106 protein-coding genes and 3 riboswitches (2 of these 109 cut by a window edge) are annotated in these 113,248 nt (G+C 63.7%); of the genes, 38 read left to right on the top strand and 68 right to left on the bottom strand.

What is annotated here, in order from left to right; translation table 11 throughout:
* Window positions 1-1,873 carry the 3' portion of a methyl-accepting chemotaxis protein gene (locus C7A17_RS10765; protein ID WP_106738030.1) on the top strand. Its footprint begins 50 nt before the window's first position, so 1,873 of the gene's 1,923 nt are visible here — the last part of the coding sequence; its start codon lies off the left edge, out of view; it ends in the stop codon at window positions 1,871-1,873.
* A gap of 9 nt (window positions 1,874-1,882) precedes the next feature.
* Here C7A17_RS10765 and C7A17_RS10760 read toward each other — a convergent pair whose 3' ends face one another.
* The 5 genes from C7A17_RS10760 to C7A17_RS10740 form a co-directional block, all read right to left on the bottom strand.
* Window positions 1,883-2,890, bottom strand: a complete 1,008-nt coding sequence (locus C7A17_RS10760; RefSeq protein WP_106738029.1) for a FecCD family ABC transporter permease — start codon at window positions 2,888-2,890, stop codon at window positions 1,883-1,885.
* Window positions 2,887-3,858 (bottom strand): ABC transporter substrate-binding protein, encoded by a 972-nt coding sequence (locus C7A17_RS10755; protein WP_106738028.1) that lies wholly within the window; start codon window positions 3,856-3,858, stop codon window positions 2,887-2,889. The genes C7A17_RS10760 and C7A17_RS10755 overlap by 4 nt, the downstream gene beginning before the upstream one ends.
* Window positions 3,858-4,625: an ABC transporter ATP-binding protein gene (locus tag C7A17_RS10750; protein ID WP_106738027.1), complete on the bottom strand. Its 768-nt coding sequence runs from the start codon at window positions 4,623-4,625 to the stop codon at window positions 3,858-3,860. Before C7A17_RS10750 ends, C7A17_RS10755 begins: the two co-directional genes overlap by 1 nt.
* Window positions 4,625-6,745 carry a TonB-dependent receptor gene (locus C7A17_RS10745; RefSeq protein ID WP_106738026.1) on the bottom strand — a complete coding sequence of 707 codons (2,121 nt, stop codon included), beginning with the start codon at window positions 6,743-6,745 and terminating at the stop codon, window positions 4,625-4,627. The genes C7A17_RS10750 and C7A17_RS10745 overlap by 1 nt, the downstream gene beginning before the upstream one ends.
* 157 nt (window positions 6,746-6,902) lie before the next feature.
* A riboswitch (cobalamin riboswitch) is annotated at window positions 6,903-7,096 on the bottom strand.
* 102 nt (window positions 7,097-7,198) lie between these two features.
* Window positions 7,199-7,897: a (2Fe-2S) ferredoxin domain-containing protein gene (locus C7A17_RS10740; RefSeq protein ID WP_106738025.1), complete on the bottom strand. Its 699-nt coding sequence runs from the start codon at window positions 7,895-7,897 to the stop codon at window positions 7,199-7,201.
* A 364-nt stretch (window positions 7,898-8,261) separates the two neighbouring features.
* Here C7A17_RS10740 and C7A17_RS10735 point away from each other — a divergent pair, with 364 nt between their 5' ends.
* From C7A17_RS10735 to C7A17_RS10725, 3 genes are all read left to right on the top strand, one after another.
* Window positions 8,262-9,596 carry a C4-dicarboxylate transporter DctA gene (locus C7A17_RS10735; RefSeq protein ID WP_106738024.1) on the top strand — a complete coding sequence of 445 codons (1,335 nt, stop codon included), beginning with the start codon at window positions 8,262-8,264 and terminating at the stop codon, window positions 9,594-9,596.
* 116 nt (window positions 9,597-9,712) lie between these two features.
* Window positions 9,713-10,402, top strand: a complete 690-nt coding sequence (locus tag C7A17_RS10730; protein WP_106738023.1) for a FadR/GntR family transcriptional regulator — start codon at window positions 9,713-9,715, stop codon at window positions 10,400-10,402.
* Between the two features lie 105 nt (window positions 10,403-10,507).
* Window positions 10,508-11,242 carry a GntR family transcriptional regulator gene (locus C7A17_RS10725; RefSeq protein ID WP_106738022.1) on the top strand — a complete coding sequence of 245 codons (735 nt, stop codon included), beginning with the start codon at window positions 10,508-10,510 and terminating at the stop codon, window positions 11,240-11,242.
* A gap of 105 nt (window positions 11,243-11,347) precedes the next feature.
* Here C7A17_RS10725 and C7A17_RS10720 read toward each other — a convergent pair whose 3' ends face one another.
* The gene (locus C7A17_RS10720) at window positions 11,348-12,073 is read right to left on the bottom strand and encodes a cobalt-precorrin-6A reductase (RefSeq protein WP_106738021.1); all 726 of its coding nucleotides are present in this window, start codon (window positions 12,071-12,073) and stop codon (window positions 11,348-11,350) included.
* Window positions 12,070-13,272, bottom strand: coding sequence for a precorrin-6y C5,15-methyltransferase (decarboxylating) subunit CbiE (gene cbiE / locus C7A17_RS10715; protein ID WP_106738020.1), 1,203 nt, complete (start codon window positions 13,270-13,272; stop codon window positions 12,070-12,072). Before cbiE ends, C7A17_RS10720 begins: the two co-directional genes overlap by 4 nt.
* A 179-nt stretch (window positions 13,273-13,451) precedes the next feature.
* Window positions 13,452-13,634: riboswitch (cobalamin riboswitch) on the top strand.
* A gap of 93 nt (window positions 13,635-13,727) precedes the next feature.
* On the opposite strand from cbiE, the gene cobG reads away from it, so the two are divergent.
* The 7 genes from cobG to C7A17_RS10680 all read left to right on the top strand — a co-directional run bounded on the left by cobG (window position 13,728) and on the right by C7A17_RS10680 (window position 20,765).
* On the top strand, window positions 13,728-15,038 hold the full coding sequence (gene cobG / locus C7A17_RS10710; RefSeq protein ID WP_106738019.1) for a precorrin-3B synthase: 1,311 nt from the start codon (window positions 13,728-13,730) through the stop codon (window positions 15,036-15,038).
* Window positions 15,031-15,657, top strand: coding sequence for a precorrin-8X methylmutase (locus tag C7A17_RS10705; protein ID WP_106738018.1), 627 nt, complete (start codon window positions 15,031-15,033; stop codon window positions 15,655-15,657). The genes cobG and C7A17_RS10705 overlap by 8 nt, the downstream gene beginning before the upstream one ends.
* On the top strand, window positions 15,657-16,397 hold the full coding sequence (locus tag C7A17_RS10700) for a precorrin-2 C(20)-methyltransferase (protein WP_106738017.1): 741 nt from the start codon (window positions 15,657-15,659) through the stop codon (window positions 16,395-16,397). The genes C7A17_RS10705 and C7A17_RS10700 overlap by 1 nt, the downstream gene beginning before the upstream one ends.
* Window positions 16,398-16,617: 220 nt before the next feature.
* The gene (gene cobJ / locus C7A17_RS10695) at window positions 16,618-18,276 is read left to right on the top strand and encodes a precorrin-3B C(17)-methyltransferase (RefSeq protein ID WP_106738016.1); all 1,659 of its coding nucleotides are present in this window, start codon (window positions 16,618-16,620) and stop codon (window positions 18,274-18,276) included.
* Between the two features lie 116 nt (window positions 18,277-18,392).
* Window positions 18,393-19,166, top strand: coding sequence for a TylF/MycF/NovP-related O-methyltransferase (locus C7A17_RS10690; protein ID WP_106738015.1), 774 nt, complete (start codon window positions 18,393-18,395; stop codon window positions 19,164-19,166).
* 76 nt (window positions 19,167-19,242) lie between these two features.
* Window positions 19,243-20,082, top strand: coding sequence for an AraC family transcriptional regulator (locus C7A17_RS10685; RefSeq protein WP_106738014.1), 840 nt, complete (start codon window positions 19,243-19,245; stop codon window positions 20,080-20,082).
* Between the two features lie 77 nt (window positions 20,083-20,159).
* Window positions 20,160-20,765, top strand: a complete 606-nt coding sequence (locus tag C7A17_RS10680) for a LysE family translocator (RefSeq protein WP_234035904.1) — start codon at window positions 20,160-20,162, stop codon at window positions 20,763-20,765.
* A gap of 8 nt (window positions 20,766-20,773) precedes the next feature.
* Here the strand turns inward: C7A17_RS10680 and C7A17_RS10675 are convergent, their stop codons facing one another.
* Complete coding sequence (locus C7A17_RS10675; RefSeq protein ID WP_106738012.1) at window positions 20,774-21,757, bottom strand: GlxA family transcriptional regulator; 984 nt, start codon at window positions 21,755-21,757, stop codon at window positions 20,774-20,776.
* Between the two features lie 94 nt (window positions 21,758-21,851).
* Between C7A17_RS10675 and C7A17_RS10670 the strand changes: the two genes are divergently transcribed.
* Window positions 21,852-22,463 carry a LysE family translocator gene (locus C7A17_RS10670; protein WP_106738011.1) on the top strand — a complete coding sequence of 204 codons (612 nt, stop codon included), beginning with the start codon at window positions 21,852-21,854 and terminating at the stop codon, window positions 22,461-22,463.
* 2 nt (window positions 22,464-22,465) lie between these two features.
* Here the strand turns inward: C7A17_RS10670 and C7A17_RS10665 are convergent, their stop codons facing one another.
* The 15 genes from C7A17_RS10665 to C7A17_RS10595 all read right to left on the bottom strand — a co-directional run bounded on the left by C7A17_RS10665 (window position 22,466) and on the right by C7A17_RS10595 (window position 36,643).
* Window positions 22,466-24,100: a methyl-accepting chemotaxis protein gene (locus tag C7A17_RS10665; protein ID WP_106738010.1), complete on the bottom strand. Its 1,635-nt coding sequence runs from the start codon at window positions 24,098-24,100 to the stop codon at window positions 22,466-22,468.
* Window positions 24,101-24,232: 132 nt separating this feature from the next.
* On the bottom strand, window positions 24,233-25,234 hold the full coding sequence (locus C7A17_RS10660) for a CDP-6-deoxy-delta-3,4-glucoseen reductase (protein WP_106738009.1): 1,002 nt from the start codon (window positions 25,232-25,234) through the stop codon (window positions 24,233-24,235).
* 10 nt (window positions 25,235-25,244) lie between these two features.
* A complete protein-coding gene (locus C7A17_RS10655; RefSeq protein WP_106738008.1) occupies window positions 25,245-25,685 on the bottom strand; it encodes a hotdog fold thioesterase in 441 nt (146 codons plus the stop codon).
* Between the two features lie 10 nt (window positions 25,686-25,695).
* Window positions 25,696-26,715, bottom strand: coding sequence for a 4-hydroxy-2-oxovalerate aldolase (dmpG, locus tag C7A17_RS10650; RefSeq protein ID WP_106738007.1), 1,020 nt, complete (start codon window positions 26,713-26,715; stop codon window positions 25,696-25,698).
* Window positions 26,712-27,653 (bottom strand): acetaldehyde dehydrogenase (acetylating), encoded by a 942-nt coding sequence (locus C7A17_RS10645; protein WP_106738006.1) that lies wholly within the window; start codon window positions 27,651-27,653, stop codon window positions 26,712-26,714. The genes dmpG and C7A17_RS10645 overlap by 4 nt, the downstream gene beginning before the upstream one ends.
* Window positions 27,650-29,509: a feruloyl-CoA synthase gene (locus tag C7A17_RS10640; RefSeq protein ID WP_106738005.1), complete on the bottom strand. Its 1,860-nt coding sequence runs from the start codon at window positions 29,507-29,509 to the stop codon at window positions 27,650-27,652. The genes C7A17_RS10645 and C7A17_RS10640 overlap by 4 nt, the downstream gene beginning before the upstream one ends.
* A 103-nt stretch (window positions 29,510-29,612) precedes the next feature.
* Window positions 29,613-30,395 carry a 2-keto-4-pentenoate hydratase gene (locus tag C7A17_RS10635; protein WP_106738004.1) on the bottom strand — a complete coding sequence of 261 codons (783 nt, stop codon included), beginning with the start codon at window positions 30,393-30,395 and terminating at the stop codon, window positions 29,613-29,615.
* Between the two features lie 17 nt (window positions 30,396-30,412).
* Window positions 30,413-31,393: an NAD(P)H-dependent flavin oxidoreductase gene (locus C7A17_RS10630; RefSeq protein ID WP_106738003.1), complete on the bottom strand. Its 981-nt coding sequence runs from the start codon at window positions 31,391-31,393 to the stop codon at window positions 30,413-30,415.
* Between the two features lie 190 nt (window positions 31,394-31,583).
* The gene (gene hcaB, locus C7A17_RS10625) at window positions 31,584-32,381 is read right to left on the bottom strand and encodes a 3-(cis-5,6-dihydroxycyclohexa-1,3-dien-1-yl)propanoate dehydrogenase (protein ID WP_106738002.1); all 798 of its coding nucleotides are present in this window, start codon (window positions 32,379-32,381) and stop codon (window positions 31,584-31,586) included.
* Between the two features lie 11 nt (window positions 32,382-32,392).
* A complete protein-coding gene (locus C7A17_RS10620) occupies window positions 32,393-32,923 on the bottom strand; it encodes a 3-phenylpropionate/cinnamic acid dioxygenase subunit beta (RefSeq protein ID WP_106738001.1) in 531 nt (176 codons plus the stop codon).
* A gap of 10 nt (window positions 32,924-32,933) precedes the next feature.
* Window positions 32,934-34,277 carry an aromatic ring-hydroxylating oxygenase subunit alpha gene (locus tag C7A17_RS10615; protein ID WP_106738000.1) on the bottom strand — a complete coding sequence of 448 codons (1,344 nt, stop codon included), beginning with the start codon at window positions 34,275-34,277 and terminating at the stop codon, window positions 32,934-32,936.
* Window positions 34,278-34,315: 38 nt separating this feature from the next.
* Window positions 34,316-34,669 (bottom strand): non-heme iron oxygenase ferredoxin subunit, encoded by a 354-nt coding sequence (locus tag C7A17_RS10610; RefSeq protein ID WP_106737999.1) that lies wholly within the window; start codon window positions 34,667-34,669, stop codon window positions 34,316-34,318.
* Window positions 34,666-35,520: a DODA-type extradiol aromatic ring-opening family dioxygenase gene (locus C7A17_RS10605; protein WP_106737998.1), complete on the bottom strand. Its 855-nt coding sequence runs from the start codon at window positions 35,518-35,520 to the stop codon at window positions 34,666-34,668. Before C7A17_RS10605 ends, C7A17_RS10610 begins: the two co-directional genes overlap by 4 nt.
* Before the next feature lie 4 nt (window positions 35,521-35,524).
* Window positions 35,525-35,821, bottom strand: coding sequence for an extradiol ring-cleavage dioxygenase (locus C7A17_RS10600; RefSeq protein WP_106737997.1), 297 nt, complete (start codon window positions 35,819-35,821; stop codon window positions 35,525-35,527).
* 6 nt (window positions 35,822-35,827) lie between these two features.
* Window positions 35,828-36,643, bottom strand: coding sequence for an alpha/beta fold hydrolase (locus C7A17_RS10595; RefSeq protein WP_106737996.1), 816 nt, complete (start codon window positions 36,641-36,643; stop codon window positions 35,828-35,830).
* Between the two features lie 451 nt (window positions 36,644-37,094).
* Here C7A17_RS10595 and C7A17_RS10590 point away from each other — a divergent pair, with 451 nt between their 5' ends.
* From C7A17_RS10590 to C7A17_RS10565, 6 genes are all read left to right on the top strand, one after another.
* Entirely contained in the window at window positions 37,095-37,670 is a 576-nt protein-coding gene (locus C7A17_RS10590; RefSeq protein WP_106737995.1) for a TetR/AcrR family transcriptional regulator, read from the top strand.
* Window positions 37,671-38,064: 394 nt separating this feature from the next.
* Window positions 38,065-39,102 carry a branched-chain amino acid ABC transporter permease gene (locus tag C7A17_RS10585; RefSeq protein WP_106737994.1) on the top strand — a complete coding sequence of 346 codons (1,038 nt, stop codon included), beginning with the start codon at window positions 38,065-38,067 and terminating at the stop codon, window positions 39,100-39,102.
* Window positions 39,102-40,877, top strand: a complete 1,776-nt coding sequence (locus tag C7A17_RS10580; protein ID WP_106737993.1) for a branched-chain amino acid ABC transporter ATP-binding protein/permease — start codon at window positions 39,102-39,104, stop codon at window positions 40,875-40,877. The genes C7A17_RS10585 and C7A17_RS10580 overlap by 1 nt, the downstream gene beginning before the upstream one ends.
* Window positions 40,874-41,641, top strand: a complete 768-nt coding sequence (locus C7A17_RS10575; protein WP_106737992.1) for an ABC transporter ATP-binding protein — start codon at window positions 40,874-40,876, stop codon at window positions 41,639-41,641. Before C7A17_RS10580 ends, C7A17_RS10575 begins: the two co-directional genes overlap by 4 nt.
* A gap of 57 nt (window positions 41,642-41,698) precedes the next feature.
* Window positions 41,699-42,835 carry an ABC transporter substrate-binding protein gene (locus tag C7A17_RS10570; protein WP_106737991.1) on the top strand — a complete coding sequence of 379 codons (1,137 nt, stop codon included), beginning with the start codon at window positions 41,699-41,701 and terminating at the stop codon, window positions 42,833-42,835.
* Between the two features lie 59 nt (window positions 42,836-42,894).
* The gene (locus C7A17_RS10565) at window positions 42,895-44,133 is read left to right on the top strand and encodes an OprD family outer membrane porin (protein ID WP_106737990.1); all 1,239 of its coding nucleotides are present in this window, start codon (window positions 42,895-42,897) and stop codon (window positions 44,131-44,133) included.
* 51 nt (window positions 44,134-44,184) lie between these two features.
* Here the strand turns inward: C7A17_RS10565 and C7A17_RS10560 are convergent, their stop codons facing one another.
* Window positions 44,185-44,754, bottom strand: a complete 570-nt coding sequence (locus C7A17_RS10560) for a flavin reductase family protein (protein ID WP_106737989.1) — start codon at window positions 44,752-44,754, stop codon at window positions 44,185-44,187.
* Between the two features lie 83 nt (window positions 44,755-44,837).
* Window positions 44,838-45,581 carry an SDR family oxidoreductase gene (locus tag C7A17_RS10555; RefSeq protein ID WP_106737988.1) on the bottom strand — a complete coding sequence of 248 codons (744 nt, stop codon included), beginning with the start codon at window positions 45,579-45,581 and terminating at the stop codon, window positions 44,838-44,840.
* Window positions 45,582-45,722: 141 nt separating this feature from the next.
* On the opposite strand from C7A17_RS10555, the gene C7A17_RS10550 reads away from it, so the two are divergent.
* Window positions 45,723-46,634 carry a LysR family transcriptional regulator gene (locus C7A17_RS10550; RefSeq protein ID WP_106737987.1) on the top strand — a complete coding sequence of 304 codons (912 nt, stop codon included), beginning with the start codon at window positions 45,723-45,725 and terminating at the stop codon, window positions 46,632-46,634.
* Window positions 46,635-46,745: 111 nt separating this feature from the next.
* Window positions 46,746-48,050: an MFS transporter gene (locus tag C7A17_RS10545; protein WP_106737986.1), complete on the top strand. Its 1,305-nt coding sequence runs from the start codon at window positions 46,746-46,748 to the stop codon at window positions 48,048-48,050.
* Between the two features lie 4 nt (window positions 48,051-48,054).
* Here the strand turns inward: C7A17_RS10545 and C7A17_RS10540 are convergent, their stop codons facing one another.
* Genes C7A17_RS10540 through C7A17_RS10530 form a run of 3 tightly spaced genes read right to left on the bottom strand, consistent with a single transcriptional unit; the run spans window position 48,055 to window position 51,941 of the window.
* Window positions 48,055-50,316: a TonB-dependent receptor gene (locus tag C7A17_RS10540; protein WP_199796416.1), complete on the bottom strand. Its 2,262-nt coding sequence runs from the start codon at window positions 50,314-50,316 to the stop codon at window positions 48,055-48,057.
* A gap of 22 nt (window positions 50,317-50,338) precedes the next feature.
* A complete protein-coding gene (locus C7A17_RS10535) occupies window positions 50,339-51,568 on the bottom strand; it encodes an MFS transporter (RefSeq protein WP_106737984.1) in 1,230 nt (409 codons plus the stop codon).
* Window positions 51,552-51,941 (bottom strand): hypothetical protein, encoded by a 390-nt coding sequence (locus tag C7A17_RS10530; RefSeq protein WP_106737983.1) that lies wholly within the window; start codon window positions 51,939-51,941, stop codon window positions 51,552-51,554. Before C7A17_RS10530 ends, C7A17_RS10535 begins: the two co-directional genes overlap by 17 nt.
* A gap of 146 nt (window positions 51,942-52,087) precedes the next feature.
* On the opposite strand from C7A17_RS10530, the gene C7A17_RS10525 reads away from it, so the two are divergent.
* The 4 genes from C7A17_RS10525 (at window position 52,088) to C7A17_RS10505 (ending at window position 56,686) form a co-directional block, all read left to right on the top strand.
* Window positions 52,088-53,041, top strand: a complete 954-nt coding sequence (locus C7A17_RS10525; RefSeq protein WP_106737982.1) for a helix-turn-helix transcriptional regulator — start codon at window positions 52,088-52,090, stop codon at window positions 53,039-53,041.
* 112 nt (window positions 53,042-53,153) lie between these two features.
* Window positions 53,154-53,642 carry a carboxymuconolactone decarboxylase family protein gene (locus C7A17_RS10520; RefSeq protein WP_106737981.1) on the top strand — a complete coding sequence of 163 codons (489 nt, stop codon included), beginning with the start codon at window positions 53,154-53,156 and terminating at the stop codon, window positions 53,640-53,642.
* Between the two features lie 176 nt (window positions 53,643-53,818).
* Window positions 53,819-55,978, top strand: a complete 2,160-nt coding sequence (locus tag C7A17_RS10515; RefSeq protein WP_106737980.1) for a TonB-dependent receptor family protein — start codon at window positions 53,819-53,821, stop codon at window positions 55,976-55,978.
* 234 nt (window positions 55,979-56,212) lie between these two features.
* The gene (locus tag C7A17_RS10505) at window positions 56,213-56,686 is read left to right on the top strand and encodes a hypothetical protein (RefSeq protein ID WP_158704652.1); all 474 of its coding nucleotides are present in this window, start codon (window positions 56,213-56,215) and stop codon (window positions 56,684-56,686) included.
* A gap of 55 nt (window positions 56,687-56,741) precedes the next feature.
* Here the strand turns inward: C7A17_RS10505 and cobF are convergent, their stop codons facing one another.
* The 5 genes from cobF to cobW all read right to left on the bottom strand — a co-directional run bounded on the left by cobF (window position 56,742) and on the right by cobW (window position 64,479).
* On the bottom strand, window positions 56,742-57,506 hold the full coding sequence (cobF, locus tag C7A17_RS10500) for a precorrin-6A synthase (deacetylating) (protein WP_106737978.1): 765 nt from the start codon (window positions 57,504-57,506) through the stop codon (window positions 56,742-56,744).
* Window positions 57,503-58,270: a vWA domain-containing protein gene (locus tag C7A17_RS10495; protein WP_106737977.1), complete on the bottom strand. Its 768-nt coding sequence runs from the start codon at window positions 58,268-58,270 to the stop codon at window positions 57,503-57,505. The genes cobF and C7A17_RS10495 overlap by 4 nt, the downstream gene beginning before the upstream one ends.
* Complete coding sequence (locus tag C7A17_RS10490) at window positions 58,195-59,196, bottom strand: ATP-binding protein (RefSeq protein ID WP_106737976.1); 1,002 nt, start codon at window positions 59,194-59,196, stop codon at window positions 58,195-58,197. Before C7A17_RS10490 ends, C7A17_RS10495 begins: the two co-directional genes overlap by 76 nt.
* 349 nt (window positions 59,197-59,545) lie before the next feature.
* Window positions 59,546-63,292 (bottom strand): cobaltochelatase subunit CobN, encoded by a 3,747-nt coding sequence (gene cobN / locus C7A17_RS10485; RefSeq protein WP_106737975.1) that lies wholly within the window; start codon window positions 63,290-63,292, stop codon window positions 59,546-59,548.
* Between the two features lie 137 nt (window positions 63,293-63,429).
* Window positions 63,430-64,479, bottom strand: a complete 1,050-nt coding sequence (cobW, locus tag C7A17_RS10480; protein ID WP_106737974.1) for a cobalamin biosynthesis protein CobW — start codon at window positions 64,477-64,479, stop codon at window positions 63,430-63,432.
* Between the two features lie 94 nt (window positions 64,480-64,573).
* Window positions 64,574-64,768, bottom strand: a riboswitch (cobalamin riboswitch).
* A gap of 86 nt (window positions 64,769-64,854) precedes the next feature.
* Here cobW and C7A17_RS10475 point away from each other — a divergent pair.
* Both C7A17_RS10475 and cobM read left to right on the top strand, forming a co-directional pair.
* The gene (locus tag C7A17_RS10475; RefSeq protein ID WP_106737973.1) at window positions 64,855-65,286 is read left to right on the top strand and encodes a cobalamin biosynthesis protein; all 432 of its coding nucleotides are present in this window, start codon (window positions 64,855-64,857) and stop codon (window positions 65,284-65,286) included.
* Window positions 65,283-66,038 (top strand): precorrin-4 C(11)-methyltransferase, encoded by a 756-nt coding sequence (gene cobM, locus C7A17_RS10470; RefSeq protein ID WP_106737972.1) that lies wholly within the window; start codon window positions 65,283-65,285, stop codon window positions 66,036-66,038. The genes C7A17_RS10475 and cobM overlap by 4 nt, the downstream gene beginning before the upstream one ends.
* Before the next feature lie 222 nt (window positions 66,039-66,260).
* Here cobM and C7A17_RS10465 read toward each other — a convergent pair whose 3' ends face one another.
* Window positions 66,261-66,491, bottom strand: coding sequence for a hypothetical protein (locus C7A17_RS10465; RefSeq protein ID WP_106737971.1), 231 nt, complete (start codon window positions 66,489-66,491; stop codon window positions 66,261-66,263).
* 190 nt (window positions 66,492-66,681) lie between these two features.
* Here C7A17_RS10465 and C7A17_RS10460 point away from each other — a divergent pair, with 190 nt between their 5' ends.
* Both C7A17_RS10460 and map read left to right on the top strand, forming a co-directional pair.
* Window positions 66,682-66,894, top strand: a complete 213-nt coding sequence (locus C7A17_RS10460) for a ParD-like family protein (protein WP_106737970.1) — start codon at window positions 66,682-66,684, stop codon at window positions 66,892-66,894.
* Window positions 66,891-67,670: a type I methionyl aminopeptidase gene (map, locus tag C7A17_RS10455; protein ID WP_106737969.1), complete on the top strand. Its 780-nt coding sequence runs from the start codon at window positions 66,891-66,893 to the stop codon at window positions 67,668-67,670. The genes C7A17_RS10460 and map overlap by 4 nt, the downstream gene beginning before the upstream one ends.
* A 60-nt stretch (window positions 67,671-67,730) precedes the next feature.
* Here map and glmS read toward each other — a convergent pair whose 3' ends face one another.
* The 18 genes from glmS to C7A17_RS10365 all read right to left on the bottom strand — a co-directional run bounded on the left by glmS (window position 67,731) and on the right by C7A17_RS10365 (window position 85,475).
* Complete coding sequence (gene glmS / locus C7A17_RS10450) at window positions 67,731-69,581, bottom strand: glutamine--fructose-6-phosphate transaminase (isomerizing) (protein ID WP_106737968.1); 1,851 nt, start codon at window positions 69,579-69,581, stop codon at window positions 67,731-67,733.
* 10 nt (window positions 69,582-69,591) lie between these two features.
* The gene (locus C7A17_RS10445; protein ID WP_106737967.1) at window positions 69,592-70,362 is read right to left on the bottom strand and encodes a DeoR/GlpR family DNA-binding transcription regulator; all 771 of its coding nucleotides are present in this window, start codon (window positions 70,360-70,362) and stop codon (window positions 69,592-69,594) included.
* Between the two features lie 73 nt (window positions 70,363-70,435).
* Window positions 70,436-71,047 (bottom strand): LysE family transporter, encoded by a 612-nt coding sequence (locus C7A17_RS10440; protein WP_106737966.1) that lies wholly within the window; start codon window positions 71,045-71,047, stop codon window positions 70,436-70,438.
* Between the two features lie 56 nt (window positions 71,048-71,103).
* A complete protein-coding gene (gene glmU, locus C7A17_RS10435) occupies window positions 71,104-72,462 on the bottom strand; it encodes a bifunctional UDP-N-acetylglucosamine diphosphorylase/glucosamine-1-phosphate N-acetyltransferase GlmU (RefSeq protein ID WP_106737965.1) in 1,359 nt (452 codons plus the stop codon).
* 113 nt (window positions 72,463-72,575) lie between these two features.
* On the bottom strand, window positions 72,576-73,001 hold the full coding sequence (locus C7A17_RS10430) for a F0F1 ATP synthase subunit epsilon (protein WP_037000971.1): 426 nt from the start codon (window positions 72,999-73,001) through the stop codon (window positions 72,576-72,578).
* A gap of 80 nt (window positions 73,002-73,081) precedes the next feature.
* A complete protein-coding gene (atpD, locus tag C7A17_RS10425; protein WP_106737964.1) occupies window positions 73,082-74,458 on the bottom strand; it encodes a F0F1 ATP synthase subunit beta in 1,377 nt (458 codons plus the stop codon).
* Window positions 74,459-74,488: 30 nt separating this feature from the next.
* Entirely contained in the window at window positions 74,489-75,349 is an 861-nt protein-coding gene (atpG, locus tag C7A17_RS10420) for a F0F1 ATP synthase subunit gamma (protein ID WP_106737963.1), read from the bottom strand.
* Window positions 75,350-75,399: 50 nt separating this feature from the next.
* Window positions 75,400-76,944 (bottom strand): F0F1 ATP synthase subunit alpha, encoded by a 1,545-nt coding sequence (gene atpA, locus C7A17_RS10415; protein WP_106737962.1) that lies wholly within the window; start codon window positions 76,942-76,944, stop codon window positions 75,400-75,402.
* A 21-nt stretch (window positions 76,945-76,965) separates the two neighbouring features.
* A complete protein-coding gene (locus tag C7A17_RS10410; protein ID WP_106737961.1) occupies window positions 76,966-77,502 on the bottom strand; it encodes a F0F1 ATP synthase subunit delta in 537 nt (178 codons plus the stop codon).
* Between the two features lie 14 nt (window positions 77,503-77,516).
* Complete coding sequence (locus tag C7A17_RS10405) at window positions 77,517-77,987, bottom strand: F0F1 ATP synthase subunit B (protein WP_106737960.1); 471 nt, start codon at window positions 77,985-77,987, stop codon at window positions 77,517-77,519.
* Window positions 77,988-78,043: 56 nt separating this feature from the next.
* Entirely contained in the window at window positions 78,044-78,301 is a 258-nt protein-coding gene (gene atpE, locus C7A17_RS10400) for a F0F1 ATP synthase subunit C (protein WP_003097235.1), read from the bottom strand.
* 134 nt (window positions 78,302-78,435) lie between these two features.
* Window positions 78,436-79,302 carry a F0F1 ATP synthase subunit A gene (gene atpB / locus C7A17_RS10395; protein WP_106737959.1) on the bottom strand — a complete coding sequence of 289 codons (867 nt, stop codon included), beginning with the start codon at window positions 79,300-79,302 and terminating at the stop codon, window positions 78,436-78,438.
* A 17-nt stretch (window positions 79,303-79,319) separates the two neighbouring features.
* Complete coding sequence (locus tag C7A17_RS10390) at window positions 79,320-79,724, bottom strand: F0F1 ATP synthase subunit I (protein ID WP_106737958.1); 405 nt, start codon at window positions 79,722-79,724, stop codon at window positions 79,320-79,322.
* A 159-nt stretch (window positions 79,725-79,883) separates the two neighbouring features.
* A complete protein-coding gene (locus C7A17_RS10385; protein ID WP_106737957.1) occupies window positions 79,884-80,753 on the bottom strand; it encodes a ParB/RepB/Spo0J family partition protein in 870 nt (289 codons plus the stop codon).
* A 12-nt stretch (window positions 80,754-80,765) separates the two neighbouring features.
* Window positions 80,766-81,554: a ParA family protein gene (locus C7A17_RS10380; RefSeq protein WP_106737956.1), complete on the bottom strand. Its 789-nt coding sequence runs from the start codon at window positions 81,552-81,554 to the stop codon at window positions 80,766-80,768.
* Between the two features lie 11 nt (window positions 81,555-81,565).
* Window positions 81,566-82,213: a 16S rRNA (guanine(527)-N(7))-methyltransferase RsmG gene (gene rsmG / locus C7A17_RS10375; protein WP_106737955.1), complete on the bottom strand. Its 648-nt coding sequence runs from the start codon at window positions 82,211-82,213 to the stop codon at window positions 81,566-81,568.
* Complete coding sequence (mnmG, locus tag C7A17_RS10370; protein ID WP_106737954.1) at window positions 82,210-84,102, bottom strand: tRNA uridine-5-carboxymethylaminomethyl(34) synthesis enzyme MnmG; 1,893 nt, start codon at window positions 84,100-84,102, stop codon at window positions 82,210-82,212. Before mnmG ends, rsmG begins: the two co-directional genes overlap by 4 nt.
* A gap of 479 nt (window positions 84,103-84,581) precedes the next feature.
* Window positions 84,582-85,475 (bottom strand): LysR family transcriptional regulator, encoded by an 894-nt coding sequence (locus C7A17_RS10365; RefSeq protein WP_106737953.1) that lies wholly within the window; start codon window positions 85,473-85,475, stop codon window positions 84,582-84,584.
* Between the two features lie 235 nt (window positions 85,476-85,710).
* Here C7A17_RS10365 and C7A17_RS10360 point away from each other — a divergent pair, with 235 nt between their 5' ends.
* On the top strand, window positions 85,711-86,865 hold the full coding sequence (locus C7A17_RS10360) for an MFS transporter (protein ID WP_106737952.1): 1,155 nt from the start codon (window positions 85,711-85,713) through the stop codon (window positions 86,863-86,865).
* Window positions 86,866-86,882: 17 nt separating this feature from the next.
* Here C7A17_RS10360 and mnmE read toward each other — a convergent pair whose 3' ends face one another.
* The 5 genes from mnmE to rpmH form a co-directional block, all read right to left on the bottom strand.
* Window positions 86,883-88,250 (bottom strand): tRNA uridine-5-carboxymethylaminomethyl(34) synthesis GTPase MnmE, encoded by a 1,368-nt coding sequence (gene mnmE, locus C7A17_RS10355; protein WP_106737951.1) that lies wholly within the window; start codon window positions 88,248-88,250, stop codon window positions 86,883-86,885.
* A gap of 94 nt (window positions 88,251-88,344) precedes the next feature.
* Window positions 88,345-90,090, bottom strand: coding sequence for a membrane protein insertase YidC (gene yidC / locus C7A17_RS10350; protein WP_106737950.1), 1,746 nt, complete (start codon window positions 90,088-90,090; stop codon window positions 88,345-88,347).
* Between the two features lie 2 nt (window positions 90,091-90,092).
* Window positions 90,093-90,338, bottom strand: coding sequence for a membrane protein insertion efficiency factor YidD (gene yidD, locus C7A17_RS10345; RefSeq protein WP_106737949.1), 246 nt, complete (start codon window positions 90,336-90,338; stop codon window positions 90,093-90,095).
* Entirely contained in the window at window positions 90,331-90,735 is a 405-nt protein-coding gene (rnpA, locus tag C7A17_RS10340) for a ribonuclease P protein component (protein WP_199796415.1), read from the bottom strand. Before rnpA ends, yidD begins: the two co-directional genes overlap by 8 nt.
* 13 nt (window positions 90,736-90,748) lie before the next feature.
* Window positions 90,749-90,883: a 50S ribosomal protein L34 gene (rpmH, locus tag C7A17_RS10335; RefSeq protein ID WP_003246698.1), complete on the bottom strand. Its 135-nt coding sequence runs from the start codon at window positions 90,881-90,883 to the stop codon at window positions 90,749-90,751.
* Window positions 90,884-91,401: 518 nt separating this feature from the next.
* Here rpmH and dnaA point away from each other — a divergent pair.
* Genes dnaA through gyrB form a run of 4 tightly spaced genes read left to right on the top strand, consistent with a single transcriptional unit; the run spans window position 91,402 to window position 97,582 of the window.
* Window positions 91,402-92,898, top strand: a complete 1,497-nt coding sequence (gene dnaA / locus C7A17_RS10330; protein ID WP_106737947.1) for a chromosomal replication initiator protein DnaA — start codon at window positions 91,402-91,404, stop codon at window positions 92,896-92,898.
* A gap of 38 nt (window positions 92,899-92,936) precedes the next feature.
* A complete protein-coding gene (dnaN, locus tag C7A17_RS10325) occupies window positions 92,937-94,040 on the top strand; it encodes a DNA polymerase III subunit beta (RefSeq protein WP_106737946.1) in 1,104 nt (367 codons plus the stop codon).
* Window positions 94,041-94,053: 13 nt separating this feature from the next.
* Complete coding sequence (gene recF, locus C7A17_RS10320) at window positions 94,054-95,157, top strand: DNA replication/repair protein RecF (protein ID WP_106737945.1); 1,104 nt, start codon at window positions 94,054-94,056, stop codon at window positions 95,155-95,157.
* A 4-nt stretch (window positions 95,158-95,161) separates the two neighbouring features.
* Window positions 95,162-97,582, top strand: coding sequence for a DNA topoisomerase (ATP-hydrolyzing) subunit B (gene gyrB / locus C7A17_RS10315; RefSeq protein ID WP_106737944.1), 2,421 nt, complete (start codon window positions 95,162-95,164; stop codon window positions 97,580-97,582).
* A 58-nt stretch (window positions 97,583-97,640) separates the two neighbouring features.
* On the opposite strand, the gene C7A17_RS10310 is transcribed toward gyrB, so the two are convergent.
* From C7A17_RS10310 to glyQ, 11 genes are all read right to left on the bottom strand, one after another.
* On the bottom strand, window positions 97,641-98,792 hold the full coding sequence (locus C7A17_RS10310; RefSeq protein WP_106737943.1) for a GGDEF domain-containing protein: 1,152 nt from the start codon (window positions 98,790-98,792) through the stop codon (window positions 97,641-97,643).
* Between the two features lie 63 nt (window positions 98,793-98,855).
* Window positions 98,856-99,788, bottom strand: coding sequence for a phosphatidate cytidylyltransferase (locus C7A17_RS10305; protein ID WP_106737942.1), 933 nt, complete (start codon window positions 99,786-99,788; stop codon window positions 98,856-98,858).
* A 1-nt stretch (window position 99,789) separates the two neighbouring features.
* The gene (locus C7A17_RS10300) at window positions 99,790-100,413 is read right to left on the bottom strand and encodes a lysophospholipid acyltransferase family protein (RefSeq protein WP_106737941.1); all 624 of its coding nucleotides are present in this window, start codon (window positions 100,411-100,413) and stop codon (window positions 99,790-99,792) included.
* Window positions 100,414-100,423: 10 nt separating this feature from the next.
* Window positions 100,424-100,858, bottom strand: a complete 435-nt coding sequence (locus C7A17_RS10295; protein ID WP_106737940.1) for a hypothetical protein — start codon at window positions 100,856-100,858, stop codon at window positions 100,424-100,426.
* Window positions 100,848-102,185, bottom strand: a complete 1,338-nt coding sequence (locus C7A17_RS10290; protein ID WP_199796414.1) for a phosphatase PAP2/dual specificity phosphatase family protein — start codon at window positions 102,183-102,185, stop codon at window positions 100,848-100,850. The genes C7A17_RS10295 and C7A17_RS10290 overlap by 11 nt, the downstream gene beginning before the upstream one ends.
* Entirely contained in the window at window positions 102,185-103,939 is a 1,755-nt protein-coding gene (locus tag C7A17_RS10285; protein WP_106737939.1) for a bifunctional alpha/beta hydrolase/class I SAM-dependent methyltransferase, read from the bottom strand. The genes C7A17_RS10290 and C7A17_RS10285 overlap by 1 nt, the downstream gene beginning before the upstream one ends.
* A 26-nt stretch (window positions 103,940-103,965) precedes the next feature.
* Entirely contained in the window at window positions 103,966-104,571 is a 606-nt protein-coding gene (locus C7A17_RS10280) for a CDP-alcohol phosphatidyltransferase family protein (protein ID WP_106737938.1), read from the bottom strand.
* A gap of 237 nt (window positions 104,572-104,808) precedes the next feature.
* The gene (locus C7A17_RS10275; protein ID WP_106737937.1) at window positions 104,809-105,576 is read right to left on the bottom strand and encodes a lysophospholipid acyltransferase family protein; all 768 of its coding nucleotides are present in this window, start codon (window positions 105,574-105,576) and stop codon (window positions 104,809-104,811) included.
* 13 nt (window positions 105,577-105,589) lie between these two features.
* Entirely contained in the window at window positions 105,590-106,120 is a 531-nt protein-coding gene (gmhB, locus tag C7A17_RS10270; protein WP_106737936.1) for a D-glycero-beta-D-manno-heptose 1,7-bisphosphate 7-phosphatase, read from the bottom strand.
* Window positions 106,121-106,189: 69 nt separating this feature from the next.
* Window positions 106,190-108,244 carry a glycine--tRNA ligase subunit beta gene (glyS, locus tag C7A17_RS10265; RefSeq protein WP_106737935.1) on the bottom strand — a complete coding sequence of 685 codons (2,055 nt, stop codon included), beginning with the start codon at window positions 108,242-108,244 and terminating at the stop codon, window positions 106,190-106,192.
* Window positions 108,241-109,188 carry a glycine--tRNA ligase subunit alpha gene (gene glyQ, locus C7A17_RS10260; RefSeq protein WP_003241960.1) on the bottom strand — a complete coding sequence of 316 codons (948 nt, stop codon included), beginning with the start codon at window positions 109,186-109,188 and terminating at the stop codon, window positions 108,241-108,243. Before glyQ ends, glyS begins: the two co-directional genes overlap by 4 nt.
* A 171-nt stretch (window positions 109,189-109,359) precedes the next feature.
* On the opposite strand from glyQ, the gene C7A17_RS10255 reads away from it, so the two are divergent.
* The 5 genes from C7A17_RS10255 to mprF all read left to right on the top strand — a co-directional run.
* A complete protein-coding gene (locus C7A17_RS10255) occupies window positions 109,360-109,914 on the top strand; it encodes a DNA-3-methyladenine glycosylase I (RefSeq protein ID WP_106737934.1) in 555 nt (184 codons plus the stop codon).
* A complete protein-coding gene (locus C7A17_RS10250) occupies window positions 109,911-110,522 on the top strand; it encodes a pyridoxamine 5'-phosphate oxidase family protein (protein ID WP_106737933.1) in 612 nt (203 codons plus the stop codon). Before C7A17_RS10255 ends, C7A17_RS10250 begins: the two co-directional genes overlap by 4 nt.
* Before the next feature lie 54 nt (window positions 110,523-110,576).
* Window positions 110,577-111,464, top strand: a complete 888-nt coding sequence (locus tag C7A17_RS10245) for a lysophospholipid acyltransferase (RefSeq protein ID WP_106737932.1) — start codon at window positions 110,577-110,579, stop codon at window positions 111,462-111,464.
* A 128-nt stretch (window positions 111,465-111,592) separates the two neighbouring features.
* Complete coding sequence (locus tag C7A17_RS10240) at window positions 111,593-111,859, top strand: PilZ domain-containing protein (protein ID WP_106737931.1); 267 nt, start codon at window positions 111,593-111,595, stop codon at window positions 111,857-111,859.
* Window positions 111,860-111,978: 119 nt separating this feature from the next.
* Window positions 111,979-113,248, top strand: the 5' portion of a protein-coding gene (mprF, locus tag C7A17_RS10235; protein WP_106737930.1) for a bifunctional lysylphosphatidylglycerol flippase/synthetase MprF. The gene runs 1,367 nt beyond the window's last position; the window shows 1,270 of its 2,637 coding nt (coding positions 1-1,270); it begins with the start codon at window positions 111,979-111,981; the stop codon falls past the right edge of the window.

The raw sequence follows: 113,248 nt of genomic DNA, 5'->3' as shown, positions 1-113,248 counted from the left end.
CTTCGGCCTGCTGCTGCTGATGAGCCTTCTGATCTTCTGGGCAGGCTGGGATTCCATTCGCAACCTGTCCTACCGCATGGATCGCATGAGCGCGGTCAACCAACTGATGCAGGATCTCTCGGAAATGCGCCTGGCGCGTGCCGCTTACCTGCAGAGCGGTGGAGACGAGAAGAGCGTCGGCGAGCTGAAGCAGAAGATCGCCAGCATCGAGCAGAACCTGGCGGGCCTGCGCAACTTCTTCACGACCGAAACCAACCGGCAGAAAATCGTCCAGATGGATCAGGCCCTGGCCAGTTATCAGGCCATCATCCAAGACCTGCAAGCGGCTTACCAACAGATCGCGGCCTCTCGTAACGCGCGCCGCAGCAGCGGCGACCAGGCCCTCGCCGCGCTGGACAAGCTCGATGGCTACGTCAGCAGCGACACCGAGGACGTGCTCAGAACGCACGAGCGCTACAAGGTCGTGAAGACCATCCAGATGCAGTTTCTCTATGCCCGCTTCGAGACCAGGGCCTATACCTACAGCGGCAAGAAGGATCAGTACCAGTCCGCCATCGACGCCGTCGACAAGACCCTCGGCAACCTCCAACCGCTGCGGGCGCAATTGAGCGATGCACCCGCTGAACTGTTCCGGGACATGGAACAGTCCATTCGCACCTACCGCGATACGCTCGACACCCACCAGGCAGCCCTGCAACGCATCGACGGTGATCTGCAGCAGGCTCAGCAACTGGTGCTGTCGATGGTCGAGAACTGCCTGGCGCTGTATGAAAACCAGATGCAGCAGCGCACTGAAGATACCCGTCATGCTGCCTGGATACTGCTCACCTGCCTGGCCCTGGCCCTGGTTTTCGGGGTCGCCAGTGCAGCGCTGATCACCCGGCAGATCGTCCCGGCTCTGCGCAACGCCCTGCACAATGTGCAGCGCATTGCCGGCGGCGATCTCAGCCATCAGGACAACGTGCAGCGCACGGACGAGATCGGCCAGTTGCAGCAGGGCGTCAGTGCCATGGCCAGCAGCCTGAGACAGCTGATCGGGCATATCGGCGACGGCGCGACGCAGATCGCCAGCGCCACCGAAGAACTCTCCGCCATCACCCAGCAGACCCGTGCCGGCGCCAACGAGCAGAAACTGGAAACAGACCAGGTCGCCACCGCCATGCACGAGATGGCCACCTCGGTGCAGGACGTGGCGCGCAATGCAGTCGAAACGGCGCACGCGGTGGAACTCACCGCGCAGGACGCCAGCAACGGCGCGCAGATCGTCAGGAAAGCCATCGAACAGATCGACAGCCTGTCCGGTGAAGTCGAGCTGACCGGCGAGGCCATCAGTGCCCTGGCCGAGGAAAGCGGGCGCATCGGCAGCATGCTCGACGTCATCAAGTCGGTGGCCGAGCAGACCAACCTGCTGGCCCTCAACGCCGCCATCGAGGCCGCCCGTGCCGGGGAAGCCGGGCGTGGCTTCGCCGTGGTCGCCGACGAGGTACGGGGGTTGGCCCAGCGCACCCAGCAGTCCACCCAGGAAATCGAGGCGCTGATCGCCGCCCTGCAGCAGGGCACACTCAAGGCCGTGCAACGTATGGAAGGCAGCCGCAGCCTCACTCAAAACAGCGTCGCGCTGGCCCGTCAGGCCGGTGATGCGCTGCAGAGCATCACCGCGAGTATCGGCAATGCCCAAGGTATGACCCAGCAGATCGCCGCCGCCGCTGAACAGCAAGGCGCCGTCGCCGAGGAAATCAACCGCAGCGTGCTCAACGTGCGCAGCATCACCGAGCAGGCCTATACGGCGAGCGAGCAGACCAGCCAGGCCAGCCTGGAGCTGGCCCGCCTCGGCAGTACGCTGCAAAGTCAGGTGCAGCGCTTCCGCCTATGAAGTCGGTGGCTAGCGGCGCCTGAGCAGGGCCACGAAGAACACCCCGCCGATGGCGGCGGTGACGATGCCGATGGGCAGATCCTGCGGCGCCAGCCAGGTGCGCGCCGCGACATCGACCCAGACCAGAAACAGCGCACCGAGCAGTGCCGCCACGGGCAGCAGGCGGCGGTGCTCGGCGCCGACCAGAAAGCGCGCCACGTGCGGCAGCATCAGGCCGACGAAGCCGATGGCGCCGGACAGCGACACCAGCACCCCAGTCAGCAGCGAGGCCACCACGAACACCAGCAGGCGCACCCGGCGCGGCTCCAGGCCAAGACTTACCGCGCTCTGCTCGCCGGCCATCAGCGCGTTCAGCGCACGACCCAAGCCCAGCAGCACGGCCAGCGCCAGCAACAGGCACACGGCCGGCAGCCAGAGCAGTTCCCAGCGCGCCAGGCCGAGGCCGCCGAGCATCCAGAACAGCACCGAGCTGGCCGCATGCGGGTTGCCCAGGTACAGCAGCAGGTTGCTCGCCGCCATCATCACGAACGACACCGCCACCCCGGCCAGCAGCAGGCGGTCGCTCTCCAGCCGCCCGCTGCGACTGGCGATGGCCAGCACCAGCAGCATGCTTGCCAATGCGCCGACGAAGGCCGCCAGCGGCAGGCTGAGCAGCCCGGCGAACTCGCCCAGGTAGAGCACCACGACCACAGCGCCGAAAGCCGCGCCGGAGCTGACGCCGAGCAGGTGCGGGTCGGCCAGCGGGTTGCGCGTCACCGCCTGCAGCGCCGTTCCGACCAGCGCCAGCCCAGCGCCCACCAGCGCGCCGAGCAGCACCCGTGGCGCGCGCAGTTGCCAGACGATACTGTCCTGACCGACGCTCACCGCTGCCTCGGGCACGATGCCGAACAGGTGCTGACCGAGGATCGCCAGCACCTGTTCGAGCGACACCTGGGCCGCGCCGAAACCCAGTGAAACCGCACAGGATAGCGCCAGCAGCCCGATCAACCCGAGCAGCAGCAGGCGATAGCGACTCACTGTGCGAAAACCTCGGGATGCAGTGCGGCGGCCAGGGTCTCGATGGCGGCGGCGTTATCCAGGCTCGGTGTAACGGCGAGATAGGAGAGCACCACAAAGCGCTGCTCGCGGATCGCCGTGACACCTTGCAAGGCCGGATGCTGCAGGAGGAAATCGCGCTTCTGCGCGGCCGTGCGCTCGCCATAGTCGACGATCAGGATCAGCTCGGGATCCTCCTCGACCACCGACTCCCAGCCGACCTTCATCCAGTTGGCCGCCACGCCGTCCATCACGTTGCGCCCGCCAGCCGCCTCGATCAGCGGCTGCGGCATGCCCAAACGCCCGGCGCTGAAGGGCACGTCCTCGCCGCTGTCGTAGACGAACACCCGCGGCCGCGTCGGTTGCACACCCAGGCGAACCTGCACCGCCGCCACCCGCGCCTGCATGACCTGCACCAGGGCCTCGGCGCGATCTTCGACGGCGAAGATAAGGCCGAGGTTGCGCAGGTCGTTGTAGACATCGTCGAGGCTGGCGACGCGCCCCGGCATGATATGCGCGCAGGACTCGCTCAGCTCGTACACCGGAATGCCAAAGCGCGCCAGGCTGGCTGGAGTGATCTCGCCGCCGATGCGCATACCGTAGTTCCAGCCGGCGAAGACGAAGTCGGTGCCGGCATCGAGCAGATTCTCCAGCGACGGGTAGCGCACGGCCAGCTCGGGCAGACCGCCCAACTGCGCGCGCATGTCCGGGTCGAGGGTCTTCCAGCCGCTGATGCCGGTGTAGCCGGCCATGCGCTCGCGCAGACCAAGTGCCAGCAGCATGGCGGTCATGTTGACGTCATGGCTGACCGCACGCTGCGGCGGCTGCTCGATGGTTACCTGACGGTCGCAACTGGTGACGGTGGCCGCCCAAACGGGGTTCGCCGACAACAGCGCCGAGAGCACAAACGTGGGTAGGAGCGGCTTCAGCCGCGAATGGCACAGACTCATCAGACTATCCAGGTAATGCGCGGGTGCCCCGCCAGTGGATGGGTGTCGACCAATGCCTGCAGGCCGAACACCTGCTGCAGCAGCTCGGCGGTCAGCACTTCGGCGGGCGTACCGACGGCCACCAGGCGGCCCTGGTCGAGCACGCACAGGCGGTCGCAGAAGGCCGCCGCCAGGTTGAGGTCGTGGAAGCTGGCCAGGGTCGCCAGGCCCAGCGCCTTGATCTGCCGCAGCAGCTCCAGCTGGTAGCGCGGGTCGAGGTGATTGGTCGGCTCGTCGAGGATCAGCAGTTGGGGTTGCTGCACCAGGGCGCGGGCCAGCAGCGCGCGTTGCTTCTCGCCACCGGACAATCGAGCGAAAGGTTGTTGCGCCAATGCGCCAAGACCAACACGCGCCAGCGCTTCGTCGACCAGACGCCGATCCTCGGCATCGTCGCCGTCGAACAGCCCCTTGTGCGGCGTGCGGCCCATGGCCGCCAGCTCGTGCACGCGCAGGCCGAAGTCCTGCGGGAATTCCTGCAGCACCACCGCCACGCGCTGCGCACTCCAACGCGGCGAGCGCTGCCACAGCGCCTCGCCGTCCAGCTCAATGCTGCCGCCACTGGGCCGCTGAAAGCGATAGGCGCAGCGCAGCAGACTGGTCTTGCCGCTGCCGTTGGGGCCGATCAGCCCCACCAGCTCGCCATCGTCGACCGCCAGATCGATACCGTCGAGCAGCGGCCGCTGGCCGTCGGGCGACCAGGCCAGCTCGCGGATGCGCAGACGCTGCATCAGAAGCTGTAGTCCGCAGTGACGAAGAACGAGCGCGGTTCGCCGAGCAGCCACTGCTGGCCGTTGTGCATCTGGCTACGGGCGTAGGTGCGGTCGAACAGATTGTTCAACTGCAGGCCCAGGCGCACATCCGGCTGCACCTGCCAGGCAACATTGGCATCGACCACGGTGTAGCCCGGCACGTCCACGGTGTTGGCCGTATTGGCGTAACGGGCATCGACATAGCGAGCGCCGATACCGGCATCCACACCCCATCCGAAGTCCTTGTTCAGCCACAGGTTGGCGGTGCGCCGCGGCACGTTGTTCGGACGATTGCCACTGCGGTCACCGCCGCCTTCGACGAAGTCATCGTATTCGGCGCGCACGAACGCCGCGTTGGCCGAAACCTGCCAGCCGCCGTCGAGTGCCAGCTCCAGAGTCGCCTCCAGGCCATCGGACGACTGCTGGCCAATCTGCACGGTCGGCGAGGTCGGGGTTTCGCGACTGAGCAGCTTCTTCTTGACGATGTGATAGGCAGCCAGCGTCCATTCACCGCGTCCATCCCAGAACGACTGCTTGAGGCCGAACTCGGTCTGCTTGGACTCGGTAAGATCCATCTGCTGCTGGCCCGGATTGAGCGTGATGAGGTTGTTCACCCCATCCTCGCTGGTGGAGTACTGACCGTACAACGACAGTTGCGGAGTAACGGCAAACACTAGGCCGGCACGCCAGTTTCCACCGCTCAGGCTGCGATCAGATCGGGTACCTGCACGCAGGTCGTCACGATCGATATGGTTCTGGTCGCGACGGATGCCAGTGACCAGCGACCAGCGTTCGCTGAGCTGCAGCTGGTTCTCGGCGAACAGGGCGAAGGTACGGGTCTCGCTGCGCGAGTGCGGGCGATAGGCATCGAGGCTCTGGTAGTAGCCGGGTGGCGGATTCCAGGGATCGATGAATTCGCCACCACCAACATCGGTATAGGGCGAGTTGTTGGCCAGGTTGAAACGGATACGGTTGAACTCGCCGCCGACCAGGGTACGGCTGGCCAGGCCAAACAGCGAGTGGTTGAAGGTGAAGATCTGGCGGTCGCCGATCTGTTCCTGATCGTGCTTGATTTCCAGCTGTTCGCGGCGGTTGAGCTGACCCTGAGCGGCGTCCCAGGTGAAGTTCTCGGCGTTACGCCAGTAACGGCGCGCTTTGAGGTAGTAGAGCTGGTTGCTGGCGCTGACCTGATCGGAAAGCGTCCAGTCGGTGGTCAGTCGCGTCCACTGCTCGTGATAGGCGATATCGGCGTTGCGTACGTTGTAGTTTTTATCGCGCAGGCTGTCGCGCAACTTGCCATCGACCAGTGGCGTACCGAAGTAGCTACCGGGCTTCAACTTGCCCTGGTCGTGAGCCAGGGTGAAGGCCAGGTCATCGTTGGCTTGCCAGCGCAACGCAGCGCTCAGGCCCAGGTTCTGCGAATCGTCGCGATCGGCCCAGCCATGGCTGGCCTCACGGTTGAGATTGAGGCGGTAACTCAGGGTGTCGCTCAGCGAACCGCCGCTGTCCAGCGCCTGCTGGTTGCGGTCGAACGAGCCATAGCCGAAGCGCACATGGTTCCTGATCTCGCCCTCGAACGGCTTCTTCGCCAGCACGTTGACCACCGCGCCAGTGGCACCTTCGCCGTACAGCACCGAAGCAGGGCCGCGCAGCACGTCGATACGCTCGACCATCCAGGGATCGTGCGGGAACGACACGGTGCCCATGCCGGTGTACATACGAATGCCATCGAACAGCGTCATCACCGAGGCATGACCGGTGAAACCGCGTGCCGACAACGCCGTGCCGCCGTTGCCGGGTGCGCCGATATCACTGATACCTGCCGTACGCGTCACGGCATCCTGCACGCTGCGGTTGTTGCGCTCACGCACCTCGGCACCGCTGAGGCTGGTGGTGCTGGCGGGGGTTTGCAGGGCCGTCAGGCCCAGTCGCGAGCCCGCGACGGTCGGGGTATGCAGGTCGGTAGCGCCCTCTTCGACCGCGGCTTGTGCCTGGACGGTCACTTCAGGGAGGTCGACTGGAGCTTCGCCAGCCATGGCCGCAGAGGCCAACAGCAGCGCGAACGATGCAGAGGTTTGAAACAGGGGATAGCGCGCCATATTGCTTCCATCGCAAAGAGAAAAGGCACGGCAATCCGATGGAAACGCGCAACAGCAGATGTGGGCGCGCAAACACCCACGATCGGCGTCAACGCCCGCCCACCGCGGGTTGCCAGACTAATGGGGGGCGTCCGATGCGACACGAGTGCGCAATGACAGCAAACCCCAGATTCAGGCCGGTCTCCGGGCTGGCGAGGGTCATGACGTCATCGCCTTCCCATGCGCAGGGCGCACAGTGGCCTGTTGATAACGTCGCTCGCTTACCGTTGCGGGGGCAGCGTCGGACTTGCACCGACTTCCCGTTTCACCTCACGCGCGGCGGCGTGAGACACCTGAATCGGCGCGGATATGACCATCCGACTCCGCTCAAGTCAAGGCACGGGGGCAATTGTGGGAGGCGCTTTAGCGGCGATTGCTCGTAGCCTGGATTCGCCGCAGGCGTAATCCGAGTTGCTAATTGTTGCCCTGCTCATCGATACGCAACTCCGGCAGCGCCCTGCCCGCCACCAGGCGTTCGTCGACCAGGCGAATCACTGCCGCTTCGTCCTTGATGCCATACCACTCGCCCTGTGGATAAAGGCTCGCGGTCGGCCCCAGGTCACAGGGGAACTGGCACTGGCTGCGGGTGATGTGCACCCCGCCCTCGCACTCCAGTTTGCCGGCGGCCTTGAGTCGCTGACGCAGGGTTTTCCACAGGCCCAGCGCGCCCTTGCGCGTGCAGCGTGGGCCGTTGCACAGCAGCAGGCGTTGCGCGTGTGGCGGAATCTGCGACCAGGCGTGGTGCGCAGGCACGGGCGGCACGTCGCTGCAGGGAAGATGCGCCTGACGATGCGCCAGCAACGCGCCTAGACCATCGAGCCAGGTGTCCTCCAGCGCCGTGCAGACCACGAACACCTCAGCCCCGTCACCGCGCTCGGCGATACGCTCGCGCAGCCAGTCGCGATGCGCGGCATCGGCGCGTGGTTCCAGATCGACCACCAGCAACGGTCGCGGCGCCTCATTGATGGCCTGCAACCAATCGTCCTGCTCCGAGTCATGCAGGTGCGCCTCGCCCAACAGCGCTTCGATGCGTTGCTGCAGACGCTCGGCCGACGCCCCACGAGCCAGGCCTGGGCCAATGAACAGAACGAGGGCGTAGGGGGCTTGGCTCATGACGGTCTCCAAAACGGGCCGGGCAGTCTAGCGACAATGGCGCGCCAGTCGTAGCCCGAATGCAATCCGGGCCGCCACACCAACACCCTACGTAGGGTGCGCCGCGCGCACCGCCAGCCACTCCAATCCCGATGCGCAGGAGGGGCTTCAGCCGCGATGGCAGTCCGGTCTTACCAGTTGCTGACTGCCTTCGTATTCCCGTTCGTCGCCACTGCTCATGGCATTCACAGAGAGGGGGTTGTCAGCCCTGGCGATTGCGCATAGCCTGAACTGGTCATACCGGTAATACCATAAAAACAATCAGGCGTTCATTTCCGGGCCTCCGTGCGGGCGTGGATCAACGCGCCTAACGGAGACCCCCGCAATGTTCATGAAACTGCTTCCCCGCTCGCTATTCCTGCAAGTCGTGATAGGCCTGGTGCTTGGCGTGTTGTGCGGCCTCAGCCTGCCGGACCTGGCCACCCAGCTCAAACCCCTGGGCGACGGCTTCATCAAGCTGATCAAGATGCTCATCGCACTGATCGTGTTCTGCGTGGTGGTCAGCGGCATTTCAGGTGCCGGAGACCTGAAGAAAGTAGGCCGCATCGGCCTGAAGTCGGTGATCTATTTCGAGGTGCTGACCACCTTCGCTCTGATTCTCGGGCTGGTGGTGGCCTATGGTTTGGGCCTGGGTTCTGGCGCCAACCTCCATCTCAACGAATTGTCTGCCAGCGATGCCGCGCTCTACGCCAGTCGCACCCAGGAGCTGCACGGCCCGGCGACCTTCATCATGGACTTGATCCCCTCCTCGGTGCTCGGCGCATTCGCCGAGAACAACATTCTCCAGGTGCTGCTGTTCGCCGTGCTGTTCGGCAGCGCGCTGAATCTCGTCGGTGAACAGGCCAGCGGCGTGGCCCGGCTGATCAACGAATTCAGCCATGTGATCTTCCGCATCATGGGCATGATCGTGCGCCTGGCGCCGATCGGCGTGTTCGGCGCCGTCGCCTTCACCACCAGCAAGTACGGCATCGACTCGCTCAAGCACCTAGGTGCCCTGGTGGCGGTGTTCTACGTGACCTGCATACTGTTCGTGCTGATCGTGCTGGGCGGTGTGTTGCGCTTTTGTGGGGTTGGCCTGTTTCCCTTCCTGCGCTACTTCCGCGAGGAACTGACCATCGTCATGGGCACCGCCTCGTCCGACGCCGTGCTGCCACAGATCATGCGCAAGCTCGAGCACATGGGCATCCGCAGCTCCACGGTCGGCCTGGTGATTCCCACCGGCTACTCGTTCAACCTGGACGGTTTCTCGATCTACCTGACCCTGGCGGTCGTGTTCATCGCCCATGCCACCGGTACCGACCTGGCGATGAGCGACCTGATCACCATCCTGCTGGTCTCGCTGATCACCTCCAAGGGCGCCCACGGCATTCCCGGTTCGGCGCTGGTGATCCTGGCCGCGACCCTGACCGCCGTGCCGGCGATTCCCGCTGCCGGCCTGGTGCTGGTGCTCGCGGTCGACTGGTTCATGGGCATAGGCCGCGCGCTGACCAACCTGATCGGCAACTGCACCGCCACCGTGGCCATCGCCCGCTGGGACAATGACATCGACCTGCAACGCGCCCACGCGGTGCTGGACGGCAAACCCGTGCAGGCCAGCGCCGGCAACGATTCCGCCAGCATGCGCGTAGCGCTGCCGCAAGAGAGCGAGGCTCGCGGCTGATGACAACCTGGGCTCGGTCTGCTCTTATCGCCACGGCGCCTGGAGCCCATGGCGGTGAGTGCCGCCCTGCCCGCGCGTGCGGCCGCTCGTATCGTTTCGCTGATTAGGGGGGACCCATGTTTTCTTCATCCAAGCTGGTCGACTCGGTCGTCCGCAAGCTGCTCGAACCCATCGACCAAGGGCTCTGGCCTGCAGGCCAGATGCTGCCGGGCCAACGCGAGCTGGCCGAGCAGATGGCGGTCAGCCGCCCCAGCCTGCGCGAGGCGATCACGGTGCTGGAAACCCTCGGCGTGCTGCGCTCACTGCCCGGCAAGGGCGTCATGGTGCTGGAGCGTCGGGGCGCTGCCCTACCGGAAGTGAAAGCGCCGCCGAGCGCCACCATGGCCGATGTGCTGCAGCTGCGCTATGCGCTGGAGCCGTTCATGGCCGGGCTGGTCGCGCAGACGCTCGATGGCGCCGAACTGAGCCAACTGCGCCTGCTGCTGCTGGATATGCGCGAGGCAGTCGAGGACGGCGACATGCAGGCGCTGGCGGGTGCCTACACCAGCTTCCACCGCAAGCTGGTGGCGCTCACCTCCAACCCGATCTTTCTCAGCGTTTCCAAGCAGATCGGCAGCGCCCTGGAACAGAGCGATCAATTGATGCTGCGCCACCCGGAATACGCCGGGGAAATCCTTCAGGAACACGAGGCGATTCTGCGCGCCATTCGCCGTCAAGACAGCGAGCAGGCCAGCCAGGCGATGCGCCAGCACATCCTCAACGAAGGCACTCGCTTGAACATCAACCTGCGCGTGCCACAGGCATAAACCGCCGCCAACCGGCAGACAAACCCGACAACTTTTTCACCCAGGCGCTACGTGGGTACAGGCGCTCGCCTGCACGCAGCCCCGAACCAGTCGACAGGTGTGATCATGAGTGCAAACGCAGCCGTTCAGCAGCCCATCCAGACCACTCGCCAGGAAAGCAGCGGCGCCAGACTCACCAGCCACTTCGTCTACCAGAGCATCTACACGGCGATTCTGGAAAAACGTCTGATGCCCACTGCCAAGCTGGACAAAGGCACCCTTGGGCGGATCTTCGGCGTCAGTGAATGGACCGTACAACGCGCCCTGACCAGGCTCGCCGAAGAAGGTGCGGTGACCATCGAGCCAAGGCAGGTCGCCCAGGTCAGCAGGCCCAGCGAACGCCAGGCCAGGCAAGTGCTGGAGGCGCGCCTGCTGGTGGAAGCGGAAGTCATCCGCCAGCTCGGCAAGCACCTGGCGGACAGCCCATTGCACGCGCTGCACGCCCTGGTGGAAAACCAGCAGCGCTGCCTGGCAGTTGGCGATAGCGCGGGCCTGATCGAGCAGGCCGGCCAGTTCCACCTGAAGCTGGCGGAGCTTGCCGGCAACACGCTGCTGCTGGAATTCCTCCGCGGCCTGCTGTCACGTTCAGCGCTGAACATCGCGTTGAGCCGGGGTGCGGTCTATTCGGCGCGCACCTGCGAGGAACACCTGGCGCTGATCAAGGCGCTGGAGGCCGGCGACATCCCGTGCGCGACCCAGTTGCTGGTCGATCACCTCAATGGCGTGTTCGACAGGATGTGCTTCGCGCCCACGCCGACGGCCGACCTGCATGCCGCGTTCAAGATCAGACGCACAGCCTGATCAGCCATCGCGACTCCCCCGTAGGGGCGCCGCGCGCACCAGCTGGCCGCGTACATACAGGGTGAGTCAGCTATCGCGCCTCACGCCCAGCAAGCGGCATCCGTATCAGAGCTGCTGCTGGAGCACCTCCCACAATGCCTCCATCTCGGCGAACTCTCGATCCACCTCCGGCAGCGCCGGCCGACGCAGCAGGAGCACCGGCAGGCCCAGCTCGCGGGCCACCTGCAGCTTCGGTTCGGTGGACTGGCTGCCGCTGTTCTTGCTCACCAGCACGTCGCAGGCGATACGGGCGAACAACTCACGCTCGCTTTCCAGGCTGAACGGCCCGCGCGCACCGATCACCTCGGCACGGGTTGGCGCCGGCTCGGCCTGCAGGCAGCGCACCGTCCAATGCTGGTGCGCCGGGATCTCGTGCAAGTGCGCCAGCGGCTCGCGGCCTGAGGTGAAGAAAGGCCTGTTGAAAGGCGCCAGCAGGCGGATCAGATCGTCCCAATCCTCGAACTCACGCCAGTCATCCTGAGGGCCGGCCTCCCAGCCAGGGCGACGCAGCGCCCAACAGGGCACGCCTGCGATCTCGCCAGCACGGGCGGCGTTATGGCTGATCTGCGCCGCATAGGGGTGAGTCAGATCCAGCAGCAGCTCGATGCCTTCATTGGCGATAAAGGCGGCCAGACCATCGGCACCACCGAAACCGCCGACCCGCACGCGGCAGGCCAGGTCGTCCGGCACCCGGCCGAGGCCGGCCAGGCTGTACACCGTCTCCGGGCCCAACCGGCGCGCCAGGCGCAGCGCCTCGGTGGTGCCGCCGAGCAGCAGAATGCGCCGGTTCAAGGTTTGCGCACCGCCAGCAAGGTGATTGGCAGCGCTGCGCGCCAGGTGTCGAAGCCGCCCAGTGGCTGCGCCTGAGCTACGACGAGGCGCAGCAGCTCACCGCCCTGCTGCTCGCGGAAATTCACCAGCGCCGCCTCGCTCTGAATGGTCACGGCATTGGCCAGCAGGCGCCCGCCGGGCTTGAGCGCGGCCCAGCAGGCGTCCAGCACGCCAGGTACGGTAACGCCGCCGCCGATGAAGATGGCATCCGGCGCCGGCAGTCCGGCCAGAGCCTCGGGTGCATGCCCGGCGACCAGCTGCAACCCGGGCACGCCCAGAGCATCGCGGTTGTGGCGGATATGTTCCTGGCGCCCCTCGTTGGCTTCGATGGCGATGGCACGGCAGGCCGGGTGCGCGCGCATCCACTCGATACCGATGGAGCCGCAACCGGCGCCAACGTCCCACAGCAGCTCGCCGGGCAGCGGCGCCAGACGCGCCAGGGTGACCGCGCGCACGTCGCGCTTGGTCAGTTGCCCATCGTGGCGATAGGCGTCGTCCGGCAGGCCGCAGGTCGGCGGCAACAGTTGTGCCCCGGCGTCGGCCAAACACTCCACCGCCAGCAGGTTGAGATCGGCACCACGCGGCAAGTTCCAGCTCGCGGCCAGGCCATCGAGTCGGCGCTCGCCAGGGCCGCCGAGGTGCTCCAACAGGGTCAGGCGGCTGGCGCCGAAACCGCGCGCACACAGGGCTTCGGCCACCTGCGCAGGCGTGTCGCCATCGGCGCTCAACACCAGCAGGCGCGTGCCGGGATACAGACGGGCGTTGAGCGTGGCCAGCGGCCGGCCGACCAGCGACACGACCTCCGCCTCCTGCAGCGGCCAACCCAGGCGCGCCGCCGCCAACGATACCGAGGACGGCGCCGGCAATACCTGCAACTCATCGGCCGGCACCTGGCGCGCCAGGCTGGCGCCGACGCCGTAGAACATCGGGTCGCCACTGGCCAACACGCACACCGCCTCGTCACGCCGCGCCAGCAGCGGTTGCAGATCGAAGGGGCTCGGCCAGGCTTCCCGCTCGCCACTGATGCACGGCGGCAACAGCGCCAGTTGGCGTGGCGCGCCGACGATGCGCGTGGCCGCCAGCAGGGCGCGTCGCGCGGCCTTGCCCAGGCCGGGATAGCCGTCTTCGCCGATGCCGACCAGGGTCAACCAGGGTTTCATCCACCTTCCTCGCAAGTAGCCGACAAGGCGCGTGTCACGGCGCCGGGCAAAGCGGGCATAATAGCGCCTTCGTCGGTGCCCTAGAGTCGATAGAACTCAGTAAAGGGCCTAAGGAAACTCTGAAATAGTCGTCATTCCCGCTCAGGCGGAATCCAGAATCTCAGTACTACCTGGGCTCCCGCCTTCGCGGGAGTGACGGTAAATGGTCGTTTCAGAGCGTCCCCAAGAGGGAACACGGTTCACCGTGGCTGCCCCCGCAACTGTAAACAGCGAGTCCAACGCAATCGGCCACTGGGTAACCGGGAAGGCGCGGCGGACGAAGACCTGTCAGCCAGGAGACCTGCCGACGAACGCTGGTCGCGAGTGCCAACATCGGGCGGGGTGTACCGATGCCATGGAGTCCCCTATGGGATTTCGCTGGTTCGGTCGCCGCGTCGTTATCCACAGGTGACCGCTTGCCTACATCCGTCCGCCCTTCCGCCTGCCCCGGCCTGCTGCGCATCGTGCCTGCGCTGGATGGCGGCATCTGCCGGGTCAAACTGCCCGGCGGCGTGCTGCGCAGTGCACAGGCGCGAGCGATTGCCGAAGCAGCGCGGCAGCATGCCAGCGGTGTGCTGGAGCTGACCAACCGCAGCAATCTGCAGATTCGTGGCGTACTGCCCGGCCAGGAAAGCACACTGATCGACGCCCTGCTCGGCGCCGGCCTCGGCCCGCGCGTGGCAAGCGCCGACGACGTGCGCAACCTGCTGCTCAGCCCCGCTGCCGGCCTCGACCCACAGGCACGGATGGACGTGCGCCCGTTGGCCAATCAGTTGCTCGACCTGCTGCAGGACACCCCGGCGCTGCACGCCCTATCACCCAAGTTCGCCCTGCAACTGGATGGCGGCGAAACCCTGGCCATGCGCGAACACCCGCACGACCTGTGGCTGGCCGCCGAAGACAAACAGCACCTGCTACTGGGCCTGGCCGGCTGCCCCGTCGACGCGCCGCTGGCGCGAGTCGAGGCGACTCAGGCGGTCGAGCTGGTGCGTCAGCTTCTACTGCTGTTCCTCGATTTGGCGACGCCCGAGCAATCGCGCATGCGCCAATTACTGGCACAGATCCCAACCGACGAGTTGCTACAACGCCTGCAGGCACGCCTGGATTTCACCCTGCAGGCACCTGCGACGTGGCAGCCTGCCGCAACGATCAGCCGCTCGCCGGCTGGGATTTATCCACAAGCGCAGAGCGGCCTGTGCATGATCGTCGCTGGCGCGCAACTGGGGCGGCTGCATGCCGAACAACTGCTGGCGCTGGCCGAGTTGAGCGAGCGCCACGGCGACGGCGAACTGCGCCTGACACCCTGGCAAGGCGTGCTGCTGGGCAATGTGCCGGAATCCGCCAGCCGTGAGCTGTTGGCCGCACTAGGCGAACTCGGCCTGCTAATTCACGCCGACGAGCCGCTGCTCGGCCTGGTTGCCTGCACCGGCTCTACGGCCTGCGCACGCGGCCTGGCCGACAGCAAACACCACGCCCTGCACCTGGCCGAGTTGCTGCGCGAAAGCGGCGCCCGCCCGCAGGTGCACCTCAGCGCCTGCCCGCGCAGCTGCGCCAGCGCTCGGGTGCAGCCCTACACCTTGCTGGCCAGCACACCCGACCACTACCAGCTCTATCAACGCACGCCCGAGGCGCCCGGTTTCGGCCGCCTGCTGGCGCCCGCCATGACCATCGACGAAGCCGGCGCCTGGTTCGCCCGCCAACACCCCGCAGGAACACCCGATGCTTGATTACATCCGCGACGGCCAGGAAATCTACCGCCGCTCCTTCGCCACCATCCGCGCCGAAGCCAACCTCGACAGCATCCCCGCCGACCTGGAAAAACTCGCCGTGCGGGTGATCCACGCCTGCGGCATGGTCGATGTGGTGGAAGATCTGCGTTTTTCCCCCGGTGCCGGCGCGGCCGGTCGTGCGGCGCTGCTGGCCGGCGCGCCGATCCTCTGCGACGCGCGCATGGTCGCCGAGGGCATCACCCGCCCGCGCCTGCCAGCGAACAACAGGGTGATCTGCACCCTGCATGACGCTGGCGTGCCGGAGCTGGCCCGCGAAGTCGGCAACACCCGTTCGGCGGTGGCCCTGGAGCACTGGCGCGAACATCTCGAAGGCAGCGTGGTGGTGATCGGCAATGCCCCTACCGCGCTGTTCTACCTGCTGGAAATGCTCGACACCGGCGCGCCGAAGCCGGCGCTGATCATCGGCATGCCGGTGGGCTTTATCGGCGCGGCAGAGTCGAAAGATGCGCTGGCCGCTGACAGCCGTGGCGTGCCCTACGTGATCGTCCGCGGTCGCCGCGGCGGCAGTGCCATGGCGGTGGCCGCGGTCAACGCACTGGCCTCGGAGGTGGAGTGATGGCTGGCCGTCTGCTTGGCCTCGGCGTCGGCCCCGGCGACCCCGAGCTGCTCACCCTCAAGGCACTGCGCCTGCTCAAATCGGCGCCAGTGGTGGCCTACTTCGTGGCCAAGGCCAAGCACAACGCCGGCCATGGCGGTAATGCCTTTGGCATCATCGAGGAACACCTGGACGCCGCCCAGCAGCGCCTGCCGCTGGTCTACCCGGTGACCACCGAGAAGCTCGCCCCACCGCTGTCCTACGAGGACGTGATCGCCGACTTCTACGACACCTGCGCGCAGCAGATCGCCCAGTTGCTGGACGCCGGCCAGGACGTGGCGGTGATCTGCGAAGGCGACCCGTTCTTCTACGGCTCCTACATGTACCTGCACGACCGCCTGGCCGAGCGCTACGAAGTGGAAGTGGTGCCCGGCGTGTGCTCGATGCTCGGCTGTGCCTCGGTGCTCGGCACCCCGCTGGTGTATCGCAACCAATCGTTGAGCGTGCTCTCCGGCGTGCTGCCGGAAGACGAGCTGGAACAGCGCCTGCGCGACGCCGAAGCGGCCGTGGTGATGAAGCTCGGGCGCAACTTCGACAAGGTGCGCCGCGTGCTGCGCAAGCTCGGCCTGGACGAGCGCGCCCACTACGTCGAGCGGGCGACCATGGCCAGCCAGAAGATCGTGCCGTTGGACGAGGTGGAGCCGATGGATTCCCCTTATTTCTCGATGATTCTGGTGCCCGGACAGAAATGGCGGGGGTGACACGTCATTGTGGGAGGGGCTTCAGCCGCGACAGTCGCCGCTAAAGCGCCTCCCACACCTAGAAGCCCGAACATAGTTTATGGATGGTGCTTCACCCACCCGCCACCGCGCTGGTGGATGAAAAAATCGTCATCCACCCTACGCCCGAAGCCCGAACGTAGCCCGGATGCAATCCGGGAAACCCATTCCCCGGATTGCATCCGGGCTACAGGATTTGCCCATGAACATCGTCATCCTCGGCGCCAGCGCACTGGCCACTGCACAACGCCTCAAGGCGCTTTATCCACAGGCCGTGATCCATGGCCTGCGCGGGCGCGCCGATGGCGCCGAGCGCCACTACGACGAGTTCGGTGAGCACTTGCGCGCCCTCTATCGCGCCGGTCAGCCGCTGCTGGTGCTGTGCGCTGCCGGCATCGTCATCCGTAGCCTGGCCGCGCTGTTGGCGGAAAAAGGCGCCGAACCGCCGGTACTGGCTCTGGCCGAAGAGGGCAGCGCCGTGGTGCCGCTGCTCGGCGGCCTGGCCGGAGTCAACCGCCTGGCCCGTGAGATCGCCGCACACCTGGGCGTGACGCCGGCCATCACCACCAGCGGCGAACTGCGCTTCGGCACCTGCCTGCTGGAGCCACCGGCCGGTTATGCGCTGGCCGACCTGCAGCAGGGCAAGCGCTTCGTCAGCGACCTGCTCGGCGGCGAAACGGTGCGCATCGAAGGCCAGGCGCCCTGGCTGGAAGCCGCGCAGTTGCCTGTGGATAACGCCGCCAGCCGGGTCATTCACATCACCGCGCAGGCACGCCCAGCGCAAGCAGACGAGCTGCTGATCCACCCGCGCTGCGCCGCCGCGCTGATCGAACGCCCCGATGCCGATCTACCGGGTCGCCTGCAGCAAGCTTTGACCGCAGCCAACCTGGCGCCACAAGCGCTGGCCGTGCTGCTGGCGGACAAAAGCTGGATGGCCAACGTCGAGCTGCACGCCATCGCAGCAGAGTTGAAACTGCCGCTACGCTTTATCCACAGCACATCCGAACTGCCGCCCGAGCACCATGCCGGCGATGGCTTGCGCCTGCTGCTAGATGAACGGCCGCTGGATATCGAGCACCTCGGCCAACGCCGTGGCCGCCTCAGCGTGGTCGGCCTCGGCCCCGGTGCCGCCGAACACATGACCCCCGCCGTGCGCCGCGCCCTCGACGAGGCCGAAGACCTGCTCGGCTATGACACCTACGTGAAGATGGCCGGCCCGCTACGCGCCGATCAATGCCTGCACCCCAGCGACAATCGCGAGGAGCTGCAACGCGCCGCCCACGCCTTCGAGCTGGCCGCCACTGGCCGCCGGGTGGTGATGATCTCCTCCGGCGACCCCGGCGTGTTCGCCATGGCCGCCGCGGTAATGGAGGCGCTGGAAAGCCCACAGAACGAGGCCTGGCACAGCGTAGAGCTGGAAGTGCTGCCGGGCGTCTCCGCTGCCCTGGCCACGGCTGCCAAGGCCGGCGCACCGCTGGGTCATGACTTCTGCCTGATCTCGCTATCGGACAACCTCAAGCCCTGGGCGGTGATCGAAAAGCGCCTGCAGCACGCCGCTGCCGCTGACCTGGCCATGGCCTTCTACAACCCGATCTCCAAGGCCCGCCCCTGGCAGCTTGGCCGCGCACTCGACTTGCTGCGCCAGCACCGCGCGCCAGAAACCCTGGTGGTACTCGGCCGCGACATCGGCCGCCCCGCCGAGGCGCTACGCAGCCTCACCCTCGGCGAGCTGACGCCGGAGATGGTCGACATGCGCACCCTGGTGATCATCGGCTCCAGCCAGACCCGTCGCTTCCCCCGTGCCGACGGCGGCGAGTGGGTGTATACGCCGCGCTGGTATCCGGCGCTCAGCACCGACTAAGGCAAAATCACATCATAGAGCTGGTGCTGCTAAAGCCACTCCATTAACGTACCGCCGGTTCGAGGCCTGGATACCTGTCCGTGGTCTCACTACATGGATATGCCTTGGAGAGGCGAATGGCGATCAATTGGTTATCGCGACTGCGTTTTCTGTTCAACAAGGCCGCAGGCCGTATCGATAGCAAACTCAATCTCGACGATATCGAGCGCTATTGGAATTACCCACGGACGGGCGATGCCTACCTGGAGGCCTACCAGCACTCCCGGCGCCTCACTGCCTCCAGCGACGACCTGGCCAAGCAGATGCGCTTTCATACGCTGATGCAGGCAGTGCAGCGCGTAGCCAACGGGCAGGTAACCGGCGATATCGCCGAGTGCGGCTGCTGGCGCGGTCACTCCAGCCACATGATCGCCAGCGCGCTGGCTGCCAGCGCCTGGTCGGGCCGCTTCCTGATCTTCGACAGTTTCGAGGGCGGCCTTTCCGACAAGACCGCGCAGGATCGTACGCAACTGGGCGATACCAGCCCGGAAGAAACGCTCAGGCAAAAACTCCTGTTTTCATCCAATCAGGAGGCAGTGGCCGATGTCCTCAGCCCCTTTGACTTCGTCGAGCTGCACAAGGGCTGGATTCCCGAAGTCTTCGAGCAGGCAGCGGATCTCGCTTCCCGGCGCTTCGCCCTCGTGCACATCGATGTCGACCTGTACGCCCCGATCCTGGCTTCCCTGCGCTTTTTCGGCCCGCGCATGAGCGAGGGCGGCGTCATCGTGGTCGACGACTATGCCGCCAGCCATTTCCCGGGCGCCACGACCGCTGTCGACGAATTCATCGCCGAGTACCCACCCAGGCTGGCCCTGGCGGGACAGACCGGCGGCATGCTGTTGCTGTACTAGCCCTGCACAAACCTTCTAGCTCTGCGCGTCGAACGCGCTAAGCTCGGGTGTTCACAGCAGCGACGGGCAGCAGGCGATGAACGCGCACTCATGGGTCGACCTCAAGCAGGATGCCGATACCGGCATCGAGGTGATCCGTGCGCATTTCGAGGGCCATGCCTATGACCCGCACTGGCATGACAGCTACCTGATCGGCTTCACCGAGCAGGGTGTGCAGCAGTTCCATTGCCGCCGCGCGCTGTTCAGCAGCGTGCCGGGGCAGACCTTCTTCCTCGAGCCCGGCGACATCCACGACGGCCATGCGCCGGCGCCGGGCGGCTTCACCTACTCCACGCTCTATCTCGAACCGGCCTGGCTGCAGCGCGCGCTGCCGGCGCTGTTCGAGCAAGCCCCTGCCGACTGCCTGCCCGGCGTGCCACGCACCCAGCCGGATGACCCCGGCCTGCTGCCGTGCATCGCCAATGCCCTGCAGGCGCTGAGCGACAGCGAGCCGCGCATGGTGCGCGATGCGGCGCTGGATGCGCTGCTGGAGCGCATCTCGCGCAGCCTGCATTGGCGCCAGCGCCTGCCAGGCAATCCACAGATCGCCAGCGTGGCCCTGTGCGCCCGCGACTACCTGCACGCGCACTTTCACGAGAACATCGGCCTCGACGAGCTCGCGCGGGTTTGCGGCGTCGACCGCTTTCGCCTCTGTCGCGCGTTCAAGGCCGCCTTCGGCATCGCACCGCACGGTTACCTGATCCAGCTGCGCCTGGTGCGCGCCCGGCGTCTGCTGGCCCTAGGCACGACGCCAGCGGACGTCGCCAGCGACCTCGGCTTCGCCGACCAGAGTCATTTGGGCCGCTGGTTCCGCCGCGCCAACGGCGTCACCCCGGGCGCCTACCGCAGCCTCTGCACAAAGCTTCAAGACCACTGAGCGAGTGAGCCGGACAATCGCGCCATAGCCAATATGGAGCGATACCCAATGCTTTTCACCGCCTGCCGGGCGCAGCCATGAACCAGTGGCTGCCCTTCATCCTGTTCGCCTCGGTGGCCTCGATCACCCCCGGCCCGACCAACCTGCTGATCCTCGGCAGCGCTGCCCGCTTCGGCCTGTCCATCGCCCTGACCATCGCGGTAGGGGCGAGCCTGAGCGCCAGCCTGATGCTGCTGGTGGTCGGCCTGGGCCTCGGCGAACTGCTGGCCCGCGCCCCGCTGTTGCAGACGACGATGAGCTGGGCCGGCGCCGCCTGGATCAGTTGGCTGGCCTGCAAACTGATGCGCGCCGACACCGCCAGACTGGACGAGCGCAGCGTCGACCGGCGGCAGGGCTTCATCCAGGGCGCAGGCCTGCAACTGATCAACCCCAAGACCTGGTTGATTACCGTCTCGGTCACGGCGATCTTTCTCGACGGCCAGGCCTCGTTCGGTGCGGTGGCGAGCTACGCGACGCTGTTCCTGCTGGTGTCCACGCCCTGCCTGCTGGTCTGGGGCCTGCTCGGCATTGGCAGCGCGCGCATGCTGCGGCGGCCGATCTGGTTGCGACTGTTCAACCGCTGCATGGCCCTGTTGCTGCTGGCCTCCGTGTGGGTGCCGTTGCTGTCCCAGCTTCGCGGCTGAAGCCGCTCCTACGCCGAGGGTTTGGCTTGGCGGCGCATCGCCCCGGGCGTGGTACCGAAGCGCTGGCGAAACAGCTTGCCCAGATGGCTGGTATCGCCGACGCCGATCTCGTCGGCGATCTGCGCCAGGCTGTGGCTGGAATTGAGCAGGCGCCAGCGCACGTGTTGCAGACGCAGTTCGTTCCAGTATTCGCGCGCGCTCATGCCCTGGCTGGCGTGGAACAGGCGATCGAGCTGACGGCGGCTGATGCCGACGCTGGCCGCCAGTTGCTCGATGCCGTCGGCACTGGCCAGGCCATGGCGCATCAGGGCGATGGCGCGGTCGACATGGCGCTCGCCGCTCGGTGTGCTGTGCAGTGAACGCAGCGCATGCTGGCCGCTGCGCGTCTCGTCCACCAGCATGTCGGCCAGGCCTTTGAGCGCCCTTGCCCGGCCACTGCCCTGGGCCAGCAGTTCCACCGCCAGGTCGATGGCCGCCGTACCGCCGGCGCAGGAAATCCGCGCGCCATCGAGACAATACAGGCGTTCGCGGGCCAAACGCAGGTGGGGAAAACTGGCGCGGAATTCCGCCTCGTGCCGCCAGTGCACCGCCACCTGGTGACCGTCGAGCAAACCGCAGGCAGCGAGCAGGAAGCTGGCGTTATCGATCGCCACCAGCTTCACCCCGGCGCGCGCCGCGCGGCGTAGTAGTGGCTGGTAGGCCGGCGCCAGCGCGGCAGTGGCCTGCGCGTTGCGCCCGCCGAACAACACCAGATAGTCGAAGTCGGCCAGAGCGATTTCCTCCGGCGTGGCCTCGATACGTAGCGCCGCACCGCTGCTGGACAGCATATGCCCCGGCTGCAGGCCGATGATCGTCCAGGCGCAGTAGCGTTGGCGGCTGTAGTCCTCGTCGTCGGCGCTGAAGCGCAGCTTGTCGAGGAAACCACCGAAGGGCAGCAGGGCGAACTCCGGCAGCGGCAGCAGGAGAAAACGCAGATCGGGGCTTGCGGTCATGCTCTGTCCAGAATCAACCGTTAGATGACTAGAATCTACCTCATAGCCGCACCTGCCGCTGACTAGACTGGCCGCGCCCTCACAGGAGACCCGCATGGCCCTCGAACTCTGGCTCGTCTACTTCGCCGCCACCCTGGGCCTGGCGCTGACGCCTGGCCCCAATAGCCTGCTGGCGCTGACCCACGGCGGGCTGTACGGCGCGCGCATGGCGCTGGCCACCATCCTCGGTGGCGTGGTCGGCTTCAGCGTGCTGATCGCCCTGGCCATGTTCGGCCTCGGCGCCCTGCTCAAGACCGCGCCCACCGCCCTGCTGGCACTGAAGTGGATCGGCGGCGCCTACCTGATCTGGCTGGGTGTGCAGCTGTGGCGCTCGCCGCCGATGAACCTGACCCTGGCCGACAGCGGCGTGCGCCCCAGCGCCAGCCGGCTGTTTCGCCAGGGCCTGCTGTCGGCGCTGTCCAACCCCAAGGTGATCCTGTTCTACGGCGCCTTCCTGCCGCAATTCGTCGACCCGCAGCGCGGCCTGGCCGTGCAGTTCGTGGTGATGGCGGCCACCTTCGCCGTGGTCGAGTTCCTCGTCGAACTGCTACTGGCGCTGCTGGCATTTCGCGTACGCCCCTGGCTGGAGCGCGGCGGTCGTGCCTTCAACCGCAGTTGTGGCGTGCTCTTCGTGGTGATCGGCGTGGCGCTGCCGCTGGCGCGCTAGGCTCAGATGATCACCAGCCCCACCTGCTCTTCGAGCTGACGCGCCAGCGCGCGCAACTGCTCGCAGGATTCGCGTGTGCGCTGGATCGCCTGGCCATTGCTGGAAGAGGCACTGTGGATGCGGCTGATGCTGCGGTTGATCTCATCGGCGGTGGCTGCCTGCTGCTCAGCGGCGCTGGCGATCTGGAAGGTCATCTGGCTGACGGTGCCCGCCGATGCACTCAGCAAATCCAGCACCTCACCGGCGCGCCCGGATGCCCGCACCGGCTGCTGCGCGGCCTCGACAGTGGCACCGATGCGTCCAGCAGCGTGCGTAGCGCCAGATTGCAGGCGCTCGACGATCTGCTGGATTTCCAGGGTCGATTGCTGAGTACGCTTGGCCAGGGTACGCACCTCGTCGGCCACTACGGCGAAACCACGACCGTGTTCGCCAGCACGCGCCGCCTCGATGGCGGCGTTGAGTGCCAGCAGATTGGTCTGCTCGGCGATGGCGGTGATCACATCCAGCACCCGGCCAACATTGCTGGAGTCGATGGCCAGTTGATCAACAGCCTGGCGGCTCTGCTCCAACTCATCGACCAGCGACTGGATCGATTCGACCGTATCGCGCACCGCACCACTGCCGGCACCGGCCTGCCGCTCGGCATCCTGGGTGGCTGAAGCAGCGACACTGGCGTTATGCGCTACCTCCTGGACGGTGGCGACCATCTGCGTCATCGCCGTGACAACGCTGTCAGCCTCCTGCTGCTGGGTCGCCATGCTGCGCTCGGCAGCCTCGGTGACACCACCCAGGTCATCGCCGGCACGGGAAATCGACTGGCTGGCCAGTGCCATGCTGCTGGTCACTTGATGCGCGGCATCGACCAGACGGTTGAAACTGTGTGCCACCAGGGTCAGCTCATCGTTGCCGTCTGTGGGCAGACGCAGGGTCAGATCGGTCTGCCCGTGCGTCGCGCGTGACAGTGCCGATACCGTATCGTTGAGCGGGCGAATGATGCTGTGGATCAGCAGCCAGGCGAACAGCGCCACACCTAGCAATGCCATCAGTGCCAGCAATCCCGGCACCAGCAGCACACGGTTGACCACCTGGCTGACATCCTGCGGGTGGATACCGCTGGCCAGCACCCAGCCCCAGGGTTGGAACAGACGCACTTCGGACACCTTGAATTCCGGCTCGGTGGATCCGGCGCGCGGAAACCAATAGTCGACGATCGCACTGCCCTTGCTGCGCGCACCCTCGATCATGTCCTGAGCGAACAGCTTGCCGTTGACGTCCTTGAAACCCTCGACCTGCTTACCGACCAGTGCCGGTGCGGTTGGGTGCATGACCATCCGGTAGTCCAGGTTGAGGATCAGCAGGTAGTTGTCGCCCAGGTAACGGATGGTGCTGACCACATCGGCGGCCTGGCGCTGCGCCTCTTCCAGGCTCAGGTGGCCGTCGCGCACCTGCTTGTCGTAGTGCGCCAGCAGGTTGGAGGCGGTATCCAGTGCGGTGCCGACGCCGGACATCTTTTCCTCCAGCAGATTGCGCTGCAGCACCGAGCCCAGCCACAGGCTCAGGCAGAGGATGAACAGCACCACGCTGAGGGTCAGCAGCAGGATGCGGGTACGGATACGCAGGGTTCTCAGGCTAGGCATGATCGGAGTGGGTCTCGATTATTGTTGTTCTGCCAGATGACGCATCGCGCAAGGCGAACACCCGCCCCGCACGGCGAAGGCTCAGAGTTTTCGCCGTGCGAGGAGGATCTCGCTCAGGAACTTAATGACCGGCTAGACGAAGGCGTCGGCGAAGAATTTGTCCGCCGGTAAGCCGAGCTGCTCGACGTAATCGCGCCGCGCCGAATCGACCACGATAGGCGCGCCGCAGGCATACACCTCGAACTCGCGTAGCGAGCGGAAGTCCCTGAGCACCTGCTGATGGACGAAGCCGGTCGCACCCTGCCAGTCGCATGTTTCGCTGGCATCGGACAACACCGGCGTGTAGCTGAGCCAGGGCAGTTCGGCGGCCCATTGCAGCAGCTGTTCGTGACGATACAGATCCTCGCGCTGGCGGCCGCCCCAGTAGAGGTAGACCGGCCGCGTATTGCCCTGCTCTCGCAGTTGCTCGAGCAGGGCCTGGATCGGCGCGAAGCCGGTACCACTGGCGAGGAAGATCATCGGCGTGGCGCTGTCACGCAGGAAGAAGGATCCGAATGGGCCCTCCATCCGCAGCATCGCCTTGGGCTGCAGGCCGGTGAAGACGAAGCCGCTGAACACCCCGCCCGGTATATGGCGGATATGCAGCTCCAGCTGGTTGTCACGCAACGCGGCGGTGGCCATCGAGTAGCTGCGCCGCGAGCCGTCCTTGAGCAGGAACTGCACGTACTGCCCTGGCAGGTAACGGAAGGTACTGCCCGGCGGCAAGGCCACGCGCAGCACCATCACATCGTGACTGACCTTCTCCAGCGTCATCACCCGCCCGGCCGTCTGCTGGATGCTGATACCGCGCAGCTCGGTGACTTCCGGCGCGTCGATGACCAGATCGGACTTGGCCCGCGCGCAGCAGAACAGCGCCAGACCCTCGGCGCGCTCCTGCTCACTGAGCACATCCAGCGGGCTATCGCCATGATCGACTTCGCCGGATACCAGCCGGCCCTTGCAACTGCCGCAGGTGCCCTCACGGCAGCTGTGCTTGAGCATCAGGCCATCGGCCAGGGCGCCATCGAGGATGCTCAGGTTTTCCGCCAGTTCGAAGCTCTGGCCGGAGGGTTGAATCTTCACTGCATAGCTCATCGGCCTGTCCTCAATACCGGTTGGCGCCTTCCAGCACCGCCATGGTCACGCGCGACAGGCAGACCAGGCCGCCCTGCTCGTTCTCGATACGCACTTCCCAGACCTGCACCTTGCGCCCCAGCGAGGCGGGCTTGGCCGTGCCATACACGACGCTGCCGCCAATGGCCGGACGCACGTGGTTGCCGTTGATATCCAGCCCCACGCAGTGGTGCGTGGCGCTGTCCAGCACGAAGGCGCCGGCCCAGGAGGCCAGGGTCTCGGCAAAGGCGATGGAGGCGCCGCCATGCAGCACGCCGGCCGGATTGGCGGTGCGCTCGTCCACGGGCATGCGGCCCTTGAGGTAGTCCGCGCCGGCTTCCAGCAACTCGATGCCGAGGTTGCCGTTGAGGGTGCGGGCGTTACGCCGGTTGCAGTATTCAAGGGGGAACTCGCCCCCGAACCAGATCGACATGGCCGTCTCCTCAGGCTTGCCGGCGGGCGGCGAGCAGATCCAGCGCCACGTCGACGATCATGTCTTCCTGGCCGCCGACCATCCGGCGCTTGCCCAGTTCGACGAGGATGTCGAGGGTCTTCAGGCCGTACTTCGCAGCCGCCACTTCGGCATGACGCAGGAAGCTGGAGTAGACGCCGGCATAGCCCAGGCCGAGGGTTTCCCGGTCGACCCGCACCGGGCGATCCTGCAGCGGCCGCACCAGATCGTCGGCGGCATCCATCAGCTTGTAGAGGTCGGTGCCGTGGTTCCAGCCCATGCGCTCGGCGGCGGCGATGAAGACTTCCAGCGGTGCGTTACCGGCACCGGCGCCCATGCCAGCCAGGCTGGCGTCGACACGATCACAGCCCTCCTCCACCGCGACGATGGAGTTGGCCACGCCCAGGCTGAGGTTGTGGTGGGCGTGCATACCGGTCTGGGTCTCGGGGTTGAGCGTGGCCTTGAACGCGCGCATGCGGTCGCGGATGTCGTTCATGTTCATCGCGCCGCCGGAGTCGGCCATGTAGATGCACTGCGCGCCGTAGCTCTCCATCAACTTGCCCTGACGCGCCAGCTCTTCGGCCGGGATCATATGACTCATCATCAGAAAGCCCACGGTGTCCATGCCCAGGCTGCGTGCGTATTCGATGTGTTGCTTGGACACATCCGCCTCGGTGCAATGGGTGGCCACACGCACGGTACGGGCACCAGCGTCATAGGCGGCCTTGAGGTCGTGCACGGTGCCGATGCCCGGCAGCAGCAGCACGGCGATGCGCGCGTGCTCGATGACGTCGGCAGCGGCTTCGATCCACTCCAGATCGCTGTGCGCACCGAAGCCGTAGTTGAAGCTGGAGCCCTGCAGGCCGTCGCCGTGGGTGACTTCGATGGAGTCGACCCTGGCCTGATCCAGCGCGCGGGCGATGTCCTGCACGTTCTGGATCGAGTACTGGTGGCGAATCGCGTGGCTGCCGTCGCGCAGGGTCACGTCGGAGATAAAGAGTTTCTTGCTCATGCCGAGGCTCCCATCGACTGTGCCATGCGCTCGGCGGTGGCCAGCGCGGCGGAGGTCATGATGTCGAGGTTGCCGGCGTAGGCCGGCAGGTAATGGGCGGCGCCTTCCACTTCGAGGAAGATCGAGGTCTTCAGGCCGCTGAAGCGACCATGGCCGGGAATGTTCAGCGGCGCCGACTCGGGGATCACGTCGAACTGCACCTGCTGCTTGAGGCGATAACCCGGCACGTAGGCCTGCACGGCGGCGGCCATTTCCTCGACGCTGGCGGCAATCTGCGCCTGGTCGGCGGCTTCGCTGAGCACGAACACGGTGTCGCGCATCATCAAAGGCGGCTCGGCCGGGTTCATGATGATGATCGCCTTGCCCTTGGCTGCACCGCCGATCACTTCGATGGCCTTGGAGGTGGTCTCGGTGAATTCGTCGATATTGGCGCGGGTGCCGGGGCCGGCGGACTTGCTGGCGATCGAGGCGATGATCTCGGCGTAGTGCACCCTGGCCACGCGCGAGACTGCCGCGACCATCGGGATGGTCGCCTGGCCACCGCAGGTGACCATGTTGACGTTGAGCTGGGCCAGGTTCTGCTCGAGATTCACCACCGGTACGCAGTACGGGCCGATGGCCGCGGGCGTCAGGTCGATCAGGCGGATACCCGGCTTGATGCCACGCAGAAAGGCGTCGTTCTTCACGTGGGCACCGGCACTGGTGGCATCGAAGACGAAGTCGATATCGGCGAACACCGGCAGACGGGTCAGGCCTTCGACGCCTTCATGGGTGGTGGCCACGCCCAGGCGCGCGGCACGGGCCAGGCCATCGGAGGCCGGATCGATACCGACCATCGCGCCCATTTCCAGGTGCTTGGCGTTGCGCATCACCTTGATCATCAGGTCGGTGCCGATGTTGCCCGAGCCGACGATGGCGACTTTCAGTTTCTTGCTCATGCAGGTTCTCCATAGGCTTCCGCCAACAGAATCACGGCAGGGTCGAGAGAGTCGGCGTACAGCCGCTTGACCTGCTCGGCACGCAGGCTCAGGGCCGTGCGCTGGTTGATGTAGCCCTTGTCGGTGATCTCGCCGGCTTCCAGGCTCGGTGGCGTATCGAGGATCAGCGCGCGGAAGGCGTGCTGCGATGAAGCCGGGCACTCCTTGGCCAGTGCCTGCAGGCCGGCGCACAGGGCCAGGCGCACTTCCGGCAGCAGCGCCAGTTCGTCGACGCTGAGCGTCGCGCCAGCCTCACCGGCCAGCTCACGCAGGGCCGGGCCGGGATAGATCAGAGCGCCGATCATTTCCTGGTCATGGCCGCAGATCACGCAGTCCGTGGCATAGGGCGCCAGGGCGCTGACCAGCTTGGGTCGCAGGGTGCCGACCGACACCCAGGTGCCGCTGCTGAGTTTGAAGTCCTCGGTGACCCGGCCATCGAACTGGATACCCAGCTCGGGCCGTTCGGGATCGACCAGGCGCCCGGCGTCGCCGATGCAGTAGAAGCCTTCGGCATCAAAGGCCTCGGCGGTTTTCTCCGGCGCGCCCAGGTATTCACGAAACACCGACGGGCCACGCACGCGCATCTCGTGCTTGTCGCCAGAAGGCACGAACTTGATCTCCGTACCCGGCACCGGCAGACCGATGGTGCCGGGGCGGTCGATCGGATAATGCACGCTGGTCAGCACCGGCGAGGTCTCGGTGGCGCCCCATTCGCTGGCGAAGAACAGCGGCTCGCTGCGCACCCTTTGGCCGCAGGCGACCAGCCGATCCCAGGTGCTGACAGGCAACGAGGCCGCCGCGTAGAACAGCAGCTCCAGGCGGCCGAACAGGGCCTGGGCCAACGCCTCGTCACGCTCCAGATAGGGCAACAACGCGTCATAGCCACGCGGCACGTTGAAGTACAGGGTCGGCTTGACCAGCTTGATGTTCTCGATGCTGCGCTCGATCAGCCCCGGCACCGGACGGCCATCGTCGATGTACAGGCTGCCGCCGTTGCGCAGCACCAGATTGAAGTTGTGGTTGGCGCCGAACACGTGGCTCCACGGCAGCCAGTCCAGCACCACCACCGGCACCTGCTCGAGGAACGGCCAGCACTGGGCGATGGCCTGCTGGTTGGCGCAGAGCATGCCGTGGCTGTTGATCACCGCCTTGGGCGTACCAGTCGAGCCGGAGGTCATGAGGTAGCGCGCCGGGGTGTCGCCGGTGATTCGGGCGAAGGCCTCCATCACCGCTGGCGTCTCGGTCTTGTACAGCTGCGCCAGCGACCAGGCGCCGGGGTATTCCTGGGCGTTGCGCGCGGCCACCACCAGGCAGTCGGGTTTGACCAGTTGCAGCGCACGGTAATAGGCATCGCCATCGCTGACGAAGATCACCGCCGGGTTGAGCACCTCGATGATCGCCTTGAGCTTGCTGCAACCATCACCCGTGCTGCGTGAATAGGCCACCGAGGTGGTCGCCACGGGAATGCCGACGTGCATCGCGGCCAGGCTCAGCAGCGCCTGGTCGACATCGATATCGGACAGGTTGAGCAGAGGACGACCAGCGGAAATGTCCAGATCGAGCAGGCCCTGGGCCAGGCTGCCGACACGCTGGCGCACCTCGCGGTAGGTCATGCGATGCCAGCCGCCGTTGTGCCGCTCGGCCAGATAGACCTGATCCGGGCGCTCGCGCGCCCAGCGCTCCAGCCATTCGCCGATGCAGCGCTCGTAGGGTTGCAGGGGTTGCGGTGAACGCAGGACGAATTCGCCATTGTCACGGGGTTCGAAAATCACCTCGGCAGGGGCCAGCCGCGCCGAGAGGGTCGGGAAATCGGTCATATCCAGGTGCCTCGTGAGTCGGCGCGGGCGCCGCTCATACGGTTGTTTTTGTAAAGCACTGATCTGTTTGGGCCGTCTCGGCAGCCCTGCACGCAACGACTGGTCAGATAAAGCGGCAGCTCACCTCGCCCAATCGGGTCAAACGCAGGCGCAGGCTGTCGCCAGCGATCACCGGCGTCATCGGCCCCAGCGCGCCGGACAGCAGCACGTCGCCGGCACGCAGCGGCTGGCCCAGCTCGGCCATGGTGCGCGCCAGCCACAGGCAGGCATTCAGCGGGTTGCCCAGGCAGGCTGCGCCGAGACCGACCGAAGCCTGCACGCCGTTCTTCTCCAGCAGCATGCCTTCGAGGGTCAGATCGAGGCCGTCCAGCTTCACCGGCTGATCGCCGAGCACGTAGAGGCCCGAGGAGGCGTTGTCGGCGACGGTGTCGACCAGGGTGATCTTCCAGTCCTCGATGGCCGAGTCGACGATCTCCAGCGCCGGCAGCAGGTAGTCGACGGCGCTGATCAGTTCGCCTAGGGTGGTGTCGGCATACGGCAGATCGCGACCGAGAACGAAGGCGATCTCGCCCTCAGCCTTCGGCTGGATCAGCCGCGCCGTCGGCACATCCTGGCCGTGGCGGTATTCCATGTCGGCGAACAGCATGCCGAAGTCCGGCTGGTCGACTCCCAGTTGCTGTTGCACGGCCAGCGAGGTGAGGCCGATCTTGCAGCCGCTGAGGCGGCGCCCGGCATCCAGCGCCGCGCGGGTGTTGATGGCCTGCACGGCATAGGCGTCCTGCAGGCTGGCGATATCGAAGCGCTCGGACACGCGCCCGCAGGGTTGTCGGCTCTGACGTGCCTGGGCCAGTGCGGCGGCGGCGGATTGCAGATGGGGTTGGCTCATGATCGGTGCACTCCTGTTTAACGACGGTTATGGCCCTGCGGACGGTCGAGGCTGGCGCGATAACCATCGACCAGCTCACTGACGAGTTCGGCGACGCTGCACGGGCGAGTGATCTGGCCCACGCCCTGGCCAGCCGACCAGACGTGCTTCCAGGCCTTGTTGGCGCTGGCGATGTTGCCGGAGAAGTCGACGCTGGCCTTGCCTTCGGCGTTGGCATCGATGCCAGCCTTCTCCATCGAGGGGCGCATCCAGTTGGCCAGCACACCGCTGACGGCTTTGCTCAGCACCACGTCATCCATGTGGCAATCGACCAGCATCTGCCGGTAGTCGTCATCGACCAGGCTTTCGTGGGTGGCGATCAGGCGGGTGCCCACCACGGCGAAGTCATAGCCCAGCACCTGTGCGGCATGCACGTCGCGGCCATTGGAGATGGCCCCGGCAACGCCCAGCGGGCCATCCCAGAAGCGCCGAACTTCATCGACGAAGGCGAACGGGTTGTTGGTACCGGTGTGCCCGCCGGCGCCGTTACACACCAGGATCAGCGCATCGACACCGGCATCGGCAGCCTTGCGCGCCATGGCCGGGGTGATCACGTCAGCCATCACCACACCGCCGTAGGCGTGCACGTCTTCGAGCACGCGCTTGGGGCTACCCAGAGCGGTGGAGACGATCGGTGGCTGGAAGCGTTTCACCAGCTCCAGCTCGGCGGCGAAACGGTCATAGGTGCTGTGCACGATCATGTTGAGCATCCACGGCGCCAGGGTTTCACCAGCGGCCTGGGCCTGCTCGCGTTCAGCGGTGATCTGCTCCAGCCACTGCTCGAGGATTTCCACCGTGCGGGCGTTGGGCGCCGGCATGCTGCCGATGATGCCGGCGCGGCAGCAGGCATTGAGCAACTGCGGCCCGGAAACCAGGAACATCGGCGCCGCCAGCACCGGAACGGGAAGCGAAGCGAACAGCTCCAGCACCTTGTGCTGGGAGGGGGTATGCGCACTCATCGGCAATGACTCATCTTATGTTTGTTGTTATCGGTAACGCGTTGTCAGGTTTTGCACGTCTGCAGGAGCGGCCGGGCAGCGTACCGCTTCAGCCGCGAAGCCCTTTCGCGGCTGAAGCCGCTCCTACGCAAGCCGAATCATCCACGGTCAATCGCGGATAAATCCGCTCCTACATAAGGCCTTGCCCTGCCTAGCGGCCACCCGCGCTGCGGATTTCCCAGCCACCATCACTGTGAATGATGTGTGCGGTGGTCAACGCCGAATCCTTGCGCGAAGCCAGCAGCACATAATGGCCAGTGTGATCCTCCGGTTCGGCGATACGCTGCAGGGGCACCGCACGCGCGGCGGCCTCCTCGAAGCCGGGAATGGCATTGAGTGGCTGACTGCGCTTGTTGAGTCCTTCGAGGCTCTTCATCGGCGTATTGGTGGCGCCCGGCGCGACGCCGTTGACACGGATCTCCGGCGCCAGCTCGTAGGCCAGTTGGCGAATCATGCCGACCAGCGCGTGTTTGGCAGTGACGTAGAGAATGCCGCCGCCACCGGCGTAGAAGGCGCTGTTGGACAGGGTGAAGATCATGCTGCCGCGCGTTTCGCGCAGGGCGTCGGTGGCGCAACGCGCACCGAGCAGATAACCCTGCACGTTGATCGCGAACAGGCGCTGGAAGGATTGCTCCAGCTCCTCCGGGGCGATGCGGTCGAGACGGGTGAAGTAATCGAATACCGCCGCGTTGCCGACGAAGGTATCCAGCCTGCCGAAAGCCTCCAGCGTCTGCGCCACCGCGCGCTGGTTGTCGGCCAGACTGGAGACGTCGCCCTGGATCACCACCACGGCATCGCCCAGCTCAGCCTGCAGCGCATCGAGCTGCTCACGGTTGCGCGCCATCACGCCGACGCGCGCCCCTTCCTGCACGTAGCGGCGCACGATGGCGCTGCCGATGCCACCGGTACCGCCGGTAATCAGGGCCACCTGCCCTTCTAGCCAACCCATGACGCGCTCCTTCAGAGAAAGGTGTTGATGTTCTTGCACAGCAACATCGCATTGGGGATGAGGATCTTGCGCTTGAGCAGCTTCAGCCCGTCGGCTTCACGGCGAATGACGTCCTCGCGCCGCCCGGTGATCTGGTGCTGCTCGTCCAGGCCACGGCTGCGCACGTTGATGAAGCAGGAGTGGACGACATATTCGTCCACCTCGGCCCCGGCGAAGACCTCGATATTGGTAACCAGATGTACGTTGCGCGTCGGCGGGTTCTCGGCCCAGGCCGACGGCTGCTTGAAGCGCGCCACACGGCGCTGCAGCTCGCGCAGGCCGTCGTCGAAAAAGGCCATGTGCTCGAGCTTGTAGGGCCCGGAGCGATCCTCGCGGCGACGATTCTCGATGCCCGGCATCCAGTAGTGGATGGCCTCTGACAGACCCGCCAGCCAGTCATCCCAGCGCTCATCATCGAGCAGGCGTGCTTCACGCAGGAGGAACGCCTCGACTTCACGGGCCTGTTCGAAAGGCACCGGCAGTTCACGATCGATATCGGTCATGGCGTTCTCCTCAGCGCATCTTGCCGTTGCGATCCGGCACATCCGCCCAGGTCGGCGACTGCAGCAGATCCTTCCAGCGCTGATAGAAGGCGCGGGCGTTACATTCGTTGAGCTGGCCGCGGAACACGTTGCCGGGCAACTCGCTGTCGTCGATGCGCGTGTGCATGCCCAGGCCGACATACAAATCCTGGTAACGGGTGACCATGCCGCGGCTGGTCTTGGTGCAGTATTCCCAGTTCTCGCCGTCGTCCATCTCGAACACGCCGGTGGGCGAGAAGGTCATCATCGCGCCACGGCGCCACTTGTCCTTGATCTCCTGTGGGGCGTTCTTGTTGACGATCACCCAGGTATACAGGTCGATCTTGTCCGGCCCGCGCGGCTGCCACACACGCACGGTGTTCTGCCCCGGCAGGAAGGAGAAGTTGGGAAACACGGTGAACGAGGAAATAGCCCCGATCAGCTTGGAGCGGAACTCGCCCAAACGCTCGGCCACCTTCGGCCGCAGGGTGTGCAGGTACTTGTTGATTTCCCGCTCGCCCAGGGTCGCGGCGTTGCCCACCACATCGGTGGCGAACTCGTAGCCGTGGCCGTTCCAGTTCACCGAATAAGATTCCGGCAGTTCGCCGACATTGGTCACCGGCCCGCCGAGCATGGCCTTGGCTGCCGAGTCGTGCGTCCAGCCGCCGTGGAGGATGTCGCCAACGAAGTTCTCGGCGGCGATCTTCCAGTTGCACTCGATGGTCGAGCGGATGCAGCCGCCGAAGAACTCGCTGCCGCCCTCGTCCATGTCGAGCATCACGTCCAGGTACCAGGTCATCGGCCCGAGGTATTCCTCCAGCGTCGGCGCATCGTCGGCGAAGGTGGCGAACACCAGGCCCTTGTAGCTGGCCACACGAGCCTGGCGCAGGCCGTGCTGGGACTTGTCGAAACCGCTTTCCTCGTAGCACTTGGATTCGTGCATGCCCATCAGGCGGCCGCCATCGGCGCCGAACGACCAGCCGTGGTAGTTACAGATGAAACCGCGTGCATTGCCCGCCTCGGCGAAACACACCTTGTTGCCACGGTGCGGGCAGGCATTGAGCATGACGCGGATCGAGGCATCCTTCTGCCGCACCACCAGCACCTCGTCCTCACCCATGGTGGTGGTTAGGTAGTCACCGGCCTTGGGCAGTTGCGACTCATGGGCGACGAACAGCCAGCAGCGGGCGAAGACTTTCTCCAGCTCCTGCTCGTAGATGTCCTTGTCCCAGAAGATCTTGCCGGACATCCGGCCCGACTCCATGTCGCAGATACGGTCGAGGTTCTTCAGCGGCTCGCTGGTTTCGATCGGCCTGAGTTTGATGATCTCGTTCATGGCGCTCACACGGTCTTGTTCTTGTTGGAGTGGTTCGTTCAGATCGGGCTGGCGGCGGCCAGCTCGGCCTCTTCCGACTCGGCCGAGGTATCGGCGAATACCTCCTTGTCGGTGGTGATGATCCGGTAGGTGCGCAGATGCTTTTCACACGGGAAGGTCACCGCCTGGCCGCTGGGAATGTGAAACTGCCCCCAGTGCACCGGGCAGGTGATCAGGTCACCTTCCATGTCGCCTTCAGCCAGCGAGGCGGTGGCATGTGTGCACATGTCGGCGGTGGCGTAGTACTTGCCGTCGAGGTTGTACACGCAGATATCACCGGCAGCGCCACCGGCAACCTTCTTCAAGGTGCCCGGTGCGAGCTCGTCACGGTTGCAAAGGAATACCTGGCTCATCGGGCCACCTCCTGGGGATGCAGTTGCAGGAAGCCCAGGCCTGTCACCCAGGCCGGTACCGGCTCGTAGGCGATGACTTCGCCACGGGCGTTGGGCACAGCCGCCAGGGCCAGGGCGAAGTTGCGAATTTCCATGGCGCCGTTGCCGCCGCGTTCGAGGATGTCCTCGTCGCGGTAGGCGCACAGCGCGTCCAGATCGCCACGCACGCCAAGAGCCAGCACTTCACGGTCGAAGTCCTCGCTGACCCGGCCCATGTCATGAGTACCGACGCGGTGACTGATGCCGCCACTGCCGATCACCACCACACGCTCGTCGGCGTCGAAGCTCTCGACGGCGGCGCGGATCTGCCGGCCGAGGTCGGCGGCGCGGCGGAAGCTGATATAGGGGTCGACGCCACAGGCCAGGTACACCGGGATGCTCGGCAGTTCACGGCCCAGACGCTGCTCGGCGACCTGCACGATCAACTGGTGCGGAATGGCGAAGGAGTGATCCATGGTGAAGCTGCGCGCCACCGTCCAGTCGACGTCCTGCTGCTCGCCCTGCTCGACGATGTGATTGGCCAGTTGTTCGTGATTCTTCACCACCCGGCGTGGCAGACCCGGCAGACGATCGATCGGCCCATCGACATCGCCGGTACCGATCAGGTAACGCGGCAGACAATGGGTGCCGAACAGGATGTAGTGGTCGCAACCAACGATGATCACCGAAGTAGCGTCCAGCTCGGCCAGGCGCTCGCCGCACTGGCGATAGGCGTCCCAGACGATGTCACGCTGCGCCTGCGGCGGCGCTTCAGGGGCGACGAACATCACCGGGTCGTGTGGCACCCAGAAACCGCCAACGATCTTGCCCATGGCCCTACCCCTTCAATGCCGCGGAGAAACCCGCGCTGTGTTCATCGGTCGCCCCTAGCAGCGCCTTGTATTGCTTCATGCTGCGAGTGGGCGACAACTCCTGCCAGAAACCCATGGTCAGCATCGGGTTGACCCCGATGCGCTGCAGGGCGGCAACGTCGAAACCAGCAACCATTTCCACCTCTTCTTCGCTCAGGGCGAAGCGGGACAGGAACTGGCGCGGGTCTTCACGAAACTTGTCCTTGGCGGCGCGCTCAACGGACAACTGCCAGAGCACACGTTCCAGCGTATTGCGGCTCATGACGGCTCACTCCGAGAGGAAGTCGCGCACCAGCGCAACGAAACGACGCGGCTGCTCGGCCTGCACCCAGTGGCCGCAACGGCCGAACAGATGCAGGTCGGCATCCGGCACGCTGTTGGCGATCAGCAGCCCGCACTGCGGCGGCACCACACGGTCTTCGCGACCATGCACCACCAGGGTTGGCGCGGTGATTTTGGCCAACGCGGCAGCCGGGAACCCCTTGACGATGGTTTCGCCATCCGGGTTCGGTTGCGGGATCAGCTTGCGCAGCGCCGCCTGGGCACCAGGACGGGCGGAAGCTTCGTAACGGCTCTGCACCAGCTCAGGAGTGATCAAGGCCTTGTCGTAGGGGAACAGCGCCATCAGCTCACGCATGTTGTCCAGCGACGGCTCGTATTCCCAGGCGCCACGCAGACCCGCGGTCTGCACGAACTCACCGGCCGGCGTGCCGAGCAGCACCAGGCGCTTGACCCGTTCGGGAGCGAACACCGCCAGGCCGATGGCCAGAGCACCACCGAAGGAGTTGCCGACGAAGGAGGCCTTGTCGATATCGAGAGCATCCATGATGTCGACGAGATGGGCGACCCACAGCTTGATGTCGTATTTGACGTCGTCCTTGAGTTCGGTGAAGCCGAAACCGGCGATGTCCGGAACGATCACCCGCCACTTGTCGGAGAAGGCCGGCATGCTCCGCGCCCAGTTGCTCCACCCGGAAACCCCAGGGCCCGAGCCGTGCAGCAGAAACAACGCCTCACCCTGCCCAGCCTCGTGATAGTTGGTCTTGTGCCCAGCCGCAACCAGGCTCTTGCCGATACCGTCCATCCTGCCTCCACGATTCTTGTGATTGTTAGAATACAGATGTGTATGTGCATGTTAGGGAGGCAAAATAATCCCGTCAACACCCTTCGATGCACCACCGTACGCCTCCAGAGCCCGCAGAGAATGCTCACATACAGGGTAAAATCAGGAAATATGCGGGCTACACGGCTGCTTGCCGGTAGTCGCCTGGCCGCCAAAACAAACCTACACAATTGTATTTTCCTGGCAATTTACGCGTACAAGAACCGCTCATCGAAGTGTCGCGAGGGCACTGGAAATTTTCAGGAAGATGACATGCATCAATGCATGTGGGATGAGCAGTAATGACAATGGCCTGGTTTGCAGCGCTTATGCCACGCCCCATGGCGGAAACATGAGCTAGAATCGCAACCTCGCGACCGACCGACAGCCATGCACGGTCAGCCCCTCACCTTCTCAGAACAAGGCTCCGACAATGTCTGTACGCCCCAATCTGACCCGGGAAGATTGGATCCATGCCGCCCAGCAGGTACTGGTCAAGGGCGGCGTCGATGCCGTCCGGGTCGACACGCTGGCCAAGGAACTGAACATCACCCGCGGCAGCTTCTACTACCACTTCAAGAGCCGTAACGAGCTGCTCGAAGGCATCCTTGGTGGCTGGCGCACACGCGCCACGGAGGACGTCATCCTCCATCTGAGCGACGCCCAGACCACGCCACAGCAGCAACTCCAGCGCCTGATGGAGCTGCCCCTGCACGGCCAGACCGCCAAGGAAGCTGCTGCCATCGAGCTGGCCATTCGCGCCTGGGCACGCCGTGACGAGCATGCCCGCCAGGCCATCGACGAGGTCGACCGTTATCGCCTCAGCTACATCAAGGGCCTGCTGCTGCAAGCTGGTATCGAGGCGCAGGACGCCAGCGACCGCGCCTACCTGATCTACGCCTACCAGATCAGCCTGTCGCTGCTGAACAGCAACGAGCCCGCAGGCGAGCGCCTGTCACGCAATACCCGTCTGGCCGAGCTGCTGGTACCCACCGCACAGCGCACCTGAACCTGCAGCGGCCGGCAGTGGCGGCCGCACGCCCTACAGCCTTGTAGGGTGCAGACCTCGTAGAGCGCTGCCCAGGCAGCGCCAGAACAAGCCCGGAACACCTGAGCATTCGGCGGCTGTTGACAGCCTCGAAGGGTTCCGGCTAGCCTTTCAACATACACATTCACATGTGTATCTCTGCAGGGCGAAACAAGCAGCGCCGGCAGAAAATAAATTACAAGAACAACAACCCGGATAGCCGCTATGCGCCTGCATGCTCCTCCAGGGTGCGCAATATCTGGCCTGCAAGGCAGATGCACGCACCCAGCCCAGTCCCACCCCCCATTCCGAGCAGACGGCCAGAGCCTTGCGCCGCGCGCCTCGAACCTGCACAACTGTCTGGAGAAAAGCTGACATGGATGCGACCATTGCCGCCTTTCTTCTCCAGGACGGCCTGACCACCGGAGCGATCTATGCACTGATCGCCCTGGCACTGGTGCTGGTATTCGCCGTGACCCGGGTGATCTTCGTCGGCCAGGGCGATTTTGTCGTGTTCGGCGCACTGACCCTGGCCTCGCTGCAGGCCGGCATGCTGCCGCCGACCTTCTGGCTGCTGCTCGGCTGCGCCATCGCCGGCTGTGTGCTGGATTGCGCCATCGCCATCCGCCATCAACACCTGTGGCGTCTGCCGCGCATCCTGCTCAATTACCTGCTACCCAGCGCTCTGGTCTGGGCGGCGCTGAGTGCCTTCGACCTGAAGAACCTGCCAGGCCTGGCGCAAGTCGCGCTGACCCTGCTGGTAGTCACCCCGCTCGGCCCGCTGCTCTACCGCCTGGTCTACCAGCGCCTGGCAGAGACCTCGGTGCTGATGCTGCTGATCGTCTCGGTGGCGCTGCACATCGTGCTGCTGGGGCTGAGCCTGCTGCTGTTCGGCGCGGAGGGCTTCCGCACCGAAGCACTGAGCGATGTCGCGCTGACCGCCGGCGAGATGCAGGTCAGTCTGCAAAGCCTGATGGTGATCGGCTGCGCCCTGGGCCTGATCGTCATGCTCTACCTGCTGTTCGGCCACACCCTGTACGGCAAGGCGCTGCGTGCCACCGCGTTCAACCGCAACGGCGCGCAACTGGTGGGCATTCCCACGCGGCTGGCCGGGCAGGCGGCATTCGCCCTGGCGGCACTGATCGGCGCCTGCTCGGGCATCCTCATCGGCCCGCTGACCACGCTGTATTACGACTCGGGCTTTCTGATCAGCCTCAAGGGCTTCGTCGCCGCCATCATCGGCGGTCTGGCCAGCTACCCGATGGCCGCCGCCGGTGCCTTCCTGGTCGGCACACTGGAAAGTTTCTCGATGTTCTGGGCCTCGGCCTACAAGGAAGTGATCGTCTTCACCCTGGTGATTCCGGTGCTGCTGATCCTCTCCCTGAAACACTCGCACAGCGGGGAGGAACACTGATGAACCGCCGTTTGCTTGCGCTGCTTCTGTTGCTGGTCGGCATCGTTCTGGCGCCCCAGGTGCTGCAACCCTTCCATGTCACCCTGCTCAACTATGTCGGGCTCTACAGCCTGGTGGCGCTGGGCCTGGTGGTGCTCACCGGCGTCGGTGGGCTGACCTCGTTCGGCCAGGCCGCATTCGTCGGCATCGGCGCCTACGCCACTGCCGTAATCAGCGCCAATCTCGGTCTGTCGCCCTGGCTGGGCCTGCTCGTCGGCCTCGGCATCACCCTGGTGGTGGCGCTGCTGCTCGGCCTGCTGACCCTGCGCCTGGCTGGCCATTACCTGCCGCTGGGTACCCTGGCCTGGGGCCTGGCGCTGTACTACCTGTTCGGCAACCTGCCGATGCTCGGCGGCTTCGCCGGGATCGCCGACCTGCCCTACATCCAGTTTGGCGACTGGACGATCGACAGCGCCAGCGACTTCACCCTGATCATCGGCGTGCTGCTGGTAGCCGTGCTGTGGATGCTCGGCAACCTGCTCGACAGCCGTCAGGGTCGTGCCATCCGTTCGCTCAAGGAAGCCAGCGGCATGGCCGAGGCGATGGGCGTGAACACCATGCGCAGCAAGCTGCTGGCGTTCGTTCTCGCCGCCCTGCTGGCCGCACTGTCGGGCTGGATCTATGCGCACATGCAGCGCATCGTCAATCCGACACCGTTCTCGGTGACCATGGGCATCGAGTACCTGTTCATGATCGTCCTCGGTGGCGCCGCGAGCCTGTGGGGTGCACTGGTCGGCGCCGCCCTGCTGACGCTGTTCAAGCAGGTGCTCGAAGACGTGCTGCCGCAGTTGCTGGGCGGTGGCGGCGGCACCCTGGAGCTGATCGTTTTCGGCGTGCTGATCATCCTCGTCCTGCAATACGCCAAGGACGGCCTGCTGCCGCTGCTGCAGAAATACCTGCCCAGCCCGAAGCCGCGCGTGCTCGATCTGCACGATGCCGAACCGCTGCCCCGCCGTGAGCCGGAGCCATTGCGCGACAACCAGCCGCTGCTGGCCGCCGACCGCCTGGTCAAGCGCTTCGGTGGGCTGGTGGCCAATAACGACATGAGCCTGGCGGTGCACGCTGGCCAGGTCGTCGCGCTGATCGGCCCCAACGGTGCCGGCAAGTCGACCCTGTTCAACCTGCTCACCGGCGTACTGCCGCCGACATCCGGCCAGGTGTTCTTCAAGGGTCAGCGCATCGACGGCCTATCGCCGCGCGCCATCGCCAGCCTCGGCGTCAGCCGCACCTTCCAGCACGTGCGCCTACTGCCGGGCATGAGCGTGCTGGAGAACGTCGCCCTCGGTGCCCATCGCCGTGGCAACGCCGGCGTGCTGCGTGCGCTGCTGCGCTTAGACCGCGCCGAGGAGCGCCGCCTGCTCGCCGAAGCGGCCCGGCAGATCGAGCGCGTCGGCCTCGCCGACTACATGCACACCCCGGCCGGCAGCCTGGCCCTGGGTCAACAGCGCATCGTCGAAATCGCCCGCGCGCTGTGCAGCGACCCGCAAATGCTGCTGCTCGACGAGCCCGCCGCCGGCCTGCGTTACAACGAGAAACAGACCCTCGCCTGCCTGCTCGAACAGTTGCGTGAAGAAGGCCTCGGCGTGCTGCTGGTCGAGCACGACATGGACTTCGTCATGGGCCTGGCTGACCACATCGTGGTGATGGAGTTCGGCCAGCGCCTGGCCACCGGCAGCCCCATGGAAATCCAGGACAACCCGGCGGTACTGGCCGCCTACCTCGGAGGTGTGGAATGAGCAGCCTGCTGCAGGTCAAAGGCCTGTCGATCAGCTACGGCAAGGTGGCGGCGGTACGCAGCCTCGACCTTGAGGTAGCGCAAGGCAGCATCGTCAGCCTGATCGGCCCCAACGGCGCCGGCAAGACCACACTGATGTCGGCGCTGATCGGTTTGCTGCCGTCCTCCGGGGACATCCTCTTCGATGGACAGGCGCTGTTACCCCACCACGATGTGGCGCACCGCGTCGGCCAGGGCATGCTGCTGGTGCCGGAAAGCCGCGAGCTGTTCAGTGAGATGAGCGTCGAGGACAACCTCCAGCTCGGCGCCTTCAGCCGGCGCCGCCAGGGTCATCGCGATCATGCGCAGACGCTGGAGGAAATTTACGGCCTGTTCCCCCGCCTGCGCGAACGGCGCCAGCAGGCCTCCGGCACGCTGTCCGGCGGTGAGCGGCAGATGCTCGCCATCGGCCGCGCGCTGATGGGCAAGCCACGCCTGCTGCTGCTCGACGAACCGAGCCTGGGCCTGGCGCCACGGGTCATCGGCGAAATCTTCGAGATCATCCAGAACCTGCGTGCCAGCGGTGTTTCCATCCTGCTGGTGGAACAGAACGCCCGCGCCGCACTGAAGATTTCCGACTACGGCTACGTACTGGAGGTCGGCGAAAAGGTACTGCAAGGCCCGGCCGCCGAGCTGGCCGAGGACCAGCGTGTGATCGAGACCTACCTCGGTCGCAAGTCTGCCAAGGCCGCACCTGCGGTCAGTCAGGCCGTGGCGGCGCACTAACCACGCCCACGGCCTGCAACGTTTCAGAACAACAACAACCCCACTGGAGCGTCACCCATGAAGAAACTGATCCCTCTGCTGCTCAGCGCGGCGGTGAGCACTGCCGTGCACGCCGACATCAACATCGGCCTGGTGCTATCCACCACCGGCCCCGGCGCCTCGCTCGGCATTCCCGAGCAGAACACCGTGGCCCTGCTGCCTCAGGAAATCGCCGGACAGCGCATCAACTACACCGTGCTCGACGATGCTACCGACAGCACGGCGGCCACCCGCGCGGCACGCAAGCTGGTGAGCGAGAACAAGGTCGACCTGCTGATCGGTTCGTCCACCGTGCCGACCTCCGCCGCCGTGGCTCAGGTCGCCCGCGAGACCAACACACCGCAGATCGCCCTGGCCCCCTTCGCCCCCAATGGCGACGCCAGGCACTGGATCTTCACCGTGGCGCAAACCAACCTGCTGATGGCCGACGCCCTGGTCAACCACATGCAGGAGAACGGCGTGAAGACCGTCGGCTACATCGGCTACAACGACGTCTGGGGCGAGGATTGGCACAAGGCCCTGGAAGAGCTGCTACCGAAAGCCGGCATCAAGCTGGTGCGCAATGAACGCTTCAACCGTACCGACTCCAGCGTCAGCGGCCAGGCCCTGAAGATCAAGGCGGCCAACCCGGACGCCGTGCTGATCGGCGCCACCGGCACACCGGCCGCTCTGCCACACACCGAACTGCGGCGCCTTGGTTACAAGGGCCCGATCTATCACACCCATGGCGCCGCCAACAGCGCCTTCCTGCGCATCGGCGGCAAGGATCTGGAAGGCTCGATTCTCGCCGTCGGCCCGGTGGTGGTCTGGGATCAACTGCCGGACAGCCACCCATCCAAAGCCCCCGGCAAGCACTACGCCGAAGCCTACGAGGCCAAGTACGGCGCCGGCAGCCTGTCGCCGTTCGGTGCCTATCTGTACGACGCCATGCAACTGGTCGAAGCCGCCATCCCGAGTGCGCTGCAAGGCAGCGAGGCCGGCACCGTCGAATTCCGCCAGAAACTGCGTGACGCCCTCGAGCAATCGAACGGCGTCGCCGGCAGCCATGGCGTGTACAGCCTCTCGGCTGACGACCACTTCGGCCACGACCAGCGTGCCCGCGCGCTGATCACCATCAAGGACGGTCAGTGGCAGCTGCTCGAGGCCCCGCAATAACCCTCACCACTCCTTGCCATCGCGTTACCCGAACCACAACAAAAACAAAGGTACGTTCAATGAAACCGCTATACGCACTGCTTCCTCTGCTGGTTGCCACACAGGTCGCCCAGGCCGACTTCATCAAGGACAGCAAAGGTTCGCTGCAGATTCGCAACTACTACTTCGACCATGATTTCCAGGGCGGTCCAGGCCTGGACGAAATGCGTGAATGGGCCCAGGGCTTCATTCTCAAGGCCGACTCGGGCTACACCGAAGGGCCGGTGCAGTTCGGCCTGAGCTTCATCGGCATGACCGGCTTTCAGCTCGATTCCAGCCCGGATCGCACCGGCACCGGCCTGCTGTCGTTCAACCCGCGCACCCGTGAGGTCAACGACAACTATTCCAAGGCCGGTATCTCGGCACGCTTCAAGGTCTCCAACACCGAACTGCAAGTCGGCCACATGACGCCGCTGCTGCCGATCATGTTCCCGGTGACCGCGCGCCTGTTCCCGCCACTGTTCCGCGGTGGCATGGTGACCTCCGGCGAGATCGATGGGCTGACCTTGCGCGGCGGTTACTTCGACCGGCAGAAATACCGCGACTCCACCGAAGACGCCAAGCTGCGCGTCAGCGGCCTCAATGGCCGTTTCAACGGCACTGCGGAGTCCAGCGGTTTCATGTTTGGCGGAGGCGACTACAAGCTGCTCGATAACCTCACCGGCTCGTACTACTACGCGCAACTGAACGACATCTACAAGCAGCACTACGTCGGCCTGACCCACACCACACCTCTCGGCCCGGGCGCGCTGAAGAGCGAGGCCTATTACTTCGACAGCAGTGAGGACGGTGCGGCCAAGGCCGGCCGCGTCGACAACGGCAACCTCAACCTGAACGCTGCCTACACCCTGGGCGCCAACACCTTCAGCCTGGGTTACATGCACCTGAGCGGCGATACCGGCATGCCGTACCTGGCCAGCATCGACCCCTACGTGATGGTCGGCGGCGCCCTGGCCACCGAGTACCTGAACCCCAAGGAGCGCGTGTGGCAGTTCAAGCACGACTATGACTTCGCCAGGCATGGCTTGCCGGGCCTGAAGACGCAGATCCGCTTCATTCAGGGCCGCAACATCCACGAGCCGGTGGCCGACGGCAACGGCGAAGAGTGGGAACGCGATCTGGAGGTGTCCTACGTGGTGCAGAGCGGCAGCCTGGCCGGTCTCGGCCTGCGTCTGCGCCACGGCCACTACCAGAACAACTTCAGCCGTGATGTCGAGCAGACCCGCGTCAACATCGACTACACCCTGGCACTCTGGTAACCGCAGCACGCTCTCCAGTACAGCCCACGGCATGCCGTGGGCTTTTTCGTTTCAGGCCTTCAGCGCCTCGCCAATCGCGTAGTAATGCCCGCCCGCCACGTGATGCAGGCTGCGCAGGCTCGGGTCGGCCGTTTCGAAATGCCAACGACCGTCGCGAAATACGCGCTCATCGGCCCAGGCCGCGATCACCTCGCCGATGAACAGGTCGTAAGCCTGCTGGTTGTGCGGTTCATCGATCAGCCGACAGACCAGCCAGGCCGAGCAGCCCGCCACCAGCGGCAGATCATGACCTTTCATCGCGAACAGCTCGACGCCGGCATGGGACAGCTTGGCCGGATCATCGGCCAGGCTGGCGTTACCCACTGCCTGGGTCAGTTGCAGTTGCGCCACGGTCGGCACCTGGATGGCGAACAGGCCACTGCCTTCGATCAGCGTGCGGGTGCGGGTGGCCTTGTCCAGCACCACGGTGAGCTTCGGCGGGTCGAAGTCCAGGGCGCAGCACCAGGCCGCCGCCATGACGTTATCCACAGCCTGATGGCGAGCAGATACCAGCACGGTCGGCCCGTGGTTGAGCAAACGGTAGGCCTTGGCCAGGTCGACGGGACGGATCGACGCGTTCATGCAGACTCCTGAAAGCGAAAAAGGCGCTCGCATGCTGGCCCGTGAAGGCCCGCATCGCAAGCGCCCGCAGCATCGGTTGTGGATCAGAACTCCTGCACGGTCGGGCGCAGGACGATCTCGTTGATGTCGACATCGGCCGGCTGCTCGATGGCGAATGCGATGGCGCGGGCCACCGATTCCGCCGGTATCGCCTGTTTGTAGAAGTCGACGACGAAGTCGCGGCTTTGCTGGTGCGAGCTGCCGAACTTCAGCTCCGAATCCACCGCGCCCGGTTCGATGGTGGTGGTGCGAATGCTGCCGCCCACTTCATGTCGCAGGCCCTCGGAGATGGCCCGTACGGCGAACTTGGTGCCGCTGTAGACGGTGCCACCTGGGCTGAACACCTTGATCCCGGCGACCGAGGCGATGTTGATGAAATGCCCGGCGTTCTGCTGTTGGAACACCGGCAGCGCCGCGGCAATGCCGTACAGCACGCCCTTGATGTTGATGTCGATCATGCGCTCCCACTCCTCGACACGCACGTCGCTCAGCGGCGCGATGGCCATGTAGCCGGCGTTGTTGACCAGCACGTCGACGCGACCGAAGGTGTCCAGCGCGCCCTGGATCAGCGCCTTGACCTCGTCGGCGCGAGCCACGTCGGTGGTGTAGGCCACGGCCTCGCCGCCAGCGGCAACCAGTTCGCTGACCAGTTGCTCGAGACGCTCCTTGCGCCGTGCGGCCAGCACCACCTTGGCGCCCAGCTTGCTCAGGTGGCGGGCGGTCGCTTCGCCCAGGCCGCTGCTGGCGCCAGTGATGACCACGACCTTGCCGGAAATGTTGTTGCTCATGGTGATGCCCTCTCTCGATTCGTTGGAGTGTCCGGCGTCGCTCGCTGGACATGGGCTCACGTTAGAGGCGTTTTAAGTTTCAATGAATGGAAGAGTTTGGATTAGGCTATTCCACATTCTGGAACAAAAAGGCGCTCCGACATGCTCAATCGCATGGAGATGATCCGCATCTTCTGCAGCGCAGCCGACTGCAGCAATTTCCGCGAGGCAGCGACTCGGCTCGGGGTTTCGCCGCAGGCGGTGACCCGCGCGATCAAGGCGCTGGAGGAAGAACTCGGCGAGATTCTGTTTCACCGCAACACCCGCCAGGTGCACATCACCGCCTTCGGCGAGGCCTATGCGCTGCGCGCCCGGCAGATGCTGGAGGATTTCGATGCGCTGTTTCGCGGCCATCGCGCCGAGGCCGAATCGGCCATCGCCGGGCGCATCGGCATCACCGCGCCGCAAGCCATCGGCAAGCGCTTTCTGGTGGGCTTCCTGCAACCCTTGCTCAAGCAGCACCCGCAACTGGTGCTGAACCTGCGCCTGGAGGACGAGATCACCGATGCGGTGGAAGCGCAGATCGACATCGGCATCCGCGTCGGCTTCCTGCGTGACAGCCGCTACGTCGCTCGCGCCCTGGCGCCAGTGCCGTTGCAGGTGGTGGCCACGCCGGAACTGATCGCTGCCACCGGCCAGCCGCGCAGCCTCGATGAGCTGCAAGAGCGGCCGCTGTCGGTGCTGATCGACCGCAAGAACGGTCGCCCCTGGCCGTGGACGTTCGCCCATGGCCCCAGCCTGCATCCACCCGCGCCAGCGCTGGTGTGTGACGACCCCGAAGCCGAGCTGGAAGCCGTGCTCGCCGGCCTGGCCTACGGCCAGTTGCCCGCCTACCTGGCGCAACCGTATCTGGAGAGCGGCCGCCTGCAAGCGGTGCTGACCGAGCAGGCGCCCGATCCCTGGCAACTGTTCATCTACCGCCCACAGCAGGGCCCGGTGCCGCCAAGGGTGCGCCTGGTGTTCGATCACCTGCGCGCCTGCTTCTCCGACCCAGCGCAGTTTCCCCAGGGCTGAGGTCGCTCACGGCAACGCCACTGTCGCCTGCGAAGCGCTTCGCGCAGGGCGCAGCCGATAACGTCCAACCTGATCGCCAGACCGTCTGGCTCGAGCATCAGGAGATGACGTATGAACGCCGCAGCCCACGGTCAACAGGTCAGCCCGGCCACCTTGCACAAGGTGATCGCCGCCTCGGCCATCGGCAACTTCGTCGAGTGGTTCGACTTCGCCGTCTACGGTTTCCTCGCCGTGACCATCGCCTCACTGTTCTTCCCCCCGGGCAACCCGACCCTGGCGCTGCTGCAGACCTTCGCGGTGTTCGCCGTGTCATTCGCCCTGCGCCCACTGGGCGGCATCGTCTTCGGCATCCTCGGCGACCGCATCGGCCGCAAGCGCGTGCTGTCGATCACCGTGCTGTTGATGGCCGGCGCCACCACACTGATCGGCCTGCTGCCGACCTACGCCAGCATCGGCCTGTTCGCCCCGCTGCTGCTAGCCCTGGCGCGCTGCCTGCAAGGCTTCTCCGCCGGCGGCGAGTATGCCGGCGCCTGTGCCTTCGTCATGGAACACGCACCCACCGAGCAGAAGGCGCGCTATGGCAGCTTCGTGCCGGTCTCGACCTTCATGGCATTCGCCTGCGCCGCCGGTCTGGTGTTCGGCATGGGTTTCTGGCTGGACGAAGCACAGATGCAGGCCTGGGGCTGGCGCGTACCGTTCCTGATCGCCGCGCCACTGGGCCTGGTCGGCCTGTACATGCGCCTGCGCCTGGACGAGTCGCCGGCCTTCCAGGCCCTGGCTGCCCAGCCTCACCCTGAACATTCGCCGCTGCGCGAAACCCTGCGTGAGCACGGCGGCACCGTGCTCTGCCTGTCGGCGTTCATCTCGGCTACGGCGCTGTCGTTCTACATGTTCACCACGTATCTCACCACCTACATGCAGGTGGTCGGCGGCGCAGCGCGGCCAACTGCCTTGCTGGCCAGCCTGATCGCGCTGTTCTTCGCCGCCCTGTTGTGCCCCTTCGTCGGGCGCTATTCGGATCGCGTCGGGCGCCGCCGCACCATCCTCACCGCCGGAGTGGCGTTGATCGTCGCGGTGTATCCGGCCTTCACCCTGGCTGCCTCGGGCACCCTGTTGACTTCAGCCCTGGGCGCCATGCTGTTGGCAGTGGGTGCAGTGATCTGTGGCGTGGTAACGGCGGTGTTGCTGTCCGAGCAGTTCCCCACCCGGGTGCGCTACACCGCCTCGGCCTTCACCTACAACCTGGCCTACACCATCTTCGGCGGCACCGCGCCGCTGATCGCCACCTGGCTGATCGAGGCGACCGGCAACCGCATGTCGCCGGCCTACTACCTGATCGCCATCGCCCTGCTGGCCCTGGCCGGCGGCCTGGCGCTGCCGGAGTCGTCGAAGCGGCCGCTGAGCTACCAGCGCTGAACGATCAGTACTGCACCGAGTAGCTGAGGCCAAAGGTACGACCGGCTGCCGGCAGGCTGGAGATGGCGCCGTAGGTGGCCTCGGCCTGCTGACCGTAGACGGTCTTGTAGTCGCGGTTGGCCAGGTTGTAGACGCCGAAGCCAACCTCGCCGCCCAGCCAGGGCGCGTGAGCGATCAGGTCGACCACGGTATAGCCCTGGATCTTGGTCGCCGGGGTGGCGCGGATGGTCGGGCTGATCGCTGCGGACTGAGCGTCGTCATAGGCGCGGTCACTGCCGCCCACGGTGAGCGCCTGCAGACGCACGCCATAGCCATCGAGGAAGCGCCAGTCGCTGTAGACAGTGGCCTTCAGCGGCGAGACGCGGAAGGCATTGAGCTCGCGCCAGTTGCCGGCAGCGTCCTTGTACTGGCCACGGGTGTAGGCCAGGGTACCGCCCAGCGTCCAGCCCTCGACCACCGGCACCTGCAGGTTGCCTTCGGCGCCCCATACGCGCTCGTCGGTGTCGGCCACCGAGACGCTGAAATCGCGGTTGAACTGCACCACCTTGTCGGAGGTGTTGTAGAACGCGGTCACCCCGGCGTTCAGGCCGCTGGCATCACCCAGGCGCCAGCCCAGTTCGTAGTTGTTGACCTTGATCGAATCGATGCTGCTGCTATCGATGACGAAGCTGGCCGGCACGTCGCGCAGCATGCGCTGGGTGTCGGGCAGGCTGAAGCCCTGGGAGAAGTTGGCGAACAGTTGCTGAGTGTCGGTCAGTGCATACACCGCCCCGAGGTTGAACAGGGTTTCGCTGTGGCGCACGTTGCCACCTTCCAGGGTGCGCGCCTGGTAGCCGGCCACGGTGGCGGCGGTCACTGCCTCGCCATAGGGGATGGAATCGTCCACTTCGTTGCGGATGGTTTCGCGGCGAACGCCGGCCTGCAGACTGAGGCGTTCGGTGAGCTGGTAGTCGCCTTGCAGGAACGCGCCGGTCTTGCTCACTTCCACGTCCGGGCCCATCGCAGCACTGTAGGTCTCGCGGTAGTTAAGGCCATTACTGGGAACGAAAGCACCCCACAAATCGTAGAACTGAGCGTTCTGGCTGTCCTGCTCGCGCTCATGATCCAGGCCATAGGTCAGTTGCAGATCGCGCCCGGCCAGTTCGAAGCCTTTCTGCAAGGCGGTGCGTACGCCCCAGACGTCGATGTCGGTGCTCGACTGCATCACAACATCGATAGCACCGGGCGTTGCTGCATTCGCCACACGACTGGCGAACGGGAACCAGCGCGATTTTTCCTTGCGGTAGTAAGCCTCGGCGGTCAGTTGCTGGCCACCCAGCAGGTCGCGGTTGAGGTACTGCACATTGGCGCCGTAGTGGCGGGTGCGCGGCTGATCGTCGAGCTGCAGGCCATCCACCGCGTTGTGGCTGGGCTGGTAGTTCGAGACCAGCAAAGCCGACAGGTTGGGGCCGTAATCCGGGCCGTAGTCGCTGTCCTGCTCGTCGTTGTAATAGCGCACGCCAGCGCTCAACTGCTGGTCATCGTCCAGGTGCCAGGTCAGGCGTCCGTTGAGGTCGAAGCTGGTGGTGTCCTGACGGTCGGTCTGGGAGATTTCCGGGCCGATGCGATCACCGTCGGCATCGCGAATCTCGCCCTGCTTGGTGAAGCTCAGGCCGGCGAAACCGCTGACCGCACCCTGGTGGAAGGCAGCGGTCTGCGAGGCCTCGTAGGCCATGGCGTCACGGGCGGCCTTGCCAGGAGTACGTAGGCCGATGCGGCTGCTGAAGTCGCTGGTTTCATCGTCGGCGTTACGCGTGATGATGTTGATCAGGCCGCCGGTGGCGCCAGCGCCGTAGATGCTGGTGGCACCGGAGATCACCTCGATGCGCTCGATCATCGCCGGGCTGATGCTGTTGAGCTGGCGCGAACCGTCACGCGAGCCGGTCAGCGGTACGCCGTCGATCATCACCTGCACGGTGCGCCCGCGCATGGTCATGCCGTAGTTGCTGGTAGTGCCGCTGCTCGGCGCCAAGGAAGGCACGAGCTGGCCGAGGATATCGGCGGTGGAGCGCCCGGCTGCGGCCTGTTCGGCAACCAGCTCGCGCTCGATGCTGTACACCGTACCGGCGATCTCGGCGATGCTCTTGGCCGAGCGGGTGGCGGTGACCACCATCGGGCCGAGCTCCTTGATCTGGCTGGTCGTGGTGTCGTCGGCCTGCGCGTGGAGCGCACCGCTCACCGCCAGGCTGAGCAAGGTGATCTGCATGGATGCCGAAAGATGCCTCATGGTTTCCCCCAGAGAAAGCGCGTCAATGATTGCCGGAGCCGGCCTGGATCGACCGGACGATAGGTTTGCAGAGCAGGACGCTGAGCACTGACAGCGCGCCCAGCAGCAGGTAGTAGGTTTCGTAGCCCAGGCCCTTGGCGAGGAAGCCCGACAGCGAGCCACCGACGAAGAACACCAGCAGCTCGAAGCACACCAGCACGGTGAAGTCGGTGCCGGCCTGCTGCCGCGAGCACAGCTGCATGAACAGGGCGTAGAGGCTGGTCATCGCCAGGTAGCGGATGGCCAGGAGCACCAGCACCATGGCGCCGAGCCACAGCGGTGAACCGTCGGCCAGGCCGCTGAGCAGCAGCCCGGCGACCGCCAGGTAGGCCAGGCTGCGCAGCCAGCCGGCGCGCAGCAGCAGGGTCGCCGCACGCTGGCGCTGCAATAGGCGCGCAGCCGCCACGGCGGCAAGCAGCCCGACGCTGGCGCCGGCTACAGACATCAGCAGGCCGATCTGCGTCAACGACCACTGCCGATCCACCAGCATCGGCGTAAGCATGGCCATGGCCGGCGCCTCGACCAGGCGATAGACCAGGATCAGCAGCAGCGCCCAGCGGATCTCCGGGCGCTTGAAGGTGGCGATGAAGCCCGGCTTGGCCGCCTCGGACTGCGCCGGCAGGCGGTCATCGACCCGCGCCACTGCCAGCATGGTCAGGGCACTCAGGCCGGCCAACGTCAACAGCGCGCTCTGCCAGCCGACCACCTGGTACAGCCACAACACGCCGGCACCGCCGAACATGCTGCCCAGAGCCACGCCGATGCTCTGCGCCATGCTGCCCAGACGATGATCCTCGCTGGCCAGCGACTCCACGGTGTAACCGTCGATGGCGATGTCCTGGGTGGCGGCGAAGGTGGATATCCACAGGCTCACCAGCACGAACAGCAGCAGGCCGTGCTCCAGGCCGGTCAGCGCCAGCAGCAGGATGCCGACCACCAACGCCGCCTGGGTCAGCCACAGCCAGGTACGACGCCGGCCGAGGCTGTGCAGGTAATGCCGGTCGACCAGCGGCGCCCAGAGAAACTTGAACGCCCAGGGGACGTACAGCAGCGAGAGCATGCCGATCCAGCGCAGGTCGACACCCTGGCTACGCAGAATGGCCGGCATCGCCACATTGAAGAAGTACAGCGGCAGGGCGTGGGCCAGGTACAGCACCACGATTACCGCCAACGCCAGCCGGGTCACCGGCACCTGCTCAGACGGACGCTGCATGATTCACCATGCGCTCGGCGATCCAGCGATAGCCGTGCGTCCTGTCCAGGGTGACGAAATAGGGCACGCCCCAGGCGGCATGCAGCGCCGGGGTGTCGAGCCGGGACTGTTCCTCGGCATCACAGGCGATACGCACCAATCCCTGGCAGATCTCGCGGAACGCCGCCTTGTGCTGCTTGTACCAGACGCCCTGAATGGCCCGGTAATCCTCGGCGAAGGAGCTGCCCTCGCGGGTACTGGAGATGAAGAAGAACGGCTGGCGGTCTTCGATCAGACGCTCGATGCCGTCCAGCCACTGGCGTATCTGCGCCGCGTCGACCTGGTCGTGAAAGACTGCCTCGACCACCGTCGTTTGCGTGAGGAGCAAACCCATCGCTGTGTGATTCCCATGATCGTTGGTGACGCAATCAAGGCGATTGCGACCTCATTGCACATGAGAATAATTCTGAACAATGTTGCGCGCTTAGGCGAAAAGAAGGAAAAATTAGCCGCAACGAAACTTCCATTGGTCAAGCCAGCATGACGGTCTTCACCTGCGGCCAGCTCAACGATGTCGCCCACACCCTGGGCGGCAACCTGCATTTCCAGCGCGAACTGCCGGGCGAACAGCCGGTGCTCGACGGCGAGCAACAGGTGCAGGTGCTGAGCGAAGGCCTGGTGCTGTACTTCAGCCACAGCCGCGACCTGGTCGACGCCAGCAGCGACAACCGCCTGGCACCGGGCATCACCGCCGCCTTCCTGCTGCAGGGCGAGGCCGAAGTCAGCCTGCCGCGCCAGCGCCTGCACTTCGACGCCCGCCCCGGCGGCCAGCGCGCCATGCTGGTCAACCTCACCGATAGCGACCAGTTCCAGCGCCATTGGCGCAACGGCCGCGAAGAAACCAAGGTGTGCCTGAGCATCACTCCGGATTGGCTGCAGCAGTTCGCCCTCGGCAGCCAACTGCGCAGCGACGCCCTACTGCGCTTCAGCCGCAGCCACTGGCACAACCTGCCCTGGCAGCCCTCGGTGGATATCCTCCAGCGCGCCCATCAGTTGCTCGAGCGTGACGCGACCCTGCCGCCGCTGCTGCAGCGCCTGCAACGCGAGAGCTTCGCCCTGGAACTGGCCAGCGACATCCTGCGCGGCATCGATGCGCCGCCGGAGAAACGCTTCGGCAGCCATCTGGAACGCTGCCTGCTACGCCTGAAGGAGTGGCTGGACAGTGGCGAGGCCGACACCTTGAGCATCGCCGACATGGCGCGTCAGCTCGGCACGAATCCGGTCGACCTGCAGAACGCCTTCCGCAGCCGCAACGGCATCACCATCGCCGCCTACCTGCGCCGCCAGCGCCTGGCCCGCGCTTATCACGCCATGCGCCAGCAGGGCCTGTCAGTGGAAGAAGCCGCCAGCCTGGCCGGTTACGAACACCTCAGCAGCTTCAGCGCCGCCTTCAAGCGCGCGTACGGATTTCCGCCGTCGCAGGCACGGCGCTGAGCGAAGTGGATCAATCAGAATCCGCACAATTGGATCTATGTGACTGGGCCACCTCTGCGTAGATTCACCGCTACCGGGGCAGGCCGTCGTACGCCCCTCAACGCGGATACGGATGAACACCATGAGCCAGCGCCTCGACTACTTCGCACTCTCCCCCAAGGCTTCCGGCAAATACGCCGAATTTTCCATGCTGCTGACCCGCAGCCCCTTTCTTGCGCCGCTGGCCCATCTGGTCATGCTGCGCGCCTCGCAGCTCAACGGCTGCGCCTTCTGCGTCGACATGCACGTGAAGGAAGCGAAACTGCATGGCGACCGCGAACTGCGCCTGCACCATGTCGCCGTGTGGCGCGAGTCGCCGCTGTTCTCGGCACAGGAGCGCGCCGCACTGGAATGGACGGAAGCCCTGACCCAGCTATCGGCGCACGGCGTGTCCGATGCCATCTACGCCAGCGTGCGAGAGCAGTTCTCCGAGCAGGAGCTGTCGGAGCTGAGCTTTCTGGTGATCGCCATCAATGGCTGGAACCGCCTCAACGTTGCATTCCGCACTGTGCCGGGCTCCGCCGACAAGCAGTTTGGCCTGGACAAGGCGGGCCTGGCCTGAGGGTTATCCACAGCGGCGGTCGCCAGTCGCGCGGCCGCCCTGCTTCTCCCTGAGCGGCCCGCTGCACAGCACGGGCAAAACCGGCATGATGTGCCCCCGCGCCAGCACCCTGCGGGTGACGAATCCTCGTCATTCCTCATCAGACACACTCGCCGCCCGCTCAACGGAGCCCTTGCATGCTGCCCCTGCCGTTTTCCCGCCAACCTGCCCGCCTCACCCTGCTCGCCCTCGCCTGCCTGAGCGGCCACAGCGCCTTCGCCGAAGAGCCCGTGCAGCTCGATTCGCTGCAGATCAGCGGCGTCCAGATGAGCGAAGTGGAGGCCGCGCGCGAGGAGCTCAAACGCGTGCCGGGCGCGACCAATGTGGTCGATATGGCCAAGGTCGAGCAGGGCCGCGTGGCCGGCGTCGCCGACGTGCTGGCCTACCAGCCGGGCGTCTACGCCCAATCCCCCGGCAACGAAGGCGTGAAGATCAGTGTGCGGGGTTCAGGCATCAACCGTGGCCCCGGCTCGCATGCCTCCGGCACCCATATCATGCTCGACGGCCTGCCACTGACCGGCCCCGGCGGCACGCCCTACGAACTGCTGGAACCGCTGTGGATAAGTCGCGCCGAAGTGCTGCGCGGCGCCAATGGCTTCGACCGTGGTTCGCTGGCCCTGGGCGGCGCCATCGACTACATCACCCATACCGGCTACACCGCGCCCAAGCTGCAACTGCGCTATGAAGCGGGCAGCCGTGGCTACCAGAAGCGCAGCATCGCCTCCGGCCAGGTGCTGGGCGATTTCGACTACTACCTCGCCCTGACCGACAGCGAAACCGACGGCTATCAGGATCACTCCTCGGGCAAGGGCAAAGGTATCGCCGGCAACTTCGGCTACCGCCTCAACGAGAACCTGGAAACGCGCTTCTACCTGCGTTACCGCGAGACCGAGCACGAAGTACCGGGCCGCCTGAAAAAGGAAGACATCAAACACAACCCTCGCGCTGCTGCTGCCAACAACCTGCGGATCGATGCTTACCGTGACCAACCTGGCAGCACCTGGCTGGCCAACAAGACCACCTGGCAGATCGACGATGACTCCACCCTGGTGGCGGGCCTGGCTTATCACCATTACCCGATGGATATCGTCGAGAACAGCTCGCCCAACGGCAACACCTACCGGGTTCGCGTGGACTACAGCGACGTCAGCGGCACGCTGAATTACACCCGCCGACACACCCTGTTCGGTCTTAACAGCACCACGACCCTGGGTTTCCGTAACACCACCACGCTGCCAAGCAGCAAGTCGAAGGAGAATGCCGCGTTACCGATCACAGTGACACCTGTTGTCGGCGCTCCGGTGAACTACCCAGCCGGCACCCTGATGCGCGCTTACGAACACCTGGGTTCGGACACCGTGCTGCATATCGGCAACGAGCTGGAGCTCACGCCCGATCTGTGGCTGACCAGCGGCCTGGCGCTGATCCATACCCGCCGCGAAGTGCAGGTGACCTGGCCAGCCACCGACGACAAGCTCGACGAAAGCACTTGGGACTACGCACCGCGCATCGGCCTACGCTACCAGCTCAATCCCGAAGTACAGCTATTCGGCAATATCAGCCGCTCGGTGGAACCTCCACATGCCTGGTCGATGATCTGGAGCTCGCCATTACGCTTCCCGGCCAATAACCAGCCGTACGCTTCTCGCCAACGCGCACCGATCTCGATGGACAACCAGACCGCCACCACCTTCGAGGTAGGCGGCCGCGGCGAGTCCGCACTGGGCCAGTGGGAGCTGACCTACTACTACTCGCAGGTGCGCCACGAACTGCTTACCGTCGAGATCGAGCCCAACGTCTTCGCCGAATCCAACGCCAGCCCTACCGTACACCAAGGCATCGAAGCCGGCCTGACCAGCCCGCTGTGGCAAGGCGGCGCCGCCGGCGCCCTGAGCCTGCGCCAGGCCTACACCTTCAGCGACTTCCACTACCGCGACGACGATGCCTTCGGCGACAACCGCCTACCCGGCCTGCCGCGCCACTACTACCAGGCCGAGCTGCGCTACGACCACCCGAGCGGCTTCTACGCCGGCCTCAACACCCAGTACGCCGCCAAGGTCGCCGTGGACTACGCCAATTCCTATTACGCCGATGCTTACGCCACCTTCGGCGCCACCCTCGGCTACGCCTCGCCGAAGGACGACTGGCAAGCCTGGCTCGACCTGCGCAACCTGACCGACAAACGCTATGCCGCCACCGTGATGCCGGGCTATGACGACAACGGTGCTGATGTGGCGCGCTCCACGCCAGGGGAAGGGTTTGGGGTGTATACGGGGGTTTCTTGGAGTTGGTTGTAAAACGGCGGGGCTGACTTGAAGGTAGTGGAAAACGCCTTGCGGTTTTCCACCCTACTTGCTGCACTTTCGACCACCCGGCTGCCCTGGCCAATTACCAGGCACTCGGCCTGCGAGTTTACCGGGAAGAAATTAGCGCGATATATACGAAATCCTAAGGCTACTATCCCATACGGTATAGGCTTTGACTAGAAGAAAACCAGAAACCCCAATACCCCATAAAAAGAATGTGATTATATGAAATTTATTCTGAAATCCCTGAACGAAGGAAAATATTGCTTACTATTTACTCCAGTACTTATGGGGGTTTTGTGGGCGTTTTACAAGTATGGAGGTTTGAGTGCAGATACGGAGGTAAGCCCTTTTCTGGCAACCCTAATTAACTGGCGTTACTCAGAGGACAGTTTTTCTTTTCTTATAATACTGAGTTTCATTATTTCATGCTTAGCGATTACATTTATACGAACCGCAAAAATCCCTAAACATGAAAAACTCCGCCTAGCCATGGCTCTTAGCCTTATAGCAAAGCTTATGAATAACATGCTTTTGTTTTGGGCTGGAGTATTTATCGCTTGGTCATTTGGTTCTCGTTTAATACCTTTCATACCCGCAATAAAGGAACAGGAGGTCATGGCAGCCCTGCTAATCCCAGTAGCAATATGGTTTAAATACCAAATAATCAAACTAAAGCATTGGTCGGTAAACGACTAATCTCCGCACTAAAACTTAGGCTGGACAACGCTTCGCTTGTCCACCGCACCTCAGTTCACTCCTCCGTACTATCTATCCTTAACAGATAACTATCCATGATCCACCCATTACGCTCACGCGCTTCGGCGCGGGTGGTGGCGATGCGTTCGGCCACCTCATCCAGCGGGCCGGCGATCAGGATTTCATCGGCAGTGCCGACATAGGCGCCCCAATAAATGGTCAGCCCCTGACCAGTAAACCGCCGGTAGGTGTCCTTGGCGTCGAGCATCACTGCCACGCTGTCCACACCTTGCGGCCAGCCCTCGGCAAGTAGTCGGCCGGTGGTGATCTCCACGGCGCGGCCGATGCTGTTGAGCGGGATGCGGTGGCGCGCGGTCAGCGCCTGCAGGCTGGTGATACCGGGGATCACGTCATAGGTGAAGTCGCTACGGCGCGCGGCGATGGCCTCGATGATGCGGATGCTGCTGTCGTACAGCGACGGGTCGCCCCAGACCATAAAGGCCGCCGTTTCGCCATCGGCCATCTGCTCGTCGATCAGTTGCTCGAACACCGCCTGTTTGTCGCGGTTGAGTTCGTCGACGCTGGCGCGGTAGTCCGCTGCCTCGCGCTCGCGCTCAGGCTGCAGACCTTCGGCGAAGCGTGGCGTGTGGCCGTCCAAAAAGCGCGCGCAGATCTCGCGGCGCAAGGCGTTGAGCTTGTGCTTGGCCGCGCCCTTGTCCATCAGGAAGATCACGTCACTGCGACGCAACGCCTTGATCGCCTGATAGGTGATGTAGTCCGGGTCGCCGGCGCCGATGCCGACCAGCAGCAGGGTTTTCATGGGGTTCTCCAGGTGCGGCCCGGCGCGCCGGGCGCTAGGTCGTCGATATGGTGGTAGTCGGCTTCCAACGCCTGCGCCAGTTGCCGGGCGCGACCCAGGCGGATGGGCGCACGTTCGGTGTCGAGCAGCAGGGTTGGGCACGGCAGCGGCGCCAGGTTTGGCAGGTCACGCAGGCGACCATCGGTGAGGATCAGCAGGCGCTGGCGTTCGCTCGGCTTCCCTCGTTGCCGACGCGACAGCCAGTCACCCGCCTGATTCAGCGCATCGAGCAGCGGCGTGCCACCGCCCGCGCCCAGCTCGTGCAGCCAGCGGTGTAGCTCAGCGCTAGCCTTGCCCCCCTGCCACAGCCATTGCGCCTCGCGGCCACCGGCCTGCAGCACGGCCAGGCGCGCACGCTGGCGATAGGCGCTGTCGAACAGCTCGGCGAGCACGCCCTTGGCCCGGCTCAGTGCACCATGGCGACGGGTGGAAGCGGAGGCATCGACCAACACCAACCAGAGTTCCTCGGCCTGCTGGCTGCGCGGGCGCAGCACCAACTGTTCGCGGCGTTGCGGTCGGCCCTGGCGCAGGGTCGCCGGCCAATCGATACGCCCGTCCGCACCGCTGCAGGCGGCGCCACGCAGGCCGCCGCTGAGTCGTCCGGGCCGGTTGCGGGCATCCGCGCCTGTGGCTGTGCGCGGGCGGATGCTCAGGACTTTTTTGGCCAGCGCGGCGGCACGCGTCGCTCGCCCATGGCCTGCGGCTGCGCCGGCAGCTCGCCCCACTGCCCTTCGCCCTGGCTCTGTTCCTGCACCTGCTGCGGCGCCTGATTCTGCTCGGGCGGTGTGGCAGCCGGCGGTTGTAGCTGGCGACGGCGATGGCGCAGGACGAAGTCCTCCACCGCCTCGATATCCACAGGCTCGATGCCCGCTGCGCCACGCCAGGCGGCATGGGCGCGGGCAGCGCGCAGCCAGACCAGATCGGCGCGCAGGCCGTCGACGCCAGCGGCGAAGCAGCGCTGGCTGATCTCGCCTAGGGCGGTGTCATCCAGCGGGATATCGGCCAGGCGATGGCGGGCTTTCTGGCAACGGGTCGCGAGGGCAGCCTGCTCGGTTTGCCAGCGCTGCAGAAAGGCAGCAGGGTCGGCATCGAAGGCCAGCCGGCGACGGACAATCTCGGCGCGCTCGGCCGGCTGCGGCTGACCATCGAGGGCCAGGTTGAGGCCGAAACGGTCGAGCAGTTGCGGGCGCAGTTCGCCTTCCTCGGCATTCATGGTACCGATCAGCACGAAGCGCGCGGCATGCCGGTGGGAAATGCCGTCACGCTCGACATGGTTGACGCCGCTAGCAGCAGCATCGAGCAGCAGGTCGACCAGATGATCCGGCAGCAGGTTGACCTCATCGACATACAGCACGCCATCGTCGGCGCGAGCCAGCAAGCCTGGGGAAAACTGCGCCCGCCCCTCGCCCAGCGCGGCGTCCAGATCCAGGGTGCCGACGATGCGCTCCTCGCTCGCCCCCAGCGGCAGGGTGACGAAGCGTCCACCGTCCAGCAGATCGGCCAGACCACGCGCCAGGGTCGACTTGGCCATACCGCGCGGCCCTTCGATCAGCACCCCACCGATGGCTGGGTCGATGGCCGCCAGGCACAGCGCCAGCTTCAGCGAATCGGCGCCGACCACGGCGGCGAGGGGGAAATGATGTTCGGTCATGGCAGTGATCCGTGGAGGTGAACGGTCGCACCTGGCTTTTGTGGGAGGGGCTTTAGCCGCGAGCATGTCGCCGCTGAAGCGCCTCCTACAATGGGCACGCTGCACCCGTAGGGTGGGTTAGCGGCGCAGAACGCCGGTCTTATATCTGCAGAAAAACGTAGCGCGCCGCGTAACCCACCAGGCGATACATCGTGTGGCGCCAATGGTGGGTTACGCCGCAACCACTTCGGTGAGCCGGTCAGACACGGCGACAGGCGGCTAACCCACCCTACGGGCTCGGCGTCACCGGATAAACCCTCTCCCCCGGCCCCTCTCCCATGAATGGGAGAGGGGAGAAAAAGCACGCGCATCAGCTTTCCTCGCTATCGAGCAGCAGATTCTCCAGCGCCTCTCGGTATTCGCCGGGATTCTCCCACAAGCCGCGCTGCTGGGCTTCCAGCAGGCGTTCGAGGATATCGTTGAGCGCGCCGGGGTTGTGCTGCTGGATAAAGTCGCGGGTGTCCTTGTCGAGCAGGTAGGCATCGGTGAGCAGCGCGTACTGGTGGCCATCGACCAGTTCGCTGGTGGCGTCGAAGGCGAACAGGTAGTCGATGGTCGCGGCCAGCTCGAAGGCGCCCTTGTAGCCGTGGCGCTTCATGCCTTCGATCCACTTGGGGTTGGCAGCGCGGGCACGCACCACGCGGCTCAGCTCTTCCTTGAGGCTGCGAATGCGCGGCGTGTCCGGCTGGCTGTTGTCGCCAAAGTAGCTGGCCACCTTGAGCCCACGTAGGGTTTCCACCGCCGCCAGCATGCCGCCCTGGAACTGGTAGTAGTCGTTGGAATCGAGGATGTCGTGCTCACGGTTGTCCTGGTTGTGCAGCACCGCCTGCATCTGCTCCAGGCGCTCGACGAAGCGCTGCCGCGCGGGCGCGCCCTCGGCGCCGCTGCCGTAGGCGTAACCGCCCCAGTTGAGGTAGACCTCGGCCAGGTCGGCACGGCTCTGCCACAGACGCTCCTCGATGGCGTTCTGCACTCCGGCGCCATAGGCCCCCGGCTTGGCGCCGAACACCCGCCAGCCAGCCTGGCGCCGTGCTTCGGCTTCATCCAAGCCGCTGTCCTGGAGCGACAGCGACTCGCGCCAGACCCGCGCCGACAGCGGGTTCATGTCTTCCGGCTCGTCCAGTTCGATCACTGCCTGCACGGCCTCGTCGAACAGGCGAATCAGGTTGCTGAAGGCATCGCGGAAGAAGCCTGACACGCGCAGAGTCACATCCACCCGGGGTCGACCAAGCTGTTCCAGCGGCAACACCTCGAAGCGCTCGACGCGCTGGCTGCCGGGCTGCCACACCGGGCGCACGCCCATCAAAGCCAGGGCCTGGGCAATATCGTCGCCACCGGTGCGCATGGTTGCCGTGCCCCATACCGACAGGCCGAGCTGACGTAGATGGTCGCCCTCGTCCTGCAGGTGGCGCTCCAGCAGGCGATCCGCCGCTTGCACTCCGAGGCGCCAGGCGGTGGGCGTGGGCAGATGCCGCACGTCGACGGTAAAGAAGTTGCGCCCGGTGGGCAGCACGTCGAGGCGACCACGACTCGGTGCGCCACTCGGCCCGGCTGGGACGAAACGCCCCTCCAGTGCCGCCAGCAGGCCGCCCATCTCGGCGTCGCCACAGGCATCGAGCAGCGGCGCGATATGCTCGGCCAGGCCGTCGAGGATCAGCGCCACCTCGGCGCCAAACGCTTCGCTATGCTCCCCTGCCAGGCGCTGCTCGATCAGCCGCAGCGCCAACAGTTCCAGGCGTTCGCGGGTGTCACCGACAGTGCGCCACAGACTGTTATCCACAGCCTGCAAGGCCTGTGGGCGCAGCCCCTCCCAAGGCTGGCCCATATCGCAATCCAGCGGATCGAAGCCCAGCTCCAGGCCACGGGTCAGAGCGCGCAGCAGGCTGGCATTGGCGCCCTGTCCATCGCCACGGGGAATGCGCAGCAGCGCCAGCAGGGTGTCGCGGCGCAGTTGCCCGGCGGGCGACTCGCCGAACACATGCAGGCCATCGCGAATCTGCGATTCCTTGAGGTCGCACAGGTAGGCGTCGAGCTGCGGTAGCCAGCTGTCGGCATCGTCATTGAGCTGCAGGCCCAGCTCGCGGTCGAGGCTGGCTTCGCGCACCTTGGCCAGGATCTCGCCACGCAGCTCGACAGCGCGGCGCTGGTCGAGCTGGCTGGCGTCGTAGTACTCGTCGGCAAGCCGCTCCAGATCGCGTAGCGGGCCGTAGCTTTCGGCGCGGGTCAGCGGCGGCATCAGGTGGTCGATGATCACCGCCTGGGTACGCCGCTTGGCCTGCGCGCCCTCGCCCGGGTCGTTGACGATAAAGGGGTAGATATTCGGCAGCGGGCCAATCAGCGCCTGCGGCCAGCAGCCCTCGGACAGGCCGACGCTCTTGCCCGGCAGCCATTCCAGATTTCCATGTTTGCCAACGTGGATCAGTGCATCAGCGACAAAGGCCGTGCGCAGCCAGGCGTAAAAGGCGATATAGCCGTGCGGCGGCACCAGATCGGGGTCGTGGTACACCGCCGCCGGGTCGAGCTGATAACCGCGCGCCGGCTGGATGCCAACGAAGGTCAGGCCGAAGCGCAGGCCGGCGACCATCATCCGCCCACTGCGGAACATCGGGTCATCCTGCGGCTCACCCCAGCGTTCGCGCACTGCCTGCTGGTTGGCAGCGAGTAGGCTGTGGAAAAACGCCAGGTAGTCGTCCAGCGCCAAGCTTTGCGCGCAAGGCCGTGTATCGAGGCCGTCGAGATCGTTGGTGACGCCGCCGAGCAGGCTGTGGACAAGTGCGGTGCCGCTGTCCGGCAGGTTATCCACCGGATACCCCTGGGCCTTCAGGGCGCGGAGGATATTCAGGGCGGCAGCCGGTGTATCCAGGCCGACGCCGTTGCCGATGCGGCCGTCGCGGGTCGGGTAGTTGGCCAGGATCAGGCCGATTCGCTTCTGATCGTTGCTTTTGATCGCCAACTGACACCAGTTACGCGCCAGTTCTGCGACGTGAGACATGCCCGGTTCATGCGCCTGGTAGCACACCACGTCGCTCTGGCTGCGCTCGCTACGCCAGGCCAGCCCCTTGAAGCTGATGGCGGTACCGATCAGCCGGCCATCCAGCTCGGGCAGCACTACGTGCATGGCTAGATCGCGCGAGCCCAGGCCCTGGGCGCTGGCCTGCCACTGCGCCTGGTTGTCCAGCGAGCAGATGGCCTGCAGCACCGGGATATCGCGACGGAACACCCGCGCCTGTGGCGCCTCGGGGTTGGACAGGGCGAAGCCGGTGGTGTTGATGATCAGCGCGGCGTTAGTTTCGTCCAGCCAGGCCTGCACCTGTTCCAGGCATGCAGGTTCCTTGAGGCTGGCCACGGCAATCGGCAGCGGGTTGAGGCCCTGCACGATGAGGTGCTGGCAAAAGGTATCGACGAAGGCGGTGTTCGCCGATTGCACATGGTTGCGATAGAACAGCAGCGCCACCACGGGCGTCTCCGGCTGCCACTGCGCCTGCCAGTCAGCCAGCGCCGCCGGGCTGCGCTGCGGGTGATAGAGGCCGACGCGCGGCAGCGGTTGCGGCTCCTGCCACGTGTCGTCGCGGCCCAGCCAACGGCTGCCGATGCAGCGGAACAACTGGCAGGCATTCTCCAAGCCGCCCTGGCGCAGGTACTGCCAGAGGCGTTGGCTGTCTTCTTCAGCAACGTTACCGAGCGCATTCAGCTCCGGGTCGGGCTTGTCGTCGCCGGGCACCATGATCACCGTGGCGCCGCGCGCGCCCAGCTCAACCAGACGCTCCACACCGTAGCGCCAGTAGCTGACCCCGCCATGCACCGAGATCAGGATGACCTTGGCATGTTGCAGCACCTGCTCGACGTAGTAGTCCACCGAGGCGTTGTTACTCAGCTGTGCCGGGCTGGCCAGGCGCAGGCTGGGATAGTCGTTCGGCAGTTGCCGGGCGGCTTCGGTCAGCAACGACAAGTGCGAATCGCCCGTGCACAGGATCACCAAATCGGCAGGCGTCTGGCCGAGGTCGGCGATGCTGTCGGCCGGCAGTTGAGCGCCGGGCTGGGTGCGCAGTAAATGCATATTCGTTCTGTGGGAGGGGCTTTAGCCGCGATTGCTCTTAGCGCCGTAGGGTGGACTCAGGAGCGAAGCGAACAGTCCACCGCCAGCACATATGTCCACACGGCGTACTGCTACGCGAGTACGCCCTACGCTCTGTATCAGGCCAACGCCGCCTTCAGCTCGGCCTCGATGGCCACGCGGTCGAGCTGCTGGCCGATCACCACCAGGCGGCTCTGGCGCACTTCATCGGCCTGCCAGGCGCGGTCGAAGTGGCGGTCGAAGCGCTGGCCGACACCCTGCACCAAAAGGCGCATCGGCTTGCCAGGGATCGCCGCGAAGCCCTTCACACGCAGGATGCCGTACTTGGCCACGGCGCCCTTCAAAGCGGCCAGCAGGCGCGCCTCCTCTGTTTCCGGTAGTTCCACGTGGAACGAGTCGAATTCCTCGTGATCGTGATCCTCGTCTTCATCGTCATGATGGGTGCGGCGGCTGTCGATATGCAGCTCGGTTTCGCTGTTCAGACCCAGCAACACGTCCAGCGGCAACTCACCACCATGCGCTTCGATCACCTTGACCGCCGGCGGCAGCTCCTCGGCCACCTCGGTGCGCACGGCAGCCAGCGCGTCGGCGTCGAGCAGATCGGCCTTGTTGAGGATCACCAGGTCAGCGCTGGCCAACTGGTCGGCGAACAGCTCATGCAGCGGCGACTCGTGGTCGAGGTTGGGGTCAAGCTTGCGCTGCTCGTCCACCTGATCGGGAAAGGCGGCGAAAGTACCGGCGATCACCGCCGGGCTGTCGACCACAGTGATCACCGCATCGACGGTACAGGCGTTGCGGATTTCCGGCCAGTTAAAGGCCTGCACCAGCGGCTTGGGCAGCGCCAGGCCGCTGGTTTCGATCAGGATGTGGTCGAGGTCGCCACGGCGCGCCACCAGCTCGCGCATCACCGGGAAGAATTCTTCCTGCACGGTGCAGCACAGGCAGCCGTTGGCCAGTTCGAAGACGCGGCCATTGGCTTCTTCTTCGCTGCAGCCGATGGAGCACTGCTTGAGGATCTCGCCGTCGATGCCCAACTCGCCGAACTCGTTGACGATCACCGCGATACGGCGGCCGCCGGCATTGGCCAGCAGGTGGCGCAGCAGGGTGGTTTTGCCGGCACCGAGGAAACCGGTGACGATGGTGACAGGCAGTTTGGCGAGGGTTTTCATGGAGGGCCCCGTGGCGTCGTTAAGTTCGGCGGACGGGTATGGGCAGGCGGGCACGCAGGGGCGTGCTGGCCGCGTCGGATCACCCCGTCCGAGCAAGTGGCTGATTGTCGAGGCAGGTCTCCTGGCTCACGGCTTGCGCGGCGCGCATCCCTTCACCTTCCCGCCGGTTGGCAGTGGTTTAACGAAGGGCATAACCGTTTACAGTTGCGGGGGCAGCCAGGGCATCGACCCTGTTCCCTCTTAGCTCCCCGGCGGCTTGCCGGAAAGAACCTCGAAAGCGAGAAGGCTACGCAGGCAGCGGCGGCCGGTCAATCGCGGTTGACCGCTGGCAGGCGCCATGATGAGCTACGTCCCCCTCCGACACGACTGCCGCTCATGACCGCCAGCCACCTCGATCCCCCCGCCACCGCCAAGGTGGTTGCCGGCCTGGGCTGTCGGCGCGGTTGTGCACAGGACGAGCTGCTCGCCCTGCTGACCCACAGCCTGGCGCAACATGAACTGACGGTGGATAACCTTGCAGGATTGGCCAGCATTGCGCACAAGCACGACGAGCCGGCGCTGCATGAACTGGCCACGTGCCTGAAGCTGAAGCTGAGCTTCTTCACCCCCGACGACCTCATGCCCTACCAGTCGGCGAACACCGCCAGCCTGCTCACGCGATCCACCACCGGCGCCCCTGCCGTGGCCGAGCCGTGCGCCTTGGCATTGGCCACCCGCCTGGGCAGCAACGCGCAGCTGCTCGGCCTGAAGAAGCGCAGCGCCAGCGCCACCTGTGCGCTGGCCACATTCGATAGAGAGCCCGCATGACCATCTACTTCATCGGCGCCGGCCCCGGCGATCCCGAGCTCATCACCGTCAAGGGTCAACGCCTGATCCGCTCGTGCCCGGTGATCCTCTATGCCGGCTCGCTGGTGCCCGAGGCGGTGCTTCAGGGTCACAACGCCGAACAGGTGGTCAATACGGCCGAGCTGCACCTGGGCGAGATCATCGCACTGCTGCATGAGGCCCATGAGCGCGGCCAGGACGTGGCCCGCGTGCATTCCGGTGACCCGTCGCTGTACGGCGCCATTGGCGAGCAAATTCGCGAGCTGCGCGCGCTCGGCATCCCCTTCGAGATCATTCCCGGTGTCACCGCCACTGCGGCCTGCGCAGCGTTGCTGGAAGCCGAGCTGACCCTGCCCGGCATCGCCCAGACGGTGATCCTCACTCGCTACGGCACCACCTCGCCGATGCCCGAGGGCGAACAGCTGCATGACCTGGCCAGGCACCGCGCGACCATGGCCATCCACCTCGGCGTGCGCCAGTTACCAGCGATCGTGGCCGAACTGCTGCCGCACTACGGCGCCGACTGCCCCATTGCGGTTATCCACAGAGCGAGCTGGCCGGATCAGGACTGGGTACTGGGCACCCTGGCCGATATCGAAGCCAAGGTTGCAGCCAAGGACTTCCGCCGCACGGCGTTGATCCTCGTCGGTCATGTGCTCGATCCGGGCGCCTTCGCCGAATCGGCGCTGTACGACGCTACCCATCGGCATCTCTATCGTCCCGGTCGCGACTGACCTGGCGATAAACTGCGCAAATCGCTGAAAGCCCCGTATTCATTGGCCTTCGATAACTTATCAACAAGAAAGCAAGGAAGTTATCCCAGACTACTGTGGATAGCCATTTGCCGAGGGTCAGTTTTTGTACAACTGGCCGAAAGTACCAGCATTAAAGGGCTACAGCCAGGTATCACGAGGATATCCACAAGATGATCCACGCCAATTGTGAGCAACTGTGGATCAGAGCTGTACTTCGACCCGCTTGATACCCAATGCCCGCAACTCCACCATCAGCTCGTTCAGGTCGGAGAAGGTCTCCACCTGTTCGGCCTCGTCCACCAGAAAGAAGCTGCGCCCGGCGTCTTTCTTGAAGAACACGATCCACTGCGCCGTATTGGCCGGATTGACCATGACCTGGGTGTCGAACAGCACCCCTTCGTCCGTTCTCTGTTTCACATCTGCGCGCTTCATCCTCTCTCCTCTACCCGCATGACTCCTGCGCCCCGCCGGCCTGACCGAGTCAGTCAGCGGATCCACCGACCATTTTAAGGGATCGGAGCACTCACAGGCGCTGACCACCATCAGACTTCGCGAGGGTACAGGTGAAATTACCGACCAAACCCTATACGATTCATATACGAAACATATAGCAGGAGGCCCCATGGGCATCGTCAACATCGATGATGAGCTGCACGACCAGATTCGCAGGGCGAGCAGCGTGTCGGGCCGCTCGATCAATGCCCAGGCGGGTTTCTGGATTCGCATCGGCATGCTGTGCGAGATGAACCCGACCCTGAGCTTCAACGAGGTCATGGCGGCCGAGCTGCGTGCGGCCGGTGTGATGGTTCCGCCGCGTATGGCGGATGCCTCATGAGCAAGACACCCGGAGAAATCGCCCTGATGGCAGAAGCCGGCAGGTTGTTGGCGGGCGTGTTCGGCTACCTGGATCGACTGGATCTGATTGGCCTGTCGACCCTGCAGGTCAACGATCTTGTGGATAACTACATCGTCGGCGAACTCAAGGCACGGCCCGCGAGCAAGGGTCAGTATGGTTTCGCCTACTCGATGAATACCTCGCGTAACGAGGTGGTCTGCCATGGCGTACCCAGCGCCGGTGAGATCCTGTGCAGCGGCGACCTGGTGAACTTCGATATCACCCTGGAAAAGAACGGCTACATCGCCGATTCGAGCAAGACCTACCTGATCGGCGAGGTTTCGCAGCAGGCGCGCCAGCTTGTCCAGGTCACCTACGATGCGATGTGCAAGGGCATCGAGGCGGTGCGGCCAGGCGCTCGGCTCGGCGATATCGGCCACGCCATCGAACAGCATGCCCGCGCCCACCGCTACTCGGTGGTTCGGGAATATTGCGGCCACGGCATCGGCCGGGAAATGCACGAGCCTCCCGAGGTGCTGCACTGGGGCAAACCCGGAACCGGCCTGACCCTGCGCGAAGGCATGACCTTCACCATCGAGCCGATGCTCAACCAGGGCCAGGATGCCGTGCGCACCCTGCGCGACGGCTGGACCGTGGTGACCCGTGACGGCAAGCTGTCGGCGCAGTTCGAACACACCGTGGCGGTCACCCGCGAAGGTGTCCGGGTGCTTACGCTGCGCCCTGAGGAACACCACCTGCGCAGCGTTTCGAGCTGACAGAAAGCAAAAGGCCCGTCTTCATGAACGGGCCTTTTTCTATCTCAGCGCGAAACGCCGTTATTCGACGGTGACGCTTTTCGCCAGGTTACGCGGCTGGTCGACGTCGGTGCCCTTGAGCACGGCGACGTAATACGACAGCAACTGCAGCGGCACGGTGTAGAGGATCGGCGCGAGCAGGTCGTGGATATGCGGCATGGCCACCACATGGGTGCCCTCACCATTGCGCATGCCGGCCTGCTGGTCGGCGAAGACGATTAGTTCGCCACCCCGTGCACGCACTTCCTGCAGGTTGGATTTGAGCTTTTCCAGCAGCTCGTTGTTCGGCGCCACGGTAACCACCGGCATATCGGCGTCGACCAGAGCCAGCGGGCCGTGCTTGAGCTCGCCCGCCGGGTAGGCCTCGGCGTGGATGTAGGAGATTTCCTTGAGTTTGAGCGCGCCCTCCATGGCCACCGGGTACTGGGCGCCACGGCCGAGGAACAGGCTGTGGTGCTTTTCGGCGAACAGTTCGGAGATTTTCTCCACGGTCTTGTCCATAGCCAGTGCCTCGCCCAGGCGAGTCGGCAGGCGACGCAGCTCTTCCACCAGCTCGGCTTCCAGTGCCTTGTCCAGGCTGCCCTGTACCTGGCCGAGGGCCAGGGTCAGCAGCATCAGGCCGACCAGTTGGGTGGTGAAGGCCTTGGTCGAGGCCACGCCAATTTCCGGGCCGGCCTGGGTCAGCAGGCACAGGTCGGATTCGCGCACCAGCGAGCTGGTGCCGACGTTGCAGATCACCAGGCTGGCCAGGTAGCCGCCCTGCCCTGGCGCCTTCTCCTTGGCATTGCGCAAGGCGGCCAGGGTGTCGGCGGTTTCGCCGGACTGCGAGACACTGACGAACAGGGTATCCGGCTGCACCACCACCTTGCGGTAGCGGAATTCGCTGGCCACCTCGACCTGGCAGGGGATGCCGGCCAGCTCTTCCAGCCAGTAACGGGCGACCATGCCGGCGTGATAGCTGGTACCGCAGGCGACGATCTGCACATTCTTGACCTTGGCGAACAGCTCGGCCGCCTGTGGGCCGAAGGCCTGAACCAGCACGTGATCGCTGCCCAGTCGACTCTCCAGGGTGCGTTGCACGACCTTGGGCTGCTCGTGGATCTCCTTGAGCATGAAGTGGCGATACTCGCCTTTGTCGGCTGCCTCGGCGCCCTCGTGGTATTGCACGGCCTCGCGCTGCACCGGCTGGCCGGCGGCGTCCCAGATCTGCACGCCGTCACGACGGATCTCGGCGATATCGCCTTCTTCCAGGTACATGAAGCGGTCGGTGACCTGACGCAGGGCCAACTGATCGGAGGCGAGGAAGTTCTCTCCAAGGCCCAGACCGATCACCAGGGGGCTGCCACTGCGTGCGGCGAGCAAGCGATCCGGCTGCTTGGCGCTGATCACCGCCAGACCATAGGCACCGTGCAACTCGGGAATCGTGGCCTTGAGCGCAGCGCTGAGATCACCGAACTGCTGCAACTTGTGGTCAAGCAGGTGGACGATGGTTTCGGTATCGGTATCGGAAGTGAAGACGTAGCCCAGGCCCTTGAGGCGCTCGCGCAGTTCTTCGTGGTTCTCGATGATGCCGTTGTGCACCACGGCCAGCTCGTGCCCGGAGAAGTGCGGGTGGGCATTGCGCTCGCTCGGCGCACCATGGGTGGCCCAGCGCGTATGGGCGATGCCCAGGCGCCCGGCCAGCGGCTCGGCCTGCAGGGCGGCCTGCAGTTCGCTGACCTTACCGACGCGGCGACGGCGATCCAATACGCCCTGCTCGCTCAGCAGCGCTACACCGGCGCTGTCGTAACCGCGGTATTCCAGGCGCTTGAGCCCTTCGACCAGTACCGGGGTGATGTTGCGTTCAGCGATGGCGCCTACGATTCCACACATGTCTACGTCCTCAGTCTTGCAGCGGCGCGATGATCAGCTGGATGCCACGCGCGCTCAGATGTTCACGGGCCTCGTGGGCGAGGCGCTCGTCGGTGATCAGGGTATGGACGCTGCCCCAGGGCAGTTCCAGGTTGGGAATACGTCGGCCGATCTTGTCGCTCTCGACCATGACGATGACTTCGCGGGCGACTTCGGCCATCACCCGCGACAAGCCGAGCAGTTCGTTGAAGGTGGTGGTGCCACGCTCCAGGTCGATGCCGTCGGCGCCGATGAACAGTTGGTCGAAGTCGTAGGAACGCAGCACCTGTTCGGCCACCTGGCCCTGGAAGGACTCCGAATGCGGATCCCAGGTGCCGCCCGTCATCAGCAGTACCGGCTCATGCTCGAGTTCGCGCAGCGCGTTGGCCACGTTGAGCGAGTTGGTCATCACCACCAGGCCGGGTTTGTAGCCAAGTTGCGGAATCATCGCCGCCGTAGTGGTGCCGCTGTCGATGATGATCCGTGCGTGCTCGCGAATACGTGCCACACCGGCGCGGGCAATCGCCTGCTTGTGTGGAGAAATGGATTGCGTCGGCTCGCTAATCAATTCCTGCGGCATGGGCACGGCACCGCCATAGCGACGCAGCAGCAGGCCATTCTTCTCCAGTGCGGCGAGATCCTTGCGAATGGTCACTTCGCTGGTGGCGAAGTGCTGCGCCAGGGCATCCACGGACACCTCACCCTGCTCGACGAGCAAGGCGAGGATGGTGTGGCGACGTTGCGGCGTGTTGCGCTTCGACATCTTTAAATTTCGATTCGAAAGATAATGGCGCAAATCAAAACATATGATCGAAAAGCCCGCAAGCGTCCACCGATCAGTTCAGCGTAAGTTTGACCCCGAAGCCGACCAGGCACAGCCCCGCCAGTTTCTCCAGGCCCCGCGCAACACGCGGGTTGGCGCGCATGCGTTCGGCGAGAAAGTGTGTCAGCAGCACGATCAGCAAGCCGTAGACAAAGGTCAGCGCCATGATAGTCACGGCCATGAAACCGAAAGTAATCAGGCCCTGATGCCGCTGCGGATCGATGAACAGCGGGAAGAAGGCCATGTAAAAGATGATGGCCTTGGGGTTGAAGACAGTGATCACCAGGGTTTGCCACAGGTACTGGCGCGGTTTGATGTCCAGCGTCGGTGCCGCGCCGGGTTTGGCCAGGATCATGCGCAGGCCGAGGTAGACCAGGTAAGCAGCACCGAGCCACTGCACCAGGTGAAAGGCTGTCGGGTAAGCCTTGAGCAGCGCGGCGACGCCGGCCACCGCCAACCACAGCAGCACCTGGTCGCCGAAGATGATGCCTAAGGTCGAAGCCAGTCCGCCGCGAATGCCACCCTTGCCGGTGGACAGGATCAACGCCAGGTTACCCGGCCCGGGAATGGCCAGCAGGATGATGAAGGCCACCACGAAGGCGGCGTAATCCGTCACACCGAACATACAAGACTGCCTCCGGCAGGTTATCCACAAGCCTGGTCGCCCAGGCTAGATCGGGTTCACTTCTTGGTCGGGCGCTTCCAGCCTTCGATATTGCGCTGCTTGGCGCGGCCGACGGCCAGGGTATCCGCGGGCACGTCGCTGGTCACCACCGACCCCGCGCCCGTGGTCACACGATCCCCCAAGTTCAACGGTGCCACCAGGGCGCTGTTCGAACCAATGAACACGTCCTCGCCCATGACGGTGCGGAATTTATTGGCACCGTCGTAGTTGCAGGTGATGGTACCGGCACCGATGTTGGTACGTGCGCCGATCTCGGCATCGCCCAGGTAGCTCAGGTGGCCAGCCTTGGCGCCTTCGCCCAGCACGGCGTTCTTCAGTTCGACGAAGTTACCCACATGGGCCTTGGCCCCCAGTTTGGTGCCGGGACGCAGGCGAGCGAACGGGCCGCAATCGGCGCCCTCACCCATCTCGGCGCCGTCCAGATGACTGCTGGCCTTGACGATGGCCCCCTTGCGCAGGACGGAGTCCTTGATCACGCAGTTCGGACCGATCTGCACATCATCCTCGATCACGACCTTGCCTTCGAGGATGACGTTGATATCGATGGTCACGTCGCGGCCTACGGTCACGGCACCACGCACATCGAAGCGATGCGGGTCACGCAGGGTGACACCCTGAGCCATGAGTCGACGGGCCATGCGCTGCTGGTAATGGCATTCGAGCTGCGACAACTGGATGCGGTCATTGGCGCCCAGCACTTCCATCTCGTCGGCAGCGCGCTCGGTGGCCACGGTCAGGCCATCGGCCACGGCCATGGCGATCACATCGGTCAGGTAGTACTCGCCCTGGGCGTTGCTGTTGGACAAACGCCCCAGCCAGTCGGCCAGACGCTTGCCCGGTACCGCGAGAATGCCGCTGTTGCCTTCACGGATCTGACGCTGCGCTTCACTGGCATCCTTGTGCTCGACGATGGCCTGCACCACACCTTCTGCATCACGAACAATGCGGCCGTAGCCGGTCGGGTCGGCCAGCTCGACGGTGAGCAGGCCCAATTGATCGTCACTGACCAGGGCCAGCAGGCGCTGCAGGGTCGCGGGTTCGATCAGCGGCACGTCGCCATACAGAATCAGCACGGTATCCGCGCTGAGCTGTGGCAGGGCCTGGGCCACGGCGTGGCCTGTGCCCAGTTGTTCGGCCTGGATGACGAAATTCAGATCATCAGCCGCCAGACGCTCGCGCACCTTGTCGGCGCCATGCCCGATCACCACCTGGATGCTGCTCGGCTGCAGGCTGCGCGCGGTGTCGATGACATGGCCGAGCATCGGCTTGTCGGCGACCGGGTGCAGCACCTTGGGCAGAGCGGAACGCATGCGGGTGCCTTGCCCAGCAGCGAGGATGACGATATCGAGCGACATGAACGGCGATTCCTTGGCAGCCTCCGGCACAGGGCGCCGGAGTATGAAACGGCAGAAATGAAAAAGGGTAGCCTAGGCTACCCTTTCTCGAACAACGGTTGAAGCCGACGGGATTAACCGCCGAACTTCTTGCGCAGCTGCTGGACGGTACGCAGCTGGGCTGCGACTTCGGCCAGGTGAGCGGCGGCGGAACTGTAGTTGAACTCAGAACCCTGCTCGCTCAGCGCTTTCTCGGCGGCCTTGAGGGCCTCCTGAGCAGCAGCTTCGTCGATGTCGGCGGCGCGTTGCACGGTATCGGCGAGAACCTTGACCATGTTCGGCTGCACTTCGAGGAAACCACCGGAGATGTAGAACACCTCGGCTTCGCCACCCTGCTTGATCAGGCGGATCGGACCCGGTTTCAGGTCAGTGATCAGCGGCGCGTGGCCCGGAGCGATACCCAGATCACCCAGGTTGCCGTGCGCAATCACCATCTCGACCAGGCCGGAGAAAATCTCCGCTTCCGCGCTGACGATATCGCAATGGACTGTCATAGCCATACGCTTGCCTCAGGTTACAGACTGTGGACAACCGAAGTTATCCACAACTCTGATGCGCCCGTTGCCAGGCGCATGGGTGATTACAGTTTCTTCGCTTTCTCGATGGCTTCTTCGATACCACCAACCATGTAGAACGCTTGTTCCGGCAGGTGGTCGTAGTCGCCTTTGAGGATGCCGCTGAAGCCAGCGATGGTGTCTTTCAGGGACACGTACTTGCCTGGCGAGCCGGTGAAGACCTCGGCCACGAAGAACGGCTGGGACAGGAAGCGCTGAATCTTACGAGCACGGGATACCAGCTGCTTGTCGGATTCGGACAGCTCGTCCATACCCAGGATCGCGATGATGTCCTTCAGTTCCTTGTAACGCTGCAGCACGTACTGAACGCCACGGGCGGTCTCGTAGTGCTCGTTGCCGATGACGTTCGGATCCAGCTGACGGCTGGTGGAGTCCAGCGGGTCAACGGCCGGGTAGATACCCAGGGAAGCGATGTCACGGGACAGTACGACGGTGGCGTCCAAGTGGGCGAAGGTAGTCGCCGGGCTCGGGTCGGTCAGGTCGTCCGCAGGTACGTATACGGCCTGGATCGAGGTGATCGAGCCTTTCTTGGTGGAGGTGATGCGCTCTTGCAGAACGCCCATCTCTTCGGCCAGGGTCGGCTGGTAACCTACTGCCGAAGGCATACGGCCCAGCAGTGCGGATACTTCGGTACCGGCGAGGGTGTAACGGTAGATGTTGTCGACGAACAACAGTACGTCACGGCCTTCGTCACGGAACTTCTCGGCCATGGTCAGGCCGGTCAGCGCAACGCGCAGACGGTTGCCTGGTGGCTCGTTCATCTGACCGTAAACCAGGGCTACCTTGTCGAGAACGTTGGAATCCTTCATCTCGTGGTAGAAGTCGTTACCCTCACGAGTACGCTCACCCACACCGGCGAACACGGAATAACCGCTGTGCTCGATGGCGATGTTACGGATCAGTTCCATCATGTTTACGGTCTTGCCGACACCGGCACCACCGAACAGACCGACTTTACCGCCCTTGGCGAACGGGCAGACCAGGTCGATAACCTTGATGCCGGTTTCCAGCAGGTCGTTGCCGCCTGCTTGCTCGGCATAGCTCGGCGCAGCGCGGTGGATTTCCCACTGCTCTTCTTCACCGATGGGGCCGGCTTCGTCGATCGGGTTACCCAGTACGTCCATGATCCGGCCCAGGGTCGCTTTACCGACCGGTACGGAGATGGCCTTGTGGGTACGGGTGATGTCCAGACCGCGCTTGAGGCCTTCGGTCGAACCCATCGCAATGGTACGTACCACGCCGTCGCCCAGCTGCTGCTGAACTTCCAGGGTGGTTTCAGCGCCGACTACTTTCAGCGCCTCGTATACGGCTGGCACCTGATCACGCGGGAATTCCACGTCGATAACGGCGCCGATGATTTGAACGATACGTCCGCTACTCATCTTTGGTTCCTCTGAATATTTGAACCGTTCTTAAACCGCGGCAGCGCCGCCGACGATTTCCGAAATCTCTTGGGTGATCGCTGCCTGACGCGCCTTGTTGTAGATCAGCTGCAAATCGCTGATCAGTTCACCGGCGTTGTCGGTGGCGTTCTTCATCGCAATCATCCGCGCAGCCTGTTCAGCCGCGTTATTCTCGACCACCGCCTGGTACACCTGCGATTCGACATAGCGAACCATCAGGCCGTCGAGCAGCTCCTTGGCATCGGGCTCGTACAGATAGTCCCAGTGATGCTTGAGCTGTTGATCCGGATCGGCCACCAATGGAACCAACTGCTCCACTGTAGGCTTCTGCGTCATGGTATTGATGAACTTGTTCGAGACCACGGACAGACGGTCGATGCGACCTTCGAGGTAGGCGTCGAGCATGACCTTGACACTACCGATCAGGTCGTTGATCGACGGCTCTTCGCCGAGGTGGCTGATCGCAGCGACGACATTGCCACCAAAGTTGCGGAAGAATGCCGCACCCTTGGAGCCAATCACGCAGAGATCGATCTCCACGCCTTGCTCGCGATCTTTCGCCATGTCCTTGACCAGGGCCTTGAACAGGTTGGTATTCAGACCACCGCACAGACCACGGTCACTGCTCACCACCACATAACCGGCGCGCTTTACGGGGCGCTCGATCATGAAGGGATGGCGGTACTCCGGGTTGGCGTTGGCCAGATGACCAATCACCTGGCGGATACGCTCCGCGTAGGGACGGCTAGCAGCCATGCGCTGTTGAGCCTTGCGCATCTTGCTGACCGCCACTTTTTCCATGGCGCTGGTGATCTTCTGCGTGCTTTTGATGCTCGCAATCTTGCTGCGAATCTCTTTTGCGCCTGCCATTTCACACCTATCGGGTTAGCAGGCGGGCGTCTCGCGACGCCCGCTGCGGCTTACCAGGTTTGGGTGGCTTTGAACTTCTCGATACCGGCTTTGATGCCAGCGTCGATTTCGTCGTTGAAGTCACCTTTCACATTGATCTTGGCCATCAGATCGGCCAGATCACGGTTGAAGTAGCTCAGCAGAGCCGCTTCGAAGGCGCCAACTTTGTTCACTTCCACGTCGGTCAGGAAGCCGCGCTCGGCAGCGTACAGGGATACGGACATGTCGGCGATCGACATGGGCGCGTACTGCTTCTGCTTCATCAGTTCGGTAACACGTTGACCGTGCTCGAGCTGCTTGCGAGTGGCTTCGTCCAGGTCAGAGGCGAACTGGGCGAATGCTGCCAGTTCACGGTACTGAGCCAGAGCGGTACGGATACCACCGGAGAGCTTCTTGATGATCTTGGTCTGAGCTGCACCACCCACGCGGGATACCGAGATACCGGCGTTGACGGCCGGACGGATACCCGAGTTGAACATGGCCGATTCCAGGAAGATCTGACCGTCGGTGATCGAGATCACGTTGGTCGGAACGAACGCGGAAACGTCGCCAGCCTGGGTTTCGATGATCGGCAGAGCGGTCAGCGAACCGGTCTTGCCAGTCACGGCGCCATTGGTGAACTTCTCGACGTACTCTTCGGAAACGCGGGAAGCGCGCTCCAGCAGACGGCTGTGGAGATAGAACACGTCGCCCGGGTAGGCTTCACGGCCTGGCGGACGGCGCAGCAGCAGGGAGATCTGACGGTAAGCCACGGCCTGCTTGGACAGGTCGTCGTACACGATCAGGGCGTCTTCACCGCGGTCGCGGAAGTATTCGCCCATGGTGCAACCGGCGTACGGAGCCAGGAACTGCAGTGCAGCGGATTCCGAAGCCGAGGCAGCCACCACGATGGTGTTGGCCAGGGCACCGGCTTCTTCCAGCTTGCGCACGACGTTGGCGATGGTCGATTGCTTCTGACCGATAGCCACGTAGACGCAGCGGATGCCGCTGTTCTTCTGGTTGATGATGGCGTCGACTGCCAGGGCAGTCTTGCCGATCTGACGGTCACCGATGATCAGCTCACGCTGGCCACGGCCTACCGGGATCATGGCATCGACCGACTTGTAACCGGTCTGTACCGGCTGGTCGACCGACTTACGCCAGATCACGCCCGGCGCCACTTTCTCGACAGCGTCGGTAGCCTGAGCGTTGATCGGGCCTTTGCCATCGATCGGGTTACCCAGGGCGTCGACTACGCGGCCCAGCAGTTCCGGACCAACCGGAACTTCCAGGATGCGGCCGGTGCACTTGGCGCTCATGCCTTCTGCAAGGCTTGTGTAAGCACCCAGTACTACGGCACCCACGGAGTCTTGCTCCAGGTTCAGTGCCATACCGTAGACGCCGTCCGGGAACTCGATCATCTCGCCGTACATGACGTCGGCCAGACCATAGATGCGCACGATGCCGTCGGAAACGGAGACGATGGTGCCTTCGTTGCGGGCTTGGGAGGCGACGTCGAGTTTCTCGATGCGCCCCTTGATGATTTCACTAATTTCGGAAGGATTGAGTTGCTGCATAGCTCTGCTGCCCCTTCAAACTCAAGATTTCAATGCTTCGGCCAGCTTCGCGAGTTTGCCGCGAACTGTGCCATCGATAACCAGGTCGCCGGCGCGAATCAGTACACCACCGATGAGGGTGGCATCTTCCGCGGCGTGCAGACGCACTTCTCGGCCGAGCCGTGCACTGAGAACCTTGGCGAGTTTGTCTTGCTGTTCATCGCTCAATGCGAAGGCACTTGTTACATCCACGTCGATCGACTTCTCCTGCTCGGCCTTGTACAGCTCGAACTGGGCGAAGATATCCGGCAACAGGGCCAGACGGTCGTTCTCGGCGAGAACGTGGATGAAGTTCTGTGCCTGGGCGTCGAACTTGTCACCACACACCTCGATGAAGGCGGTGGCCTTTTCTGTACTCGTCAGACGCGGGGCCTTGAGCACGCGCTGCATGGTGTCGTCGATAGACACCGCCGCAGCCAGGCCGAGCATGGCTGACCAATTGGCCAGCTGCTGGTGAGCCTGTGCGTGCTCGAAAGCAGCCTTAGCGTAAGGTCGGGCCAGCGTGGTCAGTTCTGCCATGATCGCGCCCTCGCTTAAATTTCGGCTGCCAGTTTGTTAACCAGCTCCGCATGCGCGTTTTGGTCGATGGATGCGCCCAGGATCTTCTCGGCGCCGCTGACTGCCAGGCTGCCCACTTGGGCGCGCAGGGCGTCTTTGATGCCGTTGATTTCCTGTTCGATCTCGGCCTGAGCCTGAGCCTTCACACGATCCGCTTCGCCACGAGCCTGATCACGGGCTTCGTCGACGATCTGAGTCGCGCGTTTCTTGGCTTGCTCAATGATTTCGGCGGCCTGACCTTTGGCTTCGCGAAGTTGCTGGGCCACTTTTTCGTGGGCCAGCTCCAGATCACGAGCCGCGCGGTTGGCAGCGTCCAAGCCGTCTGCGATCTTCTTCTGACGTTCCTGCAAAGCCGTAATGACCGGAGGCCATACGAACTTCATGCAGAACAGCACGAAGATGAAGAAGGCAACGGACTGGCCAATCAGGGTTGCATTAATGTTCACGCCAACACCTCGCTCGTTCGTTGTCCGTCACACCAATTCACTCGAAAGCGAGTGAATTAGCCTGCGATTTGACCAACGAAGGGGTTCGCGAAGGTGAAGAACAGTGCGATACCAACACCGATCATGGTCACGGCGTCCAGCAGACCGGCGACGATGAACATTTTAACTTGCAGCATCGGAACCATTTCCGGCTGACGCGCAGCGCCTTCCAGGAACTTACCACCCAGCAGACCGAAACCGATGGCGGTACCCAGGGCACCCAGGCCGATCAGCAGTGCAACGGCGATAGCGGTCAAACCAACTACAGTTTCCATTTTTCCTCCCGACTTACAGTCGTATTGGTTAAGGTTTTTGATGAAGCGGTAAAGCGAAATCGTTTTTTACTGCGTCCCCGTTACAGGGATTGTCCCGGCGGCGTCACGAGTGACACCGCGGAACGTCATGCACCTTAGTGGTTATCTTCATGTGCCATCGACAGATAGACGATGGTCAGCATCATGAAGATGAACGCCTGCAGCACGATGATCAGGATGTGGAAGATGGCCCAGGCCAGCTGCAGCACACCGCCCAGACCGCCCAGCAGCATGCCGCCGCTGTACATGATGGCGATCAGGATGAAGATCAGTTCACCGGCGTACAGGTTGCCGAACAGTCGCAGAGCCAGGGATACCGGCTTGGCGATCAGGGTGACGAATTCGAGCAGGAAGTTCACCGGAATCAGCAGGATCTTCAGAGCGATATTGTTCGAGCTGAAGGGGTGCATGGTCAGCTCGCCAAGGAAGCCGCCGATACCCTTGACCTTGATGCTGTAGAACAGGATCAGAGCGAATACCGACAGGGCCAGGCCCAGGGTGGCGTTCGGATCCGTGGTCGGAACCACGCGGAAATACAGGTGTGGATCGCCAGCGATGGTGGCAGCCAGCATCGGCAGCCAGTCAACCGGGATCAGATCCATGAAGTTCATCAGGAAGACCCAGACGAAGATGGTCAGGGCCAGTGGGGCGATCAGCGGGTTACGGCCGTGGAAGGTGTCCTTCACGCTGCCGTCGACGAATTCGACCAGCACTTCAATGAAGTTCTGCAGACCACCCGGCTGATCCGAGGTTGCCTTGCGTGCTGCCAGGCGGAACAGGCCAATGAAGATCAGACCGAGAACCACCGACACAGCCAAGGTGTCTACGTGGAAGGCCCAAAAACCCATTTCCTGAGCTTCTTTTGCAGTGTGGGCGAAACTCCAGCCATTCACCGGATGCTGACCGTAGGTCAGGTTCGTCAGGTGGTGCTGGATGTAACCCGAAGCGGTATCTGCTGCCATTATTTGCCCCGAACGCTTTAAGGTCTTGAAAATTTCGTTATCAGCAGCGGGGAGAACCAGCTGACCATCAGGGTCAGCAGGTAGGCGCCGAACAACATCGGTGCCTCCATGGGTTTCACGCCCGCAAACGTCAGTGCAAAGAGCACGAACGTCAAAATCAGTTTTCCTGCTTCGCCCGCATAAAAAGAACGGACGATTTCCCGCGCTGCCCGCGCTCCGCTAAATCGAAACGCCTTGTGGGCGAAATACAGGTTGGGCAACCAGGCGATCAGTCCGCCAATCAGCGCTGAGTAACCCGCTACGTTGCCTCGCCATTGCCAGCCCACCACAGCGGCCAGCAGCAGGACGATAAGTTGGGCCACCAATACCGGAAAAACCGGCAGACGATGGAAGGGCAGGCGCTTTGGCATGCGGCGTTCCATCAACTGATGTCCTCGACTATCGAACGCTTTAACTCAATGAATTGGCATAAAAAGTGCCAACAAAATTGCGCGCAGAGTATAGGGGGCCTATCCCCCCCATTCAACTGCCGGGTAGTGTTTTCCGACCATGCGCTACATGGTCAGATGTGGCGAATTGTTTCAGCGGATATGGGCGAGGACACCCTGCAATTCGTCGAGGGAGTTGTAGCGAATCACCAACTGACCTTTGCCCTTGGAACCGTGTTTTATCTGCACTGGCGAGCCTAGACGCTCTGCCAGGCGTTGTTCCAGGCGGCTGATGTCAGGGTCGGCCTTGGCTTTGGCCGGGGCCGGTTTGGCGGACAGCCACTGACGAACCAGGGCTTCGGTCTGGCGAACCGTGAGGCCGCGTGCGACAACGTGTCGCGCGGCTTCGACCTGTTGTTCGAGGGGCAAACCGAGCACTGCACGGGCGTGTCCCATTTCCAGGTCACCATGGGACAGCAGCGTCTTGATCTCTTCCGGGAGGGCGATCAGGCGCAGCAGGTTGGTGATGGTGACACGCGACTTGCCGACGGCATCGGCGACCTGCTGCTGGGTCAGCTCGAACTCCTGTTGCAGCCTCTGCAGGGCAACCGCTTCCTCGATCGGATTGAGGTCTTCGCGCTGAATGTTCTCGATCAGCGCCATGGCGATGGCCGCTTCATCGGGCAGCTCACGCACCATGGCCGGAATCTTGTCCTGGCCGGCCAGCTGGCTGGCACGCCAGCGCCGCTCACCAGCGACGATCTCGAAACGACCACCGCCAATCGGGCGTAACACGATGGGTTGCATCACGCCCTGGGCACGAATCGAGGCGGCGAGTTCTTCCAGCGCGGTCTGATCCATGTCACGACGCGGCTGGTACTTGCCACGCTGGATCAGCTCCAGCGGCACGTACTGCAGTTCACGGGTGTCGGCCTGGGCGGCCTCTTCCTGCAATGCGCCGACGGTATTGCCGCCGAGCAGGGCGTCCAGACCTCGACCCAGACCTCGTTTCTTCGCAGCCATGCGGATGTTCCTTTAAGCGGTAGCGGTTTTCGCGGCAGCGCGCTGACGGCGCACCAGCTCGCCTGCCAGTGCCAGATAGGCGATGGCACCACGGGATTGTTTGTCGTAGACCAGCGCCGGCATGCCGAAGCTCGGCGCCTCGGCCAGACGCACGTTGCGCGGAATCACGGCGTCATACAGCTTGTCGCCGAAGTGCTGCTTGAGCTGGGCGCTGACATCGTTGGTCAGGCTGATGCGCGGGTCGTACATGGTGCGCAGCAGACCTTCGATCTGCAGCTTGGGATTGAGCAGCTGGGCGATGCGCTGGATGCTGTTGACCAGGTCGCTCAGCCCCTCGAGCGCGTAGTACTCACACTGCATGGGGATGATCACACCATCGGCGGCGACCAGGGCGTTGATGGTGAGCATGCTCAGCGAAGGCGGGCAGTCGATGAGGATGTAGTCGTAGTTCTCGCGGATAGGCGCCAGGGCATAACGCAGACGGCTTTCCTTCATCTTCATTTCCAGCAGGGCAACTTCCGCAGCAGTCAGGTCGCGGTTGGCCGGCAACAGCTGGTAGCCGCCATGCTCGGAGAACTGCATGGCCTGGCTCAGGTCGCATTCACCGATCAGCACGTCGTAGATCGAGTGCTCGAGGCCGTGCTTGTCGACGCCGCTGCCCATGGTCGCGTTGCCCTGTGGGTCGAGGTCGATCAGCAGCACGCGGCGCTTGGTCGCCACCAGTGAAGCAGCCAGGTTGATGCACGTCGTGGTTTTGCCCACGCCGCCTTTCTGATTGGCGATCGCGAATACCTTGGCCATCTTCTTTCCCCTTAGACCGAGCGACGCAGTATCAACAGATGGCGTTGGCCTTGGCAACCGGGAACCCGCAGCACATGCGTGGCACTGAGACGGAAGTCCGCCGGCAGCGCCTGCAGCTCGTCATCCGGGTGTACACCTTTCATCGCCAGCCAGTGGGTGTCGGCGTTGCCGAGGTGGCGTGTCCAGTTGCTGAAGTCTTCCAGGCTGCTGAAAGCCCGCGAGCTGATGCCGTCGAAGGGTCGCTCAGGTCGATACGCTTCGACCCGGTTGTGGACAACCTCGAGGTTGGCGAGTTTCAGCTCCAGCTTCACCTGGACGAGAAAACGGGTCTTCTTGCCGTTGGAGTCGAGCAGGGTGAAGTGCCGCTCGGGGAACATGATCGCCAGCGGAACACCGGGCATACCGCCGCCACTGCCAACATCCAGCCAATTATCCCCAAGCTCGGCGACGAAGGGCACTACCGACAGGCTGTCGAGCAGATGACGTGACACCATCTCGTCTGGGTCGCGCACGGCAGTGAGGTTGTAGGCCTTGTTCCATTTGATCAGCAGGCCCAGGTACGCGAGCAGTTGCTCCTGCTGCTGCGCGCTGAGCTCGATGCCAAGCTCGCGGGCGCCCTGGATCAGTTCTTCGGCGTGACGCTGGGTAACCGACATCAGGCGCTCTGCTCCAGCTTCTGACCGGCACTGCGCTTCTTCAAGTGAATCAGCAACAGGGAAATCGCCGCCGGCGTGACACCGGGAATGCGCCCGGCCTGGCCAAGCGTGGCCGGGCGGGTGTTGCCCAGCTTGAACTGGATCTCCTTGGACAGCCCGGAAATGCTGCTGTAGTCCAGATCCTCCGGCAGCTTGGTGTCCTCGCTGGCACGCAGCTTGGCGATTTCTTCCTGCTGGCGATCGATGTAGCCGGCGTACTTGGTCTTGATCTCGACCTGTTCTGCAACCTGATTATCCAGAACCGGCGACTCGGTCACTTCGGCCAGACCGGCATAGTCGATCTCCGGGCGGGCGAGCAGGTTGAGCAGGTTGTATTCGTGAGCCAGCGGAGTGCCGAAACGTGCGGCAATGGCATCGCCCTGCGGCGTGCCCGGGCGCACCCAGGTGCTCTTCAGGCGCTGCTCTTCCTGCACGATGCCTTCGCGCTTGGCCTCGAATGCAGCCCAGCGCTCGTCGTCGACCAGGCCCAGCTCACGGCCTTTCTCGGTCAGGCGCAGGTCGGCGTTGTCTTCGCGCAGGATCAGCCGGTACTCGGCACGCGAGGTGAACATGCGGTACGGCTCCTGGGTGCCCAGGGTAATCAGATCGTCGACCAGCACGCCGATGTAGGCCTCGTCGCGACGCGGACACCAGGATTCCTTGCCCTGTGCGCGCAGCGCGGCGTTGCAGCCGGCCAGCAGCCCTTGGGCACCGGCTTCTTCGTAGCCAGTGGTGCCGTTGATCTGCCCGGCGAAGAACAGACCACCGATGACCTTGGTCTCGAGGCTGTACTTCAGGTCGCGCGGATCGAAGTAGTCATATTCGATGGCATAGCCGGGGCGCACGATATGCGCGTTCTCCATGCCACGGATGCTGCGCACGATCTGCAGCTGCACGTCGAACGGCAGCGAGGTGGAGATGCCGTTGGGATACAGCTCGTGTGTGGTCAGGCCTTCCGGCTCGATGAACACCTGGTGACTGTCCTTGTCGGCAAAACGGTGGATCTTGTCCTCGATCGACGGGCAGTAACGCGGGCCCACGCCTTCGATCACACCGGAGTACATCGGCGAACGATCGAGGTTGGCGGCGATGATCTCGTGGGTACGCGCGTTGGTGTGGGTGATCCAGCAACTGATCTGCTTCGGCTGCTGCTCACGCTTGCCGAGGAAGGACATCAGCGGCGTCGGGGTGTCGCCCGGTTGCTCGGTCATCACCGAGAAATCCACGGAACGGCCATCGATACGGGGCGGTGTACCGGTCTTCAGACGGCCAACGCGCAGCGGGAGCTCGCGCAAACGGTGAGCCAGGGCGATGGAGGGTGGATCCCCCGCGCGGCCACCGGAGTAGTTTTGCAGGCCAATGTGGATAAGTCCGCCAAGGAACGTGCCTGTGGTCAACACCACGGAGTCCGCGTGGAACCTGAGCCCCATCTGGGTGACGACACCTTTGACCTGCGCGTTTTCCACAATCAGGTCATCAGCTGCCTGTTGAAAAATCCACAGATTGGCCTGGTTCTCGAGAATTTCCCGTACAGCTGCCTTGTACAGAACACGATCGGCCTGTGCACGAGTAGCACGCACAGCCGGGCCTTTACGGCTGTTGAGGACACGGAACTGGATGCCACCCTTGTCGGTGGCGGTGGCCATGGCGCCACCGAGGGCATCGATTTCCTTGACCAGATGGCTCTTGCCGATACCACCGATGGCCGGGTTGCAGCTCATCTGTCCGAGGGTCTCGACATTGTGGGTGAGCAGCAAGGTCTTCACGCCCATGCGTGCAGCCGCCAGAGCGGCTTCGGTACCGGCATGACCGCCGCCGATCACGATCACGTCAAAACGGGAAGGGAAATCCACCACGCACCTCGTGCCTGTTGAGAAAGGGGTCTGAAAGAAAGGCGGCAAGTATAGGGACTTAAGCCTCCTGAATGAAGCCTTCTGCACAAAAAATAGCCAGTCCGCTGCATTGGATAAGCTCTCTTTTGCCTGAGCTGTTCACCCGTGTTTGGTTTGTGAGCTTATAAAGAATAAGAAGAGAGAATTTTTATAAAGCTTGTTCTTTATGTTTATGTATGGAGAGCAGGGTTTCTGTGGATAAGGTTCTACAGCCCTTTGAGCACAAGGTATTCAGCTCAGCATAAGCCTGTGCCATTCCTGCCCGGAACCGCTGGGAAAGCTGCTGACCCCCTGTGCATGGAATGAGGTCTTATACACAGGGGGATTTACACCCAGCTTTATCAGAGGCTTATGGACTGGGCTCAGGGGCTGTTTTCCACAGGTTTTATTTGATCTGATTCAGCCTGTGGATGATCGATGGAAAGAGCTAATCCAGCGCTTCAGTTGTTGCTGGCGAACACCCTGGCGCTGAGGAAATCGACCAGTGCACGTATCTTGGGCGATGGATGCTTGCTCGCAGGCCAGAGGATATTGAATACATTGCTGCGCTGAGCGTGAGCGGGCAGTACGCGGCAGAGCTCGCCACTGGCCAGATAGGCATTGACCGAGAAGTCCGGCAGACAGGCAATTCCACGCCCTTGGCGGGTGAAACAGACCCGCGTCTCGATGTTGTTGCAGATCATTGATGTTGGAAGCTGAACCTCGGGCTCATCAGCGCTCAGCTGTAGCGGCCAGGTTTCCAGTTTGCCGCTGTGTGGAAGTCGGTAGTGCAGGCAGGCGTGTTGCCGCAGATCGGCTGGCACCTCGGGTGTGCCACACCGTTCCAGATACTCCGGCGAGGCAACCAGCATCAGCTCGAAAGTGCCCAATCGACGAGCTGAGAGTCGAGAGTCGCTCGGTTCACCGGTACGAACCACGGCATCGAAACCTTCCTCGATGACATCGACCAGGCGATCGCTGAAGTCCAGATCCAGCTCAATGTCCGGATAGGCGGCCATAAACTCGCCGAGCACTGGCAGAACCAGAGAGCTGACCAGTGGCAGGCTGACCCGCAGACGGCCGCGAGGTGCGCTGGAAGCCTGCGAAAGCTCCAGCTCGGCTGCTTCTATTTCAGCCAGGATACGTCGGCTTCGCTCCAGGAAAAGCGTGCCTTCCGCAGTCAGAGTGACGCTGCGCGTACTGCGGTGGAACAGGCGCACGCCAAGCTTTTCCTCGAGCCTGGCCACGCTCTTGCCGACTGCCGAGGCCGATACCCCGAGCAACCGACCGGCCGCCACGAAGCTGCGGGTTTCAGCGACCTGCACGAACACCGTGAAGCCATTCAGGCTGTCCATCATTTACCTCTATTGCGGACTTTTATTTCCGTACAGATCGGAAATCTATCCCACTTTTTCTCTAATCCGCGAATTCTTATCGTCGCAGCGGTTATCGATGAACAAGGTGATTCGCTGTGATTTCGACTTCTTGCCCGACATACCAGGCATCCTGGCTCCTTCCCATGACCAGCCTGACACTCGGTCTTCTTGACCACTCAGGTAGTTATCCACAGGATGCAACGGAGCTGTTCCAATGACAGCCATGCAGCGCTTGCCATTGGGGGCATTGTTGGCCCTGGCGATGGGCGGATTCGTGACCATTCTTACCGAGGCGCTGCCAGCAGGGTTGTTGCCGCAGATGGCGGCCAGCCTGTCGGTTTCCGAGGCATGGATTGGTCAGACCGTTACCGTCTATGCCCTGGGCTCGCTGCTGGCGGCGATTCCCCTGATCATGCTGACCCAGGGTGTGCGCCGCAGGCCATTGCTATTGACGGCTATCGCTGGCTTCGCGCTCGCCAATACGGTCACGGCGTTATCCACAAGCTTCTCGCTCACACTGGTAGCGCGCTTTCTCGCTGGCGTTTCGGCGGGGCTCCTGTGGGCGTTGGTAGCCGGTTATGCGGCACGCATGGTTCCGCAGCATCTGAAGGGCAGAGCCATCGCGGTGGCGATGGTCGGCTCACCTTTGGCGTTGTCGCTTGGCATACCGGCCGGTACATGGCTCGGGATGCTGGTGGGCTGGCGTGCCTGTTTCGGCATCATGAGTGCACTGGCGGTGCTGCTGATTATCTGGGTGAGCTGGCGGGTTCCGGATTTTCCCGGACAGGCCCGGGGCACTCGGCTGGAACTTGGCGAGGTATATCGATTGCCCGGCATTCGCCCGGTGCTTTTCGTGGTGCTGGCCTTCGTGCTCGCCCACAACATTCTCTACACCTATATCGCGCCGTTTCTCGCGGCCATCGGAATGCTCGAACGTATCGATCTGATCCTGCTGGTGTTCGGTCTGTCATCGCTGCTGGGCATCTGGATCGTTGGGGTGCTGATCGACCGTCACCTGCGACGAATGACGTTGGCGTGCACCGGGTTGTTCGGCCTTGCATCCATCGCATTGGCGATTGGAAGCCAGAGCCCGGCGGTTATCTATCTCGCCATCGGCATCTGGGGTCTGGCTTTCGGCGGCGTGCCCACGCTGTTCCAGACCGCTCTGGCCAAGAGTGCAGGCGACTCGGCAGATGTCGCGCAGGCCATGCTGGTGACCGCCTGGAACATGGCGATCGCCGGTGGCGGTATCCTCGGTGGGGTTCTGCTCGAGCGCCTGGGTGTTGGCGCCTTTTCGCCCGTTCTACTGCTCTTGCTGCTGGCAACGCTGCTGGTTGTTGCTCGTTCCAGGCAACATGGCTTCGCCTGATTCACCGATATGCGCGACTATTTACCGATGCAGAAGCTGGAGAAGATCCGCCCCAGTAGATCATCCGAGCTGAAGGCTCCGGTGATTTCTCCCAGCGCCTGCTGGGCATGGCGCAGGTCTTCGGCGAGCAATTCGCCGGCGCCCATCAGGGTTAGCTGCGCGCGGCCATGTTCGAGGTGTTGCTGGGCCTGCAGCAGCGCTTCGAGGTGGCGGCGGCGTGCGCTGAAGCCGCTTTCGGCGGTCTGTTGATAACCCATGCAGGCTTTCAGGTGGTCGCGGAGCAGATCCAGGCCGGCTGCGGATTTAGCCGACAGGCTGAGGGTGACATGGCCATCAGCGCTGGTTTCCATGGCCACGGATTCGCCTGAGAGATCAGCCTTGTTGCGAATCAGGGTGACGTGCGCCGGATCGGGGCGCTGATCGAGGAATTCCGGCCACAATGCGAAGGGATCGCTGGCCTCTGGTGCGGTCGAGTCGACCACCAGCAACACGCGATCGGCCTCGCCGATGGCCTTGAGCGCACGCTCTACACCGATCTTTTCCACGTGGTCATCGGTGTCGCGCAGGCCGGCGGTGTCCACCACGTGCAGCGGCATGCCGTCGATGTGGATATGTTCGCGCAGGACATCACGGGTGGTGCCAGCGATCTCGGTGACGATAGCCGCCTCGCGTCCAGCTAGGGCGTTGAGCAGGCTGGATTTGCCGGCATTCGGCCGGCCGGCGATCACCACTGTCATGCCGTCGCGCAACAAGGCACCCTGGCCGGCTTCGCGCAGCACTGTGGATAAGTTATCCCGCACACCGTCGAGTTGGCTGAGGACATGGCCATCGGCCAAGAAGTCGATCTCCTCTTCCGGGAAATCGATTGCCGCTTCGACATAGATGCGCAGTTGGATCAGCGACTCCGTCAGGACGTGAACTCGCTTGGAGAATTCCCCTTGCAGCGAACGCAGGGCATTGCGTGCCGCCTGCTCAGAGCTGGCCTCAATCAGATCGGCGATGGCTTCGGCCTGGGCCAGGTCGAGTTTGTCGTTGAGGAATGCGCGCTCGCTGAACTCGCCAGGGCGAGCCAGGCGAGCGCCGAGCTGCAGGCAACGGCGTAGCAATAGATCGAGCACCACGGGGCCACCATGGCCCTGCAGCTCCAGCACGTCCTCGCCGGTGAAGGAGTTCGGCCCTGGAAAGTAGATGGCCAGGCCTTCGTCCAGCGACAAGCCCTGTTCGTCATGAAAGGCGCCGTGATGAGCGAAGCGTGGTTTCAGTTCACGCTTGCAGATGGCCTTGGCCAATTGCCCGGCCAGTGGCCCGGAAACCCGTACGATGCCCACGCCGCCACGTCCTTGAGCGGTGGCGACGGCGGCGATGGTGTCCCGGGCGATGTGCATGGCGATCTACTCTCTGGTGTTTGAATCTGTTCTTGCAGATAGCAAAACGCCCCAATCATGGGGCGTCTGCTTGAAGCTGGGAAGCCTTGGCCAATCAGGCGCTGGCGGACTTCGTAGCGGCTTCGATCTTGCGGGTAATGTACCACTGCTGGGCGATGGACAGGATGTTGTTGACCACCCAGTACAGCACCAGACCTGCAGGGAACCACAGGAAGAAGAAGGTGAAGATGATCGGCATCAGCTTCAGCACGCGCGCCTGCATGGGATCCGGCGGCGTCGGGTTGAGCTGCTGCTGGATGAACATGGTCGCGCCCATGATGATCGGCAGGATGAAGAACGGATCCTTGATCGACAGGTCGGTGATCCACAGCAGCCATGGAGCCTGACGCATTTCCACGGATTCCAGCAGTACCCAGTACAGGGCGAGGAATACCGGCATCTGTACCAGGATCGGCAGGCAGCCGCCCAGCGGGTTGATCTTCTCTTTCTTGTACAGCTCCATCATCGCCTGGGACATCTTCTGGCGATCGTCACCGAACTGCTCTTTCAGAGCCTGCAGCTTTGGCGATACGGCACGCATGCGCGCCATCGACTTGTAGCTGGCAGCCGAGAGCGGGAAGAAGATCAGCTTGATGATGATGGTCAGAACGATGATCGACCAACCCCAGTTACCCAGCAGGCCGTGGATCACTTCCAGCAGCCAGAAGATCGGCTGGGCGAGGAACCACAGGAAGCCGTAGTCGACAGTCAGCTCCAGGCCCGGCGACAAGGTGCCGAGGTATTCCTGCAGTTTGGGGCCGGCATAGAGAATGGCGGACGTTTCTCCCTGAGCACCAGCAGCAACCTGCACGGACGGGCCAGTGAAACCGACGATGTAGTTGCCCTGGCTATCCTTGCGGGTCTGTACCAGGTTGGTGCTGTCCTTGGATGGTACCCAAGCGGTGACGAAGTAATGCTGCAGCCAGGCAACCCAGCCACCCTGTACGGTTTCCTTGAAGGACTGCTTGTCGATGTCCTTCATGGAGATACGCTTGTAGGGATTGTCAGCAGTCCACAGCGCAGCACCCAGATAGGTAGCGGTGCCGGTGGCGGTAGTGGACGACGGATCGCCACTGTTGTCGCGCTTGAGCTGGGCAAACAGATTACCGCTCCAGGCCTGCTCGCTCTGGTTGTCGATCAGGTAGCGGATATCGACCTGATAGGAAGCGGGATCGATGCAGCCAGTTTTCTTCTGCTGTTGCTCGCGCGCGGAACACTGTGGGTTGAGGCCGCGCTTGAAGCTGTAGCGCTTGATGTAGTTGACCCCGTTGTTGCTGTAGGTGAGGTCTACTACCAGGCTGTCCTGGTCTTCGGCCAGCTCGTAGCTGGTCTTTTCACTCGTCCACAGGGCGCGGCCACCCGAGCTGTCAGGAGCGTTCTGGCCAATCAGGCCGCTCTGAGCCAGATAGGTGCGCTCGTTGCCATTGTCGAACAGCTGGAACGGTACATCCGGGCGATCCTGGCGACGCGGATACTGCGGCAGACGCAGTTGCACGATGTCACCACCACGCGGATCGATGGCCAGATCCAGTACGTCGGTTTTCACGCGGATCAGCTCGTCGCTGGCCACCGCGGTGGGGGCGACGGCTGCTGCACTGGGCTCAGCCACGGCAGTGGGGATGTCGTCGGTAGCGCCACTGGAGTTTGCCACCGGGGTATCCGGCAAGGCGGGCGTCGCGGCGGTCGAGGAACGTACCTCGGCCGGCAGGGCAGCCTGACCATAATCCTCGTTCCATTGCAGGACCATGAGGTAGGACACGACTGCCAGGGCGACGATCAGGATCGAACGTTGGATATCCATGATTATTCGGCCATCGAAGGGGAACGGGATGTTTTTGCGGGTGGAACCGGATCGAAACCGCCGGCATTCCATGGATGGCAGCGACCGAGACGGCGAGCTGCCAGCCAGCCACCACGCAGGAAGCCATGTTGCTCAATGGCTTCGTATGCATAGCAGGAACAGCTGGGATAGAAGCGACAATGGCTGGCCATCAGCGGGCTGATGGCGTAGCGATACACCTGGATACAGGCTAAGGCCGCTTTACGCATGGGGATTGTCGCTTGTCCCGGAGGATAAATCTGCGTCCCTGTTGGGCCGGCTACGGGCCAAGCGTTTCCAGAGTTTGCCGAATTGCTGGGCAAGTTCGACATTCTCCAGATCGCCTAGCCCTTTGCGGGCGACCACCACGATATCCCAACCCACCAGGTTGTCCTGGTTGAGACGGAAGGATTCGCGGATTTGACGCTTGATGCGGTTGCGCTCGACGGCGAGCTTGACGCTCTTTTTGCCGATCACCAGACCAAGGCGGGGATGATCAAGCTGGTTATCGCGCGCTAGCAACAGGACACTTTTGCCCGGAGCTTTACCGCTTGGGGAGTCGAAGACTGCCTTGAATTGCCGGGGAGTCAGCAGTCGCTTTTCCCGGCCGAAGCCTCGACTCACCACCTGTCTGGATGAATTAGACAGTCAGACGCTTGCGGCCCTTGGCGCGACGACGCGACAGGACGGCACGACCGTTCTTGGTGGCCATGCGGGCACGGAAACCGTGGGTGCGAGCGCGCTTGATGGTGCTGGGTTGGAAAGTGCGTTTCATGGTGCGTTACCTGGGTGATCGACTAGGGTCGGAATGACCCTGGTTTAAAGAGACCGGCAATTCTAGAGAAAGCCGCGCGGTAGGTCAATTTCCAACCAGCCTTATTCGCCATATAGAGATAGAAAGAAGGAAAGGTTTAAAGCTCTTTTTCTATGTTTATGATGATTAGCATTGCTCAGGCTTGTGGAAAACCTCTTGAAGCGCCTGCAAGCGTTGCTCTCGAGGCAATGATAACGCTGTCCAAAAGAGCTGCATCTGCTGTGCGTATGCTGCGTATTGACTGGGGATGGAATGCGGGTTTACCCACAACCTCGTTTCTCTTCTGCATTTCCACAGGCTTGTGCAAAGACTTTTCGGGTGCTTATCCACAATGCTTATGTAGCCTCTGATAAGCCTGATGAATGTTAATAAGGCTTTGATTTTACTTGGCCATCTACTTGCGACCATGTGGATAACTAGGTCGTTGGCCGGTACAATGGCGGCTGTTTTTGCATCGCCGCCTGGATAGGGGATAGTCAGTGTCAGTGGAACTATGGCAGCAGTGCGTCGAGCTTTTGCGCGACGAATTGCCCGCTCAGCAATTCAACACCTGGATCCGTCCTCTGCAGGTCGAAGCCGAAGGCGACGAGCTGCGTGTCTACGCACCCAATCGTTTCGTTCTCGACTGGGTCAATGAGAAATACCTCAGTCGTCTGCTCGAGTTGCTTGCCGAGAGAGCGGGAGGTCTGGTGCCGGCGCTTTCCTTATTAATAGGGAGCAAGCGCACCGCTGCTGCACGTGTCGCCCCGACGGCGCCGTTGTCGGCTGCAGCGCGAGCCGCTCAGCAACAGCCACAACAAAGTCTCGCAGCGACCAAGCCCGTGCCACCTCCTGTGCAGGAAGAGCCGTCACGTGCCAGCTTCGATTCCATGGCCGGTTCTGCGCCGCAACCACCCACACCTGCGGTTGCGCCTCGTACTGAGCGCACCGTGCAGGTTGAAGGTGGCCTCAAGCACACCAGCTACCTCAACCGTACCTTTACCTTTGACAACTTCGTCGAGGGCAAGTCGAACCAGTTGGCCCGCGCAGCAGCCTGGCAGGTGGCAGACAACCCCAAGCACGGTTACAACCCGTTGTTCCTGTACGGTGGCGTCGGCTTGGGCAAGACCCACTTGATGCACGCGGTGGGTAACCACCTGCTGGCGAAGAATCCGAACGCCAAGGTGGTTTATCTGCATTCCGAGCGTTTCGTTGCCGATATGGTCAAGGCGCTGCAGCTCAACGCCATCAACGAATTCAAGCGTTTCTACCGCTCGGTAGATGCGCTGCTAATCGACGATATCCAGTTCTTCGCCAAGAAGGAGCGTTCCCAGGAAGAGTTCTTCCATACCTTCAACGCGCTGCTCGAGGGTGGCCAGCAGGTGATTCTCACCAGCGACCGCTATCCGAAGGAAATCGAAGGACTGGAGGAGCGCCTGAAGTCGCGTTTCGGCTGGGGTCTGACCGTGGCGGTCGAGCCGCCCGAGTTGGAAACCCGCGTAGCGATCCTGATGAAGAAGGCCGATCAGGCCAAGGTCGACCTGCCGCACGATGCCGCGTTCTTCATCGCTCAGCGCATTCGCTCCAACGTGCGTGAGCTGGAAGGTGCGCTGAAACGCGTGATCGCTCACTCGCACTTCATGGGGCGCGACATCACCATCGAGCTGATTCGTGAGTCGCTCAAGGATCTGCTGGCCCTGCAGGACAAGCTGGTCAGCATCGATAATATTCAGCGCACCACCGCCGAGTACTACAAGATCAAGATCACCGATCTGCTTTCCAAGCGGCGTTCGCGCTCCATCGCGCGGCCACGTCAGGTGGCCATGGCGTTGTCGAAGGAATTGACCAATCACAGCCTGCCGGAAATCGGTGTGGCCTTCGGCGGTCGTGATCACACCACGGTGTTGCACGCATGTCGTAAGATTGCTGAACTTAGGGGATCCGACGCGGACATCCGCGAGGATTACAAGAACCTGCTGCGTACACTCACTACCTGATCCATTCAATGCAGCTCCACGAGGCAAGGGACTAGACCATGCATTTCACCATTCAACGCGAAGCCCTGTTGAAACCCCTGCAACTGGTCGCCGGTGTCGTGGAACGACGCCAGACGCTGCCGGTATTGTCCAACGTCCTGCTGGTCGTCGAAGGCCAGCAGCTGTCGCTTACCGGTACCGACCTGGAGGTCGAACTGGTTGGCCGTGTCACTCTGGAAGATGCCGCCGAACCAGGCGAGATCACCGTGCCGGCACGCAAGCTGATGGACATCTGCAAGAGCCTGCCATCTGATGCGCTGATCGACATTCGTGTCGATGACCAGAAGCTGCTGGTCAAGGCCGGTCGCAGTCGTTTTACCTTGTCGACCCTGCCGGCCAATGATTTCCCGACCGTCGAGGAAGGCCCAGGCTCGCTGACGTTCAATCTGCCGCAGGCCAAGCTGCGTCGTCTGATCGAGCGCACCAGTTTTGCCATGGCGCAGCAGGATGTCCGCTATTACCTCAACGGCATGCTGTTGGAAGTCCAAACCGGCTTGTTGCGTGCCGTTGCTACCGATGGCCATCGTCTGGCGATGTGCTCGATGGACGCGACCATCCAGCAGGATGGCAAGCATCAGGTCATCGTACCGCGCAAGGGTATTCTCGAACTGGCTCGTTTGCTCACCGAGCAGGATGCCGAAGTCGCTATCGTGCTGGGCCAACACCATATCCGTGCCAACACCGGTGAGTTCACCTTCACCTCCAAACTGGTCGACGGCAAGTTCCCTGACTACGAGCGCGTGTTGCCACGTGGCGGTGACAAGCTGGTACTGGCTGACCGTCAGGGCCTGCGTGAAGCCTTCAGCCGTACCGCAATTCTTTCCAACGAGAAATACCGCGGTATTCGTCTGACCCTGGCTGCCGGTCTGCTGAAAATTCAGGCTAACAACCCGGAGCAGGAAGAGGCCGAGGAAGAAATCGTCGTCGACTACAACGGCGGCGGCCTGGAGATCGGTTTTAACGTCAGTTATCTGCTCGACGTGCTGGGTGTGATGGGCACCGAGCAGGTACGCCTGATTCTCTCCGACTCGAACAGCAGTGCTCTGCTGCAGGAATCCGACAACGACGATTCCGCATACGTCGTCATGCCGATGCGCCTGTGATCGAACCTGCTAGATGTCGCTGACCCGCGTAACGGTCACCGCGGTGCGCAACCTGCACCCGGTGACCCTCTCCCCCTCCTCCCGCATCAACATCCTTTACGGCGCCAATGGCAGCGGCAAGACCAGCTTGCTCGAGGCAGTCCATCTTCTAGGCTTGGCCCGTTCCTTCCGCAGCACCCGCTTGCAGCCTGTCATTCATTACGAGCAGCCTGCCTGTACCATTTTTGGTCAGGTTCAGTTGGCTGAAGGCGGCTCGAGCAATCTGGGAATTTCCCGCGATCGCCAGGGTGAGTTGCAGATTCGCATCGACGGACAGAACGCTCGTAGCGCTGCCCAGCTGGCTGATCTGTTGCCACTGCAACTGATCAACCCGGACAGTTTTCGTTTGCTGGAAGGTGCGCCGAAGATTCGTCGACAGTTTCTCGATTGGGGCGTGTTCCACGTGGAACATCGCTTTCTAGGTGCCTGGCAGCGCTTGCAGAAAGCCCTGCGGCAGCGGAACTCGTGGCTGCGCCATGGTACACTTGACGGTGCTTCGCAAGCCGCGTGGGATCGCGAGTTGTGCAGTGCGAGCGAGGAAATCGACACCTATCGCAGGGCCTATATACAGGCACTCAAACCGGTGTTCGAACGCACGCTCGGCGAGCTCTTGCAGCTGGATGGACTGACCCTGAGTTATTACCGCGGTTGGGACAAGGATCGTGAGTTGAGCGAAGTGCTCGCTTCTTCCCTTCTCCGCGACCAGCAGCTCGGGCATACCCAGGCTGGCCCACAGCGCGCCGATCTACGGTTACGTCTTGCGGGACACAACGCGGCAGAGATCCTGTCGCGGGGACAGCAGAAACTCGTGGTGTGTGCATTGCGCATCGCCCAGGGCCACTTGGTCAACGAAGCCAAGCGAGGCCAATGTATCTATCTGGTGGACGACCTACCGTCGGAACTGGATGAGCAGCATCGTCAGGCTTTGTGCCGGTTGCTGGAAGATTTGCACTGCCAGGTGTTTATCACCTGTGTGGATCATGAATTGTTGAGGGAAGGCTGGCAGACGGATACGCCGGTTGCCATGTTCCACGTGGAACATGGCCGTATCACCCAGACCCAAGACCATCGGGAGTGAAGGCATGAGCGAGAACCAAACGTACGACTCTTCCAGTATCAAGGTACTGAAAGGCCTGGATGCCGTACGCAAACGTCCCGGTATGTACATCGGCGACACCGATGATGGTAGCGGTCTGCACCACATGGTGTTCGAGGTGGTCGACAACTCGATCGACGAAGCACTGGCAGGCTACTGCAGCGAAATCACCATCACCATCCACCCGGATGAGTCGATCAGCGTGCGTGACAACGGCCGCGGCATTCCGGTCGACATGCATAAAGAAGAAGGCGTATCGGCAGCCGAGGTCATCATGACCGTGCTGCACGCCGGCGGTAAGTTCGACGATAACAGCTACAAGGTATCCGGCGGCCTGCACGGCGTGGGTGTCTCGGTGGTGAACGCCCTCTCCAAGGAGCTGGTGCTGACCATCCGCCGTAGTGGCAAGATCTGGGAACAGACCTACGTACACGGTGTTCCGCAAGCGCCTTTGGCCGCTGTCGGCGATACCGACGGTACCGGTACGCAGATCCACTTCAAACCGTCCGAAGAGACCTTCGCCAACATCCACTTCAGCTGGGACATCCTGGCCAAGCGTCTGCGCGAACTGTCCTTCCTCAACTCTGGTGTGGGTATCCTGCTGCGTGATGAACGTACTGGTAAGGAAGAGCTGTTCAAGTACGAAGGCGGCCTGAAGGCTTTCGTCGAGTTCCTCAACACCAACAAGACCGTGGTGAACCAGGTATTCCACTTCAACATCCAGCGCGAAGAAGATGGCGTCGGTGTGGAAGTGGCTCTGCAGTGGAACGACAGCTTCAACGAGAACATCCTCTGCTTCACCAACAACATTCCTCAGCGTGACGGTGGTACCCACCTGGCAGGCTTCCGCTCTGCCCTTACCCGGCACCTGAACAACTACATCGAGCAGGAAGGTCTGGCGAAGAAATTCAAGGTCGCTACTACCGGTGATGATGCTCGTGAAGGTCTGACCGCGATCATCTCGGTCAAGGTGCCGGATCCGAAATTCAGCTCGCAGACCAAGGACAAACTGGTATCGAGCGAGGTGAAGACTGCGGTCGAGCAGGAAATGGGCAAGTACTTCGCCGACTTCCTGCTGGAAAATCCGAACGAAGCCAAGGCTGTGGTCGGCAAGATGATCGACGCTGCCCGTGCCCGTGAAGCCGCGCGCAAGGCCCGTGAGATGACTCGCCGCAAGGGTGCGCTGGACATCGCCGGCCTGCCAGGCAAACTGGCCGACTGCCAGGAAAAAGACCCGGCGCTGTCCGAACTCTACATAGTGGAGGGTGACTCCGCGGGCGGTTCTGCGAAGCAGGGCCGTAACCGCAAGACCCAGGCGATCCTGCCGCTCAAGGGCAAGATCCTCAACGTCGAACGCGCGCGTTTTGATCGCATGATTTCCTCTCAGGAAGTCGGCACGCTGATCACGGCGCTCGGTTGCGGTATCGGGCGTGAGGAATACAACATCGACAAGCTGCGTTACCACAACATCATCATCATGACCGATGCTGACGTCGACGGTTCACACATCCGGACCCTGCTGCTGACCTTCTTCTTCCGTCAGTTGCCGGAGCTGGTTGAGCGCGGCTACATCTACATCGCCCAGCCGCCGCTGTACAAGGTCAAGAAAGGCAAGCAGGAGCAGTACATCAAGGATGACGAGGCCATGGATGAATACATGACCCAGTCGGCCCTGGAAGACGCCAGCCTGCACGTCAACGAGAATGCCCCAGGCCTGTCCGGCGGAGCGCTGGAGAAGCTCGTGGGCGAATACCGTGGTGTCATGAAGACCCTGGATCGACTGTCGCGTGTCTATCCGAAGGACATCACCGAGCACTTCGTCTATCTGCCGCGTGTTTCCGTGGAGCAACTCGCTGATCAGGCCTTCATGGATAACTGGCTGGTCGGTTTCAGTGCACGCCTGAAGGCGGTCGAGAAATCTGGTCAGACCTACACTGCCAGCCTGCGTGAAGACCGCGAGCGTCACCTGTGGCTGCCTGAGGTCGAGATCAAGTCTCATGGTCTCTCCAGCTACACCACGTTCAACCGCGATTTCTTCGCCAGCAACGACTACAAGACCGTCACTACGCTTGGCGATCAGTTGAACAACCTGTTGGAAGAAGGCGCCTACGTACAGCGTGGCGAACGCAAGAAGCCGGTTACCAGCTTCAAGGAAGCGCTGGACTGGCTGATGACCGAGAGCACCAAGCGCCACAGCATCCAGCGATACAAAGGTCTCGGCGAGATGAACCCGGATCAGCTGTGGGAGACCACCATGGATCCGGAAGTACGTCGCATGCTCAAGGTGACCATCGAGGACGCCATCGCAGCGGATCAGATCTTCAACACCCTGATGGGCGACGCCGTGGAGCCGCGCCGCGACTTCATCGAGTCCAACGCCCTGGCGGTGTCGAACCTGGACTTCTGATCAGACGTTCTGCAAGTCGAAAAACGGGCCCTTGTGGCCCGTTTTTCATGGGCGCGTTTCAGCTCGTGGCAGCCAGCATCTGCGTATTGCGGCCTGCGTGTTTGGCCGCATAAAGGGCTTTGTCGGCCTTGAGCAGCATACTGGTGACATCATCATGCTCAGAGGGCGTCAGGCTGTGCACGCCCGCGCTGAAGCTCAAGGCGATGGCGTGGCCTTCTCCCTGAGCCGGGTGTTGGGTGAGCGACTGCCGGAGCTGATCGACCAGCTCCAGGGCACCACTGGCGTCAGTGGCAGGCAGAATCAACAGAAACTCCTCTCCCCCATAACGGCCGATGCTGTCGTTGCGGCGTAGACGCTGCTGCAGGTGATCCGCGCAGTGCCTGAGTACGGCATCGCCGATCAGGTGGCCGTGGCTGTCGTTGATCTGCTTGAAGTGATCCAGGTCGAGCATGGCGATGGAAAGGGGTAGGCGCTGACGACGAGCGCGTTCGAGCTCATCGGCGAGTTGCTCGAGTATTGCCAGGCGATTGGGTATGCCGGTCAGGGTGTCGCGCAGGGCGGTCTGGCGTAGCTCCGACTCGATACGTTCGCGCGACAGCAGCACAAGGCCGAAAGACAGCATGATGATGGTGGCGGCGCCAATGGCTACCGAAACGGTCTGCTTCAGGTTGCTGACGTCGTAATGCATCTCTGTCGGTGCGCCGCTGAGAATTACCACCACGCGGATGCCCAACCCAAACAGGCTGATGCCCGCGCCGATCATCAGTACACGATGGGCACGCCCTCCCGCCACGGTATGTAGACGGCTCAGATGGAGGATCACCAGGCATTGAGTGAACAGCAGCACGCAGGCCACCAACTGGCGTGGCTCCTGGGTGTCGATCAACAGGCTGAGAAGCACGCCGAGCAACAGTGGGAAGGCAAATGCCAGTCGCCATGGAGGGCGACGACCATGAATCAGTGGCAGGCTTACGGTATAGAACGACAGCGCCGTGGACAGCAGCACGTTGGCGAGTACGTAGGTGATCCACATCGAGGCCTGGCCGAACAGGGTGAAGCCGATATAGGCCAGCGAATGCGAGAGCATGCCCAGACCGGTGGTGAGCATGCCATCGCGGTGGCGCAATTGACCGACCAGTATCAAGCAACTGCCCATGATCACGGCGACGAGTGCGACGGCTCCGAACAGCGTCTGGGTATGGGCGATCATGTCGGTCTTTTTTGTTCTGAGGGTTCTCTGACTCTAGTGTAATCCGCCGCCCTACGAACTACATCAGGCCCACCAGTAGCGCACCATATGGAAGAACACCGGCGCGGCGAAGCATACCGAGTCCAGCCGATCCAACATGCCGCCGTGGCCTTCGATCATATGGCCCCAGTCCTTCACACCGCGATCGCGCTTGATGGCCGACATCACCAGACCGCCGGCGAAGCCGAGTATGCACACCAGCAGGGCGAACAGCGCGGCCTGCCAGAAGGCGAATGGCGTGATCCAGCACAGCATGGCGCCGATCAGCGTGGCCAGCGCTACGCCGCCGACAAAGCCTTCCACTGTCTTCGAGGGTGAAAGATTCGGCGCGATCTTGTGCTTGCCGAACAGCTTGCCGCACACGTACTGCAGCACGTCGGAGAGTTGCACGACAATGATCAGCCAGGCGATCAGCAGCAGGTTGCGACCCTCGTAGCCGGGGATGTTTAGGGTCAGCAGCGCCGGTACGGAGGAAATGCAGTACACCGCGATCATCAACCCCCACTGCACCTTGGCCGCACGCTCCAGATAGCGGGTGGTGTCACCGCCCAGCGAGGCGAGGATCGGCAGCAGCAGGAACAGGTAGACCGGGATGAAGATGGCGAACAGGCCGTACCAGCCCAGGGCGATCAGCAGGTACTGCATCGGCAGGGCGAAGTAGAAGGCCGCTACCAACGCCGGGTAGTCGCTGCGCCGGGTCGGCGTCAGGGTCATGAATTCGCGCAGGGCATAGAACGACACGAAGTAGAACAGCAGGATCACGCCGTTGTTGCCGAACAGGAAGGCGATGCCGATCACCAGCACCATCACCCACCAGGCGTTGATCCGTGCATTCAGGTTGTCGATCACCGGGTTGGGTTGGGCGCCACTGCGCTGCTTGAGGATGAAACCGACCAGACTGGCTAGCAGCAGCAGGGCACCGATACCGGCGAATAACAGCAGAGTATTGCGATCCATTTCAGGCCTCCTCGGGTGCCAGTGCCAGCAGGGCGTTACGCGCGCGTTCCAGGAAGGCGTCCTTACCCTCCCCCTCGATGGGCTCCAGTGCCGCGCCGAAGCTCAGCGTGCACAGCAGTGGCAGCGGCAGCGCCCTGCCCTTTGGCATGACCCGGTTGAGGTTGGCGATCCACACCGGCACCAGCTCCACGTCCGGGCGAGCCTGGGTGAGGTGGTAAAGCCCGCTCTTGAAGGGCAGCAAGGGCTCGTCGCCGAGATTGCGCGTGCCCTCGGGGAAGATGATCAGCGAGTCGCCGCTATCCAGCGCGTCGAGCATCGGTTGTAGCGGATTGGCGCCTTCCTCCTTGCGCTCGCGGTCGATCAGCACGCCGTTGAACACGCGGTTGATCAAAAAGCTGCGCACACCCGGCTTCTGCCAGTAGTCAGCCCCGGCCACCGGCCGGGTGCGCTTGCGCAACTCGGGCGGTAGCGAGGCCCAGAGCAGGACGAAATCGCCATGGCTGCTGTGGTTGGCGTAGTACAGGCGCTGAGTGGCCTGTGCGGTGCTGCCGAGCCACAAGGCGCGGGCACCGGTCAGCAGTCGAGCCGCTGAGGTGATGGCGAAAGCGGTCAATGCGGCGAGCATGGTGACTCCTTTAAGCGAGAACTATGAAAATTCCAAGCAGCACGATCACGGCCTGCAGTAGGAGGCAGAGTACTTGTTTGCGCAGCAGGCCCAATGCGCCCTGGCAGCGCGAGCTCCAGGAGCGATCACCCTGCTCCCCAGACTGCAGGCCCAGACGTTGCAACGCCTGATCCAGGGCCTGGGTCTGTGTCTCCAGCTGTTCCCCTGACTCGGCCAGGTGCTGGAATAGCTCTGCATCGAGCGCCACGCGTAATGCCCAGTATTTTTCGGCCAGGCCCGCGATCAGCAGCAGCGCGCAGAGCGGCGCCAGGGTCAGGCTGCCTGGCGCGCCGAGCAATGGCGCTAGGCCGAAGACCACCGCGACCAGGCTAAGTGCGCTGGAGAAATGATCGAGGCTGCGGCCACGTCGTAACAGCGACGCAACCAGCAGCAGATCAGCCTGCATGAACGACCTCCAGTCTCGGTTGTGCATCGAGCATGTTTTGCAGGGCGGCCAGATGCTGCGAACCGAGCACGACCTGAGGGCGCGCCTGGCGAATCAAATCCACGGCCGCTTCCACGCTCTGGCAGCGACCGCTATGCAGCAGCCACGCCGCCACCGCAGTGGCGCTGCGCGAATAACCGAGTGCACAGCACACCAGTAGCGGACCGTGATGACGCAGGCGCTCGATGGCCTCGGCGGCGTGTTGGCAGGTCAGCGCGTCCGGCGCGACCAGATCCAACGACGGCAGGCTGCAATAGGCTGGTGGCGTGCGTTGCAGAGGCAGTTCGGCGCAGAGGTCGATCAGCGCGGTAAACCCCTCGAGATCCTGCGGCGCAGGGAGCCGACCCAGGTGGATGCCCTCCACCACTTGGCAGGGCTTTGGCTGGCGAAACGTCCATAGCCGCGAGTTGATCCAGGCACCGAGCAGATAGGGCGCGAGCAAGACTGTGGCGGCCGGACTGAGACGACCGTCGGCTTGCTTTTGGAAGCCGCCAGGGCCGAACAGCAGGTAGTTGAGTGCGACCAGCGCCAGGGCTACCGCCGGCCAGAACAACCACAGCCAGGCGCCGCCCAGATTGACCGCCAGCGCCGTGCACAGCAGCGTGCCGAGGCTGTAGCGCAGCGCCAGGCGCCAACGGCGTGGATCGCTGCTCAGGCGCATCTGTCGCAGCGGCGTATCGCCTCGTAGCGGTAGCAGCCACAGGCAGAAGAAGCCGGCCAGCGCCCCGGTGGGCACATCGATGAAGTGGTGTTGCCAGGTGGTCAGCACCGAGATGCCGATCAGCGCCATCCACAGGTGCAGCAGGCCGCGCCAGAACAGCCCGCGCGTGTGATTGGCGAACATCGCCCAGATGATCACCAACAGCGTGATATGCAGTGAGGGCGCCTGGTTGAAGGGTTTGTCGAAGCCCATCAGCACGTCGAACATCAGGCCGAAGGTGCCGTCCAGCGGCGGCCGTTCGAAGGTGAAGCGCAGTGGCCAAAGCAGGAAGCAGGCGACGCAGATCACCTGCGCGGCAAGCAGGCGCAGGGCGTGGCGATCCATCTCGCGGCGACAGGCTGGTAACAGGAAGGACAGACCATAGAGCAAGTCGATCGACCAGTACGGCACGATAGTCCAGGGCCAGAGCGGTATCTGCGGCTCCCAGGCGAAGACCAGGCTGCCGACGTCATCGCGTTGCCCAGTAAACCAGTTGGCGAAACCATAGCTGGCGAAGAACAGCGGGCCAAGCAACAGCAGCCAGAGTACGCCGCGCTTCCACAATCCCTGTTCACGGGCGCTGTCCATCACTTCACCCGTTGTGCCAGGGATACGCTGAAGATGCCCCATTGGTCGATGCGCTGCGCCACCTTGCGAAAACCAGCGGCTTCCACCAACTGATCCATCTCTGCCTGGCTACGCCGACGCATGACCCAGGCCTGACCATTGCGGTGGCTGGTCAGGGCGCGGGCGATCAGTTCCAGCTGCGGGTGCCAGGGTTGGCCGGTGTAGACCAGATAGCCGCCCTCCTCGACTGCGGCTGCCAGGCCAGCCAGCGAGTCACCGACCATCTGGTTGCTGCCGAACAGTTCGTACAGGCCGGAGACCACCGCCAGGGTTGGTTTCGGGTCGAGCGCGGCGAGATCCTCGCGGTCGAATGCGTCGCCTTTGACGAAGCGGGCGATGTCGCCAAGGCCCTTCTGCTGGATCAGCGCATTGCCGTCGCGCACGTTGATGTCGCTGTAGTCGCGCAGCAGGATCGAGTCGGGGCGTTGCTCCTGGCCCTCCAGCGATTCGAGGATGTAGCGGCCATGGCCGGCGGCGATATCGACGATGCGTACGGCTCTGTTCGTCTCGCGCAGTTTGCTCATGGCCAGGCGCAGTAGTTCTTCAGCATGCAGCTTGCGCTGGCGAATGCCGCGCCAGCCTATGGAGTCCAGGTAGTTCTGGTCGATCAGGCGGCCCAGCGCGCCTTTGCCAGTGGGCTGGTTGCGGTAGACGTAATCGAGGGTGCTGCCGGAGTCGAAGCCGGTGTCGAAGCCAAGCTTCACCCCGGCCGACAAGCTGCTGCCCAGGCGCATGCCGGCGCGGGTGGTACGCCAGTAGAGGTCGCGCAGCGAGTTTTTCGGCAGCGGTGCGGCCAGTTCCTCGGCTTCGGCGCAGGTGGCGCCCAGGCGGTCGGCATCGAGCAGCGAGGGGCGTGTCAGCGGCTCCTCGAAGTTGCGCAGGATAAAGCGCCGCGCGCGGCTCAGGGCATGGGCGCGGTCGCGTTCGCCGAGAGTGTCGTGGAAGAAGCCCGGCAGCAGGTGCTTTTCCTTGCGCAGGCTGCCGAGACGCTCGAAGAAGTCTTCCTGTGGCTTGCGGTGGACGACGAAGTCGGCGCCGGAAATCAGCAGTTGCGTCGGCACCTGGATCGCCTGGGCGTCGGCGACGATGCGGTCAGCTGCCTCGTACAGGCCGAGCAACATGGTCACCGAAATGGGTCGGGCGATCAGCGAGTCGTTCTCGAAGGAGGCAATACGCTCGGGATCGTGGCTGAGGAAACGCGCCTTGACGTAGCTGTTGACGAAGAAGTTGCCGCGCCAGGCGTGCAGCAGCTTCAAACCGGGGTGGGCGAAGGGTACGTAGAGCTTGACCTTGAACGCCGGCGAGGCGAGCACCAGGCAGCGCACCTTGGGCGCGTAATCGTGAGCCCAGGTGGAGATGATCACCGCACCGACGCTTTGCGCCACGACGGCCAGATTCTCCTCGGCGATGTCGTGCTGGCTGCCGATGTGCTCGATGAAGGTCTGCACGTCGCGCACGCTGGTGGCAAAGCTTGGGCTGTCGCCGCGTGCACCGGGCGACAGCCCGTGGCCACGGGCATCCCAGGCGAAGAAGTCGCAGTGCGGCAGCTCCAGCTCATCCACCAGATGAGCCATGCGCCCGCCATGTTCGTGGCCACGATGGAACAGCAGCACTGCTTGGCGCGGGCCATCGGCAGGCGCAGTCGCCGGCCAGTGGCGATAGCTCAGCTCGACGTCGTCGTGGGTGGCAAAGGTATGCAGTTGGACGGGGCGCATGGAATCTCCTTATTCCTTGAGAGGGCTCAGGCCGTTTCGGCCAACCCATGGCGAACGCGGTTATAGAGGGTATAGAGCAGCAGTGCTAAGACCACAGCCAGCAGGGAATTGATCCATAGGGCTGTGAGCAGACCGGTGGCGACGCCTGCACCGAGCACGCCGAAGCAGAAGGCGCGATCGCTCTTGCCCATCGGTCCGTCATAGCGGCGAGAGGCGCCGACCATGGGGCCAAGCACGCCGGCGTATTCGCTGATCACCGCCAGCAGCACAACAACAATCACCAGCAGCGGCGAGACGCCTGCCACGAGAGCGAAGGGTAGATACAGCGCGCTGTCGGCGATCACGTCGCAGAGCTCGTTGAGATAAGCCCCCAGCTTCGATTGTTGACCAAATTCGCGCGCGAGCATGCCGTCGACGGCGTTCAGTGCCATGCGCAGCAGCATCCACAGGGGGATCAGGGCGAACAGCCAGGCAATGTGGCTGAAAGCAGCGAGCAGGACGCCGAGTAGCACGGAGACGACGGCAGCGGCCAGAGTGACTTGATTGGCGGTGACGCCACGGGCGTACAGACGTTCGACGCCGGGGCGCAGCAGGTTCTGGAAGGCCGGTTTGAGCTGGTAGATCGATGGCATGGCAGCGAATTCCCTTTCTTGTCCCATCTTCGACCATTGCCGCAGGCAAGACTGTGAACCCATCGAGGTAGAAGCGGATTTATCGCCTCAGTAGGGCGGGTGCAACCCGCCCTACTGAGGCGACAACTTATACCCTGTTAGGCGATTTTCCTAGCACTGACGATTCGCCAGGAAAATCAGCTAGATACAAGCAATAGTGGCGCTTTGATTGTGTTTCGTGCACAGCTTATCCACAGGTCAGGCAGTCTCTCCCAGGCGGCTCAGCTGCGGCTCTTCGCCCCGCAGCTCGGCCTGCTGCCGGCAGGCCCACTGGAAGGCTCGCTCGTTGAGTTCGGCGATGGCACGCGGGCCGTCGCCCTCGGCGTACATCGGCTGGCCGATGATCACCTGAATGGTGCCCGAGCGCTTGCCCCAGCCTGCCTTGGGCCAGAATTCGCCGGCGTTGTGCGCGATGGGCAGTACCGGCAGGCCGGCGTTCACCGCCAGGGCAGTGCCGCCGCGGGAGAACTTGCCGATCTGGCCGGGCGGAATCCGCGTGCCTTCGGGGAACACCAGTACCCAGGCACCCTGCTTGAGACGTTCGTCGCCCTGCTTGGCCAATTGCTTGAGCGCGGCCTTGGGGTTGCTGCGGTCGATGGCGATGGGCTTGAGCAGCGCCATGCCCCAGCCGAAGAACGGCACGCGCAACAGCTCGCGCTTGACCACCTGGCTGAGCGGTTCGAAATAGGCGGAGAGGAAGAAGGTTTCCCAGGTGCTCTGGTGGTTGGAGAGGATCACGCAGGGGCGCTCGGGGATATTCTCCACGCCACGCACGTCATAGCGGATACCGACGATCACTTTGGCCAGCCACACGGCGCAGCTACACCAGGCCTGAACCACGAAGCGGTAGCGTTGGCGGAACGGCAGCAAAGGTGCGACCACCAGGCTGATCAGGCACCAGAAGAACGAGCTGGACGACAGCAGCAGGTAGAAAAGCGTGACTCTGAATGCCTGCACGATCGCCATGAACCTTCACACCTTATGAGAGCAGTTGATCGGCGACCGCCGCCAGATCATCGAATACCAGGGTTCCTGGCGGCAGTGGCTTGGCCAGGGTTCGTTCGCCCTTGCCGGTTTTCACCAGCACAGGCTGACAATCGACGGCCAACGCGGCTTGCAGGTCACCGCTGCTATCGCCAACGAACCAGATTCCTGCCAGTTCCGTGGCGTAGTGCGCAGCGATCTGCTGCAACATACCCGGTTTCGGCTTGCGGCAGTCACAGCCGTCGTCCGGCCCGTGCGGGCAGTAAACGATCAGGCCGACCTCACCACCCTGCTCCGCCACCAGCTCGCGCAGACGCGCGTGCATCGACTCCAGGGTTGCCAGGTCGTAGTAGCCGCGAGCGATGCCGGACTGGTTGGTGGCCACGGCCACTGTCCAGCCCGCTTTCGACAGGCGCGCGATGGCGGTGATCGATGAGGGAATGGGAAGCCACTCGTCGAGCGTCTTGATATAGGCGTCGGAGTCTTCGTTGATGACGCCGTCGCGGTCGAGGATCAGCAGTTTCATGCAGCCACGCCAGAAGCAGAGATGGAAACGAACGCAGGCCGCGAAAACCTTCGCGGCCTGCGTCTGGCGTCAGCCCAGTACCGAGATGTCCGCCACACCGAGGAACAGCCCGCGCAGGCGAGCCAGCAGGGCATAGCGGTTGGCGCGCACGCGCGCATCCTCGGCGTTGACCAGCACCGCTTCGAAGAAGGCATCCACCGGCTCACGCAGACTGGCCAGCTTGGCCAGGGCTTCGTTGTACTGGCGGGCGGCTGCCAGCGGCTGTACAGCCTGGTCGGCCTGCTGGATGGCGGCGTGCAGGGCAAACTCGCTGGGGTTGTCGAAGTAGTGCGCTTCGACCTGGGCGGCGACGCCACCTTCGGCCTTGCTCAGCAGGTTCGACACGCGCTTGTTGGCGGCGGCCAGGGCAGCGGCCTGTGGCAGCTTGCGGAAGGCCTGCACGGCCTGCACGCGCTGGTCGAAGTCCAGCGGCGAGGTCGGAGTGACCGCACGTACCGCCTGGTAAACGGCCACTTCGATGCCTTCATCTTCGTAGCGCGCACGCAGGCGGTCGAAGATGAACTCCAGCACCTGGGCGGCCAGGCCTTCGGTCTTGATCTTGCCGGCGTACTGGGCGACGGCGAAGTCGACCGCGGCGGCCAGATCCAGATCCAGGCCCTTCTCGATCAGGATGCGCAGCACGCCGAGGGCGGCACGACGCAGGGCATAGGGGTCTTTCGAACCGGTCGGCAGCATGCCGATACCGAAGATGCCGACCAGGGTGTCGAGCTTGTCGGCCACCGCCACGGCGGCACCGGTGAGGGTGCTCGGCAGTTCGGCGCCGGCACCACGCGGCATGTACTGCTCGTTCAGCGCCAGGGCGACGTCCTGTGGCTCACCGTCGTTGAGCGCGTAGTAGTAGCCGGCGATGCCCTGCATCTCGGGGAATTCGCCAACCATCTCGGTGGCCAGGTCGCATTTGGACAGTAGGCCGGCACGGGCGGCGCGCTTAGCGTCGCCACCGACTTCACGGGCGATGAAACCGGCAAGGGCGGACACGCGTTGAGCCTTGTCGAACACCGAACCGAGCTGGGCCTGGAACACCACGTTGGCCAGGCGCTGGTTGAAGCCTTCGAGCTTCTGCTTCTTGTCCTGCTTGAAGAAGAACTCGGCGTCGGTCAGGCGCGGACGCACCACCTTCTCGTTACCCGAGACGATCTGCGCCGGATCCTTGGACTCGACGTTGGCCACGGTGATGAAGCGCGGCAGCAGCTTGCCGTTCGCATCAAGCAGGCAGAAGTACTTCTGGTTGTCCTGCATGGTGCTGATCAGCGCTTCCTGCGGCACCTCGAGGAAGCGTTCCTCGAAGGAGCAGACCAGCGGCACCGGCCACTCGACCAGGGCGGTCACTTCATCCAGCAGCGCTGGCGGCACGATGGCGCTGCCCTGCTCGGCCGCAGCCAGTTCGTCGACACGGCGGCTGATGAGCTCGCGGCGTTCGGCAAAGTCGGCCAGCACATAGGCGCTACGCAGATCTTCGGCGTAGTTGGCCGGGCTGCTGATGCGCACGTCACGGTTGGCGTGGAAGCGGTGGCCACGGGAGACGCGACCAGACTTCTGCGCGAGGATCTCGCAGTCGACCACGGCGTCGCCGAACAGCATCACCAGCCATTGGGTCGGACGCACGAACTCGTCACGACGGGCGGCCCAGCGCATGCGTTTCGGGATGGGCAGGTCGTTCAGCGAATCCTGCACGATGGTCGGCAGCAGGTTTACCGCTGGCTGGCCGGGGATGTGCTGGGCGAAACGCAGTTTCGCGCCGCTGCGGTCGATCTCGGCGATGTCCACGCCGCACTTGCGGGCGAAGCCCAGGGCGGCTTGGGTCGGGTTGCCGTCGGCGTCGAAGGCGGCCTGGATGGGCGGGCCATCGAGGTTCATGCTGCGGTCGGCCTGCTGCTCTTCGAGCTGCTCGACCAGCACCGCCAGGCGGCGCGGCGCGGCGTACACGCGGGTGCCGGCATAGCCCAGGCCAGCGGCCTTGAGGCCTTTCTCGATACCGGCGAGGAAGGCATCACCGAGGCTTTTCAGGGCTTTGGGTGGCAACTCTTCAGTGCCCAGTTCGACCAGGAAATCTTGTGCACTCATGCTTGCGCCTCCAGCTTGGCCAGTACTTCGTCACGCAGTTCGGGGGTGGCCATGGGGAAGCCGAGCTTGGCGCGCGCCTGCAGGTAGCTCTGCGCCACGGCGCGGGCCAGGGTGCGCACGCGCAGGATGTACTGCTGGCGTGCGGTCACCGAGATGGCGCGGCGGGCGTCCAGCAGGTTGAAGGTGTGCGAGGCCTTGAGCACCATCTCGTAGGTGGGCAGCGGCAGCTCCAGCTCGATCAGACGGTTGGCTTCGCTCTCGTAGAAGTCGAACAGCTCGAACAGCTTCTCGACGTTGGCGTGCTCGAAGTTGTAGGTGGACTGTTCCACTTCGTTCTGGTGGAACACATCGCCGTAGGTCACGGTGCCGAACGGGCCGTCGGTCCAGATCAGGTCGTAGACCGAGTCGACGCCCTGCAGGTACATGGCCAGGCGCTCCAGGCCGTAGGTGATCTCGCCGGTCACCGGGTAGCACTCGATGCCACCGACCTGCTGGAAGTAGGTGAACTGGGTGACTTCCATGCCGTTGAGCCAGATTTCCCAGCCCAGACCCCAGGCGCCGAGAGTCGGCGATTCCCAGTTGTCCTCGACGAAGCGGATGTCGTGGACTTCCGGGTCGAGGCCGATGGCTTTCAGCGAGCCCAGGTACAGCTCCTGGAAGTTCTCCGGGTTGGGCTTGAGAACCACCTGGAACTGGTAGTAGTGCTGCAGGCGGTTGGGGTTTTCGCCGTAGCGGCCGTCGGTCGGGCGACGCGAAGGCTGCACGTAGGCGGCATTCCAGGTTTCCGGGCCGACGGCGCGCAGGAAGGTGGCGGTGTGGAAGGTGCCGGCGCCCACTTCCATGTCGTAGGGTTGCAGCACCACGCAGCCCTGCTCGGCCCAGTAGTTCTGCAGGGCCAGGATCAGATCCTGGAAGGTGCGCACGGCAGGCTTGTTCTGGCTCACGAAAAAATCACCTGTGGAGGCTTGCGAGGGAAAGCCGGGGAGTATATCGAAACTCGGCGCAGGCCGCAGGGTACGGCACATCGGCATCATCCATGATGCGTTTGGCTGTATTTATATCCAGTTATTTTGCGGCTATAGTCGTCGCTTCGACCCTGACCGAGGCCTACCGCCATGCCCCGCTGCTTCTGGTGTACCGACGATCCGCTGTACCAGGCCTATCACGACGAGGAATGGGGCGTGCCGCAGCGCGATGCCGGTCATCTGTTCGAGATGCTGCTGCTTGAAGGCGCGCAGGCCGGCCTGTCGTGGATCACCGTGCTGAAGAAACGCGAGCGTTATCGCCAGGTGCTGCATGGGTTCGATCCCGAGCGCCTGGCTCGACTCACTGACGAAGAGATCGAGGTGCTGATGCAGGATCCGGGGATCATCCGCAATCGCCTCAAGCTCAAGGCCGTGCGGCAGAATGCCCAGGCCTGGCTGAAGCTGGAGGATCCGGTGGCACTGCTCTGGTCGTTCGTCGGCGGCGTGCCGAAGGTCAACCACTTCAGCGACCGTAGCCAGATGCTGGCGGTAACGCCCGAAGCCGAGGCGATGAGCAAGGCGCTGAAGAAGGCCGGCTTCACCTTCGTCGGTCCGACCATCTGCTATGCCTTCATGCAGGCCACGGGTATGGTGATGGATCACACCACCGACTGTGACCGCTATGCGCAACTGAGGGCGCCATGACCACCACCATCACCACACTGGACGAACTGCAGGCGTTGTATGGGGAAAGCCACGAACGCTCGCGGCGCAAGGAACTGCCGCAACTGATCGAACCCTACCGTGCGCTGATCCAGGCCTCACCCTTCGTGGTGCTGGCCAGCGCCGGCCCGGATGGCCTGGATTGCTCGCCGCGTGGCGATGCGCCAGGGTTCGTACAGATTCTCGACGACCGGACCCTGCTGCTGCCGGATCGCCCCGGCAACAACCGCATCGACAGTCTGCGCAACATCGTGCAGAACCCGCAGGTGGCGCTGCTGTTCCTGATTCCGGGCGTTGGCGAGAGCCTGCGGGTCAATGGTCGCGCCGATATCTCCCTTGACCCCGAATTGCTGGAGCTGGGCCGCGCCCAGGGCAAGTTGCCGCGCAGCGTGCTGCGTATCCATATCGACAGTTGCTACTTCCAGTGCTCCAAGGCAGCAGTGCGTTCAGGCCTGTGGGATACCTCGCGCCAGGTGGAGCGCGCCAGCCTGCCGAGTGCTGGCGATATCTTCCGCTGTATCGTCGAAGAGTTCGACGTGGACGCCTACGAGCGAGACATGCAGCAACGGCTTCGCACGACCCTTTACTGACTACACCGTCACGCGCCGCTACAATTGGCGCTTTTCTGAGCGGTGGAGTCTGTCGTGGAAAAACTCAAGGGCGCCTTGGTGGTTGGTTTCCTGCGCCTGTTCGCACTGCTGCCCTGGCGCGCCGTGCAGGCCGTGGGCAATGCCATCGGCTGGCTGATGTGGAAACTGCCGAACGGCTCGCGCGACGTGGTGCGCATCAACCTGAGCAAGTGCTTTCCCGAGCTGAACGAGGCCGAGCTGGACAAACTGGTCGGGCAAAGCCTCAAGGACATCGGCAAGACCCTCACCGAAAGCGCCTGCGCCTGGATCTGGCCAGCGCACAAGTCGCTCAAGCTGGTGCGCGAAGTGGAAGGCCTGGAGGTGCTGCAGCAGGCGCTGGCGTCCGGCAAGGGCGTGGTCGGCATCACCAGCCATCTGGGCAACTGGGAAGTGCTCAACCACTTCTACTGCAACCAGTGCAAACCGATCATTTTCTACCGTCCGCCGAAGCTCAAGGCCGTCGACGAGCTGCTGCAGCAGCAGCGCGTGCAGATGGGCAACCGCGTCGCGCCGTCGACCAAGGAAGGCATCCTCAGCGTCATCAAGGAAGTACGCAGGGGTGGCGCCGTGGGCATTCCGGCCGACCCGGAGCCGAGCCGTTCATCGGGGGTTTTCGTGCCCTTTCTCGGCACCACCGCACTGACCAGCAAGTTCGTACCCGGCATGCTCACCGGCGGCAAGGCGGTTGGTGTGTTCCTGCACGCGCTGCGCCTGCCGGATGGCAGTGGCTACAAGGTGATCCTCGAGGCCGCTCCCGAGGGTATGTACAGCGACAACGTGGAAGAAGGCGTGGCGGCGATGAGCGAAGTGGTGTCGCGCTACGTGCGCAACTACCCGAGCCAGTACATGTGGAGCATGAAGCGCTTCAAGAAGCGTCCGGACGGCGAGGCCAAGTGGTACTGACGTACTGCCAGCGAGCACGATGACGAACGAAGGCGCCTTGATGGCGCCTTTTTTCTGCCGTTCGCTGGGCCTTGTCACGGGAATGCGCTATTAAAGGCGACATCGCTCGTCCATTTTATGGAGCCGTCATGCCGAACCAGCGTCAGCAGGTGCGTACCCCGATGAAGTGCCGGATCAAGATCAGCCACCCCAGTTTCGGTGAGCTGCTGGCACAGACCCGTGACCTGTCCGATAGCGGCGTCTACGTGAAGCATCCGGACATGACCGGCCTGTCGGTCGGCTCCGAGGTGATCGGCCAGGTGCAGGATCTGCCCTTCCCCGCACCGGTACTGAAAATGGAAGTGATGCGTGTGGATGCCGAAGGGGCGGGTCTGCGTTTTCTCGGCGAGGCCTGAACGGCAAGGCCAGCCGGAATAATCGGTACGAAAGTTTCAGATCAGTGGAACATTTTGTTACATCTACACTCTGATCAAAACCTCACTCCGAGGCTGCGTCCATCTGAGGCGTTTTCGACATGAGTCGAGCGGTACCCGAACTTCCCGTCCAGGGCGCTGACGCGCCTGATCTCCTTCCTCCTTCACAACCCGGCTGGCTGCAACGCAACCGTCACCTGATCGGTCTCGGCCTCTCGCTGTTGCTGTTCGGCGTGGCGCTGGTCGCCTGCTGGCACCTGGTGCGCGAGATCAATCCGGATCAGGTGCGCGAGTCGCTGGCCGCGGTGCCGCCGCAGGCGCTGCTCGGCGCCCTGCTGGCGACCGTGCTGGGCTTTGTGGTTATGCTTGCCTACGAGTGGTCGGCCAGCCGCTACGCCAACGTCGACCTGCCGCCGCCGACCCTGGCGCTGGGCGGTTTCTGCGCCTTTGCCATCGGCAATGCCATCGGGCTGTCGGCGCTCTCCGGCGGTTCGGTGCGGTATCGCCTGTATGGGCGCAATGGCCTTGGCGCCAGCGATGTGGCGCGCATGAGTCTGTTCGCCAGCCTGTCGCTCGGCGTCAGCCTGCCGATTCTCGCGGCGCTGGCGGCGCTGTTCGACCTCGAGGATGCTTCGGCCGCGCTGCGCCTGTCCGAGCCGGTGCTGGCCGTCGTGGCCGTCGCTGTGCTGGTCGCCGTCACGGCAGTGGTGCTGCTGGTCAGCCGCAAACGCCTGGCCGAACGGCCTGCGCCCGGCTGCTGGCAAGTCGACCTGGGCCGTTTCAGCCTGCGTCTGCCCGGCCTGCGCATGAGCCTGACGCAACTGCTGATCAGCAGCCTCGACGTGCTGATCGCCGCCAGCGTGCTGTACCTGCTGCTGCCCGAAGCGCCGCCGTTCTCCTCCTTCGTGCTGATATACATGCTGGCGCTCGCCGCCGGTGTGCTCAGCCATGTGCCGGGCGGCGTCGGGGTGTTCGAGGCGGTGCTGCTGGCGGCTTTTTCCTCGCGCATCGATCCGGCCGGGCTGGTCGCGGCGATGCTGCTCTACCGCCTGCTTTATGTGGTGTTGCCCCTGGTGGCTGCGGGGCTGCTACTGCTGGCGGCCGAGGCACGCCGGCTGTGGTTCCCGCGTCAGGTGGCGCGTGTCGCCAGCGGCATGGCGGCGCCACTGCTGGCGCTGCTGGTGTTCTGCGCCGGCGCGGTGCTGCTGTTTTCCGGGGTGACGCCGACCATGGACGAGCGCCTGGAAGCGCTGGGGTTCCTCATGCCGCCGCAACTGGTGGCGGCCTCGCACCTGGCAGCCAGCCTGGTTGGCACGCTCTGCCTGCTGCTGGCGCAAGGGTTGCGCCGTCGCCTGTCGGCGGCCTGGGCAC

This window comes from Pseudomonas mendocina, from assembly GCF_003008615.1.
GTDB classification, from domain to species: domain Bacteria; phylum Pseudomonadota; class Gammaproteobacteria; order Pseudomonadales; family Pseudomonadaceae; genus Aquipseudomonas; species Aquipseudomonas mendocina_C.
The sequence above is the reverse complement of the archived record's forward strand: the minus strand, read 5'-3'. Positions and strand labels throughout refer to the sequence as shown.

Coding starts and splice junctions, on each gene's coding strand:
- C7A17_RS10755 (WP_106738028.1), bottom strand. CDS start 3,858: ATGAGTCTGTGCCATTCGCGGCTGAAGCCGCTCCTACCCACGTTTGTG.
- C7A17_RS10750 (WP_106738027.1), bottom strand. CDS start 4,625: ATGCAGCGTCTGCGCATCCGCGAGCTGGCCTGGTCGCCCGACGGCCAG.
- C7A17_RS10745 (WP_106738026.1), bottom strand. CDS start 6,745: ATGGCGCGCTATCCCCTGTTTCAAACCTCTGCATCGTTCGCGCTGCTG.
- C7A17_RS10740 (WP_106738025.1), bottom strand. CDS start 7,897: ATGAGCCAAGCCCCCTACGCCCTCGTTCTGTTCATTGGCCCAGGCCTG.
- C7A17_RS10735 (WP_106738024.1), top strand. CDS start 8,262: ATGTTCATGAAACTGCTTCCCCGCTCGCTATTCCTGCAAGTCGTGATA.
- C7A17_RS10730 (WP_106738023.1), top strand. CDS start 9,713: ATGTTTTCTTCATCCAAGCTGGTCGACTCGGTCGTCCGCAAGCTGCTC.
- C7A17_RS10725 (WP_106738022.1), top strand. CDS start 10,508: ATGAGTGCAAACGCAGCCGTTCAGCAGCCCATCCAGACCACTCGCCAG.
- cbiE (WP_106738020.1), bottom strand. CDS start 13,272: ATGAAACCCTGGTTGACCCTGGTCGGCATCGGCGAAGACGGCTATCCC.
- C7A17_RS10705 (WP_106738018.1), top strand. CDS start 15,031: ATGCTTGATTACATCCGCGACGGCCAGGAAATCTACCGCCGCTCCTTC.
- C7A17_RS10700 (WP_106738017.1), top strand. CDS start 15,657: ATGGCTGGCCGTCTGCTTGGCCTCGGCGTCGGCCCCGGCGACCCCGAG.
- cobJ (WP_106738016.1), top strand. CDS start 16,618: ATGAACATCGTCATCCTCGGCGCCAGCGCACTGGCCACTGCACAACGC.
- C7A17_RS10690 (WP_106738015.1), top strand. CDS start 18,393: ATGGCGATCAATTGGTTATCGCGACTGCGTTTTCTGTTCAACAAGGCC.
- C7A17_RS10685 (WP_106738014.1), top strand. CDS start 19,243: ATGAACGCGCACTCATGGGTCGACCTCAAGCAGGATGCCGATACCGGC.
- C7A17_RS10680 (WP_234035904.1), top strand. CDS start 20,160: ATGAACCAGTGGCTGCCCTTCATCCTGTTCGCCTCGGTGGCCTCGATC.
- C7A17_RS10675 (WP_106738012.1), bottom strand. CDS start 21,757: ATGACCGCAAGCCCCGATCTGCGTTTTCTCCTGCTGCCGCTGCCGGAG.
- C7A17_RS10670 (WP_106738011.1), top strand. CDS start 21,852: ATGGCCCTCGAACTCTGGCTCGTCTACTTCGCCGCCACCCTGGGCCTG.
- C7A17_RS10665 (WP_106738010.1), bottom strand. CDS start 24,100: ATGCCTAGCCTGAGAACCCTGCGTATCCGTACCCGCATCCTGCTGCTG.
- C7A17_RS10660 (WP_106738009.1), bottom strand. CDS start 25,234: ATGAGCTATGCAGTGAAGATTCAACCCTCCGGCCAGAGCTTCGAACTG.
- C7A17_RS10655 (WP_106738008.1), bottom strand. CDS start 25,685: ATGTCGATCTGGTTCGGGGGCGAGTTCCCCCTTGAATACTGCAACCGG.
- dmpG (WP_106738007.1), bottom strand. CDS start 26,715: ATGAGCAAGAAACTCTTTATCTCCGACGTGACCCTGCGCGACGGCAGC.
- C7A17_RS10645 (WP_106738006.1), bottom strand. CDS start 27,653: ATGAGCAAGAAACTGAAAGTCGCCATCGTCGGCTCGGGCAACATCGGC.
- C7A17_RS10640 (WP_106738005.1), bottom strand. CDS start 29,509: ATGACCGATTTCCCGACCCTCTCGGCGCGGCTGGCCCCTGCCGAGGTG.
- C7A17_RS10635 (WP_106738004.1), bottom strand. CDS start 30,395: ATGAGCCAACCCCATCTGCAATCCGCCGCCGCCGCACTGGCCCAGGCA.
- C7A17_RS10630 (WP_106738003.1), bottom strand. CDS start 31,393: ATGAGTGCGCATACCCCCTCCCAGCACAAGGTGCTGGAGCTGTTCGCT.
- hcaB (WP_106738002.1), bottom strand. CDS start 32,381: ATGGGTTGGCTAGAAGGGCAGGTGGCCCTGATTACCGGCGGTACCGGT.
- C7A17_RS10620 (WP_106738001.1), bottom strand. CDS start 32,923: ATGACCGATATCGATCGTGAACTGCCGGTGCCTTTCGAACAGGCCCGT.
- C7A17_RS10615 (WP_106738000.1), bottom strand. CDS start 34,277: ATGAACGAGATCATCAAACTCAGGCCGATCGAAACCAGCGAGCCGCTG.
- C7A17_RS10610 (WP_106737999.1), bottom strand. CDS start 34,669: ATGAGCCAGGTATTCCTTTGCAACCGTGACGAGCTCGCACCGGGCACC.
- C7A17_RS10605 (WP_106737998.1), bottom strand. CDS start 35,520: ATGGGCAAGATCGTTGGCGGTTTCTGGGTGCCACACGACCCGGTGATG.
- C7A17_RS10600 (WP_106737997.1), bottom strand. CDS start 35,821: ATGAGCCGCAATACGCTGGAACGTGTGCTCTGGCAGTTGTCCGTTGAG.
- C7A17_RS10595 (WP_106737996.1), bottom strand. CDS start 36,643: ATGGACGGTATCGGCAAGAGCCTGGTTGCGGCTGGGCACAAGACCAAC.
- C7A17_RS10590 (WP_106737995.1), top strand. CDS start 37,095: ATGTCTGTACGCCCCAATCTGACCCGGGAAGATTGGATCCATGCCGCC.
- C7A17_RS10585 (WP_106737994.1), top strand. CDS start 38,065: ATGGATGCGACCATTGCCGCCTTTCTTCTCCAGGACGGCCTGACCACC.
- C7A17_RS10580 (WP_106737993.1), top strand. CDS start 39,102: ATGAACCGCCGTTTGCTTGCGCTGCTTCTGTTGCTGGTCGGCATCGTT.
- C7A17_RS10575 (WP_106737992.1), top strand. CDS start 40,874: ATGAGCAGCCTGCTGCAGGTCAAAGGCCTGTCGATCAGCTACGGCAAG.
- C7A17_RS10570 (WP_106737991.1), top strand. CDS start 41,699: ATGAAGAAACTGATCCCTCTGCTGCTCAGCGCGGCGGTGAGCACTGCC.
- C7A17_RS10565 (WP_106737990.1), top strand. CDS start 42,895: ATGAAACCGCTATACGCACTGCTTCCTCTGCTGGTTGCCACACAGGTC.
- C7A17_RS10560 (WP_106737989.1), bottom strand. CDS start 44,754: ATGAACGCGTCGATCCGTCCCGTCGACCTGGCCAAGGCCTACCGTTTG.
- C7A17_RS10555 (WP_106737988.1), bottom strand. CDS start 45,581: ATGAGCAACAACATTTCCGGCAAGGTCGTGGTCATCACTGGCGCCAGC.
- C7A17_RS10550 (WP_106737987.1), top strand. CDS start 45,723: ATGCTCAATCGCATGGAGATGATCCGCATCTTCTGCAGCGCAGCCGAC.
- C7A17_RS10545 (WP_106737986.1), top strand. CDS start 46,746: ATGAACGCCGCAGCCCACGGTCAACAGGTCAGCCCGGCCACCTTGCAC.
- C7A17_RS10540 (WP_199796416.1), bottom strand. CDS start 50,316: ATGAGGCATCTTTCGGCATCCATGCAGATCACCTTGCTCAGCCTGGCG.
- C7A17_RS10535 (WP_106737984.1), bottom strand. CDS start 51,568: ATGCAGCGTCCGTCTGAGCAGGTGCCGGTGACCCGGCTGGCGTTGGCG.
- C7A17_RS10530 (WP_106737983.1), bottom strand. CDS start 51,941: ATGGGTTTGCTCCTCACGCAAACGACGGTGGTCGAGGCAGTCTTTCAC.
- C7A17_RS10525 (WP_106737982.1), top strand. CDS start 52,088: ATGACGGTCTTCACCTGCGGCCAGCTCAACGATGTCGCCCACACCCTG.
- C7A17_RS10520 (WP_106737981.1), top strand. CDS start 53,154: ATGAACACCATGAGCCAGCGCCTCGACTACTTCGCACTCTCCCCCAAG.
- C7A17_RS10515 (WP_106737980.1), top strand. CDS start 53,819: ATGCTGCCCCTGCCGTTTTCCCGCCAACCTGCCCGCCTCACCCTGCTC.
- C7A17_RS10505 (WP_158704652.1), top strand. CDS start 56,213: ATGAAATTTATTCTGAAATCCCTGAACGAAGGAAAATATTGCTTACTA.
- cobF (WP_106737978.1), bottom strand. CDS start 57,506: ATGAAAACCCTGCTGCTGGTCGGCATCGGCGCCGGCGACCCGGACTAC.
- C7A17_RS10490 (WP_106737976.1), bottom strand. CDS start 59,196: ATGACCGAACATCATTTCCCCCTCGCCGCCGTGGTCGGCGCCGATTCG.
- cobN (WP_106737975.1), bottom strand. CDS start 63,292: ATGCATTTACTGCGCACCCAGCCCGGCGCTCAACTGCCGGCCGACAGC.
- cobW (WP_106737974.1), bottom strand. CDS start 64,479: ATGAAAACCCTCGCCAAACTGCCTGTCACCATCGTCACCGGTTTCCTC.
- C7A17_RS10475 (WP_106737973.1), top strand. CDS start 64,855: ATGACCGCCAGCCACCTCGATCCCCCCGCCACCGCCAAGGTGGTTGCC.
- cobM (WP_106737972.1), top strand. CDS start 65,283: ATGACCATCTACTTCATCGGCGCCGGCCCCGGCGATCCCGAGCTCATC.
- C7A17_RS10465 (WP_106737971.1), bottom strand. CDS start 66,491: ATGAAGCGCGCAGATGTGAAACAGAGAACGGACGAAGGGGTGCTGTTC.
- C7A17_RS10460 (WP_106737970.1), top strand. CDS start 66,682: ATGGGCATCGTCAACATCGATGATGAGCTGCACGACCAGATTCGCAGG.
- map (WP_106737969.1), top strand. CDS start 66,891: ATGAGCAAGACACCCGGAGAAATCGCCCTGATGGCAGAAGCCGGCAGG.
- glmS (WP_106737968.1), bottom strand. CDS start 69,581: ATGTGTGGAATCGTAGGCGCCATCGCTGAACGCAACATCACCCCGGTA.
- C7A17_RS10445 (WP_106737967.1), bottom strand. CDS start 70,362: ATGTCGAAGCGCAACACGCCGCAACGTCGCCACACCATCCTCGCCTTG.
- C7A17_RS10440 (WP_106737966.1), bottom strand. CDS start 71,047: ATGTTCGGTGTGACGGATTACGCCGCCTTCGTGGTGGCCTTCATCATC.
- glmU (WP_106737965.1), bottom strand. CDS start 72,462: ATGTCGCTCGATATCGTCATCCTCGCTGCTGGGCAAGGCACCCGCATG.
- C7A17_RS10430 (WP_037000971.1), bottom strand. CDS start 73,001: ATGGCTATGACAGTCCATTGCGATATCGTCAGCGCGGAAGCGGAGATT.
- atpD (WP_106737964.1), bottom strand. CDS start 74,458: ATGAGTAGCGGACGTATCGTTCAAATCATCGGCGCCGTTATCGACGTG.
- atpG (WP_106737963.1), bottom strand. CDS start 75,349: ATGGCAGGCGCAAAAGAGATTCGCAGCAAGATTGCGAGCATCAAAAGC.
- atpA (WP_106737962.1), bottom strand. CDS start 76,944: ATGCAGCAACTCAATCCTTCCGAAATTAGTGAAATCATCAAGGGGCGC.
- C7A17_RS10410 (WP_106737961.1), bottom strand. CDS start 77,502: ATGGCAGAACTGACCACGCTGGCCCGACCTTACGCTAAGGCTGCTTTC.
- atpE (WP_003097235.1), bottom strand. CDS start 78,301: ATGGAAACTGTAGTTGGTTTGACCGCTATCGCCGTTGCACTGCTGATC.
- atpB (WP_106737959.1), bottom strand. CDS start 79,302: ATGGCAGCAGATACCGCTTCGGGTTACATCCAGCACCACCTGACGAAC.
- C7A17_RS10390 (WP_106737958.1), bottom strand. CDS start 79,724: ATGGAACGCCGCATGCCAAAGCGCCTGCCCTTCCATCGTCTGCCGGTT.
- C7A17_RS10385 (WP_106737957.1), bottom strand. CDS start 80,753: ATGGCTGCGAAGAAACGAGGTCTGGGTCGAGGTCTGGACGCCCTGCTC.
- C7A17_RS10380 (WP_106737956.1), bottom strand. CDS start 81,554: ATGGCCAAGGTATTCGCGATCGCCAATCAGAAAGGCGGCGTGGGCAAA.
- C7A17_RS10365 (WP_106737953.1), bottom strand. CDS start 85,475: ATGGACAGCCTGAATGGCTTCACGGTGTTCGTGCAGGTCGCTGAAACC.
- C7A17_RS10360 (WP_106737952.1), top strand. CDS start 85,711: ATGACAGCCATGCAGCGCTTGCCATTGGGGGCATTGTTGGCCCTGGCG.
- mnmE (WP_106737951.1), bottom strand. CDS start 88,250: ATGCACATCGCCCGGGACACCATCGCCGCCGTCGCCACCGCTCAAGGA.
- yidC (WP_106737950.1), bottom strand. CDS start 90,090: ATGGATATCCAACGTTCGATCCTGATCGTCGCCCTGGCAGTCGTGTCC.
- yidD (WP_106737949.1), bottom strand. CDS start 90,338: ATGCGTAAAGCGGCCTTAGCCTGTATCCAGGTGTATCGCTACGCCATC.
- rpmH (WP_003246698.1), bottom strand. CDS start 90,883: ATGAAACGCACTTTCCAACCCAGCACCATCAAGCGCGCTCGCACCCAC.
- dnaN (WP_106737946.1), top strand. CDS start 92,937: ATGCATTTCACCATTCAACGCGAAGCCCTGTTGAAACCCCTGCAACTG.
- recF (WP_106737945.1), top strand. CDS start 94,054: ATGTCGCTGACCCGCGTAACGGTCACCGCGGTGCGCAACCTGCACCCG.
- gyrB (WP_106737944.1), top strand. CDS start 95,162: ATGAGCGAGAACCAAACGTACGACTCTTCCAGTATCAAGGTACTGAAA.
- C7A17_RS10310 (WP_106737943.1), bottom strand. CDS start 98,792: ATGATCGCCCATACCCAGACGCTGTTCGGAGCCGTCGCACTCGTCGCC.
- C7A17_RS10305 (WP_106737942.1), bottom strand. CDS start 99,788: ATGGATCGCAATACTCTGCTGTTATTCGCCGGTATCGGTGCCCTGCTG.
- C7A17_RS10300 (WP_106737941.1), bottom strand. CDS start 100,413: ATGCTCGCCGCATTGACCGCTTTCGCCATCACCTCAGCGGCTCGACTG.
- C7A17_RS10295 (WP_106737940.1), bottom strand. CDS start 100,858: ATGCAGGCTGATCTGCTGCTGGTTGCGTCGCTGTTACGACGTGGCCGC.
- C7A17_RS10290 (WP_199796414.1), bottom strand. CDS start 102,185: ATGGACAGCGCCCGTGAACAGGGATTGTGGAAGCGCGGCGTACTCTGG.
- C7A17_RS10285 (WP_106737939.1), bottom strand. CDS start 103,939: ATGCGCCCCGTCCAACTGCATACCTTTGCCACCCACGACGACGTCGAG.
- C7A17_RS10280 (WP_106737938.1), bottom strand. CDS start 104,571: ATGCCATCGATCTACCAGCTCAAACCGGCCTTCCAGAACCTGCTGCGC.
- C7A17_RS10275 (WP_106737937.1), bottom strand. CDS start 105,576: ATGGCGATCGTGCAGGCATTCAGAGTCACGCTTTTCTACCTGCTGCTG.
- gmhB (WP_106737936.1), bottom strand. CDS start 106,120: ATGAAACTGCTGATCCTCGACCGCGACGGCGTCATCAACGAAGACTCC.
- glyS (WP_106737935.1), bottom strand. CDS start 108,244: ATGAGTGCACAAGATTTCCTGGTCGAACTGGGCACTGAAGAGTTGCCA.
- C7A17_RS10255 (WP_106737934.1), top strand. CDS start 109,360: ATGCCCCGCTGCTTCTGGTGTACCGACGATCCGCTGTACCAGGCCTAT.
- C7A17_RS10250 (WP_106737933.1), top strand. CDS start 109,911: ATGACCACCACCATCACCACACTGGACGAACTGCAGGCGTTGTATGGG.
- C7A17_RS10240 (WP_106737931.1), top strand. CDS start 111,593: ATGCCGAACCAGCGTCAGCAGGTGCGTACCCCGATGAAGTGCCGGATC.